This is a genomic window from Kineobactrum sediminis, assembly GCF_002868715.1.
Classification (GTDB): domain Bacteria; phylum Pseudomonadota; class Gammaproteobacteria; order Pseudomonadales; family Halieaceae; genus Kineobactrum; species Kineobactrum sediminis.
On the sequence record NZ_PKLZ01000009.1, the window covers coordinates 1 to 115,343 of the forward strand.

General features: G+C 58.8%; 105 protein-coding genes and 1 pseudogene (1 of these 106 running past the window's edge). 52 read left to right on the top strand and 54 right to left on the bottom strand.

Annotated elements, in window-relative coordinates; translation table 11 throughout:
* Positions 1–120: 120 nt before the first annotated feature.
* Together CWI75_RS12310 and CWI75_RS12315 are read right to left on the bottom strand one after the other, a co-directional pair.
* Positions 121–945 (bottom strand): MipA/OmpV family protein, encoded by an 825-nt coding sequence (locus CWI75_RS12310; protein WP_101521821.1) that lies wholly within the window; start codon positions 943–945, stop codon positions 121–123.
* Positions 946–1,202: 257 nt separating this feature from the next.
* Complete coding sequence (locus CWI75_RS12315) at positions 1,203–2,759, bottom strand: PQQ-dependent sugar dehydrogenase (RefSeq protein WP_162300067.1); 1,557 nt, start codon at positions 2,757–2,759, stop codon at positions 1,203–1,205.
* A gap of 204 nt (positions 2,760–2,963) precedes the next feature.
* Here CWI75_RS12315 and CWI75_RS12320 point away from each other — a divergent pair, with 204 nt between their 5' ends.
* Positions 2,964–5,087, top strand: a complete 2,124-nt coding sequence (locus tag CWI75_RS12320) for an oxidoreductase (protein WP_101521823.1) — start codon at positions 2,964–2,966, stop codon at positions 5,085–5,087.
* A gap of 25 nt (positions 5,088–5,112) precedes the next feature.
* Here the strand turns inward: CWI75_RS12320 and CWI75_RS12325 are convergent, their stop codons facing one another.
* From CWI75_RS12325 to CWI75_RS12335, 3 genes are all read right to left on the bottom strand, one after another.
* Entirely contained in the window at positions 5,113–6,717 is a 1,605-nt protein-coding gene (locus CWI75_RS12325) for an AMP-binding protein (protein ID WP_101521824.1), read from the bottom strand.
* A gap of 44 nt (positions 6,718–6,761) precedes the next feature.
* Entirely contained in the window at positions 6,762–7,802 is a 1,041-nt protein-coding gene (locus tag CWI75_RS12330; protein ID WP_101521825.1) for an acyl-CoA dehydrogenase family protein, read from the bottom strand.
* Between the two features lie 69 nt (positions 7,803–7,871).
* Complete coding sequence (locus CWI75_RS12335) at positions 7,872–8,558, bottom strand: TetR/AcrR family transcriptional regulator (RefSeq protein WP_101521826.1); 687 nt, start codon at positions 8,556–8,558, stop codon at positions 7,872–7,874.
* A gap of 96 nt (positions 8,559–8,654) precedes the next feature.
* On the opposite strand from CWI75_RS12335, the gene CWI75_RS12340 reads away from it, so the two are divergent.
* From CWI75_RS12340 to CWI75_RS12350, 3 genes are all read left to right on the top strand, one after another.
* Positions 8,655–9,830, top strand: coding sequence for an acyl-CoA dehydrogenase family protein (locus CWI75_RS12340; protein WP_101521827.1), 1,176 nt, complete (start codon positions 8,655–8,657; stop codon positions 9,828–9,830).
* 122 nt (positions 9,831–9,952) lie between these two features.
* Positions 9,953–10,582: a TetR/AcrR family transcriptional regulator gene (locus CWI75_RS12345; protein WP_101521828.1), complete on the top strand. Its 630-nt coding sequence runs from the start codon at positions 9,953–9,955 to the stop codon at positions 10,580–10,582.
* Between the two features lie 234 nt (positions 10,583–10,816).
* Positions 10,817–13,330: a TonB-dependent receptor gene (locus CWI75_RS12350; protein ID WP_162300068.1), complete on the top strand. Its 2,514-nt coding sequence runs from the start codon at positions 10,817–10,819 to the stop codon at positions 13,328–13,330.
* Between the two features lie 80 nt (positions 13,331–13,410).
* On the opposite strand, the gene CWI75_RS12355 is transcribed toward CWI75_RS12350, so the two are convergent.
* The 6 genes from CWI75_RS12355 to CWI75_RS12380 form a co-directional block, all read right to left on the bottom strand.
* Entirely contained in the window at positions 13,411–13,983 is a 573-nt protein-coding gene (locus tag CWI75_RS12355) for a peroxiredoxin (protein WP_101521830.1), read from the bottom strand.
* A gap of 181 nt (positions 13,984–14,164) precedes the next feature.
* Positions 14,165–16,447: an OmcA/MtrC family decaheme c-type cytochrome gene (locus CWI75_RS12360; RefSeq protein ID WP_101521831.1), complete on the bottom strand. Its 2,283-nt coding sequence runs from the start codon at positions 16,445–16,447 to the stop codon at positions 14,165–14,167.
* A gap of 20 nt (positions 16,448–16,467) precedes the next feature.
* On the bottom strand, positions 16,468–18,723 hold the full coding sequence (locus CWI75_RS12365) for an MtrB/PioB family decaheme-associated outer membrane protein (RefSeq protein ID WP_101521832.1): 2,256 nt from the start codon (positions 18,721–18,723) through the stop codon (positions 16,468–16,470).
* The gene (locus CWI75_RS12370; RefSeq protein ID WP_162300069.1) at positions 18,720–19,595 is read right to left on the bottom strand and encodes a DmsE family decaheme c-type cytochrome; all 876 of its coding nucleotides are present in this window, start codon (positions 19,593–19,595) and stop codon (positions 18,720–18,722) included. Before CWI75_RS12370 ends, CWI75_RS12365 begins: the two co-directional genes overlap by 4 nt.
* Complete coding sequence (locus tag CWI75_RS12375; protein WP_162300070.1) at positions 19,592–21,145, bottom strand: cytochrome c3 family protein; 1,554 nt, start codon at positions 21,143–21,145, stop codon at positions 19,592–19,594. The genes CWI75_RS12370 and CWI75_RS12375 overlap by 4 nt, the downstream gene beginning before the upstream one ends.
* A gap of 26 nt (positions 21,146–21,171) precedes the next feature.
* The gene (locus CWI75_RS12380; protein ID WP_206604723.1) at positions 21,172–21,747 is read right to left on the bottom strand and encodes a NapC/NirT family cytochrome c; all 576 of its coding nucleotides are present in this window, start codon (positions 21,745–21,747) and stop codon (positions 21,172–21,174) included.
* Between the two features lie 186 nt (positions 21,748–21,933).
* Between CWI75_RS12380 and CWI75_RS12385 the strand changes: the two genes are divergently transcribed.
* Positions 21,934–23,094: a pectinacetylesterase family protein gene (locus CWI75_RS12385; protein WP_241521202.1), complete on the top strand. Its 1,161-nt coding sequence runs from the start codon at positions 21,934–21,936 to the stop codon at positions 23,092–23,094.
* 99 nt (positions 23,095–23,193) lie between these two features.
* Here CWI75_RS12385 and CWI75_RS12390 read toward each other — a convergent pair whose 3' ends face one another.
* Positions 23,194–24,426, bottom strand: a complete 1,233-nt coding sequence (locus CWI75_RS12390) for an Nramp family divalent metal transporter (RefSeq protein WP_101521835.1) — start codon at positions 24,424–24,426, stop codon at positions 23,194–23,196.
* Between the two features lie 82 nt (positions 24,427–24,508).
* Between CWI75_RS12390 and CWI75_RS12395 the strand changes: the two genes are divergently transcribed.
* From CWI75_RS12395 to CWI75_RS12410, 4 genes are read left to right on the top strand one after another with little or no spacing between them, the layout of a single operon-like run.
* The gene (locus CWI75_RS12395; protein WP_162300071.1) at positions 24,509–25,363 is read left to right on the top strand and encodes a glycosyltransferase family 2 protein; all 855 of its coding nucleotides are present in this window, start codon (positions 24,509–24,511) and stop codon (positions 25,361–25,363) included.
* A gap of 51 nt (positions 25,364–25,414) precedes the next feature.
* Positions 25,415–26,107 (top strand): hypothetical protein, encoded by a 693-nt coding sequence (locus CWI75_RS12400; protein ID WP_101521836.1) that lies wholly within the window; start codon positions 25,415–25,417, stop codon positions 26,105–26,107.
* Positions 26,098–26,565 (top strand): ribosomal protein S18-alanine N-acetyltransferase, encoded by a 468-nt coding sequence (gene rimI, locus CWI75_RS12405; protein ID WP_101521837.1) that lies wholly within the window; start codon positions 26,098–26,100, stop codon positions 26,563–26,565. Before CWI75_RS12400 ends, rimI begins: the two co-directional genes overlap by 10 nt.
* A gap of 10 nt (positions 26,566–26,575) precedes the next feature.
* A complete protein-coding gene (locus CWI75_RS12410) occupies positions 26,576–26,989 on the top strand; it encodes a hypothetical protein (RefSeq protein WP_206604724.1) in 414 nt (137 codons plus the stop codon).
* Here CWI75_RS12410 and CWI75_RS12415 read toward each other — a convergent pair.
* From CWI75_RS12415 to metG, 7 genes and pseudogenes are all read right to left on the bottom strand, one after another.
* Complete coding sequence (locus CWI75_RS12415; protein ID WP_101521838.1) at positions 26,982–27,695, bottom strand: electron transport complex subunit E; 714 nt, start codon at positions 27,693–27,695, stop codon at positions 26,982–26,984. The genes CWI75_RS12410 and CWI75_RS12415 overlap by 8 nt on opposite strands.
* On the bottom strand, positions 27,692–28,342 hold the full coding sequence (gene rsxG, locus CWI75_RS12420; protein WP_101521996.1) for an electron transport complex subunit RsxG: 651 nt from the start codon (positions 28,340–28,342) through the stop codon (positions 27,692–27,694). The genes CWI75_RS12415 and rsxG overlap by 4 nt, the downstream gene beginning before the upstream one ends.
* Before the next feature lie 5 nt (positions 28,343–28,347).
* Positions 28,348–29,373 carry an electron transport complex subunit RsxD gene (gene rsxD, locus CWI75_RS12425; RefSeq protein ID WP_101521839.1) on the bottom strand — a complete coding sequence of 342 codons (1,026 nt, stop codon included), beginning with the start codon at positions 29,371–29,373 and terminating at the stop codon, positions 28,348–28,350.
* Positions 29,373–31,109 (bottom strand): electron transport complex subunit RsxC, encoded by a 1,737-nt coding sequence (rsxC, locus tag CWI75_RS12430; RefSeq protein ID WP_101521840.1) that lies wholly within the window; start codon positions 31,107–31,109, stop codon positions 29,373–29,375. Before rsxC ends, rsxD begins: the two co-directional genes overlap by 1 nt.
* Positions 31,106–31,720, bottom strand: coding sequence for an electron transport complex subunit RsxB (gene rsxB / locus CWI75_RS12435; protein WP_101521997.1), 615 nt, complete (start codon positions 31,718–31,720; stop codon positions 31,106–31,108). The genes rsxC and rsxB overlap by 4 nt, the downstream gene beginning before the upstream one ends.
* Before the next feature lie 2 nt (positions 31,721–31,722).
* Entirely contained in the window at positions 31,723–32,301 is a 579-nt protein-coding gene (gene rsxA / locus CWI75_RS12440) for an electron transport complex subunit RsxA (protein WP_101521841.1), read from the bottom strand.
* Between the two features lie 142 nt (positions 32,302–32,443).
* Positions 32,444–34,090 (bottom strand): annotated as a pseudogene (metG, locus tag CWI75_RS12445) (methionine--tRNA ligase); the annotation flags it as partial.
* Positions 34,091–34,207: 117 nt separating this feature from the next.
* Here metG and apbC point away from each other — a divergent pair.
* Both apbC and dcd read left to right on the top strand, forming a co-directional pair.
* Positions 34,208–35,137, top strand: a complete 930-nt coding sequence (gene apbC / locus CWI75_RS12450; RefSeq protein WP_277621766.1) for an iron-sulfur cluster carrier protein ApbC — start codon at positions 34,208–34,210, stop codon at positions 35,135–35,137.
* Positions 35,138–35,154: 17 nt separating this feature from the next.
* Positions 35,155–35,721, top strand: a complete 567-nt coding sequence (dcd, locus tag CWI75_RS12455) for a dCTP deaminase (protein WP_101521843.1) — start codon at positions 35,155–35,157, stop codon at positions 35,719–35,721.
* Here the strand turns inward: dcd and CWI75_RS12460 are convergent, their stop codons facing one another.
* From CWI75_RS12460 to purM, 3 genes are read right to left on the bottom strand one after another with little or no spacing between them, the layout of a single operon-like run.
* On the bottom strand, positions 35,722–36,495 hold the full coding sequence (locus CWI75_RS12460) for a DUF3108 domain-containing protein (protein ID WP_241521203.1): 774 nt from the start codon (positions 36,493–36,495) through the stop codon (positions 35,722–35,724). It abuts the gene before it with no gap.
* Positions 36,398–37,111 (bottom strand): phosphoribosylglycinamide formyltransferase, encoded by a 714-nt coding sequence (purN, locus tag CWI75_RS12465; protein WP_101521845.1) that lies wholly within the window; start codon positions 37,109–37,111, stop codon positions 36,398–36,400. The genes CWI75_RS12460 and purN overlap by 98 nt, the downstream gene beginning before the upstream one ends.
* A complete protein-coding gene (gene purM, locus CWI75_RS12470) occupies positions 37,111–38,148 on the bottom strand; it encodes a phosphoribosylformylglycinamidine cyclo-ligase (RefSeq protein WP_101521846.1) in 1,038 nt (345 codons plus the stop codon). Before purM ends, purN begins: the two co-directional genes overlap by 1 nt.
* Before the next feature lie 167 nt (positions 38,149–38,315).
* Here purM and CWI75_RS12475 point away from each other — a divergent pair, with 167 nt between their 5' ends.
* From CWI75_RS12475 to CWI75_RS12485, 3 genes are all read left to right on the top strand, one after another.
* A complete protein-coding gene (locus CWI75_RS12475) occupies positions 38,316–39,368 on the top strand; it encodes a DUF2066 domain-containing protein (protein WP_162300072.1) in 1,053 nt (350 codons plus the stop codon).
* Positions 39,356–40,072 carry a DnaA regulatory inactivator Hda gene (gene hda, locus CWI75_RS12480; RefSeq protein ID WP_241521204.1) on the top strand — a complete coding sequence of 239 codons (717 nt, stop codon included), beginning with the start codon at positions 39,356–39,358 and terminating at the stop codon, positions 40,070–40,072. The genes CWI75_RS12475 and hda overlap by 13 nt, the downstream gene beginning before the upstream one ends.
* Before the next feature lie 154 nt (positions 40,073–40,226).
* Complete coding sequence (locus CWI75_RS12485; RefSeq protein ID WP_101521848.1) at positions 40,227–41,261, top strand: OmpA family protein; 1,035 nt, start codon at positions 40,227–40,229, stop codon at positions 41,259–41,261.
* Between the two features lie 20 nt (positions 41,262–41,281).
* Here the strand turns inward: CWI75_RS12485 and CWI75_RS12490 are convergent, their stop codons facing one another.
* Together CWI75_RS12490 and CWI75_RS12495 are read right to left on the bottom strand one after the other, a co-directional pair.
* Positions 41,282–42,052: an amidohydrolase gene (locus tag CWI75_RS12490; RefSeq protein ID WP_101521849.1), complete on the bottom strand. Its 771-nt coding sequence runs from the start codon at positions 42,050–42,052 to the stop codon at positions 41,282–41,284.
* Positions 42,053–42,092: 40 nt separating this feature from the next.
* A complete protein-coding gene (locus CWI75_RS12495; protein ID WP_101521850.1) occupies positions 42,093–42,563 on the bottom strand; it encodes an Lrp/AsnC family transcriptional regulator in 471 nt (156 codons plus the stop codon).
* Positions 42,564–42,697: 134 nt separating this feature from the next.
* On the opposite strand from CWI75_RS12495, the gene CWI75_RS12500 reads away from it, so the two are divergent.
* The gene (locus CWI75_RS12500; protein WP_101521851.1) at positions 42,698–46,195 is read left to right on the top strand and encodes an indolepyruvate ferredoxin oxidoreductase family protein; all 3,498 of its coding nucleotides are present in this window, start codon (positions 42,698–42,700) and stop codon (positions 46,193–46,195) included.
* A 31-nt stretch (positions 46,196–46,226) separates the two neighbouring features.
* On the top strand, positions 46,227–47,306 hold the full coding sequence (locus CWI75_RS12505; protein WP_101522000.1) for a Leu/Phe/Val dehydrogenase: 1,080 nt from the start codon (positions 46,227–46,229) through the stop codon (positions 47,304–47,306).
* Between the two features lie 34 nt (positions 47,307–47,340).
* Here CWI75_RS12505 and CWI75_RS12510 read toward each other — a convergent pair whose 3' ends face one another.
* Complete coding sequence (locus CWI75_RS12510; protein ID WP_101521852.1) at positions 47,341–48,126, bottom strand: queuosine precursor transporter; 786 nt, start codon at positions 48,124–48,126, stop codon at positions 47,341–47,343.
* A gap of 1 nt (position 48,127) precedes the next feature.
* Positions 48,128–48,829: an SDR family NAD(P)-dependent oxidoreductase gene (locus CWI75_RS12515; protein WP_101521853.1), complete on the bottom strand. Its 702-nt coding sequence runs from the start codon at positions 48,827–48,829 to the stop codon at positions 48,128–48,130.
* A 197-nt stretch (positions 48,830–49,026) separates the two neighbouring features.
* Between CWI75_RS12515 and CWI75_RS12520 the strand changes: the two genes are divergently transcribed.
* Entirely contained in the window at positions 49,027–49,509 is a 483-nt protein-coding gene (locus tag CWI75_RS12520) for a 6-pyruvoyl trahydropterin synthase family protein (protein ID WP_101521854.1), read from the top strand.
* Positions 49,510–49,528: 19 nt separating this feature from the next.
* On the opposite strand, the gene prlC is transcribed toward CWI75_RS12520, so the two are convergent.
* Positions 49,529–51,562, bottom strand: a complete 2,034-nt coding sequence (gene prlC, locus CWI75_RS12525; protein ID WP_101521855.1) for an oligopeptidase A — start codon at positions 51,560–51,562, stop codon at positions 49,529–49,531.
* 61 nt (positions 51,563–51,623) lie between these two features.
* Here prlC and CWI75_RS12530 point away from each other — a divergent pair, with 61 nt between their 5' ends.
* The gene (locus CWI75_RS12530) at positions 51,624–53,663 is read left to right on the top strand and encodes a S9 family peptidase (protein ID WP_101521856.1); all 2,040 of its coding nucleotides are present in this window, start codon (positions 51,624–51,626) and stop codon (positions 53,661–53,663) included.
* Positions 53,664–53,669: 6 nt separating this feature from the next.
* On the opposite strand, the gene CWI75_RS12535 is transcribed toward CWI75_RS12530, so the two are convergent.
* Positions 53,670–55,007, bottom strand: coding sequence for a DEAD/DEAH box helicase (locus CWI75_RS12535; protein ID WP_101521857.1), 1,338 nt, complete (start codon positions 55,005–55,007; stop codon positions 53,670–53,672).
* A 161-nt stretch (positions 55,008–55,168) separates the two neighbouring features.
* Here CWI75_RS12535 and CWI75_RS12540 point away from each other — a divergent pair, with 161 nt between their 5' ends.
* Positions 55,169–56,140 carry a quinone oxidoreductase family protein gene (locus tag CWI75_RS12540; RefSeq protein ID WP_101521858.1) on the top strand — a complete coding sequence of 324 codons (972 nt, stop codon included), beginning with the start codon at positions 55,169–55,171 and terminating at the stop codon, positions 56,138–56,140.
* Complete coding sequence (locus tag CWI75_RS12545) at positions 56,137–56,736, top strand: GNAT family N-acetyltransferase (RefSeq protein WP_101521859.1); 600 nt, start codon at positions 56,137–56,139, stop codon at positions 56,734–56,736. The genes CWI75_RS12540 and CWI75_RS12545 overlap by 4 nt, the downstream gene beginning before the upstream one ends.
* Positions 56,737–56,742: 6 nt before the next feature.
* Here CWI75_RS12545 and cysK read toward each other — a convergent pair whose 3' ends face one another.
* Entirely contained in the window at positions 56,743–57,711 is a 969-nt protein-coding gene (cysK, locus tag CWI75_RS12550; RefSeq protein ID WP_101521860.1) for a cysteine synthase A, read from the bottom strand.
* A gap of 436 nt (positions 57,712–58,147) precedes the next feature.
* Here cysK and gspC point away from each other — a divergent pair, with 436 nt between their 5' ends.
* The 16 genes from gspC (at position 58,148) to CWI75_RS12630 (ending at position 74,671) form a co-directional block, all read left to right on the top strand.
* Complete coding sequence (gene gspC, locus CWI75_RS12555; RefSeq protein WP_241521205.1) at positions 58,148–59,203, top strand: type II secretion system protein GspC; 1,056 nt, start codon at positions 58,148–58,150, stop codon at positions 59,201–59,203.
* 36 nt (positions 59,204–59,239) lie between these two features.
* On the top strand, positions 59,240–61,285 hold the full coding sequence (gspD, locus tag CWI75_RS12560) for a type II secretion system secretin GspD (RefSeq protein ID WP_101521861.1): 2,046 nt from the start codon (positions 59,240–59,242) through the stop codon (positions 61,283–61,285).
* The gene (gspE, locus tag CWI75_RS12565; protein WP_101521862.1) at positions 61,285–62,799 is read left to right on the top strand and encodes a type II secretion system ATPase GspE; all 1,515 of its coding nucleotides are present in this window, start codon (positions 61,285–61,287) and stop codon (positions 62,797–62,799) included. The genes gspD and gspE overlap by 1 nt, the downstream gene beginning before the upstream one ends.
* A gap of 15 nt (positions 62,800–62,814) precedes the next feature.
* Positions 62,815–64,035 (top strand): type II secretion system inner membrane protein GspF, encoded by a 1,221-nt coding sequence (gene gspF, locus CWI75_RS12570; protein ID WP_101521863.1) that lies wholly within the window; start codon positions 62,815–62,817, stop codon positions 64,033–64,035.
* A gap of 24 nt (positions 64,036–64,059) precedes the next feature.
* Complete coding sequence (gene gspG, locus CWI75_RS12575; RefSeq protein ID WP_101521864.1) at positions 64,060–64,488, top strand: type II secretion system major pseudopilin GspG; 429 nt, start codon at positions 64,060–64,062, stop codon at positions 64,486–64,488.
* 4 nt (positions 64,489–64,492) lie between these two features.
* Positions 64,493–65,074, top strand: a complete 582-nt coding sequence (locus tag CWI75_RS12580; RefSeq protein ID WP_101521865.1) for a prepilin-type N-terminal cleavage/methylation domain-containing protein — start codon at positions 64,493–64,495, stop codon at positions 65,072–65,074.
* Positions 65,061–65,501: a type II secretion system minor pseudopilin GspI gene (gene gspI, locus CWI75_RS12585; RefSeq protein WP_101521866.1), complete on the top strand. Its 441-nt coding sequence runs from the start codon at positions 65,061–65,063 to the stop codon at positions 65,499–65,501. The genes CWI75_RS12580 and gspI overlap by 14 nt, the downstream gene beginning before the upstream one ends.
* Positions 65,491–66,150, top strand: coding sequence for a type II secretion system minor pseudopilin GspJ (gspJ, locus tag CWI75_RS12590; RefSeq protein WP_101521867.1), 660 nt, complete (start codon positions 65,491–65,493; stop codon positions 66,148–66,150). Before gspI ends, gspJ begins: the two co-directional genes overlap by 11 nt.
* Positions 66,131–67,174 (top strand): type II secretion system minor pseudopilin GspK, encoded by a 1,044-nt coding sequence (gene gspK / locus CWI75_RS12595; RefSeq protein ID WP_162300073.1) that lies wholly within the window; start codon positions 66,131–66,133, stop codon positions 67,172–67,174. Before gspJ ends, gspK begins: the two co-directional genes overlap by 20 nt.
* Positions 67,175–67,224: 50 nt before the next feature.
* Positions 67,225–68,421: a type II secretion system protein GspL gene (gspL, locus tag CWI75_RS12600; RefSeq protein ID WP_101521869.1), complete on the top strand. Its 1,197-nt coding sequence runs from the start codon at positions 67,225–67,227 to the stop codon at positions 68,419–68,421.
* Positions 68,421–68,894 (top strand): type II secretion system protein GspM, encoded by a 474-nt coding sequence (gspM, locus tag CWI75_RS12605; protein ID WP_101521870.1) that lies wholly within the window; start codon positions 68,421–68,423, stop codon positions 68,892–68,894. The genes gspL and gspM overlap by 1 nt, the downstream gene beginning before the upstream one ends.
* Positions 68,891–69,670 carry a type II secretion system protein N gene (gene gspN, locus CWI75_RS12610; protein WP_101521871.1) on the top strand — a complete coding sequence of 260 codons (780 nt, stop codon included), beginning with the start codon at positions 68,891–68,893 and terminating at the stop codon, positions 69,668–69,670. The genes gspM and gspN overlap by 4 nt, the downstream gene beginning before the upstream one ends.
* A gap of 37 nt (positions 69,671–69,707) precedes the next feature.
* Positions 69,708–69,887 (top strand): rubredoxin, encoded by a 180-nt coding sequence (locus CWI75_RS12615; protein ID WP_101521872.1) that lies wholly within the window; start codon positions 69,708–69,710, stop codon positions 69,885–69,887.
* Positions 69,888–69,954: 67 nt separating this feature from the next.
* Positions 69,955–71,733 carry an aminopeptidase P family protein gene (locus CWI75_RS12620; RefSeq protein ID WP_101521873.1) on the top strand — a complete coding sequence of 593 codons (1,779 nt, stop codon included), beginning with the start codon at positions 69,955–69,957 and terminating at the stop codon, positions 71,731–71,733.
* A 121-nt stretch (positions 71,734–71,854) separates the two neighbouring features.
* On the top strand, positions 71,855–73,204 hold the full coding sequence (locus tag CWI75_RS12625; protein ID WP_101521874.1) for a sodium-dependent transporter: 1,350 nt from the start codon (positions 71,855–71,857) through the stop codon (positions 73,202–73,204).
* A 75-nt stretch (positions 73,205–73,279) separates the two neighbouring features.
* Positions 73,280–74,671: an alanine/glycine:cation symporter family protein gene (locus tag CWI75_RS12630; RefSeq protein WP_101521875.1), complete on the top strand. Its 1,392-nt coding sequence runs from the start codon at positions 73,280–73,282 to the stop codon at positions 74,669–74,671.
* Between the two features lie 8 nt (positions 74,672–74,679).
* Here CWI75_RS12630 and cls read toward each other — a convergent pair whose 3' ends face one another.
* From cls to CWI75_RS12645, 3 genes are all read right to left on the bottom strand, one after another.
* Positions 74,680–76,125, bottom strand: coding sequence for a cardiolipin synthase (cls, locus tag CWI75_RS12635; RefSeq protein ID WP_175580220.1), 1,446 nt, complete (start codon positions 76,123–76,125; stop codon positions 74,680–74,682).
* Between the two features lie 23 nt (positions 76,126–76,148).
* Positions 76,149–77,057 carry a tyrosine-protein phosphatase gene (locus tag CWI75_RS12640; RefSeq protein WP_101521876.1) on the bottom strand — a complete coding sequence of 303 codons (909 nt, stop codon included), beginning with the start codon at positions 77,055–77,057 and terminating at the stop codon, positions 76,149–76,151.
* 64 nt (positions 77,058–77,121) lie between these two features.
* Positions 77,122–77,889 (bottom strand): class II aldolase/adducin family protein, encoded by a 768-nt coding sequence (locus CWI75_RS12645; RefSeq protein WP_206604729.1) that lies wholly within the window; start codon positions 77,887–77,889, stop codon positions 77,122–77,124.
* A 189-nt stretch (positions 77,890–78,078) separates the two neighbouring features.
* Here CWI75_RS12645 and CWI75_RS12650 point away from each other — a divergent pair, with 189 nt between their 5' ends.
* Genes CWI75_RS12650 through CWI75_RS12660 form a run of 3 tightly spaced genes read left to right on the top strand, consistent with a single transcriptional unit; the run spans position 78,079 to position 82,800 of the window.
* Positions 78,079–78,387 (top strand): ArsR/SmtB family transcription factor, encoded by a 309-nt coding sequence (locus CWI75_RS12650; protein ID WP_241521206.1) that lies wholly within the window; start codon positions 78,079–78,081, stop codon positions 78,385–78,387.
* 13 nt (positions 78,388–78,400) lie between these two features.
* Entirely contained in the window at positions 78,401–81,706 is a 3,306-nt protein-coding gene (locus CWI75_RS12655) for an efflux RND transporter permease subunit (protein ID WP_241521207.1), read from the top strand.
* 20 nt (positions 81,707–81,726) lie between these two features.
* Complete coding sequence (locus CWI75_RS12660; RefSeq protein ID WP_101521880.1) at positions 81,727–82,800, top strand: efflux RND transporter periplasmic adaptor subunit; 1,074 nt, start codon at positions 81,727–81,729, stop codon at positions 82,798–82,800.
* Between the two features lie 15 nt (positions 82,801–82,815).
* Here CWI75_RS12660 and CWI75_RS12665 read toward each other — a convergent pair whose 3' ends face one another.
* From CWI75_RS12665 to CWI75_RS12675, 3 genes are read right to left on the bottom strand one after another with little or no spacing between them, the layout of a single operon-like run.
* Positions 82,816–83,172 carry a nuclear transport factor 2 family protein gene (locus CWI75_RS12665; RefSeq protein WP_101521881.1) on the bottom strand — a complete coding sequence of 119 codons (357 nt, stop codon included), beginning with the start codon at positions 83,170–83,172 and terminating at the stop codon, positions 82,816–82,818.
* Between the two features lie 30 nt (positions 83,173–83,202).
* On the bottom strand, positions 83,203–84,342 hold the full coding sequence (locus CWI75_RS12670; protein ID WP_101521882.1) for an acyl-CoA dehydrogenase family protein: 1,140 nt from the start codon (positions 84,340–84,342) through the stop codon (positions 83,203–83,205).
* A 14-nt stretch (positions 84,343–84,356) separates the two neighbouring features.
* The gene (locus CWI75_RS12675; RefSeq protein WP_101521883.1) at positions 84,357–85,565 is read right to left on the bottom strand and encodes an acyl-CoA dehydrogenase family protein; all 1,209 of its coding nucleotides are present in this window, start codon (positions 85,563–85,565) and stop codon (positions 84,357–84,359) included.
* Positions 85,566–85,789: 224 nt separating this feature from the next.
* On the opposite strand from CWI75_RS12675, the gene CWI75_RS12680 reads away from it, so the two are divergent.
* Positions 85,790–86,539 (top strand): SDR family NAD(P)-dependent oxidoreductase, encoded by a 750-nt coding sequence (locus CWI75_RS12680; RefSeq protein ID WP_101521884.1) that lies wholly within the window; start codon positions 85,790–85,792, stop codon positions 86,537–86,539.
* Positions 86,540–86,548: 9 nt separating this feature from the next.
* On the opposite strand, the gene CWI75_RS12685 is transcribed toward CWI75_RS12680, so the two are convergent.
* The gene (locus tag CWI75_RS12685) at positions 86,549–87,604 is read right to left on the bottom strand and encodes a S1C family serine protease (RefSeq protein WP_101522003.1); all 1,056 of its coding nucleotides are present in this window, start codon (positions 87,602–87,604) and stop codon (positions 86,549–86,551) included.
* 12 nt (positions 87,605–87,616) lie between these two features.
* Positions 87,617–88,330, bottom strand: coding sequence for a DUF1499 domain-containing protein (locus CWI75_RS12690; protein ID WP_101521885.1), 714 nt, complete (start codon positions 88,328–88,330; stop codon positions 87,617–87,619).
* A gap of 203 nt (positions 88,331–88,533) precedes the next feature.
* On the opposite strand from CWI75_RS12690, the gene CWI75_RS12695 reads away from it, so the two are divergent.
* Positions 88,534–89,307, top strand: coding sequence for a glucose 1-dehydrogenase (locus CWI75_RS12695; RefSeq protein ID WP_101521886.1), 774 nt, complete (start codon positions 88,534–88,536; stop codon positions 89,305–89,307).
* An 8-nt stretch (positions 89,308–89,315) separates the two neighbouring features.
* Complete coding sequence (locus CWI75_RS12700; RefSeq protein WP_101521887.1) at positions 89,316–90,023, top strand: hypothetical protein; 708 nt, start codon at positions 89,316–89,318, stop codon at positions 90,021–90,023.
* On the opposite strand, the gene htpX is transcribed toward CWI75_RS12700, so the two are convergent.
* The 5 genes from htpX to CWI75_RS12725 form a co-directional block, all read right to left on the bottom strand.
* On the bottom strand, positions 90,004–90,882 hold the full coding sequence (gene htpX, locus CWI75_RS12705; RefSeq protein ID WP_101521888.1) for a protease HtpX: 879 nt from the start codon (positions 90,880–90,882) through the stop codon (positions 90,004–90,006). The genes CWI75_RS12700 and htpX overlap by 20 nt on opposite strands.
* 106 nt (positions 90,883–90,988) lie before the next feature.
* Positions 90,989–91,345 (bottom strand): hypothetical protein, encoded by a 357-nt coding sequence (locus CWI75_RS12710; protein ID WP_175580221.1) that lies wholly within the window; start codon positions 91,343–91,345, stop codon positions 90,989–90,991.
* 74 nt (positions 91,346–91,419) lie between these two features.
* The gene (locus CWI75_RS12715; RefSeq protein WP_101521889.1) at positions 91,420–92,136 is read right to left on the bottom strand and encodes a J domain-containing protein; all 717 of its coding nucleotides are present in this window, start codon (positions 92,134–92,136) and stop codon (positions 91,420–91,422) included.
* An 8-nt stretch (positions 92,137–92,144) separates the two neighbouring features.
* Positions 92,145–92,831: a hypothetical protein gene (locus CWI75_RS12720; RefSeq protein WP_101521890.1), complete on the bottom strand. Its 687-nt coding sequence runs from the start codon at positions 92,829–92,831 to the stop codon at positions 92,145–92,147.
* Between the two features lie 15 nt (positions 92,832–92,846).
* Complete coding sequence (locus CWI75_RS12725) at positions 92,847–93,035, bottom strand: hypothetical protein (RefSeq protein ID WP_101521891.1); 189 nt, start codon at positions 93,033–93,035, stop codon at positions 92,847–92,849.
* Between the two features lie 220 nt (positions 93,036–93,255).
* On the opposite strand from CWI75_RS12725, the gene msrA reads away from it, so the two are divergent.
* Both msrA and CWI75_RS12735 read left to right on the top strand, forming a co-directional pair.
* Positions 93,256–93,921 carry a peptide-methionine (S)-S-oxide reductase MsrA gene (gene msrA / locus CWI75_RS12730; protein WP_101522004.1) on the top strand — a complete coding sequence of 222 codons (666 nt, stop codon included), beginning with the start codon at positions 93,256–93,258 and terminating at the stop codon, positions 93,919–93,921.
* Positions 93,922–94,078: 157 nt separating this feature from the next.
* A complete protein-coding gene (locus CWI75_RS12735; RefSeq protein ID WP_101521892.1) occupies positions 94,079–96,547 on the top strand; it encodes a TonB-dependent receptor in 2,469 nt (822 codons plus the stop codon).
* Positions 96,548–97,299: 752 nt separating this feature from the next.
* Here the strand turns inward: CWI75_RS12735 and CWI75_RS12740 are convergent.
* Together CWI75_RS12740 and rimO are read right to left on the bottom strand one after the other, a co-directional pair.
* Entirely contained in the window at positions 97,300–98,007 is a 708-nt protein-coding gene (locus CWI75_RS12740) for a 16S rRNA (uracil(1498)-N(3))-methyltransferase (RefSeq protein WP_101521893.1), read from the bottom strand.
* An 8-nt stretch (positions 98,008–98,015) separates the two neighbouring features.
* Positions 98,016–99,332 (bottom strand): 30S ribosomal protein S12 methylthiotransferase RimO, encoded by a 1,317-nt coding sequence (gene rimO / locus CWI75_RS12745; protein WP_101521894.1) that lies wholly within the window; start codon positions 99,330–99,332, stop codon positions 98,016–98,018.
* 143 nt (positions 99,333–99,475) lie between these two features.
* Here rimO and CWI75_RS12750 point away from each other — a divergent pair, with 143 nt between their 5' ends.
* The gene (locus tag CWI75_RS12750; RefSeq protein WP_241521208.1) at positions 99,476–100,267 is read left to right on the top strand and encodes a sulfurtransferase; all 792 of its coding nucleotides are present in this window, start codon (positions 99,476–99,478) and stop codon (positions 100,265–100,267) included.
* Here the strand turns inward: CWI75_RS12750 and CWI75_RS12755 are convergent, their stop codons facing one another.
* The 6 genes from CWI75_RS12755 to CWI75_RS12780 form a co-directional block, all read right to left on the bottom strand.
* Positions 100,268–100,930 (bottom strand): pseudouridine synthase, encoded by a 663-nt coding sequence (locus CWI75_RS12755; protein ID WP_101521896.1) that lies wholly within the window; start codon positions 100,928–100,930, stop codon positions 100,268–100,270.
* Between the two features lie 2 nt (positions 100,931–100,932).
* Entirely contained in the window at positions 100,933–101,712 is a 780-nt protein-coding gene (locus CWI75_RS12760; RefSeq protein WP_101521897.1) for a pyridoxine 5'-phosphate synthase, read from the bottom strand.
* The gene (locus CWI75_RS12765; protein WP_101521898.1) at positions 101,709–102,284 is read right to left on the bottom strand and encodes a peptidylprolyl isomerase; all 576 of its coding nucleotides are present in this window, start codon (positions 102,282–102,284) and stop codon (positions 101,709–101,711) included. Before CWI75_RS12765 ends, CWI75_RS12760 begins: the two co-directional genes overlap by 4 nt.
* 39 nt (positions 102,285–102,323) lie before the next feature.
* A complete protein-coding gene (locus tag CWI75_RS12770) occupies positions 102,324–102,998 on the bottom strand; it encodes a TIGR04211 family SH3 domain-containing protein (RefSeq protein ID WP_101521899.1) in 675 nt (224 codons plus the stop codon).
* A gap of 63 nt (positions 102,999–103,061) precedes the next feature.
* A complete protein-coding gene (locus tag CWI75_RS12775) occupies positions 103,062–103,361 on the bottom strand; it encodes a YciI family protein (RefSeq protein ID WP_101521900.1) in 300 nt (99 codons plus the stop codon).
* A gap of 8 nt (positions 103,362–103,369) precedes the next feature.
* Positions 103,370–103,960, bottom strand: coding sequence for an inner membrane-spanning protein YciB (locus CWI75_RS12780; RefSeq protein ID WP_101521901.1), 591 nt, complete (start codon positions 103,958–103,960; stop codon positions 103,370–103,372).
* Positions 103,961–103,989: 29 nt separating this feature from the next.
* On the opposite strand from CWI75_RS12780, the gene CWI75_RS12785 reads away from it, so the two are divergent.
* From CWI75_RS12785 to rluB, 5 genes are all read left to right on the top strand, one after another.
* A complete protein-coding gene (locus CWI75_RS12785; RefSeq protein ID WP_241521209.1) occupies positions 103,990–104,919 on the top strand; it encodes a PHP domain-containing protein in 930 nt (309 codons plus the stop codon).
* Positions 104,916–105,539, top strand: a complete 624-nt coding sequence (locus CWI75_RS12790) for an L-threonylcarbamoyladenylate synthase (RefSeq protein ID WP_101521902.1) — start codon at positions 104,916–104,918, stop codon at positions 105,537–105,539. The genes CWI75_RS12785 and CWI75_RS12790 overlap by 4 nt, the downstream gene beginning before the upstream one ends.
* A gap of 115 nt (positions 105,540–105,654) precedes the next feature.
* Positions 105,655–106,425: a segregation and condensation protein A gene (locus CWI75_RS12795; protein WP_420913258.1), complete on the top strand. Its 771-nt coding sequence runs from the start codon at positions 105,655–105,657 to the stop codon at positions 106,423–106,425.
* A 1-nt stretch (position 106,426) separates the two neighbouring features.
* The gene (gene scpB, locus CWI75_RS12800) at positions 106,427–107,080 is read left to right on the top strand and encodes an SMC-Scp complex subunit ScpB (RefSeq protein ID WP_101521904.1); all 654 of its coding nucleotides are present in this window, start codon (positions 106,427–106,429) and stop codon (positions 107,078–107,080) included.
* Positions 107,077–107,997 carry a 23S rRNA pseudouridine(2605) synthase RluB gene (gene rluB, locus CWI75_RS12805; RefSeq protein WP_420913257.1) on the top strand — a complete coding sequence of 307 codons (921 nt, stop codon included), beginning with the start codon at positions 107,077–107,079 and terminating at the stop codon, positions 107,995–107,997. Before scpB ends, rluB begins: the two co-directional genes overlap by 4 nt.
* A gap of 35 nt (positions 107,998–108,032) precedes the next feature.
* On the opposite strand, the gene CWI75_RS12810 is transcribed toward rluB, so the two are convergent.
* From CWI75_RS12810 to CWI75_RS12825, 4 genes are read right to left on the bottom strand one after another with little or no spacing between them, the layout of a single operon-like run.
* Positions 108,033–108,794 (bottom strand): YciK family oxidoreductase, encoded by a 762-nt coding sequence (locus tag CWI75_RS12810; RefSeq protein ID WP_101521905.1) that lies wholly within the window; start codon positions 108,792–108,794, stop codon positions 108,033–108,035.
* Positions 108,795–108,826: 32 nt separating this feature from the next.
* A complete protein-coding gene (locus CWI75_RS12815; RefSeq protein ID WP_241521210.1) occupies positions 108,827–109,507 on the bottom strand; it encodes an HAD family hydrolase in 681 nt (226 codons plus the stop codon).
* Positions 109,504–110,229: a bifunctional 2-polyprenyl-6-hydroxyphenol methylase/3-demethylubiquinol 3-O-methyltransferase UbiG gene (gene ubiG / locus CWI75_RS12820; protein ID WP_101521906.1), complete on the bottom strand. Its 726-nt coding sequence runs from the start codon at positions 110,227–110,229 to the stop codon at positions 109,504–109,506. The genes CWI75_RS12815 and ubiG overlap by 4 nt, the downstream gene beginning before the upstream one ends.
* The gene (locus tag CWI75_RS12825; RefSeq protein WP_101521907.1) at positions 110,226–111,563 is read right to left on the bottom strand and encodes a TRZ/ATZ family hydrolase; all 1,338 of its coding nucleotides are present in this window, start codon (positions 111,561–111,563) and stop codon (positions 110,226–110,228) included. Before CWI75_RS12825 ends, ubiG begins: the two co-directional genes overlap by 4 nt.
* A 286-nt stretch (positions 111,564–111,849) precedes the next feature.
* On the opposite strand from CWI75_RS12825, the gene gyrA reads away from it, so the two are divergent.
* Together gyrA and serC are read left to right on the top strand one after the other, a co-directional pair.
* Positions 111,850–114,447, top strand: coding sequence for a DNA gyrase subunit A (gene gyrA, locus CWI75_RS12830; RefSeq protein WP_101521908.1), 2,598 nt, complete (start codon positions 111,850–111,852; stop codon positions 114,445–114,447).
* Between the two features lie 40 nt (positions 114,448–114,487).
* Positions 114,488–115,343 carry the 5' portion of a 3-phosphoserine/phosphohydroxythreonine transaminase gene (serC, locus tag CWI75_RS12835; protein ID WP_101521909.1) on the top strand. Its footprint extends 224 nt past the window's final position, so the window shows 856 of its 1,080 coding nt (coding positions 1–856); its start codon is at positions 114,488–114,490; its stop codon lies off the right edge, out of view.

Genomic DNA, 115,343 nt, shown 5'->3' on the forward strand with positions numbered 1-115,343 from the left:
TTTGTAAACCCCGTAGTTCAATGAGCTGCGGGGTTTTTTTATGGGTGCGAGAATGGCGTTACACCGTAAGCGTGGCATGAATGATCGCATTCCGCCAACCAGGCTGACAGAGGGGAGACATCAAAAAACATAAATGAAGCCAATACCGATCTCCGCTTCATAATCATTCCGAGATATTGGGCTGTCCGAAACGTCACTCCCATAGGCTTCGTAAAGAGCTTCACCGAAGATCTGCCAGTTTTCGTTCAAGTAATTCCTATAGTTAACATTGACACCAATTGATCTATACCCGCTATCAACATCGGTTTCTGGAAGACCTGAAGCTATGGATTGCCGTGTGTTCACACCAAAGTCCCGGTTGGCGTACTTACCATCGTGGAAAGTGACAGCAGCGCCAATTTCCCAACCGGTGCCATTAGGTTCGCAGCCCAAACACGTTCCTGCGCCGAAAATCCCCAGCGTACCGATTTCTCCTGTTAATACACGGCCATCCAGAAAGTAACGCCAATCGTCTACAAGGGCATGACGCACTTCCAACAGCAATGTTACCCCAGAATTCGATTCGCCTAACCCATCCAGTCTGCCATCTTCTGAATCACTCTCTTCACGGCCTTCCTCGTAGCCTACAGAGGTTTGAAACAACCAGGCATCCCTGGCCAATGTTCGCCACCCGATTGCTTCACCTGCCCAGAAAAAAAGGTGTTCACCGTTTCGCCACTGAACACCCCCAGCCGGATCGACCTCAAGTTCGAATTCGTCCGAACCCTCATAAGCAGTCTCATATTCAACACTCAGCCCAAGCCCAACACCCCAACCATCGCCATTTGTAAAATCGTCGATAGAGGGAAGCGGAACGAGAGCGGTTCTCGTCTCCGCCGCAGTTGACGATCCAAAACATGAAAGAGCGCCAAGGAATGTGGCGACTTGAAGTACTATCTTTTTCATGGTTTTCCCCCTATCAAGGTAGGTGGTAACACGACTTACTCATCACTATAGATGATAATTTTATAAGCGCCGGGCCATCACACCTTGTCAGGCATACGGCACAGCGCCATCGCCCAGATAGCGCGTCAGCGCATTCCAGCGTTTGAGACTGTAATTTAACGCTAACAAGTGGGCACTATCCCGACGGCGGCAGCGCCAGGCTCAAGATGGGATTTCCGGATCCTACGTTACACCGGCGCTCGTCCGATGCCGGCTGGTCAGCCCTGGTTTCGCAGGCGCTTTACCATGAAGTCTACCGCTGCGCGGATTTCAGCATCGGTGCAGTTGTCGCACAGTCCCTTGGGCGGCATGTCGCCAATCCCGTCAATCGTGTTTTTATATAGCGCTTCGCTGCCCTGGGCGAGTCGGTTTTCCCAGGCGGCCGGATCGTTAATCTGGGGGACCAGATCCTTCTGTCCGCTGCTGTGGCAGGAACTGCAAAGCTGACGGTACACCGTGACACCCTGGCGCTCTTTTGGGGCATCAAGATCCTCCTGCTCCGGCGCGCGATGCAGGCGCAGCAATCGACCACCGTTTTGAACGAGTATATACAGTGAACCGTCAGGGCCGGTCTTCAGGTCGCGGATGCGACCTTTAGCTTCTTGTAAAATGGCGCGCTCGGAGCGAATCTGTCCTTCAACCAGAGCCAGTTTGCTCACATGGGCTCCCCGCAGTGCGCCAACCAGCAGATGGCCCTCCCACTCCGGGAACATGTTGCCGCGATAAATGGTCAGTGGCGATGCCGCGATAGAGGGCAGGTAGTAATATAGTGGTTGCTCCATGCCCTCGTGAGCGGTACCAAGACCAATTTTTTCCGTAGTGTAATTGGCGCCATAGGTTATCACTGGCCAGCCATAATTCTTTCCGGCTTCAATGATATTAACTTCGTCTCCGCCCATGGGACCATGCTCGGACTGGAACATCAGATTGGTAATCGCATCAAAAACCAGTCCCTGTGTGTTGCGTACACCCAACGCGTAGATCCGGTCATCGACGGCCGGGTCGTCGACAAAGGGGTTGTCGGCTGGAATCTCCCCGTCTGCCGTCAGCCGCAGAATCTTGCCATGCAGGCTGTCGGTCTCCTGGGCCCTGAAATTGATACTACGATCGCCAATGGCCACATAGAGGTAACCGGCGGCATCAAACTCGAGTGCTCCGCCAAGATTCGACCCGGATTTGGTGTACGGCTCGGCTACCAGGAGTAACTTGACCTCACGCAGCGTGTCGCCTTCGAGACGGCCGCGTGTGAGTCCAGTGGCGTAACGATCATCATGATCAGGGCTTGACACTGCATGGCTGAAGTAAACCAGGCCATTTTCGCTGAAGTCAGGGTGCAGGGCGAGGTCCATCAAGCCAAGCTGCCCTTTACCATGGGTGATGTCGGGTAACCCGGTTATGCGATGCCTGGTGCCCTTTTCAACGTTAACGCGCTGTAAGCTACCGGAAAACTCAGTGATCAGTAGCTCTGTTTCAGATATGAATTCCATGGCCCAGGGATAGTCTAGTCCCTTGGTTACGACCTCCAATACGGCGTCGCGGATGTTCACGGCTGCAAGTGAAGGCAGTTCGCCATAGTAGGGCTCCGGTTGTCCGGGAGCGCGGGATTCTTTCTTTTTGCCGGGGCTGCGGTCCGGTGTTTCAATCAGCTCAGGGAGGCTTTCCCTGGTCGCGCTCCCATCGCTGGCAGGTTGCAGTGTGGCGACCAGGGTTGCGCCTATGGCGATGCCGGCAAATACGCCGATAAGTAGCTTTAAACGACTGGACGGCTGTGCCATGGAAACCCGGTTCCCGTGATTAGAAGGAGCATCAGACATAACGCTAACAGACACACCTCCAAGAGGGAAGTATTGAGCCCTTTGGGGAGCGATCGCATAATTGAACTTCGGTAAAGCTTTAATTTTTTCAGGACCGGATTACTCGTCAGGCACCCGGTAAACTGTCTACACTCGACGCCTACAAGCCACTGGAGGCATTCCCTGATGCGCAATTCCCTCGTTCACCTCGCCAGCCCACTGAAGCTGGGCACTCTCCAGCTCAAGAATCGTATGGTGGTATCGGCCATGGGAGCGAACCTTGCGGAAGAGGACGGCACCTGTGGTGATGATATTGTCAATTTCCACGAACGGCAGGCCCGTGGTGGCGTTGGCATGATTGTGTTGGGTTCGACGGGCGTGTCATGGCCAGCCGGCGGCAACCAGCCGCGACAGCTGGCGATTTCCCAGGATCGGATGGTTCCGGGCCTCAAACGGCTGGCGGACGCGGTGCATCAGCACGGGGGCAAGGTCGCCGTACAATTGCATCACGGCGGCCTCGTGGCGGCCCAGGACCGGGCTGAAGGTCGGCCCATACTGGTGCCGTCCTACCCGGTGGTCACCCAGGGCAATATGATGGACGGGTTTCTGGAGTCCGAGATCAGGGAGATGTTCAACCCCGATGCTCCCGCGCCACAATTACACGTAATGACCACAGCCGATATCGAGGCCCTGGTAGCCGACTTTGCAGCGGCTGCCAGGCGCGCTGTTACCGCGGGGCTCGACGCCATTGAAATTCACGGTGGTCATGGATACATCATCTCTGAGTTCCTGTCACCTTTAACCAACAAGCGCACCGACGAGTATGGTGGAACACTGGAAAATCGAAGCAGGTTATTGCTCGAGGTATATCGGGCGGTTCGCGCTGCAGTAGGCCCCGATTATCCAGTATGGTGCAAGCTCGATTCCGGCGAATTCGGCCATGCCGAGGGGATTTCACTGGAAGACGCCATCACTACGGCGCGGATGCTGGAAACAGCCGGTGCCGATGCGATTGCAGTCAGCGCCTACCACGACAGCTCCCACGGCTCCAATCATTCGGAATCCAATATTCCCCACGTGCCGGAACGAATGGTGCCCAACGCTATCGCGATCCGCGCGGCACTCTCCATACCCGTGATTGCCTCGGGCCGGATCGAGCCCGAAGCTGCCGACAAGCATGTCGCGGCGGGCCACTTTGATTTGTTTGCAATGGGCCGGAAGATGCTGGCGGACCCGGATTTACCGAATAAGGTGATTGCCGGAGATCTGGCTTCGATTCGTCCCTGCGTTTACTGCTATTGCTGTGTAAGCCAGATTTACGTGCAGAAGCCCATCAAGTGCGCCGTTAATCCGGAGACTGCGTTTGAAGCGCAGAGAGCATTGATTGCGACCAGCAACCCGCGCAGGTTTGCGGTGGTCGGGGGTGGGCCAGCCGGCATGGAGGCAGCGCGCAGGCTCGCTGAAAATGGTCACCACGTTATCCTTCTGGAAGCCTCTAATCGCCTTGGTGGCACGCTGCAATTCGCCAGTATCGCCTATGAACCCAACGAGAGACTGTTGCGTTGGCTGCGACTGCAGTTATCACAATCCCGGGTTGATGTGCGACTGAAAACCCGCGCAACACCAAAGCTGCTACGAGAACTGCAGGTTGACCAGGTGATTGTTGCTACCGGTGCGCAACGCACGATGCCGGATATCCCGGGTAGCGACCAGGACTTTGTGTTCAGTGGTGATGAGATGCGTGGCCTGGTGGTCGGTGAGGACATGCCGTCCCTGGCACCTAAAACCAATGGTTTTACCCGGTTCATGACGAGCCTCGGTGCCATGAGCGGGGTGAACAAGTACCCCTGGATATTACGCAGAGCTTCCGCCGTATGGTTGCCTCTGGGACAGCGTATCACGGTGATAGGGGGCGAGCTTGTCGGGCTCGAACTGGCGGAGTTCCTGGCGCACCGGGGACGTGAGGTAACGGTCATTGATGAAGCGAGCAGGCCCGGCGCCGGTCTTTACCTGGTGCGGCGCTTGCGACTACTGGATGAACTGCGTGAACTCAACGTGACCCTGATCAGTAAAGCCCGGGATATCGCTATTGGTGAACATAAAGTCAGTTATGTGAATTTTCGTGGCCAGACTCGAACGCTGGCCACCGATCACGTTATCGTGGCCAAGGGTGCAAGCGGTGACACGACCCTCGCCGAGGCTTTAATCGCCGAGGGTTTGTCAGTGCATACTATCGGTGATTGCACCGGGGTTGGCTACATTGAGGGCGCAATGGAGTCCGCGGCGGAGCTGGTGGCACAACTGGGGTAGCGTTTAGCGATGCTGATGCTGTTTCCTAGCGCTGTGCCTTGAAGCCCTCGCGGTTGGCGTCCCAGGTAGCGTCGGTTATCCCTTTTTCCCGCAGCTTGAATTTCTGTACCTTGTTGGTGGGTGTGTAGGGCAGGCGGTCAACGATTTCGATATAGCGCGGCACGAAGAAATAAGGCGCGTTGTCGTTGATGAATTGCGCCATGTCCCTGTGATTCACCTTCTCGCCCGACTTCAGGATGATATCGAGCTTCAGCTCGGACTCCGATGCCAGTACTTCGCTGGGAATTCCAAAAGCGGCGCAGTCGGCGACGGCCGGGTGCCGTCTGGCAACCATTTCCACCTCAAAAGTGGAGATGTTGCGTCCCTTAAGCCTCACTGCATCCTTTTTGCGATCCGAGAAAAAGTAATAGCCGTCACTGTTGCGCTTGAGCATATCACCGGTCTTGTACCATTCGCCTTCATAGGCGGCTGCAGTCGCTTGGGGGTCATCAAAGTAGCCGTTGAAAATAACGAAGGGCCTGGTCTGCCTGACCCATAGTTCGCCCGGTTCGCCATCGGCAACATCGCGGCCCTCATCATCTACCAGCCGGGCCTCCAGTGCAGGCGAGGGCTTGCCGCAGCTTCCCGCAGGCAGGCTTGAGTCACCGGGTAACGTGATAACCAGTTGCATCGCTTCGCTCTGCCCCAGTCCCTGGGGCATCAGTTCAACGTTGAAACGGTCACTGAAAGGGCCAGCGACGTCCGCCGGCATGGGCACCGCCATCAGCTTGCGCAGGCTGTGCTGTGCATCGTCTTCCCGGGCCGGGGCGTTCCACAGGAACATGTGCATGGCTCCCAAAGTGAAACTCTGGGTGGCGCCGTAATAATCCACCCTTTCCCAGAAAGTCTTCACTGAAAATGCACGGTCCATGGCCAGGGGGATACCAATAATAAGAGAGCGCAGGATAGAGGTAACCCACGCCGCCGAATTGTACATGGGCAGCACCGAGTAAATGATATCGCCCTCGGTGGTGGCGTAGAGCGCATCACCGGAAGCGACCGCGTTAAACCATACGTGATGGCTCTGCATTACACCCTTGGAGCGCCCGGTGGTGCCCGAGGTCCACAACACGGCGCAGGTATCGCCGTAGCTTTGTCCTGTCATGTCAGGCTCGGGTGAACCCGGTTGATAGAGGCTGTCAAAAGACGCTGCATCCGCAAGTGACTCATTGGGCCCGAGCACGACATAGTGCGGTGCCTGGAGATCCGCACGCACCTCGGCCAGCCGCGGGGCATGTTCGCTGTCGGTAACCACAATGTGCGGGCGGCTGCGGTTAATGGTCTCACTTAGCCATGTGCCCTTATAGTCAGAATTAATCGGCGTCCAGATGCCGCCGAGTTTGTTGGTGGCGAGTGCCAGAAAAATGACTTCAGGCGCACTGCCCATATAGAAGGCAACACGACCCCCGGTACCAAGACCGAGCGCGGCGAGGCCTGCAGCGAGGTCATTGATCTTCTGGTTGGCCTGGGCAAAACTGTAATGGCAACTGCCATCCATGATAAAAGTGGCGTCGGGCTGCTGCGCTGCCTGCATGGCGATGGCGCGGCCCAGATGCTGGTCTTCGATGTTGTCAAAGTGCAATACATTCATTACCGGACTCCGCAAACAGGTGGGACTGACGAAATTAACATGACCTAAAGAGTGATACCCGACTGGTCGTGCCGGGCTAGATGCCGGCCCATGGCAGCAAGTTGCTGCGAAGCGCCACCCAGGTCAAATTCAAGCTGCTTGGCCCACAGGAAGTAGCGGTGCAGAGGATATTCCACATCGGCACCGATACCCCCGTGCAGATGTTGGGCGGTGTGACTGACCCGATGTGATGTCTCATTGGCCCACCAGCGAGCGGCACCTGCCTGCAGACTCGCATCGGCGCCACTATCGAGTCGCCACATGGCGCCATCAATCACGCTACGCAGGGCCTCGATATCGATATAGGCATCAGCGGCGCGATGGGCTACCGCTTGGAAAGCGGCGATTGGTTTGCCAAACTGGGTGCGTTCAGTGGTGTAGAGAGCGGTGCGCCGCAGCGCTTCCTCGGCAACGCCCAATTGCACCATGGCGGTGGCCACCTGTTGCCTTTGCTGGAGCGCGGCTATGGCGTCGGCATCGCCGAGTAGGGTGCAGGGTGCCTTGTTAAGTGTCACCATGAAACTGGAGCGCCCGTTGCTGACGCGCTGGGGTGTGAGCAATACCGCATCGCAGTCTGGCGACACCGCCAGCAGGGTGCTGTTCGCTTGTACCACAATATATTGCGCGCCCTCTGCATAGGGCACCATCATCAGTTCTCCGCTCACCAGACTGTTATCCAGCGTCAATCCTGCGGCCAGGGACAGGCTCAGGTGGCCTTCGCCGGCAGCCACCTTTGCCAGGGTATCAACAACACCGGCTTCCTCGATTGCCTGTGCTGCCAGCAGTGTTTCCAGTAACGGTACCTGTGCCAGTACAGTGCCCATATGCTTGAGCACCAGGCACTGGGCTATGAAACCCATTCCCGAGCCACCATTGGCCTCGGATAGTCCCACCCCGACCAGTCCGGCACTGGCCAGGGTCTGCCACAGTGCATCGTCAAAGTATTCGTGCTGTTGCGCCTGCGCGGTATCAGTGACCTGGTCGAGAAAGATCTTTTGTGCCAGTTCGGCAATAGCGCTTTGGTCTTCAGACAGAGAGAAATCCATTGTTAGTCCTCCAGTGACTCTGGCAGCAGCGGCGCCAGGGTGTTTACGAAAGTGTGCTCACGCCTTCGCTCAGCGCTGCAATGAAAGAATTTTACCGGCATGACGCAATTGGCTGCGAGGCGGGTTGCGGGCAAACAGGCCACGATAGAATAATGCGGCAAGCCATTCGGCCAGTTCCGGTTCCGCCAGCTGCAGGCCGACAAGTCGGGGGTTACCCTCAATATAATATTCACGCAAAACGTCCTGGCCAATACCGCCCAGCGCGCGGACCATCATCCGGGCCTCGCTGGCGTTCAGCGCACTGTCCGGGAAAATGAAGGGAAACACGTCCGCCAGCAACTGCAGGCGCTGGTTGTACGATTCCTGCCAGCGGCTCCTGAAGCCGGCGTCATCGGCACAGAACTGGTTAATGCAGCGCATGATGCCGGGGTGCTCGGCATGGCTGTGTACTGAGATTTCGTAGTGTGAACGCAGGCGGTTGAACCAGTCGCCCTTGCTAACATCCCGCTCGATGGTCTCGGTCGCTTCGAATACGGCGATATACTCCTCAAGAATTTCTTCCACCAGGGTTTTGAGGTCACTGTAATAATGGTGGAATAATCCCGCGGCAACCCCTGCCTCACTGGTGACATCCTTGATCCGCATCTGGTGGTAACCAACCCGATCCAGCACTGCGATGGCTGCGGTTTTCAGCCGTTCGCGTGCAATCTCGCCCTTGGGGCGACGAGCAGGTGCTTTGGTGTTGGCTGCAGACATGGGCTCCTCCGACTGATGGTATCAATTATTATTGAATTTGGATTCAAGATCAATAATAATTGCCTCCACCAGAGGTGAACCCCGGAGACCGCCCACGTGTATATCGAGCATACGGAAGAGCAGCAGGCCTTGCGCCACGAATTGCGCAGCTACTTCAACTCATTGATGACCCCGGAACTTGTAGCGGCCACCCGCGGCAATGAGGGCGGTGACGCTTACAAGTCCATTATTCGCCAGATCGGCAAGGACGGCTGGCTGGCCCTGGGCTGGCCCAAAGAGTTTGGTGGCCAGGGCCGCGGCCCCATGGACCAGATGATCTTCTTTGAGGAGGCACAGCTGGCGCAGGCGCCGTTGCCTTTTGTAACAATCAGCACAGTCGCTCCCGCGATCATGGCGCACGGCTCGGAAGCCCACAAGGCATTCTTTCTGCCCAGGATCGCGGCGGGAGAGCTGCATTTCGCTATTGGTTATTCGGAATCCAATGCCGGCTCCGATCTTGCGGCGCTGAAAACCACGGCGGTCCGTGAGGGCGATAACTGGGTAATTAATGGCACCAAGGTATATACCTCAAGTGCCGAAGCGGCGGACTATATCTGGCTGGCTGCGCGTACTGATCCCGATGCCGTCAGGCCACACGCAGGTATCAGCATCCTGATGGTCAATGCCGACCAGCCGGGGTTCAGTTTTACCCCTATCCACACGGTTGGGGGCGTGCGCACCAATGTCAGTTATTACAATGATGTTATTTGTCCCCAGGACATGGTTTGCGGTGAGGTCAATGGCGGTTGGAAACTTATCACTTCGCAGCTCAATCACGAGCGGGTCGGCCTGGCGGCGATCGGCGTTTACGCCTACGGCCTCTATCAGCAGGTGCTTGGATGGGCACGGGAGCCTGCGGCAGATGGGCGCCGTGCCATAGACGACCCTACCGTCCAACGGTGTCTGGCTGAGTCCTATGCCCGGCTGGAGGCCATGCGATTGATGACCTGGCGGATGGCCTGGAGCATGGAGCACGGCGAACCTGAAGTGGCCTATGCCTCCGCCATGAAGGCATTCAGTACCGAGGGCCTTATAGAGATCTACAGGCTGCTGATGGATGCGGTCGGGCCCACCAGTACACTGCATCGGGATAGCGTGGGCACTCAGCTACAGGGTGAACTCGAAGCGGAATACCGAAAATGCCAGATCAATACCTTTGGCGGGGGGGTCGTTGAGTTAATGCGCGACCTGGTTGCAGGATTCGGCCTCAACATGCGGGCCTACAAGCGATAGCGAGCAGGCAAGTTGGGAAAGATCCACCCCCGCGGACCTTTTATAACGGATAGGTAGCTATACAATCGGTTTCACGCTAAATTACCGGTAGTTAGGTAAAATTATAAACAGCGGTTAAATATATGGAGCTATCGGCCAAGCCTGAAGGACGACGTGCGCGCAAGAAGCGCGAAACCCGCGAGCGTATTTTGCAGGTGGCACAACACCATTTTATTCGTGACGGCTATGACGCAGTGACTGTTGAGATGCTTGCCGACGCATCCGATATTTCCAAGCCCACGCTGTTCAATTATTTCCCGAGCAAGATGGCGATTCTGCAGGCTCTGGTACCCGGCGTCGATGAACGCTTCGCCGGGGTACTCCAGCGTCATCGGGCGGAGGGTGGTACCGCAGCGCAACAACTCACCCGGTTTTTTGCCTATGCCAGTCACGTTACCCAGGAAACGCCAATGTTAACCAAGGCGCTGCTGGTACTGGCTTTGCGTGCCTATGAAGATCCCTTTTTCAGTGTCGACCAGCATCGCTGGCCACTCCTGCACGAGGGTTTTAGCGCTATGCTCATGGATGGTATAGACAGGGGTGAAGTGCGTACGGATATCCCTGTTACGCGGCTGACACACTATATCACCGGCACCTACGTCTATGGTCTGCTGAGTTGGCTGGCAGATCCCAAATACAGTGTTGAGGCCGAACTTGCCGCCGCATCCGCCTTTCTCGGGTCCGCGATTTCGGTAAACGCCGGCGACACCTGAGCAGTCAATCATCTCCCCGACCCCCAATGCCTGCCTACAGTATTTATAGTAATACCGCGCGGTAATTTTTTGCTTTTCCGCTACTGGCCTGGCGATCTGGCCAAGTGTAGAGTGTCCGCCTGTTAAAAACTTTACCTAAGGTTAAGTTTTGGCTACGGTTTCATAAACGACACACACATAAAAAGTTGCGCAGGGCAGATCCCTGGGCAGCGCCAATTACAGATGAGAGGCCCCATGTTGAAATTCCCGAGGTTCAGGCCGCGCCCCCTGGCGCTGGCGTTATCGCCGCTTATCATGTCTCTGGGCATGGCGGCGCAGGCACAGGCTGTTGCACTTGAAGAGGTTATTGTCACAGCACAGAAGCGTGCCGAGGGCTCGCAGGACACTCCACTGTCCATCACTGCATTGTCCGAAAAGGTACTTGAACAGCGCGGCATCAACAGCACCAGCAGCATGATCGGTGAAGTGCTGGGTGTGGGCGGTTTTGAAGCCCCCGGTTCCCGTGGTGCAACCAGCCTCTCCATTCGCGGTTTTGGCGGTGGTAGTGGTGCCAACCTTTCTACAGACCCCGCCGTCGGCATCTACATGGACGGTGTTTATATCGGCAAGATGAATGGCTCCGGTATGGACGTTGCCGAACTTGAGCGCATAGAAGTACTGCGCGGGCCCCAGGGTACACTTTACGGTCGCAACTCGACCGCCGGTGCCATCAACTTCATTTCCAAGCAGCCTACCGGTGAATTCGGCTTTCGCGCCAAGGGAACCCTGGGTAACTATGACGAGCGTGGCCTGCGTCTCAATACCGACCTTCCCGCCGTGGGCGAAGTCGGGGAAGGGCTGGGTCGCCTGTCGGCCAGCCTGGGCTACCAGACTCGCGAGCGCGATCCGTTTTATGACAACACCAGTGGCGGTGAAGGCTTTGACAGCATTGATCGCCAGGCCTGGCGCCTGGCGCTGAAGTGGGAGCTGACCGACAGTCTCACCGCGGACTACGCTTATGATGGCAGCCGTCTGGATGAAACCAGTGCCATGCAGCAGGTCGTCGGCTTCACTCCGGTAACCCTTGACGGCAGTAGCCGCATTGAGACACTCGCGCAGTTGCGGAGTTTTATGCCACTGCTGGTATATCCGGGGTCCGATCCGCGTATCTCCGAGCGCCTGATTCCCTCAATGGACCAGACGCTGGCGGTATACAATGAGATAGAAGCACAAGGCCCCGGCCGTGCCGATAGTGGTGCCGCTGAAAATACCCCGATTGCCGACAACGAAGTCAGCGGCCATGCCCTGACGTTCACCTGGGACGCCGGTGACATGGGCGCCTTCGGGGATGTTACCTTCAAGTCGATTACCGCCTATCGGGAAATGGATACCTACGTTTTCGGCGATCTGGACAATATTGACAGCAGCCTGGATGCCAACGGCGTCGGCGCCATGAATGATCTCATTTTACTGCAATTGGGGTCCGCCTATTTCGGCTCTGGTGGCCAGCCAAGCCCCACTGTTGATTTTTTCTGGAACGGTGTGGATACCATTGGCGCTTACCATAGCAAGCAGGATACCCGCTCCGAATACGAACAGTTTTCCCAGGAATTCAATATAATCGGGGCAACCGATCGCCTGGACTATGTGCTCGGTCTTTACTATTTTGACGACGAAGCCATCTATGATCGTCAGGCCGTATTCCTGGCACCATTGGGTGGTACCGGTACGCAACAGTATGACTATACGACAGAGTCGCTGGCCGTATTCGGCCAGGCAACCTGGGTACCTCCCGTGTTGGAAGAGCGGCTTTCGGTAACCGCCGGCCTGCGTTATACAGAGGAAGACAAGGCAATCTCCTATGACTACCTGAACAGGCCCTTTGGTGCCCCCAGTGCCGGAATACCGGCGCAGGCAGATCTCCAGGAGAATTTCTACAATCTTAGCGGTAGCTTCACCGCGGCATACCAGGTGACCGACGGGATGAATGCATTCCTGCGCTACGCCACGGGCTATCGCAGCGGTGGGTTCAATGGTGAAGTGTTTGCCAACCCCTTTGAAGAAGAGACCATGGAGCAGTGGGAACTGGGTATCAAAAGCGACTGGTGGGACAACCGCCTGCGCGTAAATGGTTCGCTCTATACCTTCGTTTATGAAGACCTGCAGACCAGCCAGATCAAAACTGACAGTGGTACCGCAACCAGCGTTATTGCCAACGCCGGTGAAGCTGATCGCTGGGGTGGTGAACTCGAAATTCTGGTGGCACCGATTGAAGACCTGGTTTTGGGCCTGAATTACGCCTATGTGACAGGTGATTTCGAGAAATTCCCCGAGCTGTGTGGCACCAACGTACCACAGACCTGTCTGTCGACTGTCGAGTCCGCCAAGCGTGGTTCGTCACCGGGTAATCAACTGACTGCGTCCGCCGATTACGTGTTCGCGCGCACATCGTTTGGTGATATCCGGGGTTATGTGCAGGCCAATTGGCAGGAAGAGTGGTATGAGTCTGCATTATGGACAGGGTCTTATAATGGCGAGCCCTATATCTATGATCACCTGGTCATGGATGAGCGGACCCTGGTTAATGCCCGCCTGAGCCTGGAAAACGTAAAGGCAGGCGACGGCACCGTAACGGTATCCTTGTGGGGGAAAAATCTCACTGATAACGACTACCCCACCTTCGGTATCAACTTTGGCGCGCTGGGTATAATTACCGAGCAATATGGCGCTCCGCGCACTTACGGCCTGGATATCAGTTACGAGTATTGATCAGCGCTGCAGGGCACACATAAAAAAGGCACCCGGGGTAACCCGGGTGCCTTTTTTAATGCTCGGCATTCGCCGTTTGCCTAGCCAACAAATTTCTTGCTGGGGGCGGCAACACCTTCGGACTGGGTACCCTTCAGGTAAGCCAGCATGGTATCGGCATCGGAGACTTCGAATGGGTCGGTCGGGCAGACGTCACCGAAGTCGGGCTCGACAAACATTTTCTCGATCTTGCCATCGTTTACCAGCATGGAATAACGCCAGGAGCGCATGCCAAAGCCCAGGTTGGACTTGTCTACCAGCATGCCCATTTTACGGGTGAATTCGCCATTGCCATCAGGCAGCATTTTGACGTGTTCAGCACCGACCTGCTTGCTCCACTGGAACATCACAAACGCGTCATTGACCGAGAGGCAGTAAATGTCATCAACGCCCGCTGCCTTGAATTCCTCATAGAGTGCTTCGTAGCGTGGCAGGTGATTGGATGAACAGGTGGGTGTAAATGCACCCGGCAGAGAAAATACGACAACTTTCTTGTTGGCGAAGATATCGTCAGTGCTGGTGTCTTCCCAGCGGAACGGGTTATCTCCACCTACGGATTCGTCGCGTACGCGGGTTTTGAATACGGTATATGGGACACGGCCTTCAGCAATCATGGTAGCTCCTTGTTGAGTCAACTGAATAAGTTCAGGCTGCTCTGCGGTGCAGCAGCCTTTGACGGTCTATCATCTTAACGCGAATGAGCGCCGTCCGATAATCGATAAATACGATTCATAACCTCTATTAGATTGAATATTGACCCGGGTCCAGCCTGTTTCAGGGTCAAAACTGCCGGACCTAGGGCAATTCACGCACCCTGTGCACCACGGAGACATCCTGGGAACGGCCCTCACCATGGCAGACGGCGCACTGCTCCACTACATCGCCATTATCCACCGCTTGCTGTGTGGTGGCAAAATTGCCGCCATTGCTGCTCATGTGAGCCCGGGCCACGGCATCGTCATGACAGCCGCTGCAGGCACTGCTCATGGCAGTGACCACGGTATCATCGCGCGGATCGCGATGATCGTCCCCGGTGTCGATCGTGGTAGCCAGCACCCCTGCTGCAAGCGGGAGGCTGAAACCGTCGTCCGTATGGCAGGCCAGGCAATTATCAAGACGACCCGGGTAATGCACGGTTTGCTCATCGTAGACATAGGTTGTAAAGCCGCGGAAACCAACCAGCTGCAGGGGCTGTTCACGAATCGAGGCAGCGTGAATGCCGTGGACGATGTGTTTGAAGTCCAGGGTTTCTTCCTGCTTGCCGTCGGTCGGGGGAGTGCGCGCGATACTGCGGGTCTCGCGATCGGTATTTCGCGGATTATGGCAGCTGACACAGTTGTCGATATTGTCGGCCCGATTGTTGCCATGAAGCACCAGCGAGCCGTGGCAGGCCAGGCACTTGTTGATCTCAACAGCCTGGCGCCGGGGTACCGGCAGGCCATCGGGCTCATCAATCGAGAAGAAAGCGTGTGCGTCACCCACCGGTATGCTGGCAGGAGAGCCGCCGTCATCAATAGCCACCGCCGGGTGGCCTTCGATAACGGCGACACCGCTACCGGATGCGGGAATACCGGGCCCCACACTGGCATCCGGAATCGGCAGCGGCATCGTGACGCTGTAGCTGCCATCACCCCGGGGGAGGGCTGAAGTCAGGGCATTGGCCGCTATCGAACTGGCGTTATCCGCATTGTTGCCGGTGTTGTGGTAGTCTCTTGTGTCCCACGCCACGCGCACGTTCAGGCTGCTGTTGCTCTGTTGCCAGACCGGGTCATTGGCGAGGTCATAGTCTTCCCCGGTTAACGGATTGCTGACCCTGAAGCTCACCGTGGCCTGTTCGCCGGGCGAACTGTTCTCAACGCTGATCACTTCAGCCTTGAAGGCCTCCCTGGCCTCTTCAAAGGCGATGCGGTGGCTGTCCTGGATACTGCCGGCGCGCCCATCCTCGGCATGGCAGCTGGCGCAGCGTGAATTGTCTTCCTGGCCACCCGCATGGCGGCTGAAATCGAGATCGTCGTGACAGCTGCCGCACGCCGCGATAGACGGGTACTGCGCCCAGTTGTCGCCCTGCGCGGTCAGCACCAGGTCGTCCCTGTCCGCTCCCGTCGCCGTGCCGGCGTGACAATTTACGCAGCGGCGGATGTCCTGGGGGTAATTGACATCCGAGTAGTCGTGTTTGCTATCCCGGAAACCATAGATGACGTATTCGCCACCGGCCTGCACACTGGGTAGATCGGCGCCCCGGTGGATCTTGTGGATCATCACCTTCATATCGACGGAATTGCCGCTGTTGGCATCGGTTGACCCGGGGTTGTGACAGGTCACACAGTAGTTGATCTCAACGCGCCCGCCGCCGTGCAATGCCAGCTGGTCGTGGCAGCGATTACAGTTGGGGGTGGCGGCAATATCACGCCGGAAGATGTTTTCGGTGGCGCCACTGGCGGGAACCCAGTCATAGTCAGGATTGGCGGGTTCCCGGCCATTGCTGAATTGTATTGCCACCCGGTGGGTGAGTTCCGGCTGGTAAGCCAGGTCAAGACCCTCGCTATTGGCCTGGGCCAGAATGTCCTGGGGGAGGTCCGTGATTGATGTTGCAAATTGGTAGCGGTAAGTGCCATCGCCGTTATTGGTGAAAACGCCATTACTTTCCGTTGTCGCCTGCAGCCTTGATTCTGTGCCCGGTCCCACACCCGGCTGTTCAATGCGGTTGATATAGGACTGCCAGTTGCCGGTGAGGTTACCCTCGGGTACTGGCGCGAGCCTGGCGATAATAAAGCGCACGTCAGCCGAGCTGAGATCGGTAATGGCGGTATTGGCGGCATCACTGAGCTGGAAGTCGACCAGCGGGCGACCGTCATCGGGAATATCGACCGCCGTAATAAAGGGGAAGAGCGCTTCGGCTTCAGCATAGGGCGTCGGGGAAGCTTGCGGCAAATCAGGTTCCGGCGGCGCCACTGGCCCACCGGGTGGCGTGGGGCCAGGTTCTACTCCGGTGGCGCGATCGCCGCCGCCACTGCCACCACAAGCCACCAGCAGCGCGAGCAGGCAGGCCATGATTGAAATACGTCCAAAGCTGGTCATCTCACTTCTCTCCCGGGGCTTTATTGCCAGCGATACAACACTGACAGGCCCACGTAATGAGCACTTTCATTCGGATTGTGCTGGCCAAAGGTCAGCACCTTGTCGATAGTATCGGCCTCAACTCCGCGCCAGGCCCAATCATTGCTCTGGTAGCGGTAGTAACGGTAGTTCAGTCTCAGGGATAATGCCTCCTGCCAGTGCCAGGTCCCGGTTGCGTCGAGCTGGTGCAGACGGGTATCCACTGTTGGCAGATTGGCGGGATTCAGGTCTGTCGCTGCGACCTGGCCAAAGTCCTGGGTGCTGTCGGTATCCACATAGCGATAGTCGAGCGCAAATTCCAGTTTTTCGTGGGGTTGCCACTGCAGTTGCCCACCCAGAACCAGGCTCTCGTCGCGGCTGGCGAGGCGCCAGTTGCGGCTCGGGTCACTGGCCTGTGGCAGCGGGCTGGTAACAGCAAAAGGGTTCTTCTCCTGACCACCCCGAAAAGCACGACCTCCCTGTTCGGCATCATAAATATCCACGCCACCGTGGACGCTGAAATACAGGCTTTTATGGGGTGCATAGCCGGCACTGATCTGCAGGCTCTCGAAGGTTGACTCGGTCAGCCCCAGCTCACTTTTATCAAAATCATCCTCGCGCAAAAGCAGGTTGAGATTGAAACTCCAGCCGGGTGCCGGCAGATAATTAAAATCGAGCCTGGCCTGCTGTTGTTCCCGGTTGGCCAGATAATGCTGGCTGAGCAGGGGATGGTTGATGAAACGCTGGCTATCCGGCGTGTCATTGATCAGTGCGGCATCCAGCAGGGCGAAGTAGGACTGGTCCCAGCGATAGGTGTCGGCCGCCCGGTCGGCCCAGGTTAGTTCCAGCGTGGTGCGAAAGGATTGCCAGGGCTGGATACGGTAGTTCAGCGTATAGCGATCCTCCTGGGTCTCCTCGGTGGCGGCGTTTTCACGGGTGACTTCCTGAAAGCGATAATCCAGGCCAAGCTTGCTGCGTAGTGGGAGGCGATAGTCGGCCGCCAGCTCAATGGCCTGGGTGCGCAGGTCATGGGTACTGTTGTAGACGGTGAGTTCGGGGCGGGATTGGCTGCCTCCATCGCCGGGGATATAGCGGTATCCATCCCGCGGGGCATCGTAATCGCGGTCGCGTAGCGTGTAGCCCAGTTCCAGCTTCAGTTTACGGGTAGCTTGCCAGTGCAGCTTTGCCCGCAGGTTGCCGGTTGTCACTTCGCCGTCAAAACGCTCTCGCGGCAGCCCTTGCTGCACCTCCAGTGCCGGATTGACAGAGTAGGGAAGAACCTCCTGGTCCTGTTCCGCCAGCGCCAGACGCGCGTCAAACTGCAGCTGTAGCGTTCGACTGAAGCGATAGCGACCATCGAGTCGTGCGCTGCTGTGGGTATTATCCGGCGCCAGGCCTACCGCGCCTGTCCCCGCCGGGTAGCTGACATCCGGCCCGTAGGAGTTAAAGGGATTCTGCCAGCTGAGTTGCCGGTCGCGGTTATCAAACTCCGACCAGCTGAGCTGCCCCTGAAGGTGCAGGCGGGTACCGCTGTAGGCCAGGGTCGTATCAATATCAACGGTGCGGTGATCTATGGGAGCCGGCAGCAGTACCGCATCGCCCGCTGCCGCATCCACATAGATCGCCGCGCCAACATCGCCTGTGCCCTCGCGGGTGCTATAGCGCAGCGACGATGTCAGCTGCCATTGCTCATCAAGCTGCGCCTCCAGGCCGAGGTGCCAGCTATTGCGCTCCAGTTCCCTGTCGAATTGTCGCAGGTTGTCCGCAAGCGCTGTCCATTCACCGGTGGTCTGGCCGGTTACCCACTGCGCCGGAAGGATCAGCTCGGTATCACTGCCCCGGAAGGGCGTCATGCCGCTGTCATTGCGCACCTGCAACTGGCTATCGAAGCCGATGGTAACGCTCAGGCGGCCGGGTAGTCCCCAGCGGATTTCCCCTTTCCGTGTATCCAGCCCGACATCGGATAAAGACACCTGCCAGTAACTTTCCGTACCGTTGAACTGTCGCCAGTCGAGATTGCCAAGTAGTGTTGCTCCCTGCTCTTGCAGGCCATTGTACTGGCCGGCCATGAAGGTATCTGTACTGGCGTAGGTCAGGCCCAGGTCCAGGGCGCCGCGATAATCAGTCTGCCAGCGAGTGGCGAGCGGCCTTGTTTCTGTCGCCAGCGGGGCAAAGGGATCTTCGGCCACGGCGCCCGTAGCAGTGCAGGCAAATGCCGCTAACAGCAGTTGGCGGTATCCCTGCCCAGCCGGTTTCATCGCGTTAACCTGGCCCCGGAGGGGTGGTTGGAGCCATGTACCTGGCTATGGCAGTTGAGGCAGTTTTTGCCCAGTATGTTCTGGTTGCGCCCGGCTCCTGCCAGGCCCTCACTGCCATAGGGGACACTTGGGTGAAAAGCGGCGACGTGGCACTGTTGGCACAGGGCCGGTGCCCGGGTTATCAGCAGGCGCTCGTGTACCGCACCGTGTGGTCTGTGGCACAGGCTGCAATCTTCTGCTGCCGGGGGGTGTTCCCAGAGGAAGGGCCCACGCTTTTCCTGGTGGCATTGCAGGCAATTGTCGGTCACCGTGGGCTGGCGCAGGTTGGCTTCGGCCAAGCTCCCATGGGGGTTGTGGCAGTCGCCGCAGCTGGTCTTGCCCTCGGCGATCGGGTGCCTTGAAGGCAGTAGCATTTCCGCCTGTACCCGGCTGTGGCAATCCAGGCACATGCGCTGTGATCCGGCCGGCGTAAGTGCGGGATCCTGGTGCTGATGGCTGTTGTGACAACTGTCACAGGCAAGGCCCTCCTGCTGGTGATCGCTGTTGCTCCAGTGCATGGTCGTGCCGCCGGTATGGCAAGCGGTACAGGCACCGTTGCGCTCCCCGGTGGGGGATAACCACAGTGGTCCGAAGCTGACTCCGGGCATATGGGTGGTCGGGTCCGCAGCGTGTTCGGCGCTGTCGCCGTGACAGCTGAGGCAACTCCCGTTGCCGCCGCCATTCAGGCCGCCGTGTACGGTCTGGAATACGGCATGCACCGGCGCGTCGGCACTGGCAGTATGGCAGCCCAGGCAGTCGGCGCCGTCGTCGGCGGCTGACGCTGGTATTACCAGAGCCGCCAGTAAAGCGAATGCGAGCGCGCGCAGGGTCACCAGTCAGCCTTGAAGTCAGTGTTGATCCCGTCGATGGCGAAGGTCATGGGCAGGGAAACCCAGTGTCCGGCCCCGGGGTTATCGACCCCGTGCAGTGCTATACCAACGGTCAGTTTCTGCCCGCGACCAAAATGTAATCCCTTGGGCCGGGTATCCAGTGGTCGCAGCAGCGTGACACTCCAGCGTCCATCGGCAAATTGGGCCTCTGCTGCGACCAGGCTGTCCTCATGCCAGTCGATCCCCGCCAGCAGCGTGCCGGTTTCGACGGTTGCCGTATCCTCCAGGTTCACCCGCCAGACTTCGGCGAATTTGCCGGTGGCTTTGAGTTCCGCCAATGCGGCTTCATCGCGGATGATGGCGGGCCGGCCGATCTGTCGATCCTGCAGGCGCGATACCAGCAGATACTTGTCAAGTTGCTGGCCACGATCCCGGGTCATGCCAGGCATATCATCATGACAGGCGGCGAAGCAGCCGGCCTGCCTAAACGCTTCGTTGCGATCGTCGCCCCACATGAGCGCGATGTCGCGGTCCTGTAAAGAACCGCGCCAGCTGAGTGTCACCAGCAGCTCCTGGCCGCTACGCTGGAAGCCTATTTCAACATCCCGGGTGGCCGGCTTGAGCTTGCCCGTGGCGAGCGAGGCGCCCATCTCCTCCTCGTCACCCCGGTGACATTGCTGGCAGCTGCGATCCTGGCGCAGAGACTGTGATCCCGCGTGCTCACTCAGCAGCCATTCGCTGTCTGACTGGCCCGGGTAAAACAGGGTAACCGAGCTGGACTGCTGCGCCTGGGGGATCAGGGGGGGAACCCCCGCTGCGGATACATGGGCAATACCCACATGACAGCTTACACAGGTCTTGTCATCCTGCACCATGACCTTGTGGTAGCTCGTGGCCCTGGCGGATACCTGTGGATCGGAAGCCATGGCAACCAGGTTGTGGCATGTGGCACAGCCCCTGGAGCGGTTGTCGACCATTATACTGTGGGGAGTTCGGCTGTTGTGAGGGTTATGGCAGCTGGTGCAGGGTGGGTTCGAATCGGCCAGTGAGGCAAGCCCGTGTATGCCGGATTCCTGCGCCTTGTGACAGCCGGTACACACCTCGGCCTGGCTGTCTGCGCTTAGTACTGTGTCAGCCGTGGTGTGTATGTCGTGACAGGTGGCGCAGGCCAGGCCCTGTTGCTTGTGGTGGGCATTGTCCCAGTGGCTTGCGGTGTTGTCGCCGTGGCAGGCCAGGCACTGGTCGTTCTGGCTCTCTACCGTGGCTGACCAGCGCGGGCCGAAGCTGATTGCGGGTGCCACCTGGGTGGGGGAGCGAGTGTGGTCGGCGCTGGGCCCATGACACTCTTCGCAACCCCGTTGCGCCACTGGGGTGTCCGGATTATCGGCGTTGCCGTGGGCGCTTTCCAGCAAAGTATGCACCGGTGAGTCATCGCCGAACTGATGGCAACTGCGACAGGTATCCATGCCGGCATAACCGGATTCAGACGCGTGTGCCTGTGATCCCGACAATATGATCAGGGCCAGTGCCAGCAGTGCACTACGGATTTGCATCGGGCTATTCCCTCGTAAAATGGCCATCATTGAGCCGCCCTCCCTGAATTGTCGGGATGAGCAATCCCCGCATGGCAATCGATACAGGTTTTGCCCCGGGCTGCCATGTCCTGATGATAGTCGCGTGCCTTGGCAGATTGCAGGGCGAGGTCCATCCGCGTCACTGTGTGACAGTCGCGACATTCCTGGGAATCGTTCGCACGCAGGCGCGCAATTTCACGCGCCTTCATTGCGGGTGCGTGGGCTGCATATTTTTCCGGCGTATCAATGACTCCGGTTATTTTGCCCCACACCTCTCGTGAGGCTTCCATTTTGCGCACCATTTTCGGGATAAACGCCTTTGGAATGTGGCAGTCCGCGCAAGTGGCATTAACACCCATGGCGTTGCTGTAATGGCTGGTTTTCTGCAGTTGTGGATAGGTGTTTATCCTTATCTCGTGGCAACTGATACAAAACTCTTCGCTGCTGGTTGCCGCAAGCCCGACATCCATTACCAGCCAGCCGGAGACACCAATAGCCATACCTGCAACCAGTAAAGTCAGCACGGAATAGCGGCGTGACGGTTGCCGCAATGAGCGCAACCACTTCAACAGGTATCGCACGTTCGTGTCCCCATTCTTTGTTATTGGCGGGAGTACTTGTATAAATGACGTTAGCTCACCGCTGCGGCCATGACAAGGGACTCATTTGTGCCAGATCAATGCTTGCAAGTTTTTATCGCCCGGGGCATCTTCTTACCCAGCGCCGGACTGTCGTGTCCGAGCGGTGGAAAAATCGGAGAATAACAAATGCGAATAGAGAAACCTGGTGACTCGGCAGCACGTGCCGGTGTCGCGCGAAATTCGGCGGCAATTGCCCTGTGTGCCATGTTGCCCCTGCTGGTGGCCTGTTCAGATAGTAGCGACAGCCCCGTGCAGCCTCCTGTTGAAGTGGTGCCGGAAGTCGCGCCGTTCCAGGAACTTTACGATCAGGGCATTGATCGTTATCTGGGCATCTACACACCGATGTTATCGGAAACCGATGGCGATATTGTCAATCACAGTTTTGGCTCGGGCGATGGCCCGCTATGCCTCACGGGTGGCGAATATACGATGGCAACCCGCGATACCGGTTCTGAGGATCTGGTTATCTTCCTCCAGGGTGGAGGAGCTTGTTGGTCTGATCTGTGTCTGGCGACGGAGCAGGCGGCTCCAGGCATTCCGCCCTTCGGCATACTCGACCCCGCGCGTGCCGACAACCCGGTGGCGGATTGGAATACGGTCTATCTCCCTTATTGTGACGGGTCCCTGCACGCGGGCGACCAGGATGTTGATACCGACGACGACGGCGAGGCCGATCGCTTTCATCGCGGCCTTCACAATCTTTCTGCATCGCTGGATGTCGCCGTCAGCACGTTTCCGGCGCCGAGGAAAATCCTGTTGACCGGCATCAGTGGTGGTGCTTTTGGTACAACTTACGCAATGCCCCTGGTGCGAAAGCTGTACCCCAATGTGCCCATAGAACTGATCAACGACTCCGGAATCGGCCTTGGCCGGCAGGATGACCGCTCGTTTATCGAGCAGTTGCTTGATGAATGGAATGCCAATGCCTTCTTTCCCGAAAGCTGTGAAACCTGTATTGGAGATGACGGCCACATAACCGATTACCACAAATACCAGTTGTCCGAAGATGATAACTTCCGTCTTGGCATGATGAGCTATACCCGGGATGCGGTGATTGCCGGTGTCTTTGTGAGGATTCCGCCGGAAGAATTTGAGGCGGCTCTTCGCGGCGAACTGGATGATCTTGAAGCGGCCTACCCGGAGCGCGTGCGTTCTTTTGTGGCAACGGGTACCGAGCACACATTCCTGCTCGGCGATCTGCAAAAGACCGGTGGCGGTACAGCGGTAGCCGATTGGGTAAGCGCCATGCTGGAAGGCGCTGGCGGCTGGGAGACCACCCGCGACTGAATACCGGTAAAATCTGCACTCTAGCCCGCTTGCCCCGGGCTATTTTTTTGCCTGACCGGTGCGGGCATGATGACCCGAGAGGGCAGTAATGATGGCTTGCTAGTGCAGTACGCCGATGACCCCAACAATTTTTACTATACCCAGGCCAAATGCAATCGCAACCACCAGCGCTCCCAGCAGGTTGGCGACAGGGCCGTTGATATGCCTGCCAAGCAAACGGCGACTGTTCATCACTACCAGCAGGAATACCGCCACAATGGGCAGTAGCAGTCCGTTGGCAACCTGTGCGAACAAAATGGCGGCCAGTGGTTTGCTGCCGAGCGCGGCAAATGCCGTGCCCGAAAGCAGAACCGTTGCCCACACGGCACGGAAGCCACGCCCGTCAAGGGAATTGCGCCAGCCCATGGCACCACACACCGCATAGGCGGCAGCCAATGGTGCGGTGATGGCGCTGGTAAGGCCACCGGCAAACAGGCCGGCCGCAAAGACGTAGCGTGCTGAAGGCCCGAGCAAGGGCTCCAGTTGTCGGGCCAGGGAGGCACCATCAAAAACCAGCCCGCTGTTGAAGAACGCGGCGGCGGCGGTGCTGAGGATCGCCAGGGTAATCAGCCCACCCAGCCCGATGGACAGGCCACTATCCATACGTGATTCGCGGATAGCCTGGTCAACAGGCACCTGTGCCGACCACTTTTCACGCACCGAATTGGCGTGCAGGAACAGGTTGTAGGGCACAACGGTGGTGCCTATCAGCGCTATCACTGTCATCGTTGAACCCGGTGGCAGGCTTGGCCGGAAAAGGCCGGTGAGTAGTTCTCCCATAGACGGGGCCACCATTACCGCGGTCATCAGGAATACGATGCTCATCAGCAGCACCAGCACGATGAGTGTATTCTCCAGTAGTCGATAACGACCGCTGGAGAGCAGCAATCCGGCCGCGATACCAATCACTAGTGACCAGAACGCTGTTCCCGTGTTGCTCACGGTATTGAGTGCCAGCGCTGCTCCCGCGATATTGCCGGCTTCATAGGCGGCGTTGCCGATGCCGACCGCAGCGACAATGAGTATGACTGCCAGTTTGCCGAACAATGGGCTGTTGAAGCTCGCACGCATGGCCTCGGCCAGCCCCGCCCGGGTGACCAGGCCGAGGCGTGCACTCATTTCCTGCAAAATCATGGTCGCGATCACTGAAAATACCAGTGCCCAGACCAGGGCGAAGCCGAAATGAGCGCCGGCACTGCTGGCTGTGGTAATGGTGCCGGGACCGATGAAGGCGGCGGTGACAAGAATGCCGGGACCAAAGCGGATACCGGTTCCAGGTTTGGGTTTGCTCATGTGTTGCCATGCCGTGAAAGTTGCAAGCAGGGATAGTAGCAGTACTAGGCTGCGGCGTCAGGCTGCTGCTAACATAGTTGCCATGGCCACTAAAACGCCCTTTCCCATGCCTGCGCTGTCCGTATCCGTGGTGCTCCACCACAGTGATCTCGCGCGCCTGGAGACGACACTGCGTACCCTGCTGCGGGCAGCTGTTGTGGCGCGTGATGCCGCAGTGCTGGGTGTTGTCAGTATCTCGATTATTGATAACTCGGTTTCCGACCGGTATCACCAGGCATTGCTGTCTACCCTGGCCGGGCTTGACCCTGTTGCAGCGGGAATAGCCCTGGAGTGCCGGGCATTACCAGCGAATGTGGGTTATGGCGTGGGCCATAATGAAGCATTTCGTGCTACGCAGGGCGATTTTCACTTGGTGCTCAATCCGGATATTGAGCTGGATACGCAGGTCCTTAGCCACGGATTGCAATACCTTGTACAGCGTCCCGGTACGGTACTGGTGTGCCCGCGCGGTATTGACGCCGCGGGTGCTCCGGCCTACCTGAACAAGCGTTACCCCAGCGTGCTGGTGCTGGTTCTTCGTGCGCTTCCGCTGGAGCGCCTGCGGCGCTGTTTTGCCGACCGTCTTGCCGACTATGAAATGCACGACATCGAGTGTGCGGGTGAGGGCGCGACCGTGCGACTGGCAAGCGGATGTTTCATGCTGGTTCGCAGCGCCGCGTTCAGGGCTGTGGGGGGGTTTTATGACCGCTACTTCCTCTATTTTGAAGATTATGATCTGTCCCTGCGTCTCGCCCAACAGGGGGCCATAGAATATTTGCCGGATATGATCGTGCGCCACTACGGTGGCGGCAGTGCGCGCAAAAACTGGCGTCATCGCGGTTGGTTCCTGCGTTCCGGCCTGCGTTTTTTCACCGATCACGGCTGGCGCTGGATATAGCTGCATGCCCGAACCTGTTAGACTAGTCGCTCGTACTGGTCCTGGAATGTGATGTCTACTACCCACGAACTCAATAAGCTTGCCTACTTCGATGCACTCGGGCTGGAGTTGCTGGTGGCGGTCAGGCCATTGCCCGGTGCGGCTGCCAGTGCGCCTCGCTGTATCCTGCAGGTGCCCCCGGTAACGGCGGCGCCGGCCACGGAAAGCACCCCGACGCAGCCCGAAGCACAGATGCCACACATTGAGATGGATAAAGTGCCGGCAGCGCGAACCGCGCCCAGGGCTCCCGGCCCCGCTGGGTCGCCGGCGGCAAACAGGATACGGGAGCCCGCATTCCACATGGCCGCGGTGGTAGCTGGCGGTTGTCTCTGGCTGGATACATTGCCCGCCCCCATACTTCCACCTGACCAGCTGAAACTGATACAGGCCATGGCTCATGCCGTTGCCGGCACACAAGGCCAACCCACGGTTACCCGCTTTGACTGGCCACTGCATGGCAATCGCCAGCTTGATCTTGGTCCTGGCGCCGCCGCAGCAGCGTTGACCAGTTTCGTTCAGCGCCAGTTGCAGCAACATCACTGTCGAGCCCTGGTATTACTGGGGACGGATAGCGGAGACCGTCTGCAGGCCGGCGAGCTGCCGGATATTGCTACCGTGTCAGTACCCCTGGGTTGCGCGGAATTATTGGCGCAGCCCCTGCGCAAACGCGAGGCATGGCTGGCCCTTGAGTCCCTGTGCCGTTAACAACAGAACCGGTGATCCGGCGAGCCGTGCCGGTCGATGCAGCCGGGCTGGCGCGATTGGATGCAGCGGCTGCACCCTGGCCCTGGCGGGAGGAACAGTACCGAAAATCCTGCATGGTCGGGGCGGGCAATGCTGAACAGGCATTATTGCTGGAGCACGATGGTGCGTTGCAGGGTTTTGTCGTGTTTGCCCGCGAGCTGGATGACGGCAGTATCTACAATATTGTGGTCGCAAGCGCAGCTCGCCGCCGGGGTTACGCTGCGTTACTACTTGATGCGGCGATAGTGGCCCTCGCCGATACGGGTGCCCGGCGTTGCCTGCTGGAGGTTCGCAAGTCCAACACAGCCGCCCGCCGTCTTTACGAGCTGGCCGGATTCCACTTTGATGGCGTTCGCCGCAATTATTACCCCCTGCCTGAGGGCAGGGAGGATGCAATACTAATGTCGCGCGATTTATAGGGAGCAGGGCATGAATGTGCTTGAAACCGAGACCTGGTCAATGGCGTTAGCCCCCGAATGGTGGGCTGAGGCGGAAGAGGACGGCACCATCCTGGTGGGTGATGAGGATGATGTAGGCTGTATAGAAATCAATACACTGCACAAGGAAGCCGGCGATTTTGATGCAGCGGAACTGAAGGCCATTGCCACGGCTGAATCCCCGGAGGCCGGGGACTGGCAGCAGGTGCGCCTGGGGGATTTTGGCGGCTGGTATACCGCTTTCACGGAGGGTGATGCCGGAGTGCGCGAATGGTACGTTGCCGCGGGCTCACAGTTACTCTTTATTACCTACAGCTGCGACCTGGATAATGCCGGCATGGATGACTCCGCGGTAGATGCCCTGCTCGACACCCTGGCTGTGTCTTCCGCCACAGAAGTCAGCTGATGGTGCCGGTCACCCGGACGCGTTTTGCGCCCTTGACCGGCGCCGCCCTGAGCGCATCCTGGCGGCGCTTGATTTGCCGGTCCACCAGGTTTTTACCGGCAATAAGCAAGCCGGTAAAGATGAACGCACCCGGTGGCAGGATAGCGAGCAGGAAGGGCTGGTAATCCGCCACCAGTACCCATTTCCAGTTGGCGGCAGCAGGGCCGAACAGCAGGTTCATGTCGGCAAACAGGGCGCCCGTGCCCAGTAGCTCCCGCAGTGCGCCCAGGACGATCAATACCACCCCAAACCCCAGTCCCATACTCAGGCCGTCATAGAACGCGGGCCCGATGGCATGCTTGCTGGCGAAGGCATCGGCGCGACCGAGAATCACACAATTAGTGGTAATCAGAGGCAGGAATATACCCAGGATAAGGTATAACTCATAGGCAAAGGCCTGCATCAAAAGCTCAGTGCAGGTCACCGCCGACGCAATGATCATCACGAACACCGGTAACCTGACCGCGTCGGACACGACATTACGGATTATGGATACCGCGGTATTTGAGCAGATCAGCACCAGGGTAGTTGCCGCCGCAAGCCCCAGTGCATTGACGACACTACCGGTGACCGCCAGTAGCGGGCAGAGGCCGAGTAGCTGCACAATGGCCGGGTTATTCTTCCATAAGCCATTGAGAGTGAGCTCGCCGTAGCTGGGGGTTTTCATGCCTGGTCTCCCGTCGCCGGCTTGTCGGCCGGGGTTGCAAATACAATAGCACGATGGCTTTCGACGAATAACAGTGCTCGCAGCACTCCGGCTACCACAGCCCGGGGGGTAATGGTGGCCCCGGTAAACTGGTCAAAGACCCCTCCGTCCTTTTTAACCCCCCAGCGCTGAGGTGGCGGGCTGTCCAGTGAGCGGCCGTTGAAATCCAGTATCCAGTCCGATTTCCTGAGATCGATTTTATCGCCCAGGCCCGGCGTCTCCCGGTGGTTCAAAGCCCGTACCCCGGCGATACTGCCATCACGGTTAACGCCGACAATCAGTTCAATATCCCCGCTGTAACCATCCCGGACCAGCACCGGGACAATCACTGCCACCGCCTTGTCACCCTGTCTGGCAATATATAGCTGTCGATCTTCACGCAGGCCCAGCCCGGGAGTATCAGCCGGTAACGGCAGGGTGTCATCGAGCATGCTGTTATCGTGGCGTTCCCGAGGCACGACTTCCAGTAAAGCCCTTTGCTCTGCCTGGCGTCGTTCCTGGGCGATGGTATCCCGGGTCAGCAGGTAGGTGCCGGTGATCAGCAGTGCGGTAACCAGGGCAAAAAGCGCCAGTAAGGCACTATTGCGGGTAATGGATTGCCCAAGCATGCGCATCAGGGTTGGCCTCCGGATTTGGAGTGCCCGTAACTGCGCGGCTGGGTGTAATGATCGATAAAGGGCGCTGAAAAATTGGCGACCAGAACAGCAAAGGCGACCGCGTCGGGGTAGTTACCCCAGGCGCGGATGAGATACACCAGCGTGCCGATCAGGGCACCGAAAATCAAGCGTCCGCGCACCGAGACAGCCGATGAAACGGGGTCGGTGATAATGAAAAATGCCCCGAACATGGTGGCGCCGCTGAGCAGGTGAAAGAGGGGGGAGCCGCCGCTTGCGGAGCTGCCGCCGTCGTAGAACAGGGCTGCCATCAAGCCCAGTGAGGCCAGCATGGCCACAGGTGCGTGCCAGCTGAATACCCGCCGGTAAAGCAGCCACAGGCCCCCCGCCAGAAACGCCAGGTTCACCCATTCCCAGCCAATACCCGCCCAGCGCCCAAAGAGAGGGTCGCGCCACAAATCTTCCAGTAACAGGCTATTGTTCTGGCGGACCATGTCCAGCGGTGTCGCCATGGTGACAGCGTCGTACTGTGCTGGAAGAAAACAGGCCTGCAGTGCCTGCAGCAGTCCCGGCACCTCTCCCAGCCCGCGTGGTGGCGCCCAAGCGGTCATTTGTACCGGGAATGAAATGAGCAGTACCACATAGCCGACCATGGCAGGGTTGAAGGGATTGTAGCCAAGCCCTCCGTACAGGTGCTTGGCCATCAGAATGGCGGATGCCACCCCTATTGCGATCAGCCACCAGGGCGCATAGGGCGGTAATGCTATGCCCAGCAACGTGGCGGTCACCAGGGCGCTGTAATCCTGCAAATAGAAACCCAGTGGCTTGCGACGTAAAGTCAGCGCCAGGGCCTCGCAGGCAACGGCGACCAGGCTGGCCCAGATAATGTTGACCAGGCTGCCGAAGCCGAAAAACCAGGTCAACGCTATTACGCCCGGCACCGTGGCGATTAATACCCGCCGCATTACCGAGGCAGTACTGTCGCTCCCGTGGGCGTGGGGTGAACTGATCCGGATCAATGTCATCAGGGTGTTTCCCGCTCTGCTGGCGACTGTTCAGCGGCGGAGATCCTGTCCCGCAATCGCTGTACAGTGGCCTCCAGTGCGGTCACGATTTTATTGTCTTCGCCAGCTTCGCGGCTTAATGCCAGCCGTTGCTCTGTCTTTGCCAGTTTTTCCCGCAGGGCTGCCAGCTGTTTCACACCGCCGTCCGGCGTATTGGCGGGGGCTGTACCCTGTTGTGCCGTTTTCCGGGCCCTGGCCCGTTCAATCGCGGCCTGCACCGGATCTTCATCCCCACCTTCGGCGGCCAGCTCAGCGCGCTTTTCGGCCGCCTGTTTGCGGGCAGCCCGTTTCGCTTCGCGCTCGGCTTCTTCCCGGGCGATCCGCTCTTGTCGCGCTTCAAAACGCAGGCGGGCCTGCTCTGATTTTTCGTGGTCGCGGCGCTGCTTGACTATGTCTGCTTTCGCCGCCCGGTAATATTGCACCAGCGGGATATGACTGGGGCATACCCAGGAACAGGCGCCGCATTCAATACAGTCGAACAGGTTGTGCTGTTCAAGCTTGTCAAATTCCTTGCCCTGGGCGAACCAGAACAACTGCTGGGGTAAGAGGCTGGCGGGGCAGGCCTGGGCGCACAGGCCACAGCGTATGCAGGGCTGGGCGGGTGGCGGCGTGGGCATTTCCCGGGTCGTCGGCGCCAGCACGCAGTTGGTGGTCTTGACCACCGGAACCTCGGCTCCGCTAACAGTGAACCCCATCATTGGCCCGCCCATGATGAGGCGTTCGCACTTTTCGGCGCTGAAGCCCGCCAGTGCCAGCAGATGAGCCATGGGGGTGCCCAGCAGCACCTCAAAGTTCCCGGGGGCGGTTACCGCATCGCCGGTAACCGTGGTGATACGTGAAATCAACGGGCGCCCGTAAATGACAGCATTTCGTACTGCCACCGCCGTGCCCACGTTCTGGCAGATGACACCGATATCGGCGGGCAAGCCCCCGCTGGGGACCTGTTTGCCAGTAAGGATTTCAATCAATTGTTTCTCGCCACCAGAGGGGTACTTGGTGGGGAAAGTGATGATTTCAACATCGCTGCCCGCTGCTGCAGTCTTGAGTGCGGCGATGGCTGCCGGCTTGTTATCCTCAATCCCGAACAGGATTTCCTGGGGCTTGAGGATATGGCGCATAATGTCAACGCCAGCGAGGATGTCGGCGGCGCGCTCCTGCATCAGGATATCATCCGCGGTAATGTACGGCTCGCACTCGGTGCCATTGATGATCAGGGTAGTGATGCCGGCGCCGGGTTTGCCCGCCAGTTTTACCGCGGTCGGGAAGCCTGCGCCGCCCATGCCGGCTATACCGGCACTACGGATTTTCTCGAGTAGTGCCGATGGCTCGCAAGCCCGGTAATTCCGGATGCCGCTGGGTTCCTCCACCCATTCATCACGGCCATCGCACTCAATGACGACACAGGGCGCACTGTAACCTGAAGGGTGGGGTACCGGTCGATCTTCTATCGCCAGTATCTGGCCCGAGCTGGGTGCATGCAGCGGTACGCTGACATGACCGGCAGCCGAGGCAATCAGCTGTCCCTTGAGAACCCGGTCGCCCGGGCTTACTAAAGGCTGTGAGGGTGCGCCAATGTGTTGCGCCAGCGGCAGGATCAGCTGGGAGGGAATACCGGCAGGACGTATTCCGGTGGCAAGCGACTGGAGCTTGTTCTCCGCCGGGTGAATGCCACCATGAAAATCATGGATCCGCCTCATGCCGCGCGCTCTTCCGGGGAAGCGTCCGAGGCAATGACGTCGAGGTTGCGGCTGGCAGTTTGCGGCAATGGCCAGTGCCAGGACTGCAGGCCCTCTTCTACCGGAATCATGTCAATACAGTCGACCGGGCAAGGTTCAACGCAGAGGTCACAGCCGGTGCATTCACTGGCGATTACAGTATGCATCTGCTTGGCGGCGCCGAGGATTGCGTCCACCGGGCAGGCCTGGATGCACTTGGTGCAGCCGATGCATTCATCTTCACGAATATAAGCCACGGTTTTGGCTTTTTCCTCCCCGTGTTCTTCATCCAGTACCGGGGCCTCTACGTCCAGCAAGTCTGCCAGCGCCTGGATTGTGGCCTGGCCTCCGGGCGGGCACTTGTTGATGGCCTCGCCGTTGGCAATGGCCTCGGCATAGGGCCGGCAGCCGGGGTACCCGCACTGGCCGCACTGGGTCTGGGGTAGAATTTCGTTAATCTGGTCGGCGATGGGATTGCCTTCGGTACGAAAACGTACCGCGGCGTAACCCAGCAGTGCACCGAAGGGTGCTCCCAGGCCAACCAGGGCAACAAGTGCAGCAAGCAGCGGGTATTGTGCTATCAGTTCGACCATATTCATACCAACCCGGCAAAGCCCATAAAGGCCAGCGCCATCATGCCGGCGGTGACCATACCAATGGCCGCACCCTCGAAGGGTTCCGGTACATCCGCGACCGCCAGCCGCTCACGCAAGGCGGCAAACAAAACCAGCACCAGGGAAAAACCCAGGGCTGCGCCAAAACCGTAAAACAGCGACTGCAAAAAGTTGTGATCCTTATTGAGATTGAGCAGGGCTACCCCCAATACCGCGCAGTTGGTGGTAATCAGGGGCAGATACACACCCAGCACCCGATGAAGGAGCGGGCTGCTCTTGCGCACCACCATCTCGGTAAACTGGACCACAACCGCAATCACCAGGATAAAGGAGATGGTACGCAGGTATTCGAGCCCCAGCGGCTCCAACAGCAGGTTGTAGGTCAGGTGGCTGCAGGCAGAGGCGAGGGTGAGGACAAAGGTCGTTGCCATGGACATCCCCATGGCGGTTTCCAGTTTATTGGAGACACCCATGAAGGGGCACAATCCGAGGAATTGCACCAACACAAAATTGTTGACCAGGATGGCGCTGATCAACAGGATGGAGTAGTCCGCTAGCACAGTGTGTGTCGCCCGATCTCGCCGTCATGTGGCCGGTAATGGTAAGGAGTTATCCTGGAGGAAACAATCATCTGTCGAGGATAAGCTTATAACCGGTTTTTGCGCTACGCCAGCTCACGATTCAGGTTTGTTCGGCACGGGTATCTTCGGCGCTTGCCGCCAGCATGGCCTCTATCTGCGCTGGATCTATCCGGGTCAGCAGCGGCTTGAACGTGGCCAGCTGGTGATCCAGCAGGGGGCCGTTGAGGGCTGTCCAGTCCAGTGAGCAGTTAAGGAAAGCCTCTGCCTTGTCGGCCATGGCGGGCAATACCGGCTTGAGGTAGGTCAATAGTACCCGAAACAGGTTGATGCCCACGCTGCATATGGCGTGCACGTCCTTTTCGCGACCGGGCTCCCTGGCGAGCACCCAGGGCTTGTGCTCGTCAATATACTGGTTGGCGCGATCAGCCAGCGCGACGATGCTGCGTACCGCCTTACTGTATTCGCGCTGCTCGAAAAGCAGGGCTATAGCATCGCCCGCGGCCATGAAATCCGCCAGCATGGCCGGTTCCGCGCAGGTTGCGGCAGTCCGGTTGTCAAAACCCTTGCGCAGGAAACCGGCGCAGCGGCTGGCAATATTGACAATCTTGCCGACCACATCGGCATTTACCCGCTGCACAAAGTCCTCCAGGTTGAGGTCTATATCGTCTACCGCGGCACTGAGCTTGGCGGCGAAATAATAGCGCAGGTATTCGGCATCCAGGTGCTGAAGGTAGGTGCCCGCCTTGATAAAGGTGCCGCGACTCTTGGACATTTTGGTGCCGTTTACCGTCAGGAAGCCGTGGGCATAAATGGCGCTCGGTGTGCGCAGGCCGGCGGAGTGCAGCATGGCCGGCCAGAACAGGCCGTGGAAATTAATGATGTCCTTGCCGATAAAGTGGTAGAGCTCGGTGTCCGCATCCTGCTGCCAGTAGCGATCGAAATCGCGCCCGCTGCGGTTACAGTAATTCTCGAAGCTGGCGATATAGCCGATCGGTGCATCCAGCCAGACATAAAAGTATTTGCCGGGCTCATCGGGGATCTCGAAACCGAAATAGGGCGCATCGCGACTGATGTCCCATTCCTGCAGGCCGGCGTCGGTCCACTCGCGCAATTTATTGGCCACCTGTGGCTGTAAAGTGCCCGAGTCAATCCACTTCTTGAGCATATCCGCAAGGGCCGGAAGGGTGAAAAAGAAGTGGATGGAATCCTTTTGTATGGGCGTTGCACCGGATATCGCCGATACCGGGTCGATCAGGTCGGTGGGACTGTAAGTGGCGCCGCAGGCTTCACAATTGTCACCATACTGGTCGGGTACCTTGCAGCGAGGACAAGTACCCTTGATGAAGCGCTCTGCTAAAAAGAGTTGTTTCTCCGGGTCGAAGGCCTGGGTGACAGTGTGGCTGGCGATGTGTCCATTGGCTTTCAGGCGTCGATAGATTTCCTCGCTCCAATACCTGTTTTCCGCGGAATGGGTCGTGTAATAGTTATCAAAGCCGATCATGAAGCCGGCGCTGTCGTGCTCGTGCTCCCGGCGAATGCTGTCAATCTGCTCTTCCGGTGTAATTCCGCGCTTTTCCGCGGTCAGCATGATCGCCGTACCGTGGGCGTCATCCGCGCACACGTATACGCAATCATGGCCCCTGGACTTCTGGAACCTGACCCAGATATCGGTTTGCACCTGCTCCAGCAAGTGTCCCAGGTGCAGGGAGCCATTGGCGTAGGGCAGGGCGCTGGTCACCAGTATTGTGCGGGCGGGAGTGTCAGCCATCGGGTCGGGGAATCCATCATTGCAAAAAAGGGGCGCTACTATAGCGTTTTTGCCGTCAGCTTTCACTTCCGCGATTGAGGGGCGTGAATCCAGCGCAATCGCAGTATTGCCTCCCGCGTGCAAGCGGCGGCCCGCTGGCATTGTCGTGGCCTTTGCAACTGCCTATACTGGCGTCTCAGTTACCCGCTGCAGCGACAGTCAGCTGCACATTTTGCCGGACTCACGACACTCATGAATACAATCAGGCACATTATTGCCGTAGCCTCGGGCAAGGGCGGTGTGGGCAAGTCAACTACTGCCGTTAATCTTGCCCTGGCGCTGCAGGCGCTGGGCGCGCGGACAGGTCTTCTGGATGCGGATATCTACGGACCCAGCCAGCAGCGCATGCTCGGTATCGACGATGGGGTCAAGCCAGAGCAGCAGGGTGGGCAGTTCCTGTTGCCGGTTATGGCGCACGGCCTCAAAACCATGTCCATGGCCTATCTTTCCAGCGAGCGCACACCTATGGTGTGGCGCGGCCCGATGGCGGGTAGCGCGCTGGTACAGATGCTGGAGCAGACCCTGTGGGGCGAACTGGACTACCTGGTAATTGATATGCCCCCGGGCACCGGTGACATCCAGCTGACCCTCTCGCAAAAGGCGACGGTGGCGGGCGCGGTAATTGTTACCACGCCCCAGGACATTGCGTTACTGGATGCCCGCAAGGGTATTGAGATGTTTCGCAAGGTGGACGTGCCGATCCTGGGCATTGTTGAGAATATGGCTGTACATATCTGCAGCCAGTGCGGCCATGCCGAGCATATCTTCGGTACGGCCGGCGGCGAGCAGGTGGCCCGGGATTACGGGGTGCCGTTACTGGCCAGCCTGCCCCTGGCACTGTCCATTCGAGAGCAGACCGACGCGGGTACGCCCACCGTAGCGGTGGCGCCGGAGTCCCCGGAGGCCGCACTTTACATGCAGGCAGCCCGGGCGATTCAAGCCGCCCTTGAGCAGCACGATTCCGGAGCAGTGCGCGAGTTCCCGGAAATTACCATTTCTGACGACTAACGGGAGCGAACAGGCGAGTGAGTATCAAGGCAGACAAATGGATTCGCCGGATGGCGATTGCGAACAACATGATCGAACCCTTCGAGCCCGGTCAAGTGCGTAGCCGGGGCGAGCAACGGCTCATTTCCTACGGCACCTCAAGTTATGGTTACGATGTGCGCTGCTCCGATCACTTCAAGGTATTCACCAATATCAACTCCGCGACAGTGGACCCCAAGGCCTTTGACGAGAGCAGCTTTGTGGATGTCCGGGGTGACGTTTGTGTTATCCCCCCAAACTCCTTTGCCCTGGCCAGTACGGTTGAGTATTTCCGCATTCCGCGCAATGTGTTGACGATCTGCCTGGGTAAGTCGACCTACGCCCGGTGCGGGATTATTGTCAATGTGACTCCCCTTGAGCCGGAGTGGGAGGGGCACGTCACCCTTGAGTTTTCCAATACCACGACCTTGCCGGCGAAGATTTATGCCAATGAGGGGGTGGCGCAAATGCTGTTCTTTGAATCGGATGAAGTCTGTGAGGTGAGCTATCTCGACCGTGCAGGCAAATACCAGGGGCAACGCGGCGTTACCCTGCCCCTGGCCTGATCAGCTTTCGCTGGTGCTGGTATGCTCAAGCGGGACGCCAGCAATATTACCGCTGGTGAGGGTGATTTCCACCGGCTTGTCGTCCTCGACGTGCAGCGTTTTAACCATCAGGTAATCCCAGCCCGGCGCGAGCCAGATGTGCGAGGCGCGATCGGGGTCATCGTGCAGGCGTTCAAAGTGCAGGGTATTGACCAGGCCCAGTTGGGTCTCGATAAGCTCATCCCCGACAAATACCAGTTGGTAGTCCTTGACCCGGCTGCCATCGGCAATACGGATGTCGAGGTCCTGCCTGGGTTCGTCGGCGGTCAGCAGGGTCAGTCGCAACTGTTCCTGCTGGCTCATGCGGTCGAGAGTGCCTTCGGTGTAAGGCAGCTCATACCACTCGTCCTTGTACAGGCTACGTATGGTGTCCGAGCCGGGAACGAAGTGCACTTCCCTGCGCCGATTGATCAGCCCCGTTCCCTGGTAGACATAAGATCCCGGTTGTATCTGGCCGTCATTGATGGTGAATACGCTGACTTCATGAAAGCCCACGACCAGTAACTTGCCGCCGTTAGTCAGAGTGTAGTGACCCTCGCCATCGGTTTCCAGTTCGCGCTCAAGGGTAAGGCTCATGCCCCGGGCGGTTGTGCGATATTCTGCGTAGTAAGGCTTCAGGGCAGTGGCTGCGCCGGAATCAGTGGCCTGGGCGCCCATTGCGATGATCAGCAGTAATATCCCGGACAGCGTTCTCCGGCCTGTACGCAATGCCAGTGGCAGGAATCTTCTGGCCATCAAGATATGCTCCTTGTTCGGTTAACGAGAGCCGTCCTTGCAGGAACCACAGCGCCGCCAACGGGTAAATGACATGCTCAAGTGCCACAACCCGGGTGGCGAGGGTTTCAGCGGTATCCCGGGGTACTATTGGCACCCGGGCCTGCAGTATCGGAGGACCGCCATCCAGCGCCGGGGTGACAAAGTGCACTGTTGCACCGGCTTCCCTGTCGCCGGCTTCAAGTGCCCGCTTGTGAGTGTGCAGACCCGGATACTTCGGCAACAATGACGGATGAATGTTCAATAATCTACCCGTAAAAGGTGTGATAAATACCGGAGTCAGGATGCGCATGAAGCCGGCCAGGATCACCAGGTCCGGGGCGTATCGCTGCACGCAGGCCACCAGCGCCGTATCGAACGCCTCCCGGTCGGAGTAGTCCCCGTGCTCGATACACGCGGTATCAATGCCCGCAGCACGGGCAATATCGAGGCCGCTGGCGTCTGCGCGATTACTTGCTACCAGGCAAATGTCGGCGTCAAGTTCTCCCCGTTGGCAGGCGGCGATAAAAGCCTGCATGTTGGAGCCCCTGCCTGATATCAGGATGGCGATTCGGGATCGGGCAGAGCTTGTCTGCATTAATCGAGATCCACCCCGCGCTCGCCGCTGCTCACCGTACCCAGCTGCCAGGCTTCGAGGCCGCTGGCTGCGAGTGCCGCCAGCGCCGGCTGCACTGCTTCCCGGGCGACACAAAGAACCATCCCCACGCCGCAATTGAAGGTCCGGTACATTTCGGTGGTGGTGACGTTGCCCTGTTCCTGCAACCAGTCAAATATGGCGGGCCACCGCCAGCTTGCGGTATTCACTGTGGCGCGACATCCCTCGGGGAGCACCCGTGGCAGGTTTTCCGGTAGTCCCCCCCCGGTAACATGGCACAGCGCCTTGATTTCCACGTGCCTGAACAGGTCGAGCAGTGGTTTCACGTAAATTGTGGTGGGTGTCAGCAGGGTTTGCCCCAGGGTAGAGTCGCCAAAGCCCTGCTGGAGGTCGGCGTTGCTGACCTCCAGTATCTTGCGGATCAGGGAATAGCCATTGGAGTGCGGCCCGCTGCTGGCAATGCCCAGCAGGCAGTCTCCCGCTGCGACTTTGCTACCGTCGATAATGGCGGATTTCTCGACTACGCCAACGCAGAATCCGGCAAGGTCATAATCCTCACCCTCATACATGCCGGGCATTTCCGCGGTTTCTCCGCCAACGAGAGCGCAGCCGGCAAGTTCGCAGCCCGCTCCGATGCCGGTAATAACGGACGCTGCGGTATCGATATCCAGCGCGCCGGTGGCGTAATAGTCAAGAAAGAACAGGGGCTCAGCGCCTGCGACCACCAGGTCATTGACGCACATTGCCACAAGGTCAATGCCAATGGTGTCGTGAATGCCCATGGTCATCGCCAGGCGCAGTTTCGTGCCCACGCCATCCGTACCCGACACCAATACCGGTTGGGAGTAGCCTGCCGGTATTTCGCACAGGGCGCCAAACCCACCCAGTCCGCCGAGTACTTCGGGCCGAAAGGTGCGGTGCGAAACGCCTTTGATACGCTCAACCAGGGCGTTGCCGGCATCAATGTTAACGCCGGCATCCTGGTAGCTCAGTGAAGTGCCTCTGTCGTCTGTAGTCATGGGAATCCGGGTCCGGTTTCAGGCTTGGTGAACTGCATCTGCAGGGGGCGCATAGTCTAGCTGGAAATGCCGCGTAGTTCACCTTACCGGAAATTTTCACGCAATCCTGTCCGCAGCCTGTGTGGCTGTTACAATAGCGGCCCTATTTCCTGCTGCGGAGTGCGGCCTTGATCAGTCTCCTGTTGCGCCTGACCTGCCTGGTCGTCCTGCTGGCGCCCCCCGTTGTCGCCACCGAACTGGTGCGCGATCTTTATATTGCCGAAGTTCCGGTGACTGACCGCGGTGCCGCGGAACTGGACAAAGCCGCCGCCGAGGGGCTGGCGCAAGTGCTGGTCAAGGTGTCCGGTACCGAAGGGGTGCTGGCTTTGCCGGCGGTAGAGAATGCTTTGCCGGTAGCGCGTGAGCAGATGTTGCAGTATTCCTATACGCGGGCCACAAATGCCGATACTGGCGAGCAGGCACTGGCGGCACGCGTTGAATTTGAGCCTTCCCTGGTGCGTCAGTTGCTGGCTACCGCGGGTGCGCCAATGTGGACCGCCACCCGTCCCGTGGTATTGGTGTGGGTGGTGAAGGACGGTGTGAACGGACGCCATTTCGTTAATTCCGATACGGATCCCGAACTGGTGGCGGAACTGGCCCGGGCCTTTCACCGCAGAGGTGTGCCAGTGCGGCTGCCGCTGTTTGACCTGGAAGATACTGCGTCGATTGACCCCGATCAGGCCTGGAGTCTTGCGGCCGGCCCGTTGCGGGCCGCTTCCAGCCGCTATGGTGCAACCGAGATACTGGCGGGAAGAGTGGCGATGTTATCTTCGGGCGATCTCGTCGGCGACTGGTTGCAGTTATCGGGCAACAATCGTACCGAGCGGGGTGTGACCAGGGCGAGTCGCAGGGAATTCGCACAGCAGGGCGCCGCGCTGGTTGCCGAGAGTATGGCTTCGCGTTACGCATTGCCGGTACAACCTGGTGCCAACCTGACGATGACGGTTAGTGGCGTTAACAGTTATGCCGACTACGCAAGTATTGTCGCCTGGCTGGAGAGCCTGGAGCCTATTGAACAGGCTAGTGTCACCAGTATTCGTGCCGACGTCGTGAGTCTGCAATTGACGGCGAGCGCCATTGCCAGGCAGCTGGCCCCCGTCATTGAGCTGAATTCACGTCTGGCGCCAGTCAAAGCCGAGCGTGACGCGAGCGAGCCCTTGAGTTACCGATGGCAGAATTGATGGTTGCAGACGGGCGCGCACAACAGCTGGCACTGAATATGCGGTTGCGAGACGATGCGAGCCTCGAAAGCTTTCTCGCTACGGCCGCCCAGGAAACGATGCTGGCCGCTCTGAGGCAGCAGCCCGCGCAGGGAGGCGAAGCGGCTATTTTTCTCCATGGCGCTATCGATACCGGGAAATCCCACCTGTTACAGGCAGCTTGCCAGCTCGCAGGCCCCGGAGGCTGCTATCTGCCATTGCGGGATCTGGTCCTGTTTCCGCCGGATGAAGTCCTGGAAGGGCTGGAAAATCGTCGGCTGGTCTGTCTTGATGACATTGATGCGGTTCTCGGTCGCGACGACTGGGAGCAGGCGCTATTTCATTTTTACAACCGCGCCAGGGCCCGCGACTGCCGGTTGCTAATCAGTGGCAACGCTGCGCCGCGCGCCCTGGCGGTAGGTTTGCCCGATCTGCGTTCGCGCTTGAGCTGGGGTGTGGTGTTCCAGCTGGCCGTGCCGGGCGACGAATACAAACAGGCTATACTGCAGTTTCTGGCCCTTCGCCGCGGCTTGCAAATGCCGGACGAAGTGAGTCGCTTGCTGGTCACCAGGGCGCCGCGAAGATTGCGTGACCTGGTTGATTTGCTGGAAAAGCTCGATAGCAGCTCCCTTGCCGAGCAACGTCCGTTGACGGTACCTTTCGTCAAACAGGTACTTGGTCTATGATTCTGGAGCGGTCGTATTGGCTTATGCTGAAAAAGACCGTAATTATTAACGATCACAGAAGTGGATTCGGCTGTGGGGATTGGTATCCTGCCCCGCTGATATGAGAGCAAGGGTTCACCTTGCACCTGCATATTAAAAAAAGGAGATCCAATCAATGAAAAAGCAGATTTTTGCTGGTCTTTCTGCGGTCGTTACCGCAATGACTGTGCTGACAGCGCCCGCATCGGCTGAACTGCCGATAACAGTCAACGCCGGCGTCGGTTACTGGGAATTCGATGGTGATCGTCGTCTCGATGGCACCTCAACCCCCTGGGTGGGTCTCGAATACGCATTTACAGATAACTGGGCCGCAGAGATTCTGTATGCAGAAGATGACTCGGATTTTCTTGACGGCACCAACGCCGATGTCAGGACCTGGCAGCTGGGCGGTTTGTATTACACCGGTAGCTACGTTGGTGAAGGCAATCGCGCACGTCCGTACCTCGCCTTTGGCCTGGGCGAAATTGATATAGACGCCGGCAGCTTTGACACGGTTGAAACCACTGCCAACGCCGGTGCCGGTGTGCGCTGGATGTTCACCCCCCGTTTCGGCGCCCGTGTTGAAGCGCGCATGCTGCACAGCCTTGACGAAAACGAAAACGATTGGCTTTTCAGTGCTGGCCTGAATTACTACTTTGGTGCCGTATCCGCGCCTGAGCGTGTTGTGGCAGCTGCAGCGCCTGCGGCCCCGGTGGACTCCGATGGCGATGGTGTGATGGACGACAGGGACCAGTGTCCCGGTACGGCTCCCGGCACCCGCGTTGACTCCACTGGTTGTCCGCTGCCGGTTGAACGTGTTGCCTCAATCAAGATGAAGGTTAACTTCCCTTTTGATTCGGCAGTGGTTCAGGAGCAGTACTTCGACGACATCAGTGAACTGGCGGCGTTCCTCAAGCGGTTCGACGATATCGACGTAAATGTTGAAGGCCACACTGACAGTGTAGGTCCCGCTGACTACAACAAGACCCTGTCCCAGCGTCGCGCCGAAGCAGTAGTGGATGTGCTGGTGGGTGTGCACGGTATCTCTGCCAACCGCCTGTCCGCTATCGGCTATGGCGAGGAGCGTCCGGTTGCCAGCAACGACACTGAACGTGGTCGCGCTGAAAACCGTCGCGTAATGGCTACCCTGGAAGTTGAATACGAGGAATAACTGCCTCCAGCGGGCGGTTTTCAGTTCAACTGGAAGTCGTCCGCATCCAGCTGGCAGGGGAACCTCGCTCTGTAGCTCACAAGATCGGCACCGCTCAGCATCACGCTGACGGTGCCGTTTTTGTTTCCCATATCCGCCAGTATCTCGCCGTCAGCGGCAATAACCATACTGTCACCTGCGTATCCGACCTTCTTCGGGTTGTCCCCGATGCAGTTAACGCCGGCTACATAGGCCTGGTTCTCTATCGCTCTTGCGGGTAGCAGAGCGCGCCACTGCAAGCGCCTTGCCATGGGCCAGTTGGCGACAAACAGCAACAGGTCATAATCATCCCGGTTGCGGCTGAATACCGGAAACCGAAGGTCGTAGCAGACCTGCAGATTGATCCGCCAGCCGCGCCAGTTGACAATGACTCGCCGGTTTCCCGGGCTATAGAGCCGGTGCTCTCCCGCCATCCGGAACAAATGACGTTTATCGTAGTAATGCAAAGCTTCCGGCGTGGCAAACAGCATTCGATTATAGACCAGGTTGTTGTCGCGTACGGCTATACTGCCGGTGATCGCGCAGTTACAGCGTTGCGCCCAATTGCTCAGCCACAGTTCGGTGTCGCCTCCGGGCGGCTCTGCATGGGCCACCGTACTGATTGAAAAGCCGGTAGTAAACATCTCGGGCAGTACGATAAGGTCAGTGGTTCCGGCGAGTTCTTCAAAGCATGTTTCCAGATGGCGCCTGTTATCCGCCGGCGATTCCCAGGCCAGTTCGCATTGCACCAGGCTGATAGTGAGATTCTGCATAAGCACTCCGTGGCTGATCCCAGCCCTGTAGTGGCGGGTTCTATAACAGCTGCGTATCCAGCGGTAGTTCCGTGCTGTTCTTGATTTCGGTAACGGCCATGTGCGAGTGGAGTTCGCGGATCGCCGGGCTCGCGGTCAGGGTGTTGCGCACAAAATCCTCATAGTGGCGAATATCCCGGGTAACGATTTTGAGCATATAGTCCCAGATTCCCGTCATGGTATAGCACTCCATTACCTCCGGGTGGCGCACGATGTCCTGTTCGAACGTTAGCAGGTTCTGGCGGCCGGTGGAGGTCAGGTTGATGGTGGCAAAGACCACCACATCCATACCCAGGGCGGCCCTGTCCAGCAGGGCCACCCGCTGGCGAATCAGTCCGTCTTCCTCCAGTCGATTGATGCGACGCCAGCAAGGTGACTGCGACAGGTTAATTTTTTCGGCGATACTGGCGGTGCTGGTAGTGGCATCCCGCTGCAGCATTTTCAGAATCTGGACATCCTGTTTGGTTAACATGTTGGTTATTTTTGCCTGCTTTGAGGGTTATGGTGGATTAATTAACCTGATTACACCTTATTTGGCAGCTAAATTAAACAGTAATTGCTCTGTGTCTGCGTGACAATTCCCCGTCTGAAGAAGGGACAGAGTACATGACCAAAGCGACCATTAAGGCCAGACACAAGGTATCCCTCGAGGATAAATACGCGCTTGATGTCGACCGCGCGTACATGACCGGCATTGAAGCGCTGGTGCGGCTGCCGATGCTGCAGCAGCAACGCGACCGGAACGCCGGCCTGAATACTGCCGCGTTTATTTCCGGTTATCGCGGTTCGCCGCTCGGCGGCGTTGACCAGGCCCTGTGGAAGGCCAAGCCCTGGCTGGACCAGCACAATGTGCACTTCCAGCCCGGTCTCAACGAGGACCTCGCGGCCACCGCCGTATGGGGAAGCCAGCAAACCAATCTATTTGCGGGCGCCCGTTACGATGGCGTGTTTGGCATGTGGTATGGCAAGGGCCCCGGCGTTGACCGCAGCATGGATGTAATCAAGCATGCCAACGCCTTCGGGACCTCCCGCCATGGTGGTGTCCTGGCGGTGGCCGGAGACGACCATGCCTGCAAGTCGTCCACACTGCCGCACCAGTCCGAGCACATGTTCATCGGCGCCTCGGTACCGGTACTGAGCCCCTGTAATGTGCAGGAGGTGCTTGATCTGGGTGTGCTTGGCTGGGAATTGTCCCGCTATAGCGGTTGCTGGGTGGCGCTCAAGGCGATTACCGAGAACATGGATTCCGCCATTTCCGCAGATCTCAATCCTAACCGGATCACCATTGTGACTCCCGAGGAGTTTCAGCTCCCCGCGGACGGCCTGCATGCTCGCTGGCCGGACAAGCCGCTGGAGCAGGAGCTGCGGCTCAACAAGTACAAGATCTATGCTGCCCGTGAATTTGCCAGGGTCAACGGCATCAACCGGATCGTAATAGACAGTCCCAATCCCCGTTTGGGCATTATCACTACCGGCAAGGCCTATCTTGACGTGATGCAGGCGCTGGAGGACATGGGGATTGATGAGGCAGTGGCCGCGGAGCTTGGCCTGCGTGTCTACAAAGTCGGTATGCCCTGGCCCCTGGAACCGCGTACGACGCACGAATTTGCCGAGGGCCTGGAAGAAATTCTGGTAGTGGAGGAAAAGCGTTCCATTATCGAGGATCAGCTCACCGGCCAGCTTTATAACTATCCGGTAGCAGCCCGTCCCAGGGTGATTGGCGAGTTTGACGAGGATGGCCGCGATCTGCTGCCAAACCTGGCTGAATTGACCCCCGCCATGGTGGCGCTGGCGATAGCCGGCCGTATCCGTCGATTCTGGAAGTCGGAAACGATGGAGCGTCGGATCCAATGGATCGAACAGAAGGAACTGTCCCTCGCACAGCCCAGTGAGACCATTGAGCGCGTGCCGCACTTCTGCTCCGGTTGTCCCCATAACACCTCGACTAAAGTGCCCGAGGGCAGTCACGCCTTCGGCGGAATCGGCTGTCACTATATGGCCACCTGGATGCCCGATCGCAACACCGATACGTTTACCCAGATGGGTGGCGAGGGTGCGACCTGGATCGGCCAGGCGCCATTCACCGATACCCAACATGTATTCCAGAACCTGGGTGATGGCACCTACTTTCACTCGGGTATTCTCGCGATCCGCGCGGCAGTGGCCGCCGGCGTCAACATTACCTACAAGATTCTCTATAACGACGCGGTGGCGATGACCGGTGGCCAGCCCATTGACGGGTCGCTGACCGTCAGCGACCTGGTACACCAGCTGCGGGGCGAGGGCGTGCGCCGGATTGCCGTGGTCAGCGACCATCCCGAGGCATGGCGCGGCCAGTTCCGCAGTATTCCCGGCTACAGCCTGCATCACCGCGACGAGCTGGATGCACTGCAGCGGGAGCTGCGGGAATTCAAGGGCGCATCGGTCATTGTTTACGTGCAGACCTGTGCCGCGGAAAAGCGTCGCAGGCGCAAGCAGGGAACTGCGGAAGATCCGGCGAAGCGGCTGTTCATCAACGATGCGGTGTGCGAAGGCTGTGGTGACTGCAGTATCAAGTCCAATTGCCTCTCGGTGTTGCCGAAGGAGACGGAGCTGGGTCGCAAGCGGCAGATTGACCAGAGCTCCTGCAATAAAGACTACAGCTGTGCCAATGGCTTTTGCCCCAGCTTTGTGTCGATCATAGGCGGCAAGCTGCGCAAACCCGACGGCGCCGGCAGTGATGCTGAGGTTATCTTTGACCCGCTGCCGGAACCGGTTCTGCCCTCTCTGGACCAGCCATGGAATACCGTGGTTACCGGGGTGGGAGGTACGGGCGTATTGACGATTACCGCCCTGATCGCGATGGCTGCCCATATTGAAGGTAAGGGCTGTGCAACCATGAACCAGACTGGCCTGGCGCAAAAATTCGGTGCCGTCGTGAGTCATGTGCGGGTGAGCTCCACCCAGGACGACATCAAGGCGGTGCGCATACCGGCGGGAGAAGCCGACTTGCTGCTGGGCTGCGATCTGGTGGTGACCTCAACCTATGAAGCCCTGGGCAAGGTCGCCCACGGGCGTACCCACGCGGTGGTCAACGAGGCGGAAGTGGCGACTTCCGCGTTCATCCTCGACCCCGACGCACGGTTTCCTGCAACCGCGATGAAAAACAAGGTGGTTGCCGAGGTCGGCGAGCCGGCGACCTTTTTTATCGATTCCACTCGCATAGCCACCCAACTGCTGGGCGACTCCATCGCTTCCAATCTGTTCCTGCTCGGTTACGCGTGGCAGCAGGGGCTGGTGCCCGTGTCCGCGACGGCACTGGAAGAGGCCATTGAACTGAATGCTGTGGCGGTCGCGTTTAACAAGCAGGCGTTTCTGTGGGGGCGGCGCTGCGCCGATCAGCCCGCTCGCGTATTGAAAATGGTAGAAGAGCTGGCGCCTCCCGCACCTGAGCGCCTGCAAACCGTGGATGAGATCGTTGCCGACCGGGCAGCACGACTCACTGAGTACCAGGATAGTGCGCTTGCCGAGCGCTACCAGCAGCAGGTAGCGCGGGTGCGCGCTGCAGACTCGCGCGCTGACGACGCCGATTCGGTGACGCTAGCTGTGGCCCGTAACCTGTACAAGCTCATGGCGTACAAAGACGAATACGAAGTGGCGCGTTTGTATACAGATGGCGAATTTCTGCGCAAGGTGGGGCAACAGTTTGAAGGCGACTATCAACTGCGCTTTAACATGGCGCCGCCCCTGTTCAGCAAACGCGACCCGAATACGGGGCATTTGCTGAAACGGGAATTTGGTCCCTGGATGCTGCGTGCCTTTGGTGTGCTGGCGAAGCTGCGGGGGTTGCGTGGTACCAGGCTGGACCTGTTCGGGTATACCGCCGAACGCAAGCAGGAGCGCGCCGACATCGAGGATTACCTGGCCCTGCTGGAGCAATTGCCGGGGGCACTGGAGACCCATTACCACACCGCGAGAGAGCTGGCGAACCTGCCTGCGACCTTGCGCGGTTTCGGCCACGTAAAGGACCGCAATCGCGAGCTGCTGGTCCAGCGCCGCGAACACCTATTGTCAACGCTTCACGGGGCTCCGGCAATCCCCGTAAGCATTGTCAACGCCGCCTGAAATGAACGCCACACCACCAGAGGATGACAACATGAGCGTTTTTACTGCACCGGCATTCGACCAGCACGAGCGGGTTGTTTTTGGCTCGGACCGGACAACCGGTTTGCGCGCGATTATTGCCGTTCACGATACGACATTGGGTCCGGGAGTAGGTGGTTGTCGCATGTTCCCCTACCTGAGCGATGCGGCGGCGCTGCACGATGTACTGCGACTCTCCCGGGGTATGACCTATAAGTCCGCACTGGCGGGTTTGCCCCTGGGTGGCGGCAAATCGGTAATCATCGGGGATTCCCGTCGCGATAAAACACCGGCTTTGATGCACGCGATGGGAGAATTTATCGACTCCCAGGGCGGGAGTTATGTAGCGGCGGAAGATTCCGGCACCGGCGTCGCCGATATTAAACTGATGGCCGAACGGACCCGGCATGTCAGCGGGGTCAGTGATAACGAGTTTGGAGGCGATCCCTCCCCGAGTACAGCGCTCGGCGTATACCTGGGAATACGTACGGCGATCAGGCATCGTCTTGGTGCGGGTAGTTGTGCAGGGCTGCGGGTGGCGATCCAGGGGCTGGGCCACGTGGGTTTTCATCTGGCCCGGTTGTTGTGTGATGAGGGGGCAGTGGTCTTCGGCGCCGACCTGAATAAAGCGAATCTCCAGCGGGCAGTTGACCAGCTGGGCGTTATCCCCGTGGCGGTAGACGACATTCTGTTCATGGAAGTGGATATCCTGGCGCCATGTGCCATGGGCGCGGTGCTGGATAACGACAGCATTCCGCGGCTGCGAGCCGGGATTGTCGCCGGCGCCGCCAACAACCAGTTGGCCGCGGCCGAGCATTGCGCGCAATTGCAGGACCACGGCATCCTCTATTGCCCTGACTTTCTGATCAATGCCGGCGGTATCATCGATGTGCATCATCAGCGGGTAGGTTCCGCTGACACGGTTCGCCTTGCTCACGTCAAGCGCATTGAAATTACCCTCGCCGAGGTGTTGCGGCGTTCCGATGCAAGTCGTTCCCCGACCCATGAGATAGCCGAGGAACTGGCCAGGGAATACCTTCGGCCTGCGGATGCTACAGCGGAGCGGCGGACTCCGCTGGTCGCCGCGGGCTGAGACCAGCGGTGTTCTGGTCAGGAGGAGCCGTTGTTCAGCAGGCGACGGCGACCTTGCCCAGTCCGGGTACGGCGATGTCATCGGCGCCCAGGTGCAGATATTTGCGCAGATAGTGTACGCACAGGTAAAAGGGACCGGTATCGAGCAGGGCAACGCTTGCCTTGAACAGGTAGTTGCTGCCGATAAGTACCAGCAGTGCCTGGAAGGCGATATCACCCCTGAAATAGGCTGCCCCGAAGGTCACGGTAATGACCATCACCGAATCCACCATCTGGCTGATTAACGTGCTGAAATTATTGCGCACCCACAAATGCTTGCCACGGGTCACCCGCTTCCAGAAGTGAAACAACTGTACGTCGCAATATTGCGCGGCTATATAGGCCAGCATGGAAGCGAAAACGGCACCGGAAGTCGTGGCGTAAATAAGCTGGTACAGGCCAATACTGCCAGCCACTGAATCGCCATTGGGTAGCATTACCGGTTCTGCCAGCTGTAATACCTGCCAGGGAGGCATGCTCCCGGGGGTTACAGAGGGAATGGCATCGCCCAGAAACAGTACAAAAAGAATGAAGAAGTTAAGGCCCAGGCCCACAGTGACCAGGAAATTGGCGCGAGCCCGCCCGTACAGTTCACATACCAGGTCGGTGCAGAGGAAGGTCAGGGGGTAGGGCAACACACCCACTGCCAGCGCCATGGGGCCGATCTGGATAAAGCGGGTTATGCCGATGACATTGAGCAGGGTCATCGCGCAAAGGAACGTCCCTGCGAGGATCAGGAATACCCGTTCCCTGCGTTCCCAGACCACTTCGAGTGACGCCATCTCAGGATTCTCTCTGGCCGAGATTAGCGTGTAACACAGAGCCGTTAATGACCGGGTTGGCATGGGCCCAGACAATCAGGGCGGCAATTTCATCCGGCTCAATCAAACGGCCGAATGCGTTCATGGCACCTATTGCCGCAACGACATCAGGTGCGTTGCCGATGTGCGTGCGCAGCATTTCAGTGTCAGTAAAGCCGGGACAAATCAGTGCGGTATGAATCCCGGTACTCATCAGATCCTGGCAAGTGGCGCGCATCATGCCTGTTTGCGCATGTTTGCTGACCACATAGCTGAATGAGCCTGCCACCGCTTTCTCGGACAGGGTGGAGCCGATGTATAGCAGGCTGGATCCCTGTGACATGGCCGGCAGCAGGCGCTGGTTGAGGCTGTTTATACCGACGACATTGGTTTCCAGTACCTCGCGGAGGCTGTCGCTGTCGCAGTCTGGGGCGGCATCCTTGCGCATCTGGCTGGCGTTGTGGACCAGGCACACGGCAGCACTGTCTGCCATTAACGGGAGCAGCTGCTCGCAGGCTTCATTTACGGAGTCGGTGGAGGCCAGGTCGCAGTGGATATTGTGCACCCCGGAGTCGGGGCAGGCGCGGCGGGCCAGGTTATAGACGTTGAAGCCCTGGGCGAGGAAGCGTTGCGCGGTAGCGCGACCGATGCCAACGCTGGCGCCGGTAATGATGGCTGTATTCATGGGGTTCCCCTTCAAGTCTGTTATGGCCACACGCGAACTACCTGGGTATTACGCAGTAAACCCGCATTCAGTTTTGTGATGTTGCGGCCGGTGGCGTAGTCATCCTGGCGCGATATTGTGCCTCAACGGTCCGTTCTTGCCTATTGCACGTACAGTCGTGACAATGATGTTTCGTTAACTGTCTTTGGGAAAAACCTATGGAGCGACTCACTACGCTGTACATTGACAAGGAAAGCCACAAGTTCTCTGCGGCACACTATACGATTTTCTCGGCTTATGAGCGCGAGCGCCTGCATGGTCATAATTATTCGGTGTCGGCCAGAATTGTTGCCCCGATGGGTGATAACGGCTTCGCCGCAGACTACAACGTCTATAAACGGCGCCTCAAGGCCCTGTGCGATGCGCTGGATGAGTATATGGTGCTGGCGGAGGATTCCCCCTACCAGCGTATCGAAGATCTTGGCCATGCGTACCGCGTGTATTTTGCGGAAGATGAGATGTTTTTTTTGAAGAGCGATACCCGGGTGCTACCGATTCGCAACGCGACCGTTGAAGAGTTTTCCGGATACCTGTTGCAGCAATTGTTACTGGTATCCGAAGGCGATGACTTGCGCGAGATCGAACTGTGTGTGGCATCCGGTCCGGGTCAAAAGGGCTGCGCTTCCTGGCGCAAGCCCTGATTCCCGATGCGGTATGGCCTCAGGCTGCGATGCCACAATGGCGTAGCAGGGGCTCCAGTTCGGGCTCCCGGCCGCGGAAGGCCACGAACAGGCTCATGGCATCACGGGAGCCACCCGCTTCCAGAATGTGGCGGCGGAATTCCTGTCCGGTATGGGGGTTGAAAATGCCTTCTTCCTCGAATCGGGAAAAGGCATCCGCCGACAGTACTTCAGCCCACTTGTAGCTGTAATAGCCCGCTGCGTAGCCGCCACCAAAAATATGGCTGAAGCTATTCTGGAAGCGATTGAAAGGCACTGCCGGAATGACCGCCACTTGGTGGCGGACGGTGTCCAGCAGTCCCTGTACGGAAACCCCCGGTTCGCCCCAATGCTGGTGCAGGCGGAAATCAAACAGCGAGAATTCCAGTTGCCGCACCATCTGCATACCCGCCTGAAAGTTTTTTGCGGCCAGCATCTTTTCCAGTAGCGCAGCGGGAAGGGATTCCCCGGTTTCGTAATGGCCCGAGATAAAGGCCAGGGCTTCCGGTTGATGGCACCAGTTTTCGAGGAACTGGCTGGGCAGCTCAACGGCATCCCAGGCGACACCATTGATGCCGGAAACTGCGGCTACCTGTTGTTGTGTCAGCATGTGGTGCAAACCATGGCCGAATTCGTGAAACAGGGTAGTCATCTCGTTTTCAGTAAGCAGCGAGGGTTCCTCTCCCACGGGCGGGGTGAAGTTGCATACCAGATAGGCGACCGGCAGCTGAAGCTGGCTGTCCCGTATCCGGCGGGCCCTGCAGTCGCCCATCCAGGCACCGCCGCGCTTGCCGCTGCGGGCGTATAGGTCCAGGTAAAATCTCGCCAGTGCTTCCCCATCCTGGCGTAGTTCAAACAGCCTGGCATCCGGGTGATAAGTATCGAAATCATCAATTTCCTCGACCTGGATACCGTACAGGCGCTCGACGACCTGGAACAGACCCGGTAAAACCCGATTTACCGGCAGGTAGGGGCGCACCTCTTCCTGCGACACATTGAATGTGCTTTGCCGCAGTTTTTCACTGTAATAGGCGACATCCCAGGGCTCGAGACTGGTTTTGCCGTGGCTGGTAGCGGCAAATTCCTGCAAGTCACGCCACTCTTGCTCGGCCTGGGGCCGCGAGCGCTCCGCCAGTTGAACCAGGAAGTCCACCACCTGGCTGGTGGAAGGGGCCATCTTGGTTACCAGCGACAGTTCGGCGTAGTTGCCGAAGCCGAGCAGTGAGGCCAGCTCTTGTCGCAAATCCAGAATCTCGGTAATAAGCCCGCTGTTGTCCCAGCGGCCGGCATGGGGGCCCAGTTCCGAGGCCCGGGTGACATTGGCGGTGTAGACCTCCTCGCGCAGTGCGGCATTATCGCAGTAGGTTAGCACGGGCTGCACGGAGGGGAACTCCAGGGTTAGCAGGCAGCCTTCCAGTCCCTTTTGCTGCGCGGCCTGACAGGCACTGGCCAGTGCTGTGGCCGGAAGCCCGGCCAGGTCTTCCGCATTAACCTCTTTTGACCAGGCGTTGGTGGCGTCGAGCACGTTATCGGTAAAACGACTGCCCAGCTCCGAGAGACGTTGCTGCAATTCGCCGTAGCGTTGTTTCTGGTCTGCCGGCAAGGCAACTCCGGCCAGGCGAAAATCCCGAAGTGCGTTATCCAGGGCCTTCCGTTGTGGTGGGGTCAGGGTGTTACTGGAAGCGCTGCTCTCGGAGAGTTCCCGGTACGCCTCGTAAAGCGCGGTATGCTGGCCCATCCAGGTGGAGTATTCCGAGAGCAGTGGCAGGCATGTGTTATGGGCTTGTCGCAGGGGTTCGCTATTGAGCACACCGTTCAGGTGGGACACCGGCGACCAGCACTGGGCCAGTTCATCCTCCATATCCTCAATGGGCTGCATCAGCGACTCCCAGTTGTGCGCGCCCGGTACAGCCACCAATTCGTTGATACGGCGCTTGTTGCGCTCTATCAGGTGACGAATAGCCGGCTCGATATGCTCGGGGCGGATTGCCGAAAAGGGCGGCAGGGTATGTTGTTCCAGCAAGGGGTTGGTCATAATGGACAGCTTTTTTGCATCAAAGAACCTGTAGTTTAACGGATTTTGACCAGGAGACGTAATGTTCAGAGCCAGGAAAATAACGGTCGGGCCCCTGCTGGCGCTATTGGCGGCACTGTCAGCCGCGCCGGTATGGGCAGCCTCTCCGTTTACTGCGAGCGATGTATTCCAGTTGTCCTATGCGAGTTCACCCGTGCTGGACAGTAAAGGCAAGCAGGTGCTCTATCTGCGGCATACCATGGATATCATGCGCGACCAACCGCGCAGCAATCTGTGGCGGGTAAATACGGATGGTAGCGATCACCGGCCGGTAACCACCGGCCCCGGTAATGTCAGTTCCCCGGCCTTGGCACCCGATGGCAACCGGGTGGCGTACGTGCGTCGGGATGATACCGGGCCACAACTGTTTGTCAGCTGGCTGGATTCGGGCCAGGTGGCGCAGCTGACTCGCCTGGCGGAGGCCCCCGCCAATCTGGTGTGGTCCCCGGATGGCCGTTCAGTGGCATTCAGAATGCTGGTGCCGGAGCCTGCGCCCACGATGGGTGAGTTGCCGGACAAACCCGCGGACGCGGAATGGGCAGAACCACCGGTGGTAGTGGAGCGGACCGTCTACCGTTCGGATGGCAGCGGCATAAAGCCCCACGGGTACCAGCATGTGTTTGTGATCCCCGCCGCCGGCGGAAGCCCGCGGCAGGTAACCACGGGGGATTACAACCATAGCGGCAGTATCGGCTGGGCCGCTGACAGCAAGGTACTGTTTGTATCCGCCAACCGTAACCCGGATTGGCAGCAGGACACCAAGAACACGGACCTGTATCGGGTCGTTCTCGCAACGGGCGACATTGAAGCCCTGACAGACCGCAAGGGACCCGACGGCCAGGTTGCAGTGGCACCAGACGGGCGCAGCCTGGCCTATGTGGGCTGGGATGACCGCGGTCTCGGCTACCATCGCAACCGCTTGTATATAATGGCGGCAGACGGCAGTGACCGGAAAGAGTTGTTGGCTGACCTGGACCGCAATATCCAGAGTCCGCGTTGGTCCAGTGACGGCCAGCGCCTGTTTTTCCACTACGATGATCGCGGCGATACGGTACTGGCGTCTACCGACCTTTCCGGACGCATGCAGGTTCTGGCCCGGGGGCTGGGCGGCAAGCAGTTGGGACGGCCCTATGCCGGTGCCGATATCGCGGTGGGCGGGGCAGGCAGTTTTGCCTACACTGCGGGAAACGCCGGAACGCCGGCTGATATCGTATTCGGGCGCTTGGGTAGTGACCAGCGCCAGCAGTTAACCCACCTTAACGCCAATTTTCTGGACTACCGCGATCTGGGCGAAATCAGCGAACTCGCGGTCACCTCGTCATTTGATGACAGGGATATTCAGGCCTGGGTGGTAACACCGCCGGATTTTGATCCGGCGCGCCAATATCCAATGATTCTGGAAATTCATGGAGGCCCCTTCGCCAACTACGGTCCCCGCTTTGCAGCGGAGCTGCAGCTGTTTGCCGCGGCAGGCTATGTGGTGTTGTATGTTAATCCCAGGGGCAGTACCAGCTACGGCGAAGAGTTCGCCAACCTGATCCATCACAATTATCCGGGCGAGGATTACGATGACCTGATGTCGGCGGTCGATGCGCTGCTGGCTGACGGATATGTGAACCCGGAGCAGCTGTTCGTCACCGGTGGCAGTGGCGGTGGCACCCTGACTGCATGGATTATCGGCAAGACTGACCGCTTTCGCGCAGCGGTAGTTGCCAAACCGGTTATCAACTGGGCCAGCTTTGTGCTTACCGCGGATAACAGCCCTTATTTTGCCCGCTACTGGTTTGGTGAAATGCCCTGGGAAAATCCCGAAGCGTACTGGGAGCGCTCGCCATTATCCCTGGTGGGTAACGTCACCACACCCACCCTGCTGCTGACCGGTGAAAACGATCTGCGCACCCCAATGGCGGAAACAGAGCAGTATTATCAGGCGTTGAAACTGCGGGGCATTGATTCAGCCATGGTGCGGATGCCCGGAGCAGGCCACCTTATTGCCCGGCGGCCGAGCCAGCTGGCAGGGAAAGTGGCGGCGATCCTCGGCTGGTTCGAGCGCTATCGCTAAATGCGCTCAGTCAGGCTCCTCGCGCCGCTGTTTTTTTGGTGGCGGCGCGAAGCCGTCATTGGTCTGGGTAGTATCGCTTTTGCGGCGAGGCTTGCCCTTGGCCTTCTTGTCGCGCAAGCGCTCTTTCTTTTTGCCATCGGTGAGCTTGCCGCTGCGTTTTTTTGAGCCGGAGGCCTTGCCCGATGATTTTTGTTTCTTCGGTCCTGCGTAGCGGGCCTTAAGGCCCGGCAAACTGCGTGCTTCCATTTCCAGCTGCAGGTAGCGCTGGATACTGATCATCAGGTTCCAGTCGCTGGCGGTTACCAGGGAAATTGCCACTCCCTGGGCACCGGCGCGACCGGTGCGACCGGTTCGATGCAGGTAATCATCACCGCTGTGGGGCAGGTCATAATTGATCACTGTGTCTATGCCTTCAATATCCAGGCCGCGGGCGGCGAGATCGCTGGCGGTAACAACATCTATGGAGCCCTGGGCGAATCGTGTTACCACCAGTTTGCGGTCTTCCGTGCTCATTTCCCCGTGCAGGCAGGCGGCCCTGATACCGTTGTGCTGCAGCAGGCCGGACAGGCGCGAGGCAGTGCTGCGCTTATTGGCAAACACCAGCTGCCGGCGGCCTTTACAGTCGGCGAGCAGTGCCAGTAACAGCTGGTCCTTGTGAGCCACGCTGTCGGCCAGGATGCGCTGGTGGAAAATATCCTTGTGTGCAGCCCGGATTTCACCGCTATTAATCGTTACCGGTTCATGCTGCAGGCTGTCGCTGATCTCCCCAAGGCCGCGAGCATGGAGAGTGGCCGATAGCATGAGGGTCTGTCGTTCGCTACTGCAGTAGCTTGCGATCTTCAGTACATCCTCGCGGAAACCCATCTCGAGCATGCGGTCCGCCTCGTCCAGCACCAGTGCACGCAGGCTTTTAAGGTCGGCGCTGCCGCGCTCGCAGTGTTCAAGCATGCGTCCGGGTGTTGCGATAATCACTTCGGGATTCTTGCGCAACGTGGCCTTCTGGTATTTGAAGTCAGCACCTCCGGTGATGGCGTCGGCGCGCAGATTACTCTTGGCCAGCAGTTCGCGACATTCTTTCAGGACCTGGCGGGCCAGCTCACGAGTGGGGACCAGGACCAGTCCCAAAATGCCGGAGCCGGCGGGTGCGGTTTCGGTCAGCAGGCGTTGCAGCAAGGGCAGCAGGTAGGCAAGTGTCTTGCCGCTGCCGGTGGGCGCACTGACTCGAAGGTCGTGCCCCGCCAGGGCTGACGGCAGTACCTGCTGCTGCACATCGGTGGCGGTGGTAAACGCAAGTTCGGCAAGCGCCAGCTGCAAGCTGCGATCCAGTTCGAATTCTTCAAGCACGTGTGGTGTTCCAGATTGTGATAATGGAGTGTGGATGTTGGACGGGCATTGTAGCACGGTTGCCGTGCATTCCTGATGATTGCCGCTGTTCCACGGAGCGGCTTTGTTTGGCACACTGTGCGGCTTTACAGTCGGCAATATGACAACAGAGAGAGCATGACATGGTGAAGGCGGTGCGTATTGAAGCAGTGGGCGGCCCCGAGGTCATGGATCTGGTTGATGTTGAACCCGGTGCACCCGGCGCCGGTATGGTAACGATAGAAAACCACGCTATTGGCCTTAACTTTATTGACACCTATCACCGCAGTGGTCTTTATCCCCTGGCTTTGCCCAGTGGTCTGGGGCTTGAGGGCGCCGGAGTGGTTACCGCTGTGGGCCAGGGCGTGGATTTCGCAGTCGGTGATCGGGTGGCGTATTGCTCTGCCGGGATTGGTTCTTACGCGGAGTCACTTAATTTGCCCGCGCAACGCCTGGTCGGGATTCCCGAAGGTGTCAGTTACGAAGTCGCTGCCGCAGTCATGCTCAAGGGCCAGACCGTGGAGTACCTCCTGCAGCGTACCTACGCGCTTGCGCCCGGGCAGACCTGCCTGTTTCACGCGGCTGCCGGCGGTGTTGGCCTGCTGTTCGGACAGTGGGCCAGCGCCCTGGGAGCTACTGTGATTGGCACCGTAGGCTCAGAGGAAAAGGCCGAGCTTGCGCGCAACCATGGTTTTGCGCATGTCATTAACTATCGACAGGAGGATGTGGCAGCGAGGGTTCGTGAGATTACCGACGGGGTGGGGGTGCCGGTAGTGTATGACGGGGTCGGTCGCGACACCTTCAGCGCCTCGCTGGCCAGCTTGCAACCGCGGGGGCTACTGGTTAGTTTTGGTAATGCTTCCGGGGCGCCGGAGCCGCTCGATCTGCAGCGATTGGCGTCGGGTGGATCGCTTTATATTACCCGGCCCACCCTTGTTACCTACACCGCCACCTCTGAAGAACTGCGCCAGTCTGCCTCTGCGGTGTTTGAGCACTTGCTGGCGGGTAGCCTGCGGGTCGAAATAAACCAGCACTACACCCTGGCTGATATTCGGCAAGCGCACAGGGATCTGGAGGCGCGTGCCACAACCGGTTCGTCAGTCATACTACCTTGAACAGTTTGTCTCTTGCCGCTGGGGGAACGCCGGTGCTGCGCGGTGATGTCGTGCATCTGGAGCCTCTGTGCCAGGACCATGCCCAGGGCCTCTTTCTCCGGGGGCGCCATGTACCGGACTGGGCTTATATGCCGCGTAGCTGCTTCGTTGATATTGCGGATACCCGGCAGTGGATTGATGAGGCACTGGCGGCGACAGACCAGCAGGCCTGGGTAATTGTTGAGAATGCCAAGGGCAAGATTGTTGGCAGCAGCCGTTACCTGAACATCAGCGCCGAGCACAGAAGTCTTGAGATTGGCTGGACCTGGCTGGGCCAGGAGTGGCAACGCACCGGGGTGAACACTGAAGCCAAGTTGCTGTTGTTACAGCATGCTTTTGAGCGCCGCCACTGTCTGCGCGTGGAATTCAAGGTGGATGCGCGCAACCTGCGCTCCCAGCGTGCCCTGGAACGGATCGGGGCGGTGCGGGAGGGGGTGTTGCGCAAACACCGCATCGTACAAAACGATTTCGCGAGGGACTCGGTATTTTTCAGCGTCGTAGATACCGAGTGGCCGGATGTAAAAAGGCGACTTACAGTGTTGCGTGAGGGCCGCTGAACAGGGCTACTGGAGCAATTCATTATCGCTGAACGAGCCCTCAAACAGTGGTGAGCTGAGGTAGCGCTCCCCGGAATCGGGCAGTACAACCACAATCATTTTAGTTTCATTACCCGGTTCCCGCGCTATCCGGTCTGCGACAGCCATGGCAGCACCACAGGAAACCCCCGCGAGAATACCTTCCTGCTGCATCAGTTTGTGCGCCCATGCCATCGCGTCCTCATTGCTGACCTGTTCAACCCGGTCCACCATCTCGAGGTCCAGGTTGCGAGGCAGAAAGCCTGCGCCGATTCCCTGTATTTTATGGGGGCCGTGAGTCGGCTCAATCCCGGCTTTGGCGGCGGCGATTACGGTGCTACTGGCGGGTTCCACCGCCACCGTAGTGATGGCCTTGCCTTTGGTTTTCTTAATGTAGCGGGAAACACCGGTGAGCGTACCCCCGGTACCAACGCCGGAAACCAGGATATCGATGCCACCATCGGTATCCCGCCAGATCTCGGGCCCGGTAGTGGTCTCGTGGATGGCGGGGTTGGCGGGATTCTCGAATTGCCTGGGACCCCAGTGGCTTGAAGGTTCCGCAGCGAGTATTTCCTCGGCTTTGGCGATGGCCTCCGGCATACCTTTTGCGCCATCGGTGAGAATAAGATTCGCTCCCAGTGCCTTCATCAGCTTGCGGCGCTCCAGACTCATGGTATTGGGCATGATCAATGTGCACTTGTAGCCCCGGGCAGCAGCAACAAAAGCCAGGGCAATTCCGGTATTGCCACTGGTGGGCTCAACGATGGTCATGCCGGGCGTGAGGCTGCCGTCCTGTTCTGCCGCGAGCACCATGCTGGTGCCAATGCGACATTTCACCGACATCGCCGGATTACGGTTTTCCAGCTTGGCGTAAATATTACTGCTGCTGATACGATTGATATGAACCAGCGGGGTGCCACCGATGGTTTCTGCGTTATCGTTGAAAATGTGGCTCATGGGAAACTCCAGGCAGTACTGCGACGAAAAAGAAGAGTAGTCAACTGGCTACTCTATGTCTATGCCGTCGCCTGCACTAGCGATTGTTAAAAAATGGCAAACCGGGGAACCCTTGCGGGTCGAGCGTGTCCTATTGGTTGTGGCAGCGCTTGAGCCCGATAATGGAGGTCGGCTCCTACACTTTTTTTGCAGTCTGTCACACGATTGTAACCATTCAGGTCCTTAATATCCCCTTGTAGAGACTCCATCTCTAGCTCCGGCCCTCTGGGCCGGTTTTTTTTGCGTGTAAGTAAGCTGGAACGCCGCCCGGCCCCGCTTGTTTGCTGGCGGGATCCGCCAGGATGGTGTAGTTTTATCTTTTGCCGCCGCAATCTACTATTAAAGGTGGAGTAAAACCCGGACACAACCTGCTTCCGGGCGTAATCAGGAGTCTGCCTTGGCAGCCGAGCGACTTGACTACAGTGCGATTCCCGCACGCGCGTTGACCCTGCTTCAGGGGATCGGCCATCGATTGGGCAGCCCCTACGCGAACCGCCCTGCGACAGGTCGTCGTCTGCGCCAGGTGCTACTGGCGTTGTTGTCGCTGTGGATAATCACGGCTCTTGTGGACTTTATATGGCTGCAGTTACCGGAGCCTCAACCCGATACCCTCAATGGACAACTGATTAACCCGCTTACACGTTCCGGTACGGGAAGTGACAGCCAGGAATCCGTGGATATTGAAGCGCTGCGCAGCTGGCCGTTGTTTGGCGAGCCCGGGACTACCGGGGCGGCAGAGCAAACGATTGTGGCCGCCAGCCTGGTGGAGAATGAACGGGATGGTATCGAGGCCGGCGCCAGGGAAAGCCGGCTGGATCTTACGCTCAGGGGCATTGTCGCTTCCACCGCAGACGGTTTGGGAAGTGCGATCATAGAAAATCGTGGCCAGCAGGACGTTTATGCAGTGGATGACCCCCTGCCCGTGTCCGGCAGGGTTACGCTCGCCAAAGTGATGCCGAGCCAGGTAGTAATTAATAACAGCGGAACCTTCGAGCTGCTGACTCTGTATGATGCATCTGATTTTGATGCCCAGGTGCAGGCGCAACGCGCAGTGCAGCCGGGTGCCGGCGAGCAGGGGTTGCGTAGCCCGCAACGAGTCGATAAACGCGGCGACCCCACAGCCACCGAGCTTGCCAGTAACTACCGCGAGCAGCTGTACCAGAACCCCCAATCCCTGGCTGAACTGGTAAGAATATCCGCGGTCAGGCAGGATGGGCAATTGCGGGGCTACCAGATTGTTCCAGGGCGTGACCAGGAGCAGTTTAAACGGCTGGGCTTCCGCAGTGGCGACCTGGTGATAGCCGTTAATGGTATGCCCTTGTCCGACCCGGGCAATACCATGCGCCTTTACCAGACCATGCGTTCAGCTACCGAAGCGTCCTTCGATCTTCTGCGGGAAGGGCAGTCGGTGTCGCTCAGTGTAAGTCTCGGTGCTGCAGCCAGTGATCAGTAATAAAGCCAGAGCACTTCAGCCAAGGATGAACCGCCAGTGAAAAAGACCTCCAGGATTCTGCACGCGCCCTTGATCGCTGTCTTCGTGTGGCTATGCGGTACCGGTGTCGCCGGTGCCCAGGACTATACCGTTAACCTGAAAGATACCGATATCCAGGAATTGATCAAGTTTGTCGCCGAGGCCACGGATACCACAATCGTGGTGGACCCTTCCGTGAAGGGCCGGGTAAGGGTGGTGTCAACCAAGCCCGTCTCGCGTAGCGAACTGTATGACCTGTTTTTGTCAATTCTTGAAGTGCACGGATATACGGCGGTGCGTTCCGGTGGTGTGGTGCGGGTCATTCAGAACAAGGATGCCCGGTCGGCACCGGTAACCGTGCGCAATGACGGGAACGGGCGCAGCAACGACGAATATGTCACCCAGGTCATACGGTTACAGAATATTTCCGCGGCCAAACTCATACCCGTGTTGCGTCCCCTCGTTCCCCAGCAGGCCCACATGGCCGCCTTTGCACCCAGTAATGCCATCGTCATTTCCGATACCGCCTCCAATATCGACCGCATCACTGACATTATCCAGCTCATGGATCGTACGGCGGTACAGGAAGCCGAGGTCGTGAAGCTCAAGTATGGCGTTGCCGAGGATGTGGTGCGAATACTTGACCGACTCAACAAGTCCGAGGCCCAGCAAGGCGGCGGTGGTGAAGTCGAGGTATTACTGGTCGCCGATAGCCGGACCAACAGCGTCCTGGTCAGCGCCGACGAACTGGAGCGGGCGCGAATGCTGCGCCTTATCCGCTATCTTGACACGCCTCTCGAACAGAGCGGTAACGTGAAGGTGGTCTATCTGGAGTACGCCAAGGCAACGGATATCGCTGAAGTGCTCACCCGGGTCATGAAGAATATTACCCGGCTGGACGCTAATGGCGCGGAAGGTGTCAAGAGCGGCGGCGAGTCCGCCACCATTGAGGCCGACGAGGGCACCAATGCGCTTATCATTACCGCCGCGAGCGACGAAATGGCGGCGCTGGAAGCGGTAATAGGGCGACTGGATATTCGTCGCGCCCAGGTACTTGTGGAGGCGATTATCGTTGAGCTCGAGGTCCGCGATGGCCAGGACCTGGGGCTGCAATGGCTGTTCGTCAACGACAGCGGTTTGTTCGGCAGCAACATCAACGGTGGCGATGCCCGGGCACAGCGTATAGCCGGCGCCATTTTGCCCACGGACGATGACAGCGCCAGCTCTGGCCTGGAAACCGGTGACTTTGACGTAGGCGCGCTGGCGGGAGCGCTGGCACAATCTCCAGGCCTGTCCATGGGCTGGGGTACCATCGGCAACGACCTGTCGATGACGGTGATTCTCAATGCGCTCAAAGAGCAGTCCAACGCCAACATACTCTCGACACCCAGCCTGTTGACCCTGGATAACCAGGAAGCCTATATCACGGTCGGTCAGAACGTGCCATTCGTGACCGGTTCCTTTACCAGCACCGGTACCGGAGACGGCGCCCAGAACCCTTTCCAGACGATTGAGAGACAGAACGTCGGTATTACGCTCAGGGTCACGCCGCACATTAACGAGGGCAACTCCGTTGTTCTGGATATTTCCCAGGAAGTCTCCAGCCTGAGCAATACTGCAGCGGTACTGTCGGCGTCTGACCTGATTACCAACGAGCGCATCCTGCAGACCAAGGTACTGGCGGGAGATGGCCGCACGGTGGTGTTGGGTGGCTTGATAAAGGACGATGTTCAGGACGCGAGCCAGAAAGTGCCGCTGCTGGGAGATATCCCGTTTTTTGGCAGGCTGTTCCGCAGTGACGCCGTGTCCACGGTAAAGACCAATCTGCTGGTCTTTATCCGCCCGACTATCATTCGTGATGAGGAACGACTCGAGGGCGCGACGGCGGAAAAGTATCGCTACATTCGCGACCAGCAACTGCTGCGCAGGGGTCGGGGTACGATGTTTATTGAAGATGAACAGATCCCCGTTTTGTCCGAGTGGGAAAATGAGTTCCGCCGGCTGGAGGAAATCCGCGACGAACAGGTAGATGAAGCGGCCGCAGACTCCGCGGGCGGGCGTTGATGGCAGTGGTCGAGCCAATAGTTGCTACAGACGCCGGTGTGACTCGCACGGCCCTGCCATTCAGTTATGCCAAGCAGTATGGGGTACTATTACAGCCCCAGGCGAACGGTGCCGTCGTTTATCACCGCTCGACGGTGGGCGAACAGGTGCTGCTGGAACTGCGGCGTTGGCTGGGCGGGCCGTTTCGGCTGGAGCCGGTCACTGAAGCTGAATTCCAGCGTCGCCTGACCCAGGCTTACCAGCGGGATAACAGCGAAGCGGTGCAGATGGCTGAAGACATCAGTGCGGATGTTGACCTCAGTCGGCTGGCGGATGAGATTCCCGAGTCCGGTGATTTGATGGACGCCGAGGACGATGCCCCTATCATCCGTCTTATCAATGCCATTCTGTCCCAGGCGGTGCGCGAGCAGGCCTCGGATATTCATGTGGAAACCTTTGAAGACCGGCTCAGCGTGCGTTACCGCATCGATGGCGTGCTGGCCGAGATACTCTCACCCAAGCGCATGCTGGCACCTTTGCTGGTGTCCCGACTGAAGGTAATGGCAAAGCTCGATATCGCAGAAAAGCGGGTCCCCCAGGACGGCCGCATCTCGGTGCGAATCGCCGGCCATGCGGTAGATATTCGAATGTCCACCATTCCTTCCGCTCACGGTGAACGAGTGGTGTTGCGTCTGCTGGACAAGCAGGCCGGGCAACTTGAGTTGGCCCAGCTGGCAATGAACCCGCAGGTGCTGGCCAGCTATGAACGTGCCCTGCATACGCCGCACGGGATTATCCTGGTCACCGGCCCGACCGGGTCCGGCAAGACCACCACCCTCTACGCCGGTTTGTCGCATATCAATCAGGCAACTCGCAACATTCTCACCATAGAAGACCCGATCGAATACATGCTGCCCGGGGTTGGCCAGACCCAGGTTAACCCCAAGGTCGAAATGACATTTGCCCGCGGCCTGCGCGCGATCCTGCGCCAGGACCCGGACGTGGTCATGGTGGGTGAGATTCGCGATCTGGAAACAGCAGAAATCGCGGTGCAGGCGTCGTTGACCGGGCACCTGGTGCTATCCACGCTGCACACCAATACCGCCATCGGCGCAGTGACCCGTTTGCAGGATATGGGTATCGAGCCATTCCTGCTGTCCTCCAGTCTGATTGGGGTCATGGCCCAGCGACTGGTGCGGCTGTTATGCCGGGACTGCCGTGAGGCCTACGAACCGAGCGTGGCGGAGCGGCTTCTGCTGGGCGTTGACGAGCAAGATTCCCAAGCGCTGACAATTTATCGCCATAGCGGTTGCGAACACTGTAATTACAGTGGCTATCGCGGGCGTACTGGCGTGTATGAGCTGATAGAAGTCAATGACGCCCTGCGCCTGATGATTCACGAGGGTGCCAGTGAACAAACCATGCTGCAGGAAGCCCGGAAGCACTATCCGGGTATTCAGGAGGATGGTCGCCGACGTGTCCTGGCCGGCGAAACCAGCATTGAAGAAGTCCTGCGTGTTACCTCCGTTAACTGACCCGGGTAACCGGCGATGACAGCATACCGCTATCGTGCCCTGAATCCGGGTGGCAAGCTTGTTAAAGGCGTACTGGAAGGTGATTCCGAGCGCCAGGTACGCAGCCAGTTGCGGGGCCAGAAGCTGCGGCCGGTTGAGGTCGTGGTTGCCAACCGCCAGGCAGCCAACCAGCCGCGCTTCAGTTTGTCGTTATTTCAGCCCAGGATCAGTGTGGCCGAACTGGCCATGGTCACCCGCCAGCTGGCCACTCTGGTGCAGTCCAACCTGCCGCTGGATGAGTGTTTGCAGGCGGCTGCCGAGCAAAGCCGAAAGGCCCGCACCAAGGGCCTGCTGTTACAGGTTCGCTCGCGGGTGTCCGAGGGCCATACGCTGGCCTATGCCATGGGTGAATTTCCACTGGTTTTCGATGAGATGTTCCGGGCCATGGTTACCGCCGGTGAACACGCCGGTTTTCTGGGGCCGGTACTCGAGCAATTGGCCGACTATAATGAACAGAGGCAATATACCGCCCAGAAAATGAAAATGGCGATGATTTACCCGTTCATCCTGGTGGGCGTCGCGATCAGCGTGGTCGTTGCGCTCATGGTATTTGTGGTGCCCGAATTGATTGGCATTTTTGCCCACAGTGACAGGGAGTTGCCCCTGCTTACCCGTGCTCTGATTGCAACGAGCGATTTTTCGCGGAACTATGCCCTGTGGGTGCTGGTCGCAGTGGTTGGGCTGGTGATTGTTGCCCGACGCTGGTTGCGTCTGCCGGCACGGCGTAAACGCTGGCACGGTGTGCTGCTGAAACTGCCCGGTGTATCCAGGCTGGTCATTGCCATGGATACCGCCCGCTTCGCATCCACGCTGAGCATCCTGATGGCGAGTGGAGTGCCACTGCTTGAATCACTGCGCATTGCCGGGCAGGTACTGACCAACCTGGTGTTGCGCGCTGACAGCGCGGTCGTGGCAGAGCGCGTGGAGGAGGGTAGTAGCCTGCATCGGGCGCTGCGTGAGAGTGGTCACTTTCCGCCGATGATGGTGCATATGGTGGCCAGCGGTGAAGCCAGTGGCGAGCTGGAAACCATGCTCCAGCGATCGGCCACTAATCAGGAGCGCGAACTGGAAATGACCATGGGCACGATGATGAGTCTTCTGGAGCCGCTGCTGGTGGTATTCATGGGAGCGATGGTGCTGATGATTGTGATGGCCATCCTGCTGCCGATATTCGATCTTAATACAATGGTGCGATAGGTTATGAATCTGAAAAGGACGAAAATGCGGGCCGCAAAGGGTTTCTCCCTGATTGAGATTCTGGTGGTGCTGGTGATCATGGGGCTGCTGATCAGCGTAGTGGCGCCTACGGTACTCAATCGTGCCGATGAAGCGCGCGTTCAGAAAGTGTATGCCGACTTCAAGGCTATCGAGACGGCGCTGAAAATCTACCGGCTGGACAATTATGTGTATCCTACAACGGAGCAGGGTCTTGAAGCGCTGGTGGAAGCCAGCAACCTGGATCCGCAACCGCGTAGCTTCAAGCAGGGCGGTTACCTTGAGGAAGTGCCTCTCGATCCATGGGGTCGGGAATATCTCTACCTGAGCCCGGGCGAAAACGGCGAGATTGACATCTATAGCCTGGGAGCAGACGGCCTCTCGGGAGGCGACGGCCAGAATGCCGATATCGGCAACTGGAAAGAGCAGGACTGAGTGAGTGCACAACGTGCGACGCCGCAGTCGGGGATTCAGTTTACTGGAGCTATTGGTAGTGCTATTTGTGGTGATCATGATCACCTCACTGGCATCGCTCAATGTGGGTTCCGGCAACCAGGAATTACAGCTTGAGGCACAGCTGCGCGATCTCCGTAATGTGGCGCTGTTTGCCCTTGATGAAGCGCAGCTGTCGGGGCGTGATATCGGGCTGCTATTGCTGATTGAACGCCGCGATGGCGAGACTGTTTATGGCTATGACTGGCGCGAGCGCCGCCCCGAGGGATGGCGTCGCCCGCTTGCCGCGAGCGATGTTTTTGCGCAGCGCAGGCTGCCGGCAGAGGTAAGGCTTTCGCTCGCGCTGGAGAATATGCCGGGGATAGAGCCCGAACCGGCGCCGGTTGCGGAGGATGTTGCACCACAGGTGATTTTCTACGCCAGTGGTGAAGTCGTGCCGGGTGAGCTGGAAGTGCGTCGCCGGGAGAACGACGAGTTGTTGTGGCTGTTGCAGTGGGATTTACTCGGCAGGATGGAATTGTTGCCAAAGGGCTTGCCTGCTGGAGAAGGTCGTGATGGCCGGCTCTAAAACGAATTATTCGCTCAGCAACAAGGTAAAGGGGTTCACCCTGGTCGAGGTCATGGTGGCGCTGGCCATTGTCGCCGTGGCCCTGCCGGCCCTGATGTTCGCGCTTTACCAGCAGGTCGATGGCACGGGTTACCTGCGTGACAAGTCGCTGGCGCAGATGGTAGCCAGGAACAAGCTGGTTGAACTGCGCCTGCTTACAGCCGCCCGTGCCAGTCTGTTCAGTGGAGAGGACAGTGGTGTTGAGGAGTTGGCGGGACGGCAGTGGTACTGGACACTCAGCAGCACCGGCACCGAGGTGCCCTCTTTTTCCCGGGTGGAAATACGCGTGGCCGAGGGTGAGGATGCGGGCGGGCCGCCTCTCTACACCCTGGTAGCCTTCATGTCTGCGGATTTGCGTGCCGAGGTCGGGACTGGCAATGGTAGCTAGGGGAGCTAAAGAGCAGGGATTCACCCTGATAGAAGTGCTGATTGCACTGGCCATCACCGCATTTGTGGGGGCTGCCGCCTATAGCGGGTTGTCGGCTGTCATCAGCGGTGTTGAAAGCACGCGGGCGGTCGCTGAGCGAAGCTGGGAGGTTAATCGGGCACTGATGATTCTCAGTCGCGATTTGCGTCATTTCAGCCCCCGGCCGGTACGGGACGAATTTGGTGAACAGGAGCCCGCCTTGTCGGGTGGCAGGGCAGCGCGCTTTATGCTCAGCTTTACCCGTAGTGGCTGGCATAATTCCGGCGACTACAATCGCAGTAACCTGCAACGGGTCAATTACGTTGTGCAGGAAGAAGCTTTGTGGCGTGAAAGCTATCCGGTGCTGGACCGGGCCGGAAGTACCGAGCCCCGGAGAGTATTGTTACTCGATGGGGTACGCGGGTTGCGGCTATCGTTTCTGGACGCTCCGGCGAGCCTGGGCCCGGGTAGCCGGGGTACTATGATCGACACCCGCAATTGGCCGGAAAACTGGGTTATGGACACCAGCCAGCCCGGGCAGCAATTGGCACCCCCCGTTGCGCTGGAACTGGTATTGGAGCTGGATGATCTCGGTGAACTCAGGAGCTTGCATGCACTGCCGCCGTTCTGAGTCGCTTGCGTCAATCAAGACCCAAAGTGGTGTTGCCCTGATAGTGGCGCTGCTCGTATTTGGTCTGTCTACCGCATTGCTGGTGGCGATGAAGAGTGAGTTCCTGCTGTTTTACCAGCGCGGCTCCAACCTGTTTCTGGCTGAACAGGGCCAGGCCTACCTGCGGGGCGCGGAAGAACTTGCAGCACTGATACTGGTGATGGATTACGATAAGGATCAATCCCGCGACCAACCGCGAGACGATCTGAACGAGATGTGGGCGCAGCAGGCGGTACCCTACCCGCTGGAAGACGGTGGCATGCTGACGGGTTCGCTGGAAGACCTGCAGGGGCGTTTCAATCTCAACAATCTTGCGGTGAGCGGTGCACAAAATGATGCTGGCGGCGATGACAGCAAGCGCTTTACCGCGGCCCAGGCGCAATTTATCCGTCTGCTCCAGACCATTGAGGAGCCTGTGGTCAGCCGTCAGGATGCGATTGCTCTCACCCAGAAAATCGGTGACTGGCTGGATGAGGACAGTGACACTCGCGCCGACGGTGCCGAAGATGATTATTATCTTGGCCAGACGCCAGCCTACAGGGCGGCAAACCGCGCCATGAGCAGTGTCAGCGAACTGCGGATGCTGGCTACGGTAACGCCGGAACTGTACCGTGCCCTGGCACCGTTGGTCACAGTCTGGCCGCAGACGCCGTCGAGTCTCAATATTCATACGGCGTCGCTGGCGGTGCTGCGCTCCATTAACGCGGACGATAATCTCGCGCCACTGAGTGAACCTGACGGTATTGCATTGTTGGAGCAGCAGCGCAGTGCCGATGGTTTTATTGATATGGATGACTTTTTCGCCGCCCCGGTGTTCGCTGAAAAACCCGTGGCGGGCGTCAGGAGTTTACTGGGTGAAAATTCCTCCTGGTTTCTACTGTCGGCAGAAGTCGACGTTGCCGATCGCAACATGCGCTTGTACAGTGTGTTACAGCGCGATCGGCGCACAATCCGGGCAATGGCCCGGGCCAACGGCAGCCGGTGACGGCAGGACTTTAGTGTGACTCGTGCAATGACAATAGTGGGGATGATGGTTTGCAAAACCTGACCGTCGTGCGTTTGATCGATAACCAGTTGGCCTGGTACCCCCCGGGGGCCGGAATTGAGCCGCGGCTACTGGATAATCCCGAGGCGCTGGCAGCTTTTACGGCAACACTTGCCGCAGGCAATCAGCAAGGATGCTTCGCGGCGCCCGGCGCCGACGTGCGCCTGTTGCAACTTCAGGTAACGCCCGAAGAGAAGCAGCACATCAGCAAGGCGCTACCGTTTCTGCTTGAGGAGCAGGTGGCCGAGGATATCGAGCAGCTGCACTTTGCCGCTTGCCCATTGGGTAAGGACAATTTCGGGGTCGCCCTGTGTCGTCACCAGTTGATGGCTGCCTGGGAGACGCAACTGTCAGGGCTGCCGCCGTTGCCGCGCTGGCTACCGGAGCCATTGTTGCTGCCCTGGCGGGCGGGAGAGTGGTGTATCGTGCTGGAATCCCGCCAGGCGATTGTCCGTACCGGCGAATGTCAGGGTTATACGATCGAGCATGCCTTGCTACCTACCTTGTTGGCGGCGTCGGTACGGGATCCGGAAGCACCGCAGTCCCTGGTTATCTACGGTAGTGACCAAACGGCTGATCTGGCGTTGGTCCCGGATGAATTGAAGGGTCGGGTGCAGTGGCGCCGCGGCAATCTCTGCAGCGCGCTGATGCTGGCCCGGGATGACCATCCCCTCAATTTGCGCCAGGGTGAGTACGCTGCTCGCCTGCCATTGTCGCGCTGGTGGCGCGAGTGGCGGCTGGTGGCAGGCGTGTTTGCGCTGGCGATTGGTATGCAGTTGGCGTCGACCTGGGCAGAATACCGCACCCTGGCCCAGGAGAATCTGGCACTGAGAACCGCGGTGGAAGCCCGTTATCGCGAAGCGGTGCCAGACGGTGCGCTGGTGGATGCAGAACGCCAATTGCAGCGACAGGTAGATGTGTTGAGTGGCAGCGCCTCCGGTGGCGGTTTTGTGCCGCTGCTGGAAAAAGCCGGTGCAATTATCGTGGAACGACCGGGTACGGCTATCGTCAGTATTAATTACACCCAGCGCGGCGATGAAATGAGGTTGAATATTCTCGCCGAAGACTTTGCCTCGGTAGAGCAGTTACGCTCGGGATTGGCGGCGGCGGGACTCGATGCAGCAATGGAAAGCAGCAGTGCCCAGGGTGAGCGCGTGCGGGCTCGTATCCGGGTGGGGAGAAGCTGATGAAAATGTGGTTTCTGCGCCTTGGTACACGCGACCAGATGAGCCTGTTGGCGCTTGCTCTGGTACTGGGTCTGTATCTGGTCTACGCAATGCTCTGGTCACCGCTGGCGGCGAGTAGGGATCGCATGGCAGAGCAAAATGCGGCAGCGGCGGCCTCCCTGTTGCGGGTGGATGAGCTGGTTTCCGAACTGGTGCAATTGCGTCAGTCGGGAGCACAGCCTGGTCAGGCGCGTAACCTGGCGTCGCTGGTCAATCAGAGTACCAGGCAGTTCGGCCTGGCGGTAAGCCGCCTGCAACCCGGTAGCAGGGGCGATCTGCAGGTTCGTCTCGAGAGCGTCGCTTTCAGTAGTTTCATTGCCTGGCTGCACACGCTGGAACAACGCGAGGGCCTGCTTCTTGAAGAAGTGGCGGTTACCCAGGCCGGTAGCGCCGGCCTGGTCAATGCCACTGTCCGGATTGGACAGGGAGTATGATACTCCGGCGTGTACTGTTGATCTTGCTTGGCCTGGTCGTACTGTTGGCATGCCTGGCAGTCACGGCGCCGGCGCGCCTGGTCGCTCTGGCGCTGCCTCCCGGTCAGGTCGCCGTACAGGGGTTCAGTGGTCGTCTTTGGGAGGGACGTGCCAGTAGAGTGGTGCTCGCAACCGATGCCGGTCTGTTTCATCTCGGGGAGCTGCGCTGGACGTTGCACCCCCTGTCATTGTTGACCTTAACTCCCCGGGTTGAGATCAGCAGTGACTGGGGTAACCAGCATTTGCAGGCGGAGCTGTTGGTGCAGGGTGATAACAACATGACATTGCGAAACGTCACGCTGAATGTAGACGCGGCGCTGGCGCGATATCTGGCCCCGGTTATGCTGCGTGGCCAGATGTCCCTGCAGGCTGAATACCTGCAGTTGCGCAACGGTCTGCCGGTGGCGACGCGGGCCCGCGTGTTATGGCAACAGGCCGCCTGGGAGTCTCCCCGAGGCATACTGCCCCTGGGCACTTATGCACTGGATGTGCAGCAGGCTCCGAATGGGCCGCTGTTGGGCGAAATTGTCACTCTCGCCGGGCCGGTGCGTGCCGAGGGGGAGTTGCAGTTGCAGTTGCCGAATGGGCGCTATAGCATCGCGACTCTGATCAGTCATGAAACCGGCTGGGAGGAAGTGCTGGAAGAGGGCCTGTCATTGTTGGCCAAGCCGGTTGCCGGTGGCTACCAGCTCAGGCTTGAGGGGCAACTGGACCTGGCGGGTAGTGGATTGCAATGAACAATAACCTGTTTTTGCGGGTAAGGAGTTTTCGCCGATGAGCGATGAGCTGTACTTCAAGTATGAATGTGTTATCTGCGGTTTTATCTACGATGAAGCCCTGGGTATTCCGGAGGACGGTATTGTTCCCGGAACCCGCTGGGCGGATTTACCCGATGCGTGGGAGTGTCCCGACTGTGGCATTTCGAAGTCGGATTTTGACCTGATCGAAGAATAATCCCCCTTTTTATTGTACGACCGGCCGGCATCCTTGCCAGGTTGTGCCTGCAAACTGGTAATCAGACATGAAACTTGAATCACGGTTACAAGCCCTGCGTGGGTTGATGGCAGAGCGAAATTACGATGCCCTGATAATACCGCGGGCGGACGAGCACCTGGGTGAATATATTCCCGAGCACAATGAGCGCCTGCGCTGGGTATCGGGATTCACCGGTTCGGCTGGCATGGTCATAGTGCTGTCTGGCCAGGCGGCAATTTTCGTGGACGGACGCTACACCGTACAGGTTCGCCAGCAAGTGCCTTCGGATCTGTTCCAGTATCACCATCTACGCGATGAGCCACCCCTGGAATGGCTGGCACAATCGCAGGCGGCGGGCACCCGGGTTGCCGTCGACCCGCGTCTGCACAATTTACAGTGGTACAGACAGGCACAAACCCTGCTCGGCGCGGCAGGCATCTCCCTGTGCCCCGATACGGACAACCTGGTTGATCATTGCTGGCTGGACCGTCCGGCGCCGAAAGTGGAGCCGGCGTTGCTGCTTGATGAAAGCTACAGTGGGGAGTCCAGCAGCAGCAAGCGACACCGGATAGGTGAGACACTGGTGCAATCCGCTGCCGATGCGGCGCTGATTTTTGCCCCTGACTCGGTGTCCTGGCTACTCAATGTCCGTGGCCGGGATGTGCCGTGTATGCCCGTGTTGCAGTCACGGGCTCTGCTCTGGTCCGACGGCTCACTGGATCTTTTTGTTCATCCGGGGCGTGTGCCCGAGGGCATGAACAGCCACTGCGGTGCGGATGTACGTGTGCATCCGGCCGATGCAGCCGATACTTTCCTGACGGAGCTGGGAGGCAAGCGGGTACTGGCGGATCCGGTAACGGCCAATGCCTGGAGCCAGCTGTTGCTGGAGCAGGGCGGAGCCAGCCTGGTTCCCGCAGCGGATCCCGTATTGCTGCCCAAAGCCTGCAAAAACCCCGTTGAAATTGCCGGTGCCCGCGCTGCCCATATTCGTGACGCCGTGGCAGTGATTAATTTTCTCGTGTGGCTGGATGCCGAACAAAGTGCCGGTCGCAGGCACGACGAAGCGACACTGGCCGACCAGTTACTGGCAATGCGCAGCAGTGGCCGGCATTTCCAGGGAGGTTCTTTTGATACCATCTCGGCTGCAGGCAGTAACGCTGCCATGTGCCATTACAATCACAACAATACGGTGCCGGCGACCCTGCCGGACAATTCAGTCTACCTGGTAGACAGCGGTGGCCAGTACATCGACGGCACCACGGATATTACCCGAACGGTCGCCATTGGGGATCCCGGCGCTGACATCCGGCACATGTTCACCTTGGTGCTGAAGGGCCATATTGCACTGGACCAGGCCCGTTTTCCCAAAGGGACTACCGGCACCCACCTGGATGTACTGGCACGGCAGTTTCTGTGGAGTGAGGGTTTTGACTATGACCACGGCACAGGCCACGGTGTAGGCGTTTTTCTGAGCGTTCACGAGGGCCCACAGAGTATTTCCAAAGCCTGGTCCGGGGTGCCCTTGCAACCCGGGATGATTCTCAGTAATGAACCGGGCTACTATCGCGATGGTGCCTTTGGTATTCGTTGTGAAAACCTGGTGACGGTTGTCGAAGTCCCGGGGCCGCTCGAAACACCGATGTATGGCTTTGACGTACTGACGTTGGTGCCCTTTGACCGACGTCTGCTGGATGTTTCCCTGCTGACCGCGGATGAGATCCGCTGGCTGGACGATTACCATCGCCTGGTTGCCGATACGCTGACACCTTTGCTGGAAGGACCTGAGGGCGCGTGGCTTGAACGCGCAACCCAACCCCTGGCCTGACCCTTCCAAGCAAGGCCCATGCACTTGAATTGTTGCGGGAAAGCGGATTTTAGCTACTGATGCTTTCTCCGCTTTTGTGTAAACTGGCGCCGATAATCACAATAAGCCGGAGTCGGGTTGTATGGCAGTAGCAGCAGAAGATCATTGGTCCTCGCGATTTGCTTTTCTCATGGCGGCGGTCGGGTTTGCCGTGGGGCTTGGGAATATCTGGCGATTCCCCTACGTCACCGGGGAGAACGGGGGCGCCGCGTTCGTGATCGTCTACCTGTTGTGCGCATTCGGTATCGGGGTGCCCATCCTGATTGCCGAACTGATGATCGGCCGCCGTGGCCAGGCCAGCCCGCCCGAGGCAGTAGCGGTGGTGGCGGTAGAGAGCAAACGCTCGCGGCACTGGGGCTGGGTGGGCGGTATGGGGGTGCTCACCGCTTATACCATTGAAATAGTCTATGCCGTCATTGTCGGCTGGGTGCTGTGGTACCTGTTCAAGGCGGTTACTACCGGTTTCGCTGGCGTTGACGCAATTGATGCGGGCCTCCAGTTTGAAGCGGTACTTGCCAGCAATTACGGGATGTTGTTCTGGACGCTGGTGGGCCTCGCCGTTACCGGCCTTATTATCTATGCCGGTGTGCAGAAGGGTATTGAACGGGCGGTCGTAGTGATGATGCCGCTGATGTTTGTGTTGCTGGTGATACTGGCGACGTATAACTATTTTGCCGGGGGTTTCGTCGAGGCTGTCGCCTGGCTGTTTACCCCGGATTTCAGCAAAATCGGTCCCGACGCAGTGCTGGCGGCAATCGGCCAGGCATTCTTCTCCATCGGTGTGGCGATGGGGGGGATGATGATCTACGGCTCCTACCTGCCCAAGTCGATTTCCATCAGTCACTCGGTTTTCATTATTGTGATTGCCGACACCGTGGTCGCATTGCTCGCGGGCCTGGTGATCTTCCCCGCGGTGTTTCACTACGGGCTCGATCCGGGTGCCGGTCCAGGGCTGATTTTCCAGACATTACCGGTTGCATTTGCACAGATGCCCGGCGGGCACCTGTTCAGTGTCCTGTTTTTTATCATGCTGGCAGTTGGAGGCATTACCTCGATGGTCGGCCTGATAGAGAGTGTCAACGCCTGGATTGAAGAGCGTTTTGCCATATCCCGTCATCGTAGTTCGCTGATGGTCATAGGTTCTATCGCGGTCCTGAGTGTCATGAGCATCCTGTCCTATAACGTGCTCGGCGATATCAGCTTCGGTGGCAAAAACTTCAACGACGCCATGGATTACTTCTCCAACCAGATCATGCTGCCCCTGAGCGGTTTGATGATTGCCCTGTTTGCGGGCTGGGTGATGAGCCGCGATGCCAGCCGCGATGAGTTGACCTCGCTTAAGAGCGTCACCTACGAAGTATGGCATTTCATGATCCGTTTCGTCGTGCCGCCGGCCCTGCTGGTTATTTTCGTGCGCGGTGTCACCAGCTGACCGGCATGGATAGCCAGCGGACCCTGTTTTGTATCCGCCCACTAGCCACTATAAACCACACATCCCGGAGCTGCCGTGCTGACCATTGTTAATGATTTTCTCTGGGGCCAGATCCTTATAGTGGCTCTGGTCGGTGCAGGTTTGCTGTTCACCATTGGTTCCGGTGGTGTCCAGTTTCGTTATTTCGGCCGCATGTTCTCGGTATTGCGCCGGGGTTTCCACCACGAGCAGGGTCATATCAGTTCCTTCCAGGCGCTGGTGGTCAGTGTTGCCGGCAGGGTTGGTAGTGGCAACATAGCCGGAGTGGCGGTCGCTATTACCCTGGGCGGTCCCGGGGCCGTATTCTGGATGTGGGTGATTGGGCTGATGGGTATGGCGACCAGCTTCTTTGAATGTTCACTGGCGCAGCTGTTCAAGCGTTACCAGCCCGACGGCACCTATCGCGGCGGCCCCGCCTATTACCTGACCCATGGCATCGGCCAGCGCGGCCTGGCGATTATTTACTCCGTGCTGCTGCTGGTAACCTTTGGGCTGGGCTTTAATGCAGTGCAGTCCTATGTGGTGGCCACGTCGCTGCAAGCGTCCTTTGGCGTCGCAACCTGGGTAACCGGGCTGGTCATGGTGCTGGGCCTGGCAGTGGTGATTTTCGGTGGTATTCGCCGCATAGCCGTAGTATCGGAACTGATTGTGCCGTTGATGGCGCTGATGTATCTGTGCGCCGCGCTACTGGTGATAGGCATGAATATAACGGCAGTGCCGGCTGTGCTCGGGCATATCGTTCAAAGCGCATTTGGTCTGGAACAGGCGGTGGGCGGCGGCCTTGGTGTCGTTATCATGCAGGGAGTTAAACGGGGGCTGTTCAGTAATGAAGCGGGGCTTGGCAGTGCGCCCAACGTGGCTGCGGTGGCTCATGTCCCACATCCGGTTAACCAGGGCATAGTCCAGGCATTCAGTGTTTTTATCGACACCATTATCATGTGCACCTGCACGGCTGTCATCATCCTGTTGTCCGACGTATATCAGCCGGGTGCCTCCGATGTCGATGGTGTTGTTCTCACCCAGACGGCCATGGCGGGCCATCTGGGTAGCTGGGGCGCGGGCTTCGTCTCTGTGGCACTGGTGTTGTTCGCGTTCAGTTCCATCATGTACAACTATTACCTGGGCGATAACAGTCTCAGTTTTTTCAGCGACGAAAATCCATTGGTGGCGAATATCTTTCGAGTACTGGTGCTGGCGCTGGTGTTCTGGGGGTCGCTGCAGGATCTCAGTACCGTGTTTGGTTTTGCCGAACTGACCATGGGCTTGCTGGCAGTGGTTAATCTGTTCGGTCTGGTATGGATGTATCGGATCGGTGTGCGGTTGTTACGTGACTATGATGGTCAGCTGCGTAGCGGTAAAGAGACGCCGCGTCTGAGAACAGAGGATTGGACAGACCTGGATATTGACGAGCGGGCCTGGCGGGACTGAGTCATGGATTACAGGACCGGTGAAAACAGGCGGGCGGCGCCCATGGCGAGCGGGAACCAGAAGGGTTTGGCCTCAATGTCTTCCATCGTGACGCCGCGAGATCGCAGCAAATCCCTTTCCAGCATGGCGGCGACTTCAGCTGCGAAGCGCTCGCCTTCCACCAGCACGGTGATCTCGAAGTTCAGCCGGAATGAACGGTTGTCGAAATTGGCAGTTCCAACTCCTGCAAGGTAATTATCCAGCAACAGCACCTTCTGGTGCATGAAGCCGCCCTGGTAGCGATAAACGTTGACCCCGGCTGGTAGCAAGTCCCGGGTGAAAGACCAGTTGGCCATGCCGACAACCGGGCCGTCCGGCCGGTCCGGTATCATCACCCGTACATCAACGCCGCGCAGGGCGGCCAGTTGCAGGGCGGAAATGATACTTCTGTCGGGCACAAAGTACGGGCTGGCAATCCAGATTCGTTCACGGGCTGCCACGATCAACTGCAGGAACATCAGCCCCGCCTGCTCCAGGATGCTGGCTGGATCTGATGGAAAGACCAGTACATTGTCATCACCGTGATCCCCGTAGTCGAGTCCGGGTTGGGTGATGCGAAGTACCGAACGTGTGGCCCAGCGCCAGTCCGTGGCAAATGCCAGTTCAACCCCGAGCACAGCGGTGCCACGCAGGCAGATATGCGTATCGCGCCAGGGACCAATACGCTTGTTCAGGCCCAGGTACTCATCACCGATATTATGACCGCCCACCCAGGCTGTTTTGCCATCAACCACAATGATTTTACGGTGATTGCGAAAATTGAGTTGAAAGCGGTTGCGGCGGCCCTGGGTGGTATTGAAAGCAGCCACCTCGACCCCGCTCATGCTCAGCTGCTTGCACAGTCCGGTGCGGTGGAAATTACGACTGCCTATCTCGTCGTATAGCAGGTGAACTTTCACCCCGTGCCTGGCCTTGTCGGCCAGTATTCGTCCCACACGGCGCCCCAGGCCATCGTCCCGGATAATGTAGGACTCCAGCAGTATATAGTCCTCTGCTGTCGTCAGCCCCTGGAGAATACTCTCAAAGGTGGCGTGGCCATCGACCAGAAGTTCAGCATGGCTGCCACCAGCTGCAGGTATGCCTGTGAGCTGGAACAGTGCGTGATACATCGGTGCGGTCGGTGACGTCGCAACCAGGTATTTCGCGACCTCGCTACTGGTCTGGCGCAGCAACTCCCGGGTCTCTTCCTCTATTTCCTTGCGCTCTTCGAGATAACCATCGAATTTTTTACGGCCGAATACCAGATAGCAGGGTACCGCTATGTAGGGAACGGTAAGCAGTGAAATAGTCCACGCAATGGCGCCCTGTGCGGTGCGTACATTGATAATCGAATCAATCGCCGAGACAATGCCCAGGATATAGAAAAGGACCACCGCAACCGCGACAATCTCGGCGTACATCTCCAGTTCCAGCATTATTGCCGCCCGCCCGGTATGGTTCAGCCTGCGTCTGTGAGCAGGTTATTACGCAGTCGATCAATATCGTCTGCGGAGAGTTTCAGGCCTTCGCTCAGGTAGCGATCAAAACTGCCCCAATGAGTATCAATTTCGGAGAATGCCGCCTGCAGCCAGCTTTGTTCAACGCCCAGCATAACGCGTACCTTGTCCGCCGCTTCGGCTCCCTTGAACAGGCGTAACAACAATAAATCAGTGCGCCTGGCGGCGAGAGACAAATCCCGGCTTGCCAGGTAATCAGCCATGACCTGTTCGGCCGGAACACCCAGTGTGCGCAGAAGTATGGCCGCCGCAAATCCGGTGCGATCCTTGCCCGCACTGCAATACCATGCCACGGGGGCGCCATCGGCGGCCAGTACCTGGTGCATGAAGCGACGGTACTCAGGGGTGAATTCGGTAGCAAACTGGCGATTGGCCTCAAGCATGAAACCATGTGGGTCGAAGTCTGCAAAATCGCCGGTTTCCACTCGCTGATGCAGTTCGCCCATCAATGCCTGGTTGCCATCGCCCAGGGTGGGAATGGCAACCAGGGTAAACTCGGCGGCATCGGGCAGCCTGGCTGGTGCCGCTTCTTTTTCCATCCCGGAGCGGAAATCAATCAGGGTTACCAGTTCCAGGCCATGAAGTTGTTCAAGGTCAAAGTCCGATGCCTGCGCCAGGGTGCCCGCACGATAGAGCTTACCCCACTGTACCTCCCTGCCATCGGAAGTGTGGTAGCCGCCAAGATCGCGAAAATTGTGGATACTGCTGAATTCGATGACCCGATGGGCCTCTCGCTCCGTTGCCGGCAGTCCGGCAGGTAACACTACCGGTGCCGAAGGAATGAACTGGATAATGGCAAGGGCCACCAGGCCCACAGCCAACAGGATCTGCAGGCCGCTTTTACGTGTCATGGTCTACTCCGCCGATAGTGCGTTCGGCCACAGCATACCACTATTGCCCGGATCACCTGGATGGCTAATCAAGCAGCTCGGGCTGTTCGGCAAGAATAACATCGTGCAGGGGCTGGAAACTGAACCAGCCGGCGAGGGTAGAGCCCACGGTTTCCCTGGTTTGTGTTGCATATTCGGGTTTGATCAATCGCGGGGTACCGGCGGCCTCCGCGAGTAATTGCGCCTGGCAGCAACGCTCCATGGTGATAAACCACCAGGCCGCTTCGTCAACGGATTCGCCGACTGTCAGCAGGCCATGATTTTGTAAAATTGCCGCTTTATGTGGGCCCAGTGCGGCGGCTATACGCTCGCCTTCGCTGTTATCCAGCACCACTCCGGTGAAATCGTCGAACACGACATGATCGTTGTAAAAGGCGCAGGCGTCCTGGGTGATCGGGTCGAGCAGCCGTCCCAGGGAAGACCAGGACTTGCCGTAGACGGAATGCGCATGCGCTGCGGCTGTGATGCGGGGATGTGCCATGTGAATACGGGAGTGAATCGTAAAGGCGGCACCATTGAGAAGGCCCTGCCCTTCCACCACAGCGCCGGTATGGTCGACCAGTAACAGGTCGGATACCGACATCTGCTTGAAGGATTTGCCCATCGGGTTTACCCAGAAATGATCCAGCCGCTCGGGGTCGCGGACAGTCACGTGCCCGGCTACACCCTCATCAAAGCCAAACTTGCCGAAGAGGCGCAGGGCGGCGGCCAGTTTTTGCTTGCGTTCCAGTCGCACCATTTCCGGTGACTGATCTGCTGTGGTTTCAGAGAGCCCGGCGGCATCCATATTCATGATGATACTGTTGTTTACATTGGTCATCGGCAATCTCCTTCCCGAGTGGTTATGCGATGCATTAAGTGTTTCAGTTTAAACCTTTTAACAGATCCGTCACCCGGATGGTCATTTTTAAAATATTAGTAAATTCTAATATATGTCTGCATACTATAACCTTTGATACTACATGAAGCGCGAGCAGGGTCTATGATGACAGGAGACGATGTGCCTGCAATGGCGGTTCACGCTGAAGCGGCAGCGGCGCTGCTCAGGCAGTTGGCCAATCGCAATCGCCTGATGGTTCTCTGTGCGCTGGTAGAGGGCGAAAAAAGCGTGGGTGCGCTCAACGAGCAGGTGCCGCTATCCCAGTCGGCGTTATCCCAGCATCTCGGACGGTTGCGGGCGGCGGGACTGGTGACCACGCGCCGCGAGGGCAAGCTGGTCCGGTACTCGCTAACGGATGACAAGGCGACGAGTGTGTTGCAGCTGTTGCATACACTGTATTGCGCCGATTAAAGGGGGGATGCCAGTGCAACATCCGGTGGATCGACTGGTTGCCTATACCCTGGGGGGTGGGTTACCGAAATCACTGTTCATTGTTGGTTTGATTTTGGGTGTGCTGGCGCTGCTGTACACCGCGCGCGAAGAAGAACCGCAAATTGTTGTGCCCATGGTGGATGTCCTGGTGCAGGCGCCAGGCCTGGATGTGCAGCAAGTGGAGCGGCAGGTAGCGATACCCCTGGAAAAGCTGCTGGCCCAGATTCCTGGAATCGAGCATGTATATTCTACCTCGACTCCCGGACACGCTTCGGTCACCCTCGTATTCGAGGTTGGCGAGGATCGCGAAGAATCGCTGCTTAACACCTATAACAAACTGTACTCCAACCAGCACCAGATACCCGCGGTGGTCAGCAACTGGCAGATGCAGCCGGTAGAAGTGGATGATGTGGCGATAGTGGTATTGGCATTGTGGTCCAGTGACCCCCAGCGCTACAGTGATTATGATCTGCGCCGCGTGGCCGATGAATTCTCGACCCATTTGCAACGGCTTCCCGATACCGGCGAAGTGACTGTAACCGGGGGCCGCTCGCGCCAGGTACAGATCCTGTTGAATCCGGAGGGCCTGGCTTCCCGCAGAACCACCGCGGCGGATATTGTTTCCGCGCTTCGCGTTTCCAATCAGCTGGTGGATGCCGGCCACTGGTCCTTCAATAATGAATCCATCCTGCTGGAAAGTGGTGATGCCCTGCGTTCACCGGAGTCCCTGCCCGAGCTGGTTGTGAACGTAATCGACGGCGCCCCGGTTTATTTGCAGGAAGTCGCGCAGATTGTGGATGGTCCGCAAGAGCCGGATGTTTACAACTGGATCGCATTCTCGGAGCACGCTCAGCAAAAAGGGGGCACCACAGAGCAGCGCTATCCCATGGTGACGCTCAACGTTGCCAAAAAAACGGGCACCAATGCGGTGAATGTGGCCGCCAGGGTGCATGCGGAGATGGCGCAGCTCAAGCGCGACCTGTTGCCGGCGGATATCCATATCGAGACACTGCGGGATTACGGCCAGACCGCGGACGAAAAGGTCAACAACCTGGTCACCAGCCTGGGTTTTGCCATTTTCACGGTGGTTGTTTTTATCAGCGTGTTTCTGGGCTGGCGCGCGGCGCTGGTAGTGGGTCTCGCGGTCCCTGTCTGTTACGGCTTTACCCTCGCTCTCGACCTGGTGTTCGGCTATACCATCAACCGGGTCACGCTGTTTGCCCTGATCCTCTCCCTGGGCCTGCTGGTGGATGATCCCATCACCGGGATCGACAACATAGCGCGCAATCTCGTCAAGGGCACGGGTGAGCGTGGGCAGCGGATCGTCGATGCCATGGCGGAAATCCGGGTGCCGCTGTTCATGTCCACCCTGACCATTGTTTTTGCATTTCTGCCGCTGGCGTTTATTACCGGCATGATGGGTCCTTACATGGCGCCCATGGCCTTCAATGTGCCGGTGGCCGTGATCAGCAGTACTGTCATCGCCTTCCTGGTGACCCCCTGGCTTGCCAGCCGCCTGCTGCAGCCGACAGCGGAGGACAGCGCTGTCCTCCCGGAAGATTCCGATCGGGAAGAAGAGGCACTGTACTCCCGCTGGATGCGACCACTGCTGGCGCGGCGGCAGTGGAGCAGAGCGGTTATCTATGTGGTGGTGGTACTGTTCCTGCTGGCGGCCAGCCTGCCGCTGTTCCGTGTGGTGCCTCTCAAATTATTGCCCTACGACAACAAGAATGAAGTACAGGTGATGGTGGACATGCCCGAATCGGCGACGCTCGAGCATACGGCTGCGGTGAGCCAGCGAGTAACCCGGGCCTTGTTGCGGATACCCGAAGTACAAGCGGTTGCCGCATTTGTCGGCGAACCTTCCCCGGTGGATTTCAATGGTATGGTGCGTCGTCATTATCAGCGTCACGCCAGTTACCTTGCGGATCTGCGTGTCACTCTGGTGGACAAGTCCGAGCGTGAACATCAGTCGCATGCGGTAGTGCTGCGCATGCGTGAACTGCTGGAGCCGTTGCAAACCAACGGCCTGATACTGAAAGTTGTTGAAGTGCCTCCCGGCCCGCCGGTCATGAGTACGCTGGTGGCCGAAATCCATGCGGATACGCTGACGCCCTATGCGCTCCAGCGGGAGGCCGCCCTGAAGCTGGCCGAGCGTATGCGACGCGAGCCACACGTGGTGGAGGTGGACACCTCCGTAGAAGATCCCAGTCAGCGCTGGCGATTTATCACCGACAAGACCAAGGCGGCGCTGTCCGGCGTATCCACTGCCGATATTAACCAGGCCATTGCGATGGCGAATGAGGGCTATGTAGCGAGCTATCTGCAACAGTCCAACGAGGCCCGGCCATTGCCGGTAACGTTGCGCCTGCCGCCGGAACAGCGGGTATCGCAACATGATTTCCAGCGTCTGCAGGTGAAGGGGCGGGCCGGCATTATCCAGGCCAGCAGTCCCCAGGGACTGGATGCCGCACCGCAGCCACTGGTGGCGGTGGGTGAGCTTGGTGAGTTCCGCAAAGAGCGTGCCGAGCAGGCGATTCACCGCAAGGATCTTCGTCCCGTGGTTTATGTTACGGCGGAATTATCCGGGCGCCCGCCGGCTGATGTAATTGCCGATCTGGTGGCGGATCGCGGAGCGCAAAACGGCGAGTCCAGTCCATGGCAAGGACGTACATTCCTCGATTCCGGTGGTGGTGATGGCTGGGAGTTGCCGGCAGGCACCCACGCGCTCTGGACCGGCGAGGGCGAATGGAAAATCACGGTAGAAGTATTTCGGGACCTGGGCCTGGCATTTGCCTTTGCCCTGGTGGTGATTTTTGGATTGCTACGGGTGCAAACGGGGTCTGTGGCACTTTCACTGATTATCATGGCAGCCATACCGTTAACGGTCATCGGCATCATGCCCGGCTTCTGGTTGCTCAACGTGGTGGGCGACCGGGCGGTAGCGGGTGCACCTGACCCGGTACTGTTTACGGCCACAGCGATGATCGGAATGATCGCCCTGGCGGGTATTGTGGTACGCAATTCGCTGATTCTGGTGGAGTTCATTACCCAGGCCAGGGCCCAGGGTGCCTCGGTTGTCGATGCGCTACTCGAAGCGGGAAGTATACGCATGAGGCCGGTACTGCTGACGGCGGGCACGACCATGCTCGGCAATCTGGTGATTATTCTCGATCCTGTTTTCAGTGGTTTGGCGCTGGCGATCATCTTTGGTGTAGTGGCGTCGACCCTGCTTACCCTGGTGGTTGTGCCGGTAGTGTATCTGCTGGTTTTTGAACAGCCTGCCGACACGGCATGAGGAGGTAGATAGTGGGAAGCATGACGCGAACCTGGTTGCCGGCACTGGCTGCGGTAGCCGCTCTGGTGCTCATTGTGGCCTGGATGGCGGGCACATTCGACCAGCGCATGGCGCCGGGGCTTGATGCCCGCGACGATAAACAACTGGACGTACTCTATACGGTGGCGCTTGAAGATGTGCTGGTGATGGAACCGGTGTCAGGGTCCATTGAGGCCAAGCAGGCGACACTGGTTTCATCGCGAATTATGGCGCGTATCCAGCGTATCCTGGTGCGTTCCGGCGATCGGGTGGACGAGGGAGACCTTTTGCTGGAGCTGGAGAAGTCAGACCTGGAAGCACGACTTCAGCAGGCAGCCGAGCAGAAACAGGCGGTGGCCGCGCGTTTGCAGGAGGCAGAGCGCAACCTGCGGCGCGCAGAGCAATTGCACCGCCAGGAATTGCTGTCAACGGCCGATCTCGATGCGGCTCAGGCCAATCGCGATACCCTGCAGGCCGAGCTGCAACGTGCCGAACAAACCTACCGTGAGGCGCAGGCGGCGCGGGCTTATGCCTCTATTCGCTCACCGATTGACGGGGTTGTGGTAGATCGTTTTGCCGAGCCGGGCGATACCGCTGTGCCGGGTGCCAGGCTGATCTCACTGTATAATCCCCTGTCGTTGCGCGCTGAGGCCCAGGTGCGGGAGCAATTGGCGCTGAAGCTTGCCGTGGGGGATGCTTTGCCTGTAGCGCTGCCGTCCCTTGAGCTCAATGTGCAGGGTACAATCGAGGAAATCGTACCCGCGGCCGAGCCTGGCTCCCGCAGCTTTCAGGTCAAGATTCGCCTGCCCTATGATGACGGCCTGCTGCCGGGTATGTACGTGCGTGTACGCATACCCGCGGGGACTGAGCAGCGAATGTATGTGCCCGCTGACCTGGTGGCCCAGGTCGGACAACTGTATGTCGTGATGGTGGCGGGTCCCGAGGGACCCGAACGGCGGTTCCTGCGTCTGGGACAGGAAACGCAGGACGGTCGTGTTGAGGTGAAGGCCGGACTGTCGCCGGGTGATCAGTTATTGGGTATCCCTGCGGGCTGCCCCGCGATGACTGAATGCTGACCCGGCCGGAAGCTGTTATTCGCCTGCGTTTTCCGGCCCCCAGTAGGCTTTCATGCTGTTGATCTTGCCGCTGTCGTCGAATTCGAAAACATCGATAACATCCAGCTTCATGCCGGGCATGATTACCTGGAAAGGAAAGGCGACCGCATTACCGGCGCAGCGCGCCGTGCCGGTGAGCACCAGTTTGGCGCCGGCGCCAATTGCGCCCTCGTAGAAAGTGCAGATGGCGTCCAGGCCACGATGCGGTTCCGAGCCTACCGGGTCCTCAACAACGGCATTATCGGCGTAGATGTCACGGATGATGCCTACATCGGCCGTGTCAAAAGCTTCAACGTAGCGTTCCACAACGGCGATCTTGTCTTTACTATCCATGATGCTCTCCCTGTTGGTGTTTGTTGGTACTCAGTAGCCGCAGAGGCTGGCGTATCTATCCTTGTGAAAACCGGTGTCACCGAATATTTGCATGGTGACACGAGCACGTTTTAAAAAGAAGCCGATTTCCAGTTCGTCGGTCACGCCGATACCGCCGTGCATCTGTACGGCTTCATTGGAGATATTCTTGACCAGTTCATTCAGGTTGGCTTTGGCCAGGCTGGCCAGCAGCGGTACCTGCGTGGGGTTGTCGTCGACAGCAGCCAGCGCCTGCAGCACTACCGAGCGGCTGAGTTCCAGCTCGGTCTGCATGTGTGCGGCGCGATGCTGCAGAGCCTGAAAGCTGCCGATGGGAACACCGAACTGAACGCGTTCCTTGAGCCAGGCGACGGTACGGTCAAACACTTCCTCGGCACTGCCCAGCATCTCCGCTGCCAATGCTACCCGCCCGCGATCGAGAATCTGGTCAAGGGCATCTGACGCCTGTCCCGGCCTACCGAGTACGGCGTCCGCCGGTATTCTTACATCGGTGAAGTTGATGGTAGCCGCATTGCGGCTGTCCACCATCAGGCTGCGTTGACAGTCAATGCCGGCGCTGGTGCGCGGCACCAGCAGGAGAGTCAGGTCCTGCCCGGTATCAGTGCGTTCGGGATCGCGCGCTAGAACCAGCAGGTAGTCCGCGCTGTGGCCGTCGAGAACAAAGGTTTTGTGGCCGTTAAGAACCAGGTCATCCCCCCTGCGTTCAACCCGGGCCTCAATCCGATGAGGGCTGTGATGATGGCTTTCCTCAAGCGCCAGCGCCAGGGTCAGGTTCCCGGCCGCCAGCAGTGGCAGATAGTGCTCTCTCTGTGCTTCCGTTCCAGCCAACAACAGAGCTGATGCACCTACCACGGCCGTGGCGAAGAGGGGCGAGGCGACAAGTGTTCGCCCACTTTCCTGCATGATGACCCCGAGGCCGGTGAAACCAAAGTCCAGTCCGCCGTAGGCCTCCGGCAAAATGATGCTGGCCCAGCCCAGGTCGGCCATCTGCTGCCACAATGTTGTACTGTAACCGGTGTCGTCACGGCTATCGCGTAGCTGTCGCAATGCCGCGACGGGTGCTTCCCGCTGGAGAAAATCCTGCGCTGTATCCCGCAACAGGCGCTGCTCTTCATTGAGTACCAATGCCATGTCCTTACTACTCCTCAGGATTTTGATTTTGCCGCGGGCGCCTGCGGTAACTGCAGAACGTTGCGAGCAATGACATTCAGCTGAATTTCGCTGGTACCACCCGCGATAGTCATGGCCTTGGACCCCGCCCACAGCCGGGTGGCGTCGAGTTCCTCGTCGCTGAACCCGGGGCCCTCCCAGCCGAGTCCGCGGCTGCCCATGATCGCGAGCAATAATTCACTCTTGTTTTTCATGGCTTCGGTACCCAGGTATTTCATCGCCAGTGCGGCCGTACTGGCGGCCCCGGCCGCACGCTCTTCGAAGCTACGCATATGGGTGAGGCCAATGGCGTGCATGCGCATCTCATGGCTGGCCAGATTACTGCGCAGCTCGGCATCGGCAATGCGACCATCATTGAACTCGAGGTAATCGCGAGCGGCCTGCAGCAGAGGTATCTCCTTGCGGGGAGAATCGCTACCGAGCTCTGCCATCAGTTTGCGCTCGTGTACCAGCAGGGCCTTGGCCACCGACCAGCCGCCGTTGAGGGGCCCGACCAGGTTGTCTTTTGGTACCGCCACGTTATCGAAGAAGGTCTGGCAGAATTCCGAATCACCGCTGATGAGGGCTATTGGAGTGACACTCACCCCTGGCGTGGCCATGTCGATCAACAGAAAACTGATGCCTTCCTGTTTCTTGACGTCCGGATTGGTGCGGACCAGGCAAAAAATCCAGTCGGACTTGTCGGCGGAGGTTGTCCAGATTTTACTGCCGTTGACCAGGAAATGCTCGCCCTGATCCTCTGCCCGGGTTTGCAGGCTGGCCAGGTCGGAACCGGCGCCGGGCTCGGAATAGCCCTGGCACCAGCGCACTTCGCCGTTGACGATTGCCCGCAGGTGCTGTTGTTTTTGCGCCTCGGTACCGTATTCAAGCAGGGCCGGACCCAGCATCCAGATACCCAGGCTATAGAGTGGCGTACGGGCATTGATGCGTCGCATCTCCTCTTTGAGGATGCGTCCCTGATGGGGCGTCAGGCCACCACCGCCATATTCCGTGGGCCATTCCGGGGCAGTCCAGCCCCGGTCGCGCATGCGCTCAAACCAGAGTTGGGCGTCCGCGCTGGCAAACTGTCCCCGGCGTCCCCCCCAATACTGTTCTTCCGGCGTGCCCGGCTGGCGCTGGGATGGCGGACAATTGGCTTCGAGCCATTGCCTGGTCTCCTCGCGAAAGGACTGCAGATCGTCCACGTGTTTTCTCCTGCTCTACTAATCTGGCGACAGCCAAGGGTAATGTCAGCGTAGGCAGAAGCAACGACCTTCTTACCCAATGGGGTGCAAGCACGCGCTTGGTATACTGCGTCAAACCCATCGTGCCGGGTATGTTCACTGGATTGGTGCAATGACTGTTCCCGTTGACCCCGGCTCAGTGGCGCGGCATGCTCCTTTACCCCATCAATAACAGGATTCCTGGAATGCAGCGATTTGCCGATAAAGTAGTACTGGTAACGGGCGCGGGTAGTGGTATCGGCCGGGCCGCGGCCCTGCGTATCGCCACGGAGGGAGGGCGTCTGTTCTGCCTGGATATTGACCAGGCGGGCCTTGATGAGACGGTTCTGGCGATCAAGACCGCCGGTGGTGAGGCCTGTGCCCACTGCTGCGATGTCTCCGACGAAACCCAGGTCAAGGCCGCGGTGTCCGCCTGTATCGCCGCTTACGGTAGTCTTTACGCCCTGGTCAACATGGCCGGTATGTTACGTTTTGACGACACGGCGGAAATCGCGCTTGGTGACTGGCAGCGTGTTATCAATGTCAATCTCACCGGCACTCTGCTCTTGTGCCGCGAAGTATTGCCACACCTGCTGGCAACCCGTGGCAGCATCGTGAATGCCGCCTCGACTGCGGCGCTGGCGGGTCTGCCCTGTGGCGCGGCCTATTCCGCGAGCAAGGGTGGGGTGCTGGCGATGACGCGCAGTATTGCCGTGGAATACGCCAAGCGCGGGGTTCGCGCAAACTGCGTGTGCCCGGGGGATATCAACACCGGGATGACCCGGGATATCGACTGGCCCGCGACCATGGATTTTGACCTGATTGGGCGCATTTCATCCATCTCCGGACCCAAAGAACCCGAGGTGATGGCCGGGGTGATCGCCATGCTCGCTTCCGAGGATGGTATCCATGTCACCGGCGAGGATATTCGCGTGGACGGCGGCACCCTGTCCTGAGCACCGCCTTTACTGGGATTCGGTCAGGGTGACTTTCAATGTGCGTTCTTGTTTGCCGCTGCGCAGGGTCACCGTTACCGTATCGCCCGGTTGGTGTTCCTCAAGCAGGCTGAGGTAGTCATCGTTACTGCGCACCGGCGAGCCGTTCACCGCAATGATGATATCCCCCAGCACCACTTCGCCACGGGCATTGCGGTAGGCGCCGCGGATGCCGGCACGGTCCGCCGGCAACCCGGGGAATACCCGCACCACGGGCAGGCCTTCAATGCGATAACGGCGGATCCAGCGGTCACTGGCCAGCTCCAGGCCCATGATCGGGCGCAGGATACGACCGTAGCTGATCAGTTGCGGTACGACCTCCCTGACGGTGTTCACCGGAATCGCAAAACCGATACCGGCGCTGGCGCCGCTGGGACTGTAAATGGCAGTATTGACGCCGATCAGCTGCCCCAGGGAATTGAGCAGCGGGCCGCCCGAGTTGCCCGGGTTGATCGCCGCGTCGGTCTGGATGACGCCGCGGATGGTTCGATTTCCGGATGCGCGGATTTCCCGCCCCAGGGCACTGACCACGCCGGTTGTCAGTGTCGTATCCAGGCCGAAGGGGTTGCCTATGGCCAGCACCTTGCGCCCCACGCTGAGTTCTGAAGAGTCGCCCACCGGCAAGCTGGTCAATGTGCTCGGTGGATTGTCTATGCGCAGGACGGCGAGATCCTTTTCCGGGGCCACGCCAACGACTTCGGCATCAAATTCAGTTTGATCCTGCAGGGTGACTGTCAGGCGATTGGCGCCGGCAATAACATGGAAGTTGGTGACAATGAGGCCGCTCTCGTCCCATACAAAGCCGCTGCCCGAGCCTCGCGGTATCTCGTGTACGTTGAGAGAGAACAGGTCCCTGCGCAGTGCCTTGCTGGTAACAAACACAACCGCCGGGCTGGCCTTGCTGAAGATTTCCGTGGTGTTGGCTTCGTCTTCCGTGGCGAAGCTCAGGTAGTCAGCCTCTGCGGCAACGGCGAGCGGCACCAGCAGTGCCAGCGCCAGTACAAGCATCGTTCTGGTCAGTGCCATGGCCTTCATTACTCAGTCCACGAAAGCTGAGCTGAAGTCACGCAGGCGCTGGGCATTGGCACCGAGATCACTCACGCCTACCCGGGACACAGAGCGCAGATCGACTACGCTGCCGTCAGCGGTCGAGCGGACCCTGATAACGATGTCATCCTTGAACGCCATGATGGCGGTCGTATCTACCGCTTCAATGTGCCAATTCTCCGGGTCTTGATAGACGACTTCCCAACCGAGCTCGGTGGCTACGTCAAGCGCTCGCTGGTAGGCATTGTTGGGGGTAAGGGGAGTGCGAATGCTTTGCAGGTCCGGGTAGGCTTCCCGTTGTGCAGCCAGACTCTCCGGTTTTATCTCCAGGCTGTTACTGTTGGGGCCACGCAGGTCCGGGGCGTTTACAAATACCGGTGGGTCGCTGAGATTGGTGCTGATATCGTGGATGGGCGGATAATCGCCCCGCGTTGACAGCAGTCCCAGCAGGAGGAGGGTGCCGGGAACCACCAGCAGGGCACGCAGGGCGATGTCCTTGCGCTGGTGCCGATAGCGGGGGATGAAGAACAGCACAATCGCAAGCAGCAACACGACGGCGGCGCCAAGGCTAGCGATGGCATACAGCGCCAGCCCCTGTTGCCACGCGCCAACACGTACTATTAACACTGCAAGGGGTAACGCCAGCAGCAGGGTCAGGGCAAGATAGCCCAGTGCGTTGACCAGCCGTGAAGGGCTCCGGATCATGGTACATTCCTTCGGTTGTTTGCCAGGCACAAAGAATACTACTCCCGGCGTCTCTGCGCGAGGCCGGTGAGCGGTTCAACAGAACAGCCATGGGGAGCGCATTTGGCCGTAGCCGATTGAGCTTTGGACCCCGCTTTGTTTAACTCCGCACCACAACCGATAACTACAGTATAAGTTCCCTTGGGGATACAGGAGCAGACGAGATGGGAAGAGTGGCAGGTAAGGTGGCGATCGTTACTGGCGGCGCCAGCGGCATGGGTAAGGCCGATGCGGTGTTGCTGGCAAAAGAAGGTGCCAAAGTGGTGGTGGCAGATTTGAATGTGGAAGATGGAGAAGCGGTGGCGGCTGCCATTGGCGAGGCGGCCTGTTTCATGCGGCTTGATGTCAGCGATGAAGACAACTGGCGTACTGTGATCGCCGATACGCTCGCGACTTTCGGGCAGCTGGACATTCTGGTCAATAATGCCGGCCTGCTGACGGTTGGCTCAATAGTCGACACCGATCTCCAGACCTGGCGTAAAACCCAGGCCGTGAATGTTGAGGGTGTGTTTCTGGGCTGCAAGCACGCCATTCCAGCGATGGAGCGTAGCGGCGGGGGATCAATTGTTAATATGTCCTCCGTGGCCGCCTTTCAGGGTATATCCTTTGCCCCCGCTTATTCCGCCAGCAAGGGTGCGGTGCGCTCGCTGACCAAATCCGTGGCGATGCACTGTAAGGAAAGTGGAAATCGCATCCGCTGCAACTCGATTCACCCCGATGGGGTGCGCACTCCCATGGTAGTCAAGGTCGCCACCGGCAGGGAAACGGTGACCGCGGAAGAGCTGGCTTCTCTCGATAGCAATGCCAACATGTGTAACCCGGAAGATATAGCGATGATGGTGCTGTACCTGGCCTCGGACGAGTCCGGTTTTGTCAATGGCGCCGAAATGCTGATCGATAACTGCTCCACCATTACGCCGCCGATTGGCCTGACCTAGGAGCGTTCATGGAAAAGGTGCTGTACTTACTTCGGGGCGCCACCGATACCGACGCCGACGCTTTCCGTGACCGACTGCTGGCCGAACTGGTGCCGGGATTACAGGGAACTTCCGGGGTGCGTGCGATACGCCTGGCGGTGGCAGACAGTGCAGTCGAATTGGCTGCTGACAAGCGTCTGGCCAGTAACGGGCCACTTCCCGATGCGCTGCTTTCCCTATGGCTTGACGACGCCTGGCAACGGCCGGAACCGGCACAATTAGCGCCCACCCTCGTAGCCAGCAGCTGTGCCTACCTGGTTACCGAAGCGGAACCCCTGGTTAATGCAACCCAGCCTCCCGAAGCGAACGGACGGGTACCCGGGTTTTGCCAGGTGGCGATGCTGCAGCGACCGCCGCGCCTGAATGAAGAGGACTGGCTGGAGATCTGGAAGGGGAGTCACGGGGAGGTTGCTGTCAGAACCCAGTCAACATTCGGGTATCGCCAGAACCTGGTTGCACGTGCGCTCGACGAGGGTGCCGTGCTGCACGCCATTGTTGAAGAAAACTTCCCCGCTGCGGCAATGACGTCCGCCCATGCATTTTATGCGGCGGGTGACGATGCCACGTTGGCAGCGCACCAGACTGCGATGATGGAGAGTTGCGCCCGTTTTATCGATTTCGACAAAATTGATGTCGTACCGATGAGTGAGTACCTGTTCAGCGCTGCAGGGCCCTGATCCGGTCTTCCAGCGGTGGGTGGGAACTGAACAGCCGGGACATTCCCTGTTTCATCTGTTCACTGATGCCAAAGGCAGTCAGTTCCCCGGGGAGGTCCTGGGGAAGGCCCTGTTCCGCTCGCAAGCGTTGCAGGGCGCCGATCATTGCGGCGTTACTGGTCAGGCCTGCACTGGCCGCATCGGCCCGGTATTCCCGCCAGCGGGAAAACCAGAAGACGATCATGCTGGCCAGGATACTCAGTACAATCTGGGCAACAATGGTCACCACAAAATAACCGATGCCGTAGCCGCGTTCTGTCTTGAACACCACACGATCAACGGTATGGCCGATAATACGGGCAAAAAACAGCACGAAGGTATTCACCACGCCCTGGATCAGGGTCAGTGTGACCATGTCGCCATTGGCAACATGGCCTATTTCATGGGCCATGACGGCGCGAGCTTCCTCGGGGCTGAACCGCTTCAGCAGGCCACTGCTCACCGCCACCAGGGCATTGTTGCGATTCCAGCCGGTAGCAAAGGCATTGGCGGCCTCAGAGTGAAAAATGGCGACCTCGGGCATGCCGATACCCGCGCTTTGGGCCAGTTCGCGCACAGTGTCCAGCAGCCAGCGCTCCTCGCGGTTGCGAGGCTGATCGATAACAGCAGCGCCGGTGCTGCGCTTGGCCATCCATTTGGACAGGAGCAGGGAAATCAGGGAGCCGCCAAAACCAAACAGGGCGCAGAAGATCAATAGCGCTCCAAGGTTGAGGTCAACGCCATTGGCAGCCAGGATACCCTCCAGGCCCAAAAGATTGAAGATGATGCTGACCAGCACCAATACCGCAATGTTCGTTGCAAGAAACAGCATAATTCTCATGGCGCGTTATGTCCTCTGTACGCTGATGATGCGGCCTGCGACTGTGGTGGGCGGGATCGCTCGCTCACAGTAGCCAGTAGGGATATGCTATCTGCGGTGAGCTTTTTCAAGCGTCGCTGGTGTTATTCTCCCGGATAGGACTGATATCGGCGGGCTTGCTCCCAGAAGGCACCTCCGGGGTGTCGGCTGATGTTGGGAGTAAAGCGGCCTGGTGGTCGTCCGGCGCAACCGGTAGCGGTGTAGTGCTGATTTCGAGCACCGGTTCGCCTCTGGCGTTGACTTCCGCAGCGAGTACCTCGCCCCTCAGGTCAATATTTTTACTACTGAGCTCAAAGAGCAGGTTGACGCCTTCATCGTGATGGCGCACACGCTGCACCATGCGGGGGTCGCGACCGTCCACCCAGGCTTTGCTTTTACCCCAGTAATGCCCCTGCTGGTTGCGGATGACGAACACTTCATTCATGACGATTGGGTCCTCCTTGTGTTGACCGGCGCGCAGTTTAGATAGTCATCGCGGTCGGCGCCAGCCGGACCGGCTCAATCGAGCAGAAAATCCTTGGCCTGGTTGACCTTGGCAGCCAGGTAATCATTACCGCCGCGATCAGGGTGTAATTTTTGTATCAGTTTGCGATGAGCGGCGATAATGTCCTCGTTACTGGCGCCCTCGGCAAGCCCGAGCACCGCCAGTGCTTCTGTGCGCGAGAGATTGCCCGTCTCTGGCGCTGCGCCTCCCTGGCGACCGAATTCCTTTTCATCCGGAAAGCGCTGCTGCAGATAGCTGTCCAGTAATTGTACGGAATCATTATCTTCGCGCTGGCAGTAGCGCAGCAGTTCTTCCAGCTGGCTGCGATTGAGTTCATCGAGCAGCCAGCCTTTCAATGGGCCTGTGAGTACTTCACCATGGAGCTGTCCGGACTCATGGTTGAGATGCATCCGCAGTACGGTCGTGGTTACGGTTGAGTGCTGCCCCTGGCCGGCATTGGCCGTCGCTTTTTTCTTCAGGGAAGCCAGCATCGGAAACAGGCGAATCAACAACGGCAGCATCTGCCGCGAGGCGACCAGCAGGCCGGTGAAGGCAGCTCCTACCCAGTGCATGCGCCCGGACAGGGTCAGCACCACGACAATCACCACGGCAATACCCGCGCCAATTTTCAGGTACTGTGCCTTGCGTTTGTGCGGTGGCAAGGCCTGGGCGCGGATAAAGAGCATATAGAGGGCGATGGCGATTGCCAGCAGCAACAGGACTCTCGGCACGTGGATCCTCAGGGGTTGAGTTGTTTGAGGAGGAGTCTAGCACCCTCGCCTGGGTTATTCTCCAGTGCTCTGCGGCCGCCTGCTGCGTAGCGTGCCACAGCGCCCAGAAGCTCCGCCAGTGCAGAGGCGCTGGTCTGGTCAAAGCGAGCCCAGGCGCCGCCACTGAGTTTGGCCATGGTTTGAAAAGTCTGTCGGGCCAGCGGATCGCCACCCTCCTGAAACATGAACAGGGGTAATTTCAGCAGCCCACATTCTCCGGCCAGGTTGCAGAGCCCGTCCGGTGCTTCCTCCAGGGCATCACCAATAAACACCACGGCTCTTAACGGCGTTTCCTTGTGCACGTGTTGAGCATGGCGGAGCAGGCGCCCGATCTGGGTATGGCCGCCCTCGCAGCGTACTTGCGCCATCTGGGCCGCGAGGGCATTGGTGTCGCGCAGCCACTGGCTCGCATAAAACTCCTGGAAACCCCGGTAATAGCACAATTGCACCGACAGCGAGGCAATTTTGTCGGTGGCGGTAAACATATCGGCCTGCTGTCGTCTCGCCACATCCCAGGTTGGCTGGCGACTGGCAGTCGCGTCAACGCCGAACAGTAACCGCGGGTGTTTTTCCGCAAACGTGGTGACCGCTTTGCTCTTGCTGAGGAAGGCCTGAATTTCTCCGCTGCTGGCGATGCGGGCCGGGGTTTTAGCCATAGTCGGTAGGTTCGCCTAGTGCTGGCGGTTCAATTTGCCTATTCTTTCAAGTTCCGCAAGATAGTGGCGGCGTTCCGCAAGCTCGTCGATAGCTTTCTGCAGGGCCTGCCGATCAATGCTCTGCTCCTGCTCATTGGCAACCAGTTGCCACAGCTTGCGGCTGCAGTACTGGCCAGGGTCGAAATGATTGTTGTTTGTCGTCATCGTTAAAACTCTTGTTAATTCTGGTTGTAAGACATCGACACGGCACTTTTGTTCGCGACCGCGTGACTGATGTTTACAGCCTGAAGGATTTTTATGACCGTTTTATGACGTCGCGGTCCTACCAATATCTTCAAGTATAATAGCTATGGGCGTGTACTTCGCAAGCGTGGCAATGAAAGATCAGTGCAATCTTGCGATGCATTTCGCTATAATAATTAACATGAGTCTATTCGATATTCGCAAGAAACGCTCCCTTCCCGATGCCGCGACCGCCCTTCCCGGGCGGGGCGAGGCGATCGCTGTGCCCCCGGCGCACTTTGTCAACGGTCATCCCCTCGAGCCTCCCTTTCCGGCAGGCATGGAACAGGCTGTATTTGGTATGGGCTGTTTTTGGGGAGTGGAACGGCAGTTCTGGCAGGTTCCTGGAGTCTACAGTACTGCTGTCGGCTATGCGGGCGGCCACACGCCGAACCCGACCTACCAGGAAGTATGCAGCGGTCAGACCGGCCATACGGAAGCTGTGCTGGTGATCTTTGACCCGGAAACGGTCAGTTACGAGCAACTTCTGGAGGTGTTCTGGGAGGAACATGATCCCACCCAGGGAATGCGCCAGGGTAATGACCTGGGAACGCAGTATCGTTCGGCTATCTATACCTCTGGTACGGAACAGCAGCGCCTGGCGGAAGCCAGCCGGAGCACGTTTCAGGCTGCACTGGAGACCGCGGGCTTTGGTGCGATTACTACCGAGATTATGCCCGCCATGCCCTTCTATTATGCCGAGGAATACCATCAACAGTACCTGGCCAAAAATCCCGGCGGCTATTGTGGATTGCGGGGCACAGGCGTCAGTTGTCCCACGGGGCTCCCCCTTGGTCGTGAAAGTTAAACCAGCCGCTTTATAACCGACACCTTTCTACTACATATACCCAAGCCCTCCTCGCGGCTATTGCCCGCCTGCTGAAAAGCCTGTTCTAATGCAAGACGTCGCCAGCAATGGCGAGCACGCTCCAACGATAAATAAAAGATAACGTGAGGTGCAAGTAATGTTGAAGCATGATATGTGGCGTCCGTCTGCTATTTGCCTGGCGATCGGGACGGTGCTGGCAGCCGCCGGACCGGTTTCGGTTTCTGCCCAGGGCATGGTTCTTGAGGAAGTAGTTGTCACCGCACGCAAGCGCGCCGAGAGCCTGCAGGAGACGCCGCTGGCGGTAACGGCCCTGGATGCCACCGCCTTGCGCGAAGCCGGTGTCCGCAATCTGGCCGATCTCAATACCCTGGCACCCAACATTGATGTGGTGGAAGCCAATGGCTCCGCGCCATTGGCCAGTGTCTATATTCGCGGCGTCGGCCAGCGCAATACCGGCGAGAATATCGACTCGGGGGTGGGTATCTACATAGATGATGTCTACCTGGGTCGTCCGGATGGCGCCCTGCTGGATCTTAATGATATTCAATCGGTACAGGTACTTCGGGGCCCGCAGGGCACCCTTTTTGGCAAGAACACCACGGGGGGGGCGCTGGTTTTTACAACCAACAGGCCAGTAGGTGAATTTGAGGGCTCCATCGGTACGCGTATCGGTAATTTTGGCCGCCGGGATCTCGATTTTGTGCTTAACCTGCCCTTGAGTGAATCTGTCTGGACCCGATTCTCCGGTGTTGTGCGCAAACGTGATGGCCAGATAGAGAACCTGTTTGACGGCAAGGATTACATGGACGAGGATCGTCAAAGCCTTATCTGGCAGACTCGTTGGGCCGCCAGCGAGGATCTCACCATTGATCTCAACGTGAACTGGGCCGAAACGGACCAGCGCATGCGGCCGATGAAGTGCCTCAACGTCGATGGCGTCATCGGCTGGCAGGCGCAGTTGTTCAATACCCTTGCCATTATTCCATCCACCGGTAAAACACTGGGCGATTTCTGTGATGAAGCGGCGGCGGCGGGAGGCGGTGATCCGCGCAAAGTGGTTTCTGACCTTGGCGGTGAGTACAAGGCCAAAAACCGCGGCGCTTCATTGGTTGCCGAATGGGCAGTCAATGACGACCTGATGTTAAAGAGCGTGAGCGGGTGGCGTTATACGGAAGCGTCACAGAACGATGAACTTGATCATACGGCAATTCCGTTTCTGCACCGAACCAATACAGTGCATCCCGAGGGTGGTGCGGGAGAAACGGATCAGTACAGCCAGGAATTGCAATTAATCGGCAGTGCAGCCGATGACCGCCTGCAGTATGTAACCGGCCTTTACTGGTTCAGGGAAGAGAGTGAGGGGCGGCAGAGCATCAGCTTCCTGGGGCCCTTTGACCCCGCTATCGCCAATCTGTTTTTTCTTAATGTCTCAGCCGATACACAGCAAGCAGAGAACGATGCGTTTGCTGCCTATGCCCAGCTGGAATGGGAATTCAGTCCCCAGTGGCGCACCACGCTCGGTGTCCGTTACACCGAGGAGACCCGGGAGTTGGCGATTACTGACTTCGAGATCGACACCAGCACGCTGGATGCCAATGGCGGTCCGGTAACGCCCCTTGGTGGTGGTTTGTTTGTGGTACAGCGTCCGGGCTTCGAGTACAACCCCGCCTTTGGCTTTGATGTGGCGGGCGAGCGCCAGCGTAAGGTATCCAACAGTGACATCACCCCAATGGCCAGTATCCAGTACCTGATCGAGGGGAATACCTGGATTGACCAGGGCAGCCTCTACCTGACCTATAGCGAGGGTTTTCTGTCTGGTGGCCTGTCCGAGTCACCTACCGGGGAGCTTGAGCGGTTTGAGCCGGAAGAAGTGGAAAGCTGGGAATTCGGGTTCAAGCTGGACCTGCTCGATCGGCGTCTGCGCCTTAACGGTGCGTTCTTCTACACGGATTATACCAATCGCCAGCTCACCACCCTGGTGATCAACCCCGAAGTACAGTCACCATCGCCTGCGACCATCAATGCCGCGGAGTCTGTGATCAAGGGTTTTGAGCTGGAGAGCACCTGGCTGGCGACAGACAACCTGGTGATCGGTTTTAACGCGACGATCACGGACGGCGACATCAAGGAGTTCATGGATGAACAGATCACCATCGCCGACACTTCGGTACCTGCTGTCCCGGGCTGTGTCCGCGCAAACCTGACGATATTGCAGGTGGACTCCTGTCCAAATGACCGCTCCAGTGAAAACCTGCCGCGCCTGGCCGAGCAGACGTATCTGTTGTCTGCCCAATATAACTGGGAGACCGCTTATGGGGTGATTACCCCGAGAATACAGGCCAGCTGGAAGTTTGACCTGGAGTTCTGCTTTGATGCCCTCAGTTGTACCACTGGCCTGTGGAATGAGGACAAGCAGTATGAGCTGAGTGCTCGTGTAGGATGGGTTTCTCCCGACGAGCGCTGGTCCGGCTCCCTGTTCGGTACCAACCTGACCGATGAGGAATATCTCAACGGCGGTACTGCGCTGGTTGAGTCCTCCGGTATCGGTGGCTTTGCGGTGGCGCCGCCGCGGATGTATGGGATGGAGTTGGAGTACCGGTTTTAGTAAGGTCTCCGAGGTGTCCGGTAATACTTTTCTCGCCGCAGTGCCGCTGGCAGGCGGCACTGCGACACGCCGTGAATACGTCCCTGTAGGCTTCACGCCGGCATCCATGCCGGCGAGAGTCGCAGTCCCGCCTGGTAACGACACCGCGGCTACTATCGGTACGTAGCGAGTGGCTTTGTTTTTCCTGGAAACGGGTGTTTTTTTCTCGCCGCAGTGCCGCTGGCAGGCGGCACTGCGACACGCCGTGAATACGTCCCTGTAGGCTTCACGCCGGCATCCATGCCGGCGAGAGTCGCAGTTCCGCCTGGCAACGACACCGCGGCTACTATCGGTACGTAGCGAATGGTTTTGTTTTTCCTGGAAATGGGTGTTTTTTTCGCCGCAGTGCCGTTGCCAGGCGGCGCTGCGACACGCCGTGAATACGTCCCTGTAGGCTTCACGCCGGCATCCATGCCGGCGAGAGTCGCAGCTCCGCCTGGCAACGACACCGCGGCTACCATCGGTACGTAGTTAAAGGGTTTGTTTTTGCTTGTGGCCCGGATGTACCGCCGTATTCCGAGTCGCGATGTATCCCCCAATGCCTCCGTGACCGTCGCCAGCATGGATGCTGGCGCCGAGCCTACAGGGATGTATTCACGGCGTGTCACGGAGGCATTGGGGGATGCATGGCGACCCCGCTGATAGGCAACCAAGGATGTATTCACGGTGTGTCGCGGGTATTGGGGATACATCGCGACCCCGCACCAAGCCCGCTAGAGCGCCCTGCCCAAAAGCGCCGCCACCGCATTTTCCACGCGCAGGATCCGCGTGCCGAGGCTCACCTGGCGGCAGCCCGCCGCCAGCAGTTTCTCGACCTCATAGGGAATAAAGCCCCCTTCGGGCCCGATCACCAGCAGGCGCCTCCGGGTTGGCTCTGCCGGTGCGACAGGTACGTTGCCCGGATGTGCCAGCAACGCCTCCCGATCTGCCATCAGTGCGGGCAAGTCATCCTCAACAAACGGCTTGAAGCGTTTATGCACATGCACACCCGGTAACATCGTATCGCGGGCCTGCTCCAGGCCCTGTAGCAGATAATCGCGCACGGTATCCGGCGCCAGCACCGGAGTTTGCCAGTAGCTTTTCTCCACCCGGTAGCTGTTGATGAGATGGATATTGTCGACCCCGAACTCGGCGGCGGCACGCAGGATACGGCGCAACATCTTGGGCCGGGGGAGGGCAACGACCAGACTGACCGGCAGCTTGGCGGGGGGGCGTTGATCAAGCGTAACACTGAGCTGCACATACTGCGGTTCGATGGCCACAACCTGCGCGTGGCCCATGAGCCCATTAATCTCGCCGACCACCAGCTGGTCACCTGCCCGGGCCTTGAGTACCTGGCACACATGTTGCGCTCGCCGGCCGCTGAGATGAAGCTGGCCCTCGGTATCGCACTCGCCGGCGCTGAATAGCAACAGATTCAAAGGCGCAATTATCCTGCCCAGAGATCGTAGTCGTCGGCGGCGGTGACTTCGGCTTCCACAAAGTCGCCGGGCCGCAGGTCGGTAATACCGTCCAGATAGACCTTGCCGTCTATCTCCGGGGCATCTGCGGTAGAGCGGCCAATGGCGCCGTCTTCATCCACTTCATCAATCAGGATCTCAATGGTGCGACCGATTTTGGCCTGCAGTTTATTGGCACTGATCTGCTGTTGCAGCGCCATGAACTCATCCCAGCGCGCCTGTTTGATCTCTTCGGGTACCTGGTCCGGAAGCTCATTTGCGGGGGCGCCTGCCACCGGGGAGTACTGGAAACAACCCACCCGGTCGAGCTGTGCCTCTTCAAGGAAGTCCAGCAGCTGTTGAAAATCGTCTTCGGTTTCCCCCGGAAAGCCCACAATGAACGTGCTGCGAAGCGTGATATCCGGACAGATTTCACGCCAGCGGCGGATGCGATCCAGTGATTTTTCCGCAGCGGCCGGGCGCTTCATGCGCTTGAGCACGCTGGGGCTGCCGTGCTGAAAGGGAATGTCCAGATAGGGCAGTATCTTACCTTCGGCCATCAGTGGTACAACATGGTCAACATGGGGGTAGGGGTAGACATAGTGCAGGCGCACCCAGACCCCCAATTCCGCCAAGCCTTCGCACAGCGACTGCATGCTGGTTTTCATTGGCCGCCCGTTCCAGAAACCTGTTCGGTATTTGAGGTCTACGCCGTAGGCGCTGGTGTCCTGGGAGATCACCAGCAGTTCGCGGACCCCGGCCTTTACCAGGCGTTCCGCTTCTTCCATAACCTCGCCGATAGGCCGGCTCACCAGGTCACCGCGCATGTGCGGGATAATGCAGAAGCTGCAGCGGTGGTTACAGCCCTCTGAAATCTTCAGGTAGGCGTAGTGGCGCGGGGTGAGCTTAACACCCTGTGGCGGAACCAGGTCGCTGAACGGGTCGTGTGTCGGAGTCCAGGGCACATGTTGATGTACGGCACTGACCACTTCCTCATAAGCCGCCGGGCCGGTTACGCTCAGCACTTTGGGGTGCAGGGAGAGGATTGATTCAGCATCGGCGCCCTTGCCCATGCAGCCGGTGACAATGACCCGGCCATTTTCACTGATCGCCTCGCCAATGGCGTCCAGGGATTCCTGCTTGGCGCTGTCGATAAAACCACAGGTATTGACGACAACCAGCTCGGCGTCCTCATAGGTAGGTACAATATCGTAACCGTCAAGCTTGAGCTGGGTGAGAATACGCTCGGAATCTACCAGGGCTTTGGGGCAGCCCAGGCTGACGAAGCCGACTTTATTGCGTGACATGATAATGGCCTGTTTGGATGGGCGGGCGTGGATTATACAGGCCCCGGCAGTCGGGCGACATGCCCGTTGCCGTTTCGCGTAGCCGGTTTACCCATCGGGCGTTAGACTACTGGCTTTACAGGTGTTCAGGAGAGGCTCACCGCGTGATTACGGCAACGGAACTGGCCCGGCAGCCAGACTGTGTGATTGTTGATTGTCGCTTTGTTCTGGGTGACCCCGAGGCAGGGTTCGACCATTACCGGCAGGGCCATATTCCAGGGGCTCATTACCTGCATCTGGAGGATGATTTGTCGGCCCCGCCGGCAACTCATGGTGGTCGCCATCCGCCGCCGGACCCCGGAATACTGGCAGCCCGGCTGGCCTCACTTGGCATTGGAATTGACACCCCCGTAGTCGCCTATGATGATTCCCGGCTGGCCTTTGCGGCGCGATTATGGTGGCTGATGCGGGCGCTGGGGTACCGTGCCCCGCAGTTGCTGAACGGCGGTTACCAGGCATGGCTGGCAGCAGGTGGTGCCACGGAAACGGCGATACCCGTGCCGCGGCCCTGCGCGCCGCCGGTAATGGGCGGCTACCGGGGTGTGTGCACTATCGAGGGCCTGCGCCAGTGGCAGGCACAGGGCAGTGTACTGGTAGATTCCCGTGAATACCGGCGTTATGCCGGGTTGGAGGAGCCAATCGACCCGGTTGCGGGGCATATTCCCGGCGCCTGTAATTACCCCTGGCAGGGAGTGACCGATGAATGGGGCTACCTGCGTGACGAACAGGGGTTAAGGGCACACTTTGAGGGTTTGCCGGAGGATCGGCCGCTGGTTGTTTACTGCGGCTCGGGAGTCACTGCCTGCGTTAACCTGTATGCGCTGTCCCGGCTGGGGCGTAACGATGCCGAGCTGTATGCCGGCAGCTGGTCGGACTGGTGCAGTTATCTCGCTTGACTAGAAATCCGGTGGGCAATTGCCCTCCAGCCACTCCCCGGTGATGGGGTGGGTGAAGGCAAGAGTAGTGGCGTGCAGCAACATTCTTGGCGACAATTGCAACGCGGCTTCATGGGCGTACATGTCGCAACCCAGTATGGGATGGCCCAGTTCGCGCAAGTGTATTCGCAATTGATGGGACCGCCCGGTTACCGGGGCCAGGCGCAGGCGCGTCCGGTCCGGTTCACGGTGCATTACTTCATAGTGGGTCAGGGCCTGTTTGCCGGTATCGTGGCAGATTTTTTGTAGCGGTCTGCGTGCCCAGTCGCTGGCGATGGGGAGATTAATTTCCCCGCGTTCAGCCGCCACCTTGCCATAGACTACGGCTTCGTAGGTTTTATGTACCCTGCGCTCCTGGAACTGGCGGCTGATGTGGGCGTGAGTCGGTTTGTTCAGGGGGATGACCATGATACCCGAGGTGTCCAGGTCCAGTCGGTGGACGATGCTGGCGCCGGGATCGTCCTGTTGCAGTCGGCTGATCAGGCAATCCCGGTTCAGGGGATGGCGCCCCGGGACACTCAGCAGCAGATGTGGCTTGCGCACCAATAACAGGTCGTCATCCCGGTACAGAATGGTGATCGGCTCCTGGCTGTGGGGTACCAGGTAGGGTGGGAGCTCATCCATGTTCAGGCGCGATCGGGTACGGATTTGCCCAGGGCGCGCTGGTAGGCGGCAATCGTATGCGCCAGACCCATGCTGAGCGCATCCACTACCAGGGCATGGCCGATTGACACTTCCAGCAACCCCGGTACCTTGCTGAACAAGGGTAGGTTATGCAGATCCAGGTCATGGCCGGCGTTAACGCCCAGCCCTGAATCAAGGGCAACTTCAGCGGCCGTAATGAACGTTTGCAGCACTGCGTCCACGTTGTCACCGGCAGCGAAAGCCCTGGCATAACTTTCGGTATACAGCTCAATACGATCCGTACCGATGTTCGCCGCCAGCCGAATCTGCTCCGGGTCCGGGTCCATGAACAGACTGGTGCGGATACCCAGGGCCTGCAGCTCTGCGACCAGGGGTGCGATCCGGTCGCCGTCACGTTTCAGGTCAAAACCGTGGTCCGAGGTCAGCTGGTTATCGCTGTCGGGCACCAGGGTACATTGTGTCGGTCGAATCTCCCTGACCAGTGCCATAAAACCGGGGTAATCACTGACCCCGGGCCGGTCGCTCTTGCGCGGTCCGGTCATCGGGTTGCCTTCGATATTGAACTCGAGACCGGGCATGGCGGACAGGTCGAAGCAATCCTGCACCCGAATATGGCGCTGGTCGGGCCGGGGATGCACAGTGATGCCGTCGGCACCGGCGTCAATGCAGAGTTGGGCGTGCAGGGGAATGTCGGGGTTGCGGGTATCGCGGGAATTGCGAATAAGCGCAATCTTGTTGATATTAACGCTGAGGGCAATCACAGCAGCGACTTGCGTGTGATTTCCTGGATGATAACGGGCTCCGTGGGAACGTCACTGTGCCCGTTCACCGTCTGCACGGGGCTGGAGGTTATGTAATCGACCACGGACATACCGTCAGTAACCTCGCCAAATACGGCGTAGCCGGGCTGCCCGGGCGCCCAGTCGAGCTGCAGGTTACTACGCTGGTTGATGAAAAACTGGGCTGCCGCGGAGTCCGGATCACTGGTGCGAGCCATGGCGACGGTGCCGCGCACATTGTGCAGGCGATTGCGCGACTCGTTAACGATGGGGTCCCGGGCCGGCTTCTCTGTCATATCGGGCAGGAAGCCGCCTCCCTGGATCATGAAGCCGGGGATCACCCGGTGAAAAATGGTCCCGTTGTAGTGGCCCGATTCGACATAGGCCAGAAAATTGGCGACGCTGACGGGTGCCTTGTCCCTGAACAGGCGTAGCGTGATTTGCCCCTCACTGGTTTTAATCACCACTTGCGGGTTGGGCAGGCCAGACTCCTGCGCCTGGGTGGTGGCAAAAGGCAGCAGGATCATCAGGGCCAGGGTCAATAAGCGTAGCATGGGAAAATCCTCGTCGATCGGGGCGGTTTATCGCAGAGCTCAGGCCCAGCCGTCATTGCGTCGGCGCCGGGGCCACAAACGCGGGACCACGAGGGTGATTACAACCCCCAGCAAGACCGCCAGGGCGCCATTGATGAAGGCATCGCTGGCCAGGTTATCCTGCAGGCGCTGGTTTTCCGCGGTTAGCATGTCGCCCTGGGCGCGCAGGTTCTCGACTTCTTCAACAAGCCTGCGGTTATCGGCGTCCAGCTCCAGTGACTTGCCGGAAATCTGCCGCAGGTGCGCCATTTCACTCATCAGGGCCTCAAGGGCACCTTCGCCGCCGTCGTCTTCCAGCGGTAAATCTCCCAGCAGGGTACGTAACTTTTCCAGCTCGACAGAGAGTTCGGCATTCTCAAGGGTGAGCTGTTCGGCCTGTGTGGTGGCAGCCTCAACTTTCATTGATGCCGGCTGCTCTTCCATCAGGAACCGGCTGGCGATCCAGCCCCGGGTATTGTTGCCGGTGACGACTTCGGTCCACTCACCGTTGGCGGTAGTTCCGTTCACCGTTAATACGGTGCCTGAGGGAAGGCTGGAAAGCACGGTGCCGGCGCCTTCGCCTGCCTCGGTGCGCAGCTGCACATAAAGTGTGTCACGGACATAACGGATATCCTGCGCCAGCGCTGGGCTGGCCATCAGGAGTACCAACAGGGAGCGTATAAAAATGCGTTGCAAAATGGTGTCCTCGTACCTGAAATCGGAAGCTTAAAAGTGAAATATTAACATGCCGGCGGTTATTCAGGGCAGTACCGGCTTGAAAGGTTTGACCACCACGTGTTGAAAAACGCCGGCGGTGACATAGGGGTCCGTATCTGCCCACGCGGTAGCCGCTTCAAGGCTGTCAAATTCGGCAATAATGAGACTCCCGGTGAAACCGGCTTCACCGGGCTCTTCGGTATCCGCCGCAGGATGGGGCCCCGCGACCAGCAGGCGTCCCGCGTCAACCAGCTGCTGGATGCGCGTCAGGTGCGCAGGGCGCGCCCCCTGGCGCAATGGCAGGCTGTTTGCTACATCCTCACAGACTATTGCATAGAACATATTCGCGATTACTCCTGGTTGTTCGCCGGCTGTTCTTTCAGGTGCGGTGCGACCATCCATGCCGTCAGCGCTGTCAATATCAGGGTAAAGAGAATGGCGGAGTACAGTTTGTAGCTGACCCAGGCAGCTTCGCTGTAGCCGTAGGCCACGACCAGATTCAGTGCCCCGACCGTGAAGAAGTAGACGACCCAGGTCAGGTTCAGTCGCTTCCAGATCCGGTGTGGCAAATGAATCTGCGTGCCCATGGTTCGCTCCATCAGGTTGCGTTCACCAAAAAACTGGGAGGCGCCGAAAACCAGCCCCAGGGCCCAATTGAAAATGGTGGGTTTCCACATGATGAACAGCTGGTCGCGCAGCAGCAGCGTGGCGGCCCCGAAACCACAGACGGCGAGACCGACCCAGAGCAGGCGTTTTTCAAGTTTGCGGGTCAGTAACCAGGTAGCCAGTATCTGGATGACGGTAGCGACCATGAGTACGGCGGTTGCGGAAAAAATTCCGTCGACCGTGTGACTCCAGTTGCCCAGTGATACGGTGTCGCCATTCATCTGGTAGACGATAAAAAACAGGGCGATCGGAAGAAACTCAGCTAGTTGTCTCATGAAGAATAGTCGGACTCCGGCGTGATACCATGCGTATGGCAGGCGCGGGTGCGCGCTTGCCCGGGTACGTAAATATTGCGAGTGTAGAGACAGTGCTGATTGACTTCCACACCCATACCACCGCCTCGGACGGCGCTCTGTCGCCCGAGCAGCTGATCGACCGTGCGCTGGACAGGCAGATAGACCTGTTTGCGGTGACCGATCACGACACCGTTGCCGGGTACCAGGCAGCGGCCGAGTATTATAACCGTATTGGCGGTGAAATGACCTTATTGTCCGGGGTTGAATTTTCCTGTGTCTGGTCGGGGGTGACGATCCACGTGGTCGGGCTCGGTGTGGACTGCTGCCATGAAAGCCTGCGTCACGGCGTTGCCCGGTTGCAGGCTGCGCGCGGGGATCGCGCGGTGGTGATCGCCGAGCGTTTGGCGCAAAAGGGTTTCAAGGGCTCCCTGGAGGGAGCGCTGGCGATAGCGGGCAGCAGCCAGCTTGGCAGGCCGCACTTTGCCGCCTGGATGGTCGAGCAGGGCCATGTGGCTGACGTGGCGCAGGCCTTCCACCGTTACCTGGGGCAGGGCAAATTCGGCGATGTAAAAGCGTTCTGGCCGGAGCTTGCCGAGGTGACCGACTGGATTGTCGCTGCCGGTGGTGTCGCTATCCTGGCGCATCCCCTCAAATACCGCCTGACCCGCAGCAAGCTGCGCCGCCTGGTACGGGATTTTCAGGAGGCCGGTGGTACCGCTGTCGAGATTGTCAATGGCCGGCAAACCTCGGACCAGACCCGCACTCTGCGAGAACTGGCGCTGGAGTGCGGGCTTGAGGTGTCGGGCGGCAGTGATTTTCATCGGGATAGTCCCTGGGGTGCTGAACTCGGTGTAGAATTGCGGCATCTCGGCGATTTGCGCGGTGTATGGGAGCGCTGGCAGTCGCCAATCGCAGTCGCGGGAGGAGAGCCCACGTGAGCCAGTTTTTCCAGATACACCCGGATAACCCCCAGGCGCGGCTGATACGGCAGGCCGTCGATATCATCCGTGGGGGTGGGGTAGTCGTTTACCCGACGGACTCCGCCTACGCTTTGGGGTGTCATATTGGCGATAAGGCGGCGCGGGATCGTATCCGTCGTATTCGCAAGCTCGACGACCGGCATAATTTCACCCTGGTGTGTCGCGACCTGTCCGACCTCGCCAATTATGCGCGGGTGGACAACACCGCCTACCGTCTGCTCAAGCACAGCACGCCAGGGCCGTATACATTCATTCTTCGAGCCACCTCGGAGGTGCCGCGCAGGCTCATGCACCCCAAACGCAAGACGGTGGGGCTGCGGATACCGGATAATGCTGTCGCTGCGGCCCTGCTGGCGGATCTCGGCGAGCCGATGATGAGCGTGACCCTGATTATGCCCGGGGACGAATTACCCCTGATTGACCCCTATGAAATCCGCCGCTTGCTGGAGCACGATGTCGATCTGGTGATTGATGGCGGCTATTGTGGTCTCGAGCCGACAACGGTGGTCGACCTGGCGGATGATGTCCCGGTAATCCTGCGCACCGGCAAGGGCGACGTAACGCCTTTTGAATCCTGATCGGGTATACTCGGCGGCCATGGTTACAGGTGATCCCGTGAACGACACTCCCCCGGCGGTGACACCGCCAGCATCCGGGCAAGCGGCGGCTTCGGCCCGGCCGCAGCAGGGTGAAATGCCCTTTGCCGTTGTGCTTGGCAAGGCCATGACCGAGCTCCCCAGGGACCTCTATATTCCGCCGCAGGCGCTGGAGGTATTCCTCGAGGCCTTTGAAGGCCCACTTGACCTGCTGCTGTACCTTATCCGCAGGCAGAACCTGGATATCCTCGAGATCGATGTCTCGGCAATTACCGAACAGTACATGCGCTACGTCGAGCTGATGGATGCCATGCAGTTTGAACTGGCCGCAGAGTACCTGCTAATGGCCGCTGTGCTGGCCGAGATCAAGTCGCGGATGCTGTTGCCGCGGGCCGTCGATACCGATGATGACGAGGAGGACCCGCGCGCCCAGTTGATTCGCCGCCTGCAGGAATACGAGCGTTTCAAGAAGGCGGCAGAGGACATCGAGGAATTGCCACGGGTGGAGCGCGACACCTGGGTTGGCAGTGCCGAACCGCCGGACCTGAACCGGGTGCGCACCGATGCGGAAGTGGACATGAGGGAATTACTGCTGGCACTGGGTGAAGTGCTGCGGCGGGCAGATATGTTCGAGAGCCACCACATCCAGCGCGAGGCGCTGTCTACCCGGGAGCGTATGTCCGAGGTATTGGAAAAACTGTCCGGCCGCCAGTTTGTACCCTTTGTGGCACTGTTCTCCGCCAGTGAGGGACGTCTGGGTGTCGTCGTAACATTCCTGGCGGTAATGGAACTGATCAAGGAAGCACTGGTGGAAATAGTGCAAACCGAAAACTTTGGCCCTATCCATGTAAAGGCAAGGTCTGAATAACATGTCTGAGACCAGTACTACCCTTATCCAGATCCTGGAGGGCGCATTGTTGGCGGCTGGCCGCCCGCTTACCGTCGCCCAGCTGGGTGAATTGTTTGAGGAGCATGAGCGGCCCCCCAATGCGGATCTGCGGGAGGCCCTGGGCGTGGTGGCGGAACGTTGTACAGATCGTGGTTTTGAGTTGGTGGAAGTGGCCAGCGGCTTTCGCTACCAGGTTCGCCAGTCCCTGAGTCCCTGGGTGGGGAGGCTGTGGCACGAGCGCCCTCAGAAATACTCCCGCGCCATGCTTGAAACCCTTGCGCTGATTGCCTATCGTCAGCCTATTACCCGGGGTGAAATCGAGGAAATTCGCGGCGTCGCCGTGAGTTCCAATATTATCAAGACCCTCCATGAACGCGAGTGGGTCCGTATTGTCGGGCACCGGGATGTCCCGGGGCGTCCCGCCATGTATGCCACCACCCGCCAGTTCCTGGACTATTTCAATCTCAAGAACCTTGACCAATTGCCAGCGCTGGCGGAAATTCGTGACCTCGAAACCCTGAACGCGGAACTGGGGTTCAATGAACCCTTACCGGCGGCCGCCGCACAACACGCCGAAGTGGAAAACCTCTCCGGCCCCGACGAAACTTCTCCAGACCACGGTATGACACATTGAGTAAACGCAAAGTACCCACTCCCAAAGCGGCTGAAGTGACGGCTGATGAAACCACCGTCCCCGGCGAAAAACTGCAAAAAGTACTTGCCCGCACCGGCATGGGGTCGCGCCGTGAAATGGAGCGCTGGATTGAAGAGGGCCGCATTGAGGTCAATGGCAAGCGCGCCAGCCTTGGTGACCGGGTTGACGACCGCGCGCGGATTTTAATTGACGGCAAACCGCTCGAACGAGCCCCGGCCGAGGAAACCCGTTGCATCCTTTATCACAAGCCCACTGGCGAAGTCTGCAGCCGCAAGGACCCCCAGGGACGACGGACGGTCTTCGAACGTTTGCCCAAGCTCAAGAGTGGTCGCTGGATTTCCATCGGCCGGCTGGATTTCAATACCTCCGGCCTGCTGCTGTTTACGACTGACGGTGAACTCGCCAATACCCTGATGCACCCATCCTCCAATATCGAGCGTGAGTACATGGTGCGAGTCATGGGTGAAGTCCGGGAGGACATGCTCAAGGCCATGCTGGAAGGGGTGATGCTGGAGGACGGGGTGGCGCGCTTTGCCGATATCCAGGATGGCGGTGGCGACGGTATCAACCACTGGTACTACGTGGTGCTCATGGAGGGCCGTAACCGTGAGGTGCGCCGCCTTTGGGAGTCGCAGGGCCTTACCGTATCGCGGCTGAAACGGGTTCGCTACGGTGACGTTTTCATTCCTTCCAAGGTCAAGCAGGGGCAATGGACCGAGTTGTCGCCAAAGGAAATCAAGGGCCTTTATCGTCTTGCGGCGCTGCCGCAAAAGCAGGTCAAGCGCAGCACCATCAAGGAAAAGGAAACCATGGAGCGGCAGTTCGGCAAGCGCAAATCCCCGGTGCCATCCCCCGGCAAGAGCCGGCATCGGGCCGGTCAGAAATCCCGCCGCTAGGCCCTGGTGCTATGGCCATGGCGGGATTGTTCCTTTCAGCCCTGGGCGTTAAAGGCGGCACCGCTGATGCCCGCGCTATCGGCGCCCATCAAATACAGGTACGTCGGCATGATGTCGGCCGGGGCGGGATTGCTGGTTGGCGTTTCACCCGGGTACGCGCTGCGTCGCATTGCCGTATTGGTAGCGCCGGGATTGAGACTGTTGACGCGTATTTTTGAGGTATTTTCCAGCTCATCTGCCAGTACCTGCATCAGGCCCTCCGTGGCAAATTTGGATACCGCATAAGCACCCCAGTAAGCCTTGCCGCGACGGCCCACGCCGGATGATGTGAAAATCACCGAGGCCTCTGGCGCCTGCTCCAATAGCGGCAGGGTGGCGCGAGTCAGCAGAAACTGGGCGTTGACATTCACCTGCATCACCTCGGCCCAGGCGGGGTATTGCGCACTGGCAATCGGGCGACGTTCGCCAAGGATGCCGGCGTTATGCAGCAGGCCATCCAGCTGGCCGAAGGTCTCGTCGAGGGCACGTGCCAGGGTGGCGTAATCGTCTTCTGTCGCGGTAGCGAGATCCAGTGGAAAGATCGCCGGTTGCGGTCCGCCAGCGGCCACGATTTCATCGTATACCGCTTCCAGCTTGGCCGTTGTGCGGCCCAGCAGGATCACGCTGGCACCGTGGCCGGCATAAGATTTGGCAGCGGCACGACCGATGCCGTCGCCGGCACCAGTAACGAGAATCACTTTGCCGGCCAGCAGGTCAGGTGCTGCCTGATAGTCCTGGGGGGCGGTCTGGATAGGCATAAAAAGCTCCGTCTGGGTATGTCTGGATGGACTCAGGCGCGGTCCAGGATCAGTAACTGCAGATCCGTGCTGGCATTGGCACTTGCGCTTGCGCCCCAGAGCGCGGGATCGTCTCCACTCTCAATGTAGCCGTAAAGTGCGGCAATGGTATACATTCCGGCCCTGGACCCCGCTTCAATATCGCGCTGGTGATCGCCGATATAAATGGCGTGCTCGGGGCCGCAGGCCAGGTGACGGCAGTTCAGGTGCAGGGTCTCCGGGTGTGGCTTGCGCTCGGAAACATCATCCGGGCATACGACACTGCCCGGTGCCGGTGTGATTGCCAGGCGCTCCAGTAAGCGTTCGGTATAGGTCCGTGGCTTGTTGGTCGCGATGCCCCAGGCCACTCCCCGCTCTTCCAGTGTCGCAAGTAGCCGGCTTATACCCGGGTAAAGCCGGGCGGTGCTGCCCAGCACTTCAGCGTAAAGCTCGAGCAACCGCAGTCGCTGAGTCTCAAAGCTGTCATCGGATTCCGCAATCCCGAGCGCCAGTGTTACCAGGGCCCGGGCGCCATTGGAAACCGTGCTCCGGATGCGCGCGGATGGCAGGGGGGGTAGCCCATGTTCCGCGCGCAGGGCCTGAACCACGGTGACAAATTCGTCGGCGGTATCAACCAGGGTGCCGTCCAGATCGAAGATGACCGCACGCAGGTCGGTGGGTCGGGGACGACTCACGACATTGGCTCCAGCAGCGGTTTGCTGGCCTTGACCATGTAGTTTACCGATACATCGCGCGGCTGCAGCCGGTACTGTTTGCTCAGTGGGTTGTAGGTCAGGCCGGTCATGCCATCAAGACTGAGGCCAGCCGCCCGGATCCAGCCCGCCAACTCCGAGGGTTTGATGAATTTGGTGTACTCATGAGTGCCCGCGGGCAACAGTTTCAGGATGTACTCGGCACCGACAATGGCAAATACAAATGCCTTGGGATTGCGGTTGATGGTTGAGAAGTAAAGGGCCGCTCCAGGTTTCGCGAGTGTTGCACAGGCCGCCACAACGGCCGCCGGATCCGGCACATGCTCCAGCATTTCAAGGCAGCACACCACGTCGTAGTGCCCGGGCTGTTCTGCAGCGAGATCTTCAGCCGTCATCTGCCGGTAGTCGATATCGACCCCGGATTCCAGCTGATGGATGCGGGCCACCGCAAGCGGCGCCTCACCCATGTCGATACCCGATACCCGGGCGCCCCGCTGGGCCATGGCTTCCGCGAGGATGCCGCCACCGCAACCCACATCCAGCAGTGTCTTGCCGGCCACGGGCGAGTGCTCGTCTATATAGTTGGCGCGCAGCGGGTTAATCTGGTGCAGGGGGCGAAACTCGCTGTTACGGTCCCACCAGCGCGAGGCCAGGGCCTCGAATTTGGCGATTTCCTGGGGGTCGACATTGGCTTTGTTGGTCATGGTGTGGATCCTGTGCCGGCGATGCGGGCCTGCCATGCCGCAGCACGGGCGCCCAGTGAAGTGAGGTCGGTATACTGAAGCTCGCCATCGCGCAACAGCAGGTCTCCGCCTACCCAGTTGTGGCTGACCTGGCTGCCGTTGCAGGCGTAGACGATTTGCGACAGTGCATTGTGCACCGGTTGTGTTTCCGGGCCGCTCAGGTTGACGGCGATCATGTCCGCCAGTTTGCCCGGCTCCAGGCTGCCGGTCTGTTCTTCCAGACCCAGTGCCCGGGCCCCGCCGATAGTGGCCATGGCCAGTACACTGGCCGCAGGCAGGGTACTGGCATCCCCCGAGCGAAATTTGGCCAGCAGGGCGGCAGCGCGCATTTCCGCGAACAGGTTGAGGTTGTTATTGCTGGCGGCACTGTCGGTACCGAGGGCGACATTTACGCCGGCGTCCAGTAGTTTGCTGACCGGGCAGATGCCGGCCGCCAGTTTCAGGTTTGACTGGGGACAATGGACCACATGGGCGCCAGTGCGCGCCAGCAGTGCGATATCCTGGTCACCAAGATCGGTCATGTGCACGCACTGGGTGCGCGGACCCAGCAGACCCAGTTCGTACAGCGTGTCCAATGGCCTTTCGCCGTGTTGCTCAACGGCTTGCAGAACTTCTCCGGTCGTTTCATGGAGGTGGATCTGTACCGGCGTATCCAGTTCCGCGGCCAGGGTGGCAACCTTGCCCAGATTGCCCTTGTTTACGGTGTAGGGCGCGTGTGGGCCGAAGCCGACGGTGACCAGTTCGCTGTGCTTGACATCGTCGCGCAGGGCCAGCCCCTTGCTGATGTATTCATCGGCGTCCCTGGCCCACGCCGTGGGGAAGTCCAGGATGGGAAAAACGAGTTGGCAGCGTATACGGCTGGCCTGGGCGACACGGGCGCAGATATCCGGAAAAAAGTACATGTCGGAAAAGGTGGTCGTACCCGCCCGGACCATCTCGGCGATGGCGAGCTCGACGCCGACGGCGACAAAGTCTTCGCCGACATGGCGGCCCTCTGCCGGCCAGATGTGTTCTTCCAGCCAGGGCATCAGTGGCAGGTCGTCGGCGTAACCGCGCAGCAGAGACATGGCGGCGTGGCCATGGCTGTTGATGAGTCCGGGAAGCAGCGCATGGCCCGGCAGGTCAAACGTCTCCCGTGCCCGCAGGGCGCGCCCCTGCGACTGGGGCATGATTGCTGCAATGCGCCCGTCCCGCACCGCCAGGCTGTGGTCTGGGAGTATTGCCCCGGCGGGCGCCACCGGCAATATCCAGCCGGCGTGAACAAGGGTGTCGAAGATCTCGGTTGGCGCTGTCATGGGGCCTCGATTTGCCGGTTGCAGAGGCCTTTGGGCCGGCCACCCCGGCAGGTCGTGGCCAGCTGGCGTCTGTGGCGGGCAAGTATAACCGGAAATACCCTGTTCCCGCGCGAACGGGCGCTAAAATCTGCAAAAACATGGCGGCAGCCGGGGTTATTCCGTATAATTCCGCGTCTGCGTGGCACGCTTGTCAGGGACTTCCGGAACCTGTGCCGTGCCCGCCAGGGGCGATTTCGTGAACACCGCTGTTATCGCTCTCCGTAGTCATTTAAGGAAGCCGTAGTACATGGGTGAATTAGCCAAGGAAATTCTTCCCGTCAGCATTGAGGACGAGCTCAAGCAGTCTTATCTCGATTATGCAATGAGCGTGATCGTGGGCCGGGCCTTACCGGATGTTCGCGATGGTCTCAAGCCCGTTCACCGGCGCGTCCTGTTTGCCATGAACGAGTTGAACAACGACTGGAACAAGGGTTATAAGAAGTCGGCCCGCATCGTCGGTGACGTGATTGGTAAATATCACCCCCACGGTGACTCCGCGGTCTATGACACGATCGTACGCATGGCCCAGTCTTTCTCAATGCGCTACATGCTGGTGGACGGCCAGGGTAACTTTGGTTCAGTTGACGGCGATTCTGCGGCGGCCATGCGTTACACAGAGATTCGCATGCGCAAGATTGCCCACGCCATGCTGGCGGATCTCGACAAGGAAACGGTTGATTTTGTCGACAACTACGATGGTACCGAAAGTATCCCCGTCGTGTTACCAACCCGGGCCCCCACCCTGTTGATCAACGGCTCCTCCGGTATTGCGGTGGGTATGGCGACCAATATTCCCCCGCACAATCTGCGCGAGGTCATCAGCGGCTGCCTGGCCCTGATGAGTAATCCCGACACCACGGTGGATGAGCTCATGGAGCACATTCCCGGCCCGGACTTTCCCACCGGCGCGATCATCAACGGCCGTGCCGGTATTATCCAAGCCTATCGTACCGGTCGCGGCCGCATTTATGTTCGGGCCCGCGCCGAGGTGATCCACGAGGAAAAGAAAAGCCGCGATGTCATCATCATTCACGAGCTTCCCTACCAGTTGAACAAGGCGCGGTTGATCGAGCGTATCGCCGAGCTGGTCAAGGAAAAGAAAATCGAGGGTATTTCCGAACTGCGCGACGAGTCCGACAAGGATGGCATGCGCGTGGTGATCGAGTTGCGCCGTGGTGAAATCGGCGATGTTGTACTCAATAACCTCTATGCCCAGACCCAGTTGCAGGCCGTGTTCGGCATCAATATGGTAGCCCTGGTTGACGGTCAGCCCAGGTTGTTGAATCTCAAGCAGATTCTCGAGGCGTTTATCCGCCACCGGCGGGAAGTGGTGACCCGGCGCACGGTATACCTGTTGCGCAAGGCCCGCGAGCGGGGCCATTTGCTGGAAGGGCTGGCGATTGCCCTGGCGAACATTGACCCGGTCATCGAGTTGATCAAGGCGTCCCCCAGCAGTTCCGAGGCGCGAACAAAACTGATGGACCGGTCCTGGCCGCCCGGCGACGTGAGCAAGATGCTGGAGCGGGCCGGGGAAGATGCCTGCCGTCCTGATGAGCTGGAGCCCCAGTACGGTCTTCACGATGGCGAGTACTTCTTGTCCCAGGCCCAGGCGCAGGCCATTCTCGACCTTCGCCTGCATCGCCTCACCGGCCTGGAGCACGAGAAATTACTCAACGAATACGACGAAAAACTCCGTGAAATCGCCGATTACCTGGAGATTCTTGCGGATCCGGACCGCCTGAAGCTGGTAATTCGCGAAGAGCTTGAGGAAATTGTGACCGAGTTTGGCGACGACCGCCTTACCGAGATCAGCTCTTCCCATCACGACCTGACGGTTGAAGACCTGATCACGGAAGAAGACCGGGTAGTCACCATTTCCCATGGGGGCTATGCCAAGACCCAGCCGTTGTCCGACTACCAGGCCCAGCGACGCGGTGGCACCGGCAGGTCGGCAACCGCCGTCAAGGATGAGGATTTTGTCGAACATTTGCTGATCGCCAGCACCCACGCCACCATTCTCTGCTTTACCAACATGGGTAAAGTCTATTGGCTGAAGGTCTACCAGATTCCCCTGGCGGGCCGCAATTCCCGCGGCCGGCCGATGGTGAATCTGCTGCCCCTGGAAGAGAGTGAGCGGGTGACTTCTATCCTGCAGGTGAATGAGTATACCGAGGGCTGGTATATTTTCATGGCCACGGCCAAGGGCACGGTCAAGAAAACCGCACTGACTGATTTTGCCCGCCGGCGCAGTGTCGGTCTGCGGGCCCTTGAGCTGGACGAGGACGACGTCCTGATCGGTACCGCAATTACCAACGGCAGCTGTGACGTTATGCTGTTCAGTAGCGAGGGCAAGGTGGTGCGCTTCCGCGAGGATGATGTTCGCGCCATGGGGCGTACGGCCCGGGGTGTGCGTGGTATTCGTCTTGGCGAGGGCCACCGCATGATTTCCCTGATTGTGCCCCAGGAGGGTGGCCAGGTGCTCACGGTGAGTGAAAACGGCTACGGCAAGCGCACGGAATTGGTGGAATTCCCGACCAAGGGGCGGGGTAATATGGGTGTGATCGCCATGTCCACCAGCGCGCGCAATGGCCGTCTGGTGGGTGCCGTGCAGGTGTTTGCGGGTGACCAGGTCATGCTGATTTCCAACCAGGGTACCCTGGTGCGCACCAGCGCTGAAGAAATATCCCTGGTCGGCCGCAACACGCAGGGCGTGCGCGTAATCCGCACCCGGCCCGACGAATTCCTGGTCAGGATTGAGCGTATTGCTGAACCGGAGATCGATGCGGATGCCGTTATTGATGCCGATATTGATGACACCACCGGAGCTGGCGACGCCGAGGACTAAGGCGTCCACGCTCCTTCGCTAATTTAAGGAAGCCCTTGCGATGACTCGCTGCTACAACTTTTGTGCAGGGCCTGCGGCCCTGCCGGTGCCGGTACTGGAAACCGCACGTGACGATATGCTCGAATGGCATGGCAAAGGCATGTCGCTGATGGAAATGAGCCATCGCAGCGCCGAATTCATCGGCGTGGCGGAACGGGCCGAGGCCACCCTGCGCGAGCTGCTGGGAATCTCTGACGATTACGCCGTGCTGTTCCTGCAGGGCGGGGCCAGCACCCAGTTTGCAGCGGTTCCACTTAACCTGCTCGCGGAGGGTGCCAGCGCGGATTACGTCAACACGGGTCAGTGGTCCAAAAAGGCGATCGCCGAGGCCAGGCGTTTTGGGCGGATCAACGTGGTAGCCAGTTCGGAGGATACCCGGTTCAGTACAATCCCTCCCCGGGATACCTGGAGTACCGACCCCAATGCCGCCTATCTGCATTACACGCCCAATGAAACCATCGGCGGGGTAGAGTTCCACTGGATTCCGGAAACCGGTGCGCCACTGGTGGCCGACATGTCATCCACCATTTTGTCGCGACCCCTGGATGTATCCCGCTTCGGGATGATTTACGCGGGCGCGCAGAAGAACATCGGCCCGGCCGGCCTCACCCTGGTGATTGTGCGCAGGGACCTGCTGGGACACTCGCAGCCACACTGCCCGACCATGCTGGACTGGAAGACGGCGGCTGAAAACGATTCCATGTACAACACACCTCCCACTTTTGCGGTGTATCTTGCCGGGCTGGTCTTTGACTGGCTGAAAGAGCTGGGTGGCTTGCCGGCGATGGCTGAAATCAACCGGCGCAAGGCGGCAAAACTATATGCGGCAATCGATGGCAGCACCTTCTATGCCAACC

Coding starts and splice junctions, on each gene's coding strand:
- CWI75_RS12310 (WP_101521821.1), bottom strand. CDS start 945: ATGAAAAAGATAGTACTTCAAGTCGCCACATTCCTTGGCGCTCTTTCA.
- CWI75_RS12315 (WP_162300067.1), bottom strand. CDS start 2,759: ATGGCACAGCCGTCCAGTCGTTTAAAGCTACTTATCGGCGTATTTGCC.
- CWI75_RS12320 (WP_101521823.1), top strand. CDS start 2,964: ATGCGCAATTCCCTCGTTCACCTCGCCAGCCCACTGAAGCTGGGCACT.
- CWI75_RS12325 (WP_101521824.1), bottom strand. CDS start 6,717: ATGAATGTATTGCACTTTGACAACATCGAAGACCAGCATCTGGGCCGC.
- CWI75_RS12330 (WP_101521825.1), bottom strand. CDS start 7,802: ATGGATTTCTCTCTGTCTGAAGACCAAAGCGCTATTGCCGAACTGGCA.
- CWI75_RS12335 (WP_101521826.1), bottom strand. CDS start 8,558: ATGTCTGCAGCCAACACCAAAGCACCTGCTCGTCGCCCCAAGGGCGAG.
- CWI75_RS12345 (WP_101521828.1), top strand. CDS start 9,953: ATGGAGCTATCGGCCAAGCCTGAAGGACGACGTGCGCGCAAGAAGCGC.
- CWI75_RS12350 (WP_162300068.1), top strand. CDS start 10,817: ATGTTGAAATTCCCGAGGTTCAGGCCGCGCCCCCTGGCGCTGGCGTTA.
- CWI75_RS12355 (WP_101521830.1), bottom strand. CDS start 13,983: ATGATTGCTGAAGGCCGTGTCCCATATACCGTATTCAAAACCCGCGTA.
- CWI75_RS12360 (WP_101521831.1), bottom strand. CDS start 16,447: ATGACCAGCTTTGGACGTATTTCAATCATGGCCTGCCTGCTCGCGCTG.
- CWI75_RS12365 (WP_101521832.1), bottom strand. CDS start 18,723: ATGAAACCGGCTGGGCAGGGATACCGCCAACTGCTGTTAGCGGCATTT.
- CWI75_RS12375 (WP_162300070.1), bottom strand. CDS start 21,145: ATGCAAATCCGTAGTGCACTGCTGGCACTGGCCCTGATCATATTGTCG.
- CWI75_RS12385 (WP_241521202.1), top strand. CDS start 21,934: ATGCGAATAGAGAAACCTGGTGACTCGGCAGCACGTGCCGGTGTCGCG.
- CWI75_RS12390 (WP_101521835.1), bottom strand. CDS start 24,426: ATGAGCAAACCCAAACCTGGAACCGGTATCCGCTTTGGTCCCGGCATT.
- CWI75_RS12395 (WP_162300071.1), top strand. CDS start 24,509: ATGGCCACTAAAACGCCCTTTCCCATGCCTGCGCTGTCCGTATCCGTG.
- CWI75_RS12400 (WP_101521836.1), top strand. CDS start 25,415: ATGTCTACTACCCACGAACTCAATAAGCTTGCCTACTTCGATGCACTC.
- CWI75_RS12410 (WP_206604724.1), top strand. CDS start 26,576: ATGAATGTGCTTGAAACCGAGACCTGGTCAATGGCGTTAGCCCCCGAA.
- CWI75_RS12415 (WP_101521838.1), bottom strand. CDS start 27,695: ATGAAAACCCCCAGCTACGGCGAGCTCACTCTCAATGGCTTATGGAAG.
- rsxG (WP_101521996.1), bottom strand. CDS start 28,342: ATGCTTGGGCAATCCATTACCCGCAATAGTGCCTTACTGGCGCTTTTT.
- rsxD (WP_101521839.1), bottom strand. CDS start 29,373: ATGACATTGATCCGGATCAGTTCACCCCACGCCCACGGGAGCGACAGT.
- rsxC (WP_101521840.1), bottom strand. CDS start 31,109: ATGAGGCGGATCCATGATTTTCATGGTGGCATTCACCCGGCGGAGAAC.
- rsxB (WP_101521997.1), bottom strand. CDS start 31,720: ATGGTCGAACTGATAGCACAATACCCGCTGCTTGCTGCACTTGTTGCC.
- CWI75_RS12460 (WP_241521203.1), bottom strand. CDS start 36,495: ATGGCCAGAAGATTCCTGCCACTGGCATTGCGTACAGGCCGGAGAACG.
- purN (WP_101521845.1), bottom strand. CDS start 37,111: ATGCAGACAAGCTCTGCCCGATCCCGAATCGCCATCCTGATATCAGGC.
- purM (WP_101521846.1), bottom strand. CDS start 38,148: ATGACTACAGACGACAGAGGCACTTCACTGAGCTACCAGGATGCCGGC.
- hda (WP_241521204.1), top strand. CDS start 39,356: ATGGCAGAATTGATGGTTGCAGACGGGCGCGCACAACAGCTGGCACTG.
- CWI75_RS12485 (WP_101521848.1), top strand. CDS start 40,227: ATGAAAAAGCAGATTTTTGCTGGTCTTTCTGCGGTCGTTACCGCAATG.
- CWI75_RS12490 (WP_101521849.1), bottom strand. CDS start 42,052: ATGCAGAATCTCACTATCAGCCTGGTGCAATGCGAACTGGCCTGGGAA.
- CWI75_RS12495 (WP_101521850.1), bottom strand. CDS start 42,563: ATGTTAACCAAACAGGATGTCCAGATTCTGAAAATGCTGCAGCGGGAT.
- CWI75_RS12500 (WP_101521851.1), top strand. CDS start 42,698: ATGACCAAAGCGACCATTAAGGCCAGACACAAGGTATCCCTCGAGGAT.
- CWI75_RS12505 (WP_101522000.1), top strand. CDS start 46,227: ATGAGCGTTTTTACTGCACCGGCATTCGACCAGCACGAGCGGGTTGTT.
- CWI75_RS12510 (WP_101521852.1), bottom strand. CDS start 48,126: ATGGCGTCACTCGAAGTGGTCTGGGAACGCAGGGAACGGGTATTCCTG.
- CWI75_RS12515 (WP_101521853.1), bottom strand. CDS start 48,829: ATGAATACAGCCATCATTACCGGCGCCAGCGTTGGCATCGGTCGCGCT.
- CWI75_RS12520 (WP_101521854.1), top strand. CDS start 49,027: ATGGAGCGACTCACTACGCTGTACATTGACAAGGAAAGCCACAAGTTC.
- prlC (WP_101521855.1), bottom strand. CDS start 51,562: ATGACCAACCCCTTGCTGGAACAACATACCCTGCCGCCCTTTTCGGCA.
- CWI75_RS12530 (WP_101521856.1), top strand. CDS start 51,624: ATGTTCAGAGCCAGGAAAATAACGGTCGGGCCCCTGCTGGCGCTATTG.
- CWI75_RS12540 (WP_101521858.1), top strand. CDS start 55,169: ATGGTGAAGGCGGTGCGTATTGAAGCAGTGGGCGGCCCCGAGGTCATG.
- cysK (WP_101521860.1), bottom strand. CDS start 57,711: ATGAGCCACATTTTCAACGATAACGCAGAAACCATCGGTGGCACCCCG.
- gspE (WP_101521862.1), top strand. CDS start 61,285: ATGGCAGTGGTCGAGCCAATAGTTGCTACAGACGCCGGTGTGACTCGC.
- gspF (WP_101521863.1), top strand. CDS start 62,815: ATGACAGCATACCGCTATCGTGCCCTGAATCCGGGTGGCAAGCTTGTT.
- gspG (WP_101521864.1), top strand. CDS start 64,060: ATGCGGGCCGCAAAGGGTTTCTCCCTGATTGAGATTCTGGTGGTGCTG.
- gspI (WP_101521866.1), top strand. CDS start 65,061: ATGGCCGGCTCTAAAACGAATTATTCGCTCAGCAACAAGGTAAAGGGG.
- gspJ (WP_101521867.1), top strand. CDS start 65,491: ATGGTAGCTAGGGGAGCTAAAGAGCAGGGATTCACCCTGATAGAAGTG.
- gspK (WP_162300073.1), top strand. CDS start 66,131: ATGCACTGCCGCCGTTCTGAGTCGCTTGCGTCAATCAAGACCCAAAGT.
- gspM (WP_101521870.1), top strand. CDS start 68,421: ATGAAAATGTGGTTTCTGCGCCTTGGTACACGCGACCAGATGAGCCTG.
- gspN (WP_101521871.1), top strand. CDS start 68,891: ATGATACTCCGGCGTGTACTGTTGATCTTGCTTGGCCTGGTCGTACTG.
- CWI75_RS12615 (WP_101521872.1), top strand. CDS start 69,708: ATGAGCGATGAGCTGTACTTCAAGTATGAATGTGTTATCTGCGGTTTT.
- CWI75_RS12620 (WP_101521873.1), top strand. CDS start 69,955: ATGAAACTTGAATCACGGTTACAAGCCCTGCGTGGGTTGATGGCAGAG.
- CWI75_RS12625 (WP_101521874.1), top strand. CDS start 71,855: ATGGCAGTAGCAGCAGAAGATCATTGGTCCTCGCGATTTGCTTTTCTC.
- cls (WP_175580220.1), bottom strand. CDS start 76,125: ATGCTGGAACTGGAGATGTACGCCGAGATTGTCGCGGTTGCGGTGGTC.
- CWI75_RS12640 (WP_101521876.1), bottom strand. CDS start 77,057: ATGACACGTAAAAGCGGCCTGCAGATCCTGTTGGCTGTGGGCCTGGTG.
- CWI75_RS12645 (WP_206604729.1), bottom strand. CDS start 77,889: ATGAATATGGATGCCGCCGGGCTCTCTGAAACCACAGCAGATCAGTCA.
- CWI75_RS12650 (WP_241521206.1), top strand. CDS start 78,079: ATGATGACAGGAGACGATGTGCCTGCAATGGCGGTTCACGCTGAAGCG.
- CWI75_RS12660 (WP_101521880.1), top strand. CDS start 81,727: ATGACGCGAACCTGGTTGCCGGCACTGGCTGCGGTAGCCGCTCTGGTG.
- CWI75_RS12665 (WP_101521881.1), bottom strand. CDS start 83,172: ATGGATAGTAAAGACAAGATCGCCGTTGTGGAACGCTACGTTGAAGCT.
- CWI75_RS12670 (WP_101521882.1), bottom strand. CDS start 84,342: ATGGCATTGGTACTCAATGAAGAGCAGCGCCTGTTGCGGGATACAGCG.
- CWI75_RS12680 (WP_101521884.1), top strand. CDS start 85,790: ATGCAGCGATTTGCCGATAAAGTAGTACTGGTAACGGGCGCGGGTAGT.
- CWI75_RS12685 (WP_101522003.1), bottom strand. CDS start 87,604: ATGGCACTGACCAGAACGATGCTTGTACTGGCGCTGGCACTGCTGGTG.
- CWI75_RS12690 (WP_101521885.1), bottom strand. CDS start 88,330: ATGATCCGGAGCCCTTCACGGCTGGTCAACGCACTGGGCTATCTTGCC.
- CWI75_RS12695 (WP_101521886.1), top strand. CDS start 88,534: ATGGGAAGAGTGGCAGGTAAGGTGGCGATCGTTACTGGCGGCGCCAGC.
- CWI75_RS12700 (WP_101521887.1), top strand. CDS start 89,316: ATGGAAAAGGTGCTGTACTTACTTCGGGGCGCCACCGATACCGACGCC.
- htpX (WP_101521888.1), bottom strand. CDS start 90,882: ATGAGAATTATGCTGTTTCTTGCAACGAACATTGCGGTATTGGTGCTG.
- CWI75_RS12710 (WP_175580221.1), bottom strand. CDS start 91,345: ATGAATGAAGTGTTCGTCATCCGCAACCAGCAGGGGCATTACTGGGGT.
- CWI75_RS12720 (WP_101521890.1), bottom strand. CDS start 92,831: ATGGCTAAAACCCCGGCCCGCATCGCCAGCAGCGGAGAAATTCAGGCC.
- CWI75_RS12725 (WP_101521891.1), bottom strand. CDS start 93,035: ATGACGACAAACAACAATCATTTCGACCCTGGCCAGTACTGCAGCCGC.
- msrA (WP_101522004.1), top strand. CDS start 93,256: ATGAGTCTATTCGATATTCGCAAGAAACGCTCCCTTCCCGATGCCGCG.
- CWI75_RS12735 (WP_101521892.1), top strand. CDS start 94,079: ATGTTGAAGCATGATATGTGGCGTCCGTCTGCTATTTGCCTGGCGATC.
- rimO (WP_101521894.1), bottom strand. CDS start 99,332: ATGTCACGCAATAAAGTCGGCTTCGTCAGCCTGGGCTGCCCCAAAGCC.
- CWI75_RS12755 (WP_101521896.1), bottom strand. CDS start 100,930: ATGGATGAGCTCCCACCCTACCTGGTACCCCACAGCCAGGAGCCGATC.
- CWI75_RS12765 (WP_101521898.1), bottom strand. CDS start 102,284: ATGCTACGCTTATTGACCCTGGCCCTGATGATCCTGCTGCCTTTTGCC.
- CWI75_RS12775 (WP_101521900.1), bottom strand. CDS start 103,361: ATGTTCTATGCAATAGTCTGTGAGGATGTAGCAAACAGCCTGCCATTG.
- CWI75_RS12780 (WP_101521901.1), bottom strand. CDS start 103,960: ATGAGACAACTAGCTGAGTTTCTTCCGATCGCCCTGTTTTTTATCGTC.
- CWI75_RS12785 (WP_241521209.1), top strand. CDS start 103,990: ATGCGTATGGCAGGCGCGGGTGCGCGCTTGCCCGGGTACGTAAATATT.
- CWI75_RS12795 (WP_420913258.1), top strand. CDS start 105,655: ATGCCCTTTGCCGTTGTGCTTGGCAAGGCCATGACCGAGCTCCCCAGG.
- scpB (WP_101521904.1), top strand. CDS start 106,427: ATGTCTGAGACCAGTACTACCCTTATCCAGATCCTGGAGGGCGCATTG.
- CWI75_RS12810 (WP_101521905.1), bottom strand. CDS start 108,794: ATGCCTATCCAGACCGCCCCCCAGGACTATCAGGCAGCACCTGACCTG.
- ubiG (WP_101521906.1), bottom strand. CDS start 110,229: ATGACCAACAAAGCCAATGTCGACCCCCAGGAAATCGCCAAATTCGAG.
- CWI75_RS12825 (WP_101521907.1), bottom strand. CDS start 111,563: ATGACAGCGCCAACCGAGATCTTCGACACCCTTGTTCACGCCGGCTGG.
- gyrA (WP_101521908.1), top strand. CDS start 111,850: ATGGGTGAATTAGCCAAGGAAATTCTTCCCGTCAGCATTGAGGACGAG.